Source organism: Kitasatospora humi (assembly GCF_020907985.1).
Classification (GTDB): domain Bacteria; phylum Actinomycetota; class Actinomycetes; order Streptomycetales; family Streptomycetaceae; genus Kitasatospora; species Kitasatospora humi.
Genome location: NZ_JAJJPA010000011.1, coordinates 57,672 through 164,570, shown reverse-complemented (window position 1 = coordinate 164,570; position 106,899 = coordinate 57,672). Strand labels below are relative to the sequence as shown.

87 protein-coding genes (1 of these 87 cut by a window edge) are annotated in these 106,899 nt (G+C 72.6%); 46 read left to right on the top strand and 41 right to left on the bottom strand.

The window, feature by feature from the left end; all coding sequences use genetic code 11:
- Nucleotides 1-133 precede the first annotated feature (133 nt).
- The 5 genes from LN042_RS14150 (at nt 134) to LN042_RS14130 (ending at nt 5,837) form a co-directional block, all read left to right on the top strand.
- Complete coding sequence (locus LN042_RS14150; protein WP_230051540.1) at nt 134-865, top strand: bestrophin-like domain; 732 nt, start codon at nt 134-136, stop codon at nt 863-865.
- 241 nt (nt 866-1,106) lie between these two features.
- Nucleotides 1,107-2,213 (top strand): hypothetical protein, encoded by a 1,107-nt coding sequence (locus tag LN042_RS14145; protein WP_230051539.1) that lies wholly within the window; start codon nt 1,107-1,109, stop codon nt 2,211-2,213.
- Between the two features lie 304 nt (nt 2,214-2,517).
- Nucleotides 2,518-3,936 (top strand): family 2B encapsulin nanocompartment shell protein, encoded by a 1,419-nt coding sequence (locus LN042_RS14140; protein ID WP_230051538.1) that lies wholly within the window; start codon nt 2,518-2,520, stop codon nt 3,934-3,936.
- A 56-nt stretch (nt 3,937-3,992) separates the two neighbouring features.
- Nucleotides 3,993-4,856 carry a geranyl diphosphate 2-C-methyltransferase gene (locus LN042_RS14135; RefSeq protein ID WP_230051537.1) on the top strand — a complete coding sequence of 288 codons (864 nt, stop codon included), beginning with the start codon at nt 3,993-3,995 and terminating at the stop codon, nt 4,854-4,856.
- Between the two features lie 126 nt (nt 4,857-4,982).
- Nucleotides 4,983-5,837 carry an SDR family NAD(P)-dependent oxidoreductase gene (locus tag LN042_RS14130; RefSeq protein ID WP_230051536.1) on the top strand — a complete coding sequence of 285 codons (855 nt, stop codon included), beginning with the start codon at nt 4,983-4,985 and terminating at the stop codon, nt 5,835-5,837.
- Here LN042_RS14130 and LN042_RS14125 read toward each other — a convergent pair.
- From LN042_RS14125 to LN042_RS14105, 5 genes are all read right to left on the bottom strand, one after another.
- A complete protein-coding gene (locus LN042_RS14125) occupies nt 5,818-7,371 on the bottom strand; it encodes an FAD-dependent monooxygenase (protein WP_230051535.1) in 1,554 nt (517 codons plus the stop codon). The genes LN042_RS14130 and LN042_RS14125 overlap by 20 nt on opposite strands.
- A 56-nt stretch (nt 7,372-7,427) precedes the next feature.
- Nucleotides 7,428-8,075: a TetR/AcrR family transcriptional regulator gene (locus tag LN042_RS14120; protein WP_230051534.1), complete on the bottom strand. Its 648-nt coding sequence runs from the start codon at nt 8,073-8,075 to the stop codon at nt 7,428-7,430.
- Between the two features lie 175 nt (nt 8,076-8,250).
- The gene (locus LN042_RS14115) at nt 8,251-8,916 is read right to left on the bottom strand and encodes an O-methyltransferase (protein WP_230051533.1); all 666 of its coding nucleotides are present in this window, start codon (nt 8,914-8,916) and stop codon (nt 8,251-8,253) included.
- An 87-nt stretch (nt 8,917-9,003) separates the two neighbouring features.
- Nucleotides 9,004-9,666 carry a DedA family protein gene (locus LN042_RS14110; protein WP_230051532.1) on the bottom strand — a complete coding sequence of 221 codons (663 nt, stop codon included), beginning with the start codon at nt 9,664-9,666 and terminating at the stop codon, nt 9,004-9,006.
- Nucleotides 9,667-9,865: 199 nt separating this feature from the next.
- The gene (locus LN042_RS14105) at nt 9,866-10,648 is read right to left on the bottom strand and encodes a uracil-DNA glycosylase (RefSeq protein ID WP_230051531.1); all 783 of its coding nucleotides are present in this window, start codon (nt 10,646-10,648) and stop codon (nt 9,866-9,868) included.
- Nucleotides 10,649-10,772: 124 nt separating this feature from the next.
- On the opposite strand from LN042_RS14105, the gene LN042_RS14100 reads away from it, so the two are divergent.
- On the top strand, nt 10,773-11,150 hold the full coding sequence (locus LN042_RS14100; protein ID WP_230051530.1) for a DUF488 domain-containing protein: 378 nt from the start codon (nt 10,773-10,775) through the stop codon (nt 11,148-11,150).
- Between the two features lie 36 nt (nt 11,151-11,186).
- On the opposite strand, the gene LN042_RS14095 is transcribed toward LN042_RS14100, so the two are convergent.
- Nucleotides 11,187-12,395, bottom strand: a complete 1,209-nt coding sequence (locus LN042_RS14095) for an FAD-dependent monooxygenase (RefSeq protein WP_230051529.1) — start codon at nt 12,393-12,395, stop codon at nt 11,187-11,189.
- Between the two features lie 1,169 nt (nt 12,396-13,564).
- On the opposite strand from LN042_RS14095, the gene LN042_RS14090 reads away from it, so the two are divergent.
- From LN042_RS14090 to LN042_RS14020, 15 genes are all read left to right on the top strand, one after another.
- The gene (locus LN042_RS14090; protein ID WP_230051528.1) at nt 13,565-14,518 is read left to right on the top strand and encodes a glycosyltransferase family 2 protein; all 954 of its coding nucleotides are present in this window, start codon (nt 13,565-13,567) and stop codon (nt 14,516-14,518) included.
- Nucleotides 14,518-15,798 carry a GNAT family N-acetyltransferase gene (locus LN042_RS14085; protein WP_230051527.1) on the top strand — a complete coding sequence of 427 codons (1,281 nt, stop codon included), beginning with the start codon at nt 14,518-14,520 and terminating at the stop codon, nt 15,796-15,798. The genes LN042_RS14090 and LN042_RS14085 overlap by 1 nt, the downstream gene beginning before the upstream one ends.
- Nucleotides 15,782-16,936 carry a glycosyltransferase gene (locus tag LN042_RS14080; RefSeq protein WP_230051526.1) on the top strand — a complete coding sequence of 385 codons (1,155 nt, stop codon included), beginning with the start codon at nt 15,782-15,784 and terminating at the stop codon, nt 16,934-16,936. The genes LN042_RS14085 and LN042_RS14080 overlap by 17 nt, the downstream gene beginning before the upstream one ends.
- Nucleotides 16,933-18,021, top strand: a complete 1,089-nt coding sequence (locus LN042_RS14075; protein ID WP_230051525.1) for a glycosyltransferase family 4 protein — start codon at nt 16,933-16,935, stop codon at nt 18,019-18,021. Before LN042_RS14080 ends, LN042_RS14075 begins: the two co-directional genes overlap by 4 nt.
- Nucleotides 18,018-19,979, top strand: coding sequence for a hypothetical protein (locus tag LN042_RS14070; RefSeq protein WP_230051524.1), 1,962 nt, complete (start codon nt 18,018-18,020; stop codon nt 19,977-19,979). The genes LN042_RS14075 and LN042_RS14070 overlap by 4 nt, the downstream gene beginning before the upstream one ends.
- Entirely contained in the window at nt 19,976-20,818 is an 843-nt protein-coding gene (locus LN042_RS14065) for a hypothetical protein (RefSeq protein ID WP_230051523.1), read from the top strand. Before LN042_RS14070 ends, LN042_RS14065 begins: the two co-directional genes overlap by 4 nt.
- Entirely contained in the window at nt 20,805-22,136 is a 1,332-nt protein-coding gene (locus LN042_RS14060; RefSeq protein ID WP_230051522.1) for a lipopolysaccharide biosynthesis protein, read from the top strand. Before LN042_RS14065 ends, LN042_RS14060 begins: the two co-directional genes overlap by 14 nt.
- 13 nt (nt 22,137-22,149) lie before the next feature.
- Entirely contained in the window at nt 22,150-23,421 is a 1,272-nt protein-coding gene (locus tag LN042_RS14055; RefSeq protein WP_230051521.1) for a glycosyltransferase family 4 protein, read from the top strand.
- On the top strand, nt 23,418-24,740 hold the full coding sequence (locus LN042_RS14050; protein WP_230051520.1) for a UDP-glucose dehydrogenase family protein: 1,323 nt from the start codon (nt 23,418-23,420) through the stop codon (nt 24,738-24,740). The genes LN042_RS14055 and LN042_RS14050 overlap by 4 nt, the downstream gene beginning before the upstream one ends.
- A 66-nt stretch (nt 24,741-24,806) precedes the next feature.
- Nucleotides 24,807-26,360: a glycoside hydrolase 5 family protein gene (locus LN042_RS14045; protein WP_230051519.1), complete on the top strand. Its 1,554-nt coding sequence runs from the start codon at nt 24,807-24,809 to the stop codon at nt 26,358-26,360.
- Between the two features lie 35 nt (nt 26,361-26,395).
- The gene (locus LN042_RS14040; RefSeq protein ID WP_230051518.1) at nt 26,396-30,115 is read left to right on the top strand and encodes a choice-of-anchor D domain-containing protein; all 3,720 of its coding nucleotides are present in this window, start codon (nt 26,396-26,398) and stop codon (nt 30,113-30,115) included.
- A gap of 292 nt (nt 30,116-30,407) precedes the next feature.
- Nucleotides 30,408-31,355 carry a heavy metal-binding domain-containing protein gene (locus LN042_RS14035; protein WP_230051517.1) on the top strand — a complete coding sequence of 316 codons (948 nt, stop codon included), beginning with the start codon at nt 30,408-30,410 and terminating at the stop codon, nt 31,353-31,355.
- Between the two features lie 59 nt (nt 31,356-31,414).
- Nucleotides 31,415-32,245, top strand: coding sequence for a heavy metal-binding domain-containing protein (locus LN042_RS14030; RefSeq protein WP_230051516.1), 831 nt, complete (start codon nt 31,415-31,417; stop codon nt 32,243-32,245).
- A 200-nt stretch (nt 32,246-32,445) separates the two neighbouring features.
- On the top strand, nt 32,446-32,883 hold the full coding sequence (locus LN042_RS14025) for a hypothetical protein (protein ID WP_230051515.1): 438 nt from the start codon (nt 32,446-32,448) through the stop codon (nt 32,881-32,883).
- Between the two features lie 233 nt (nt 32,884-33,116).
- Entirely contained in the window at nt 33,117-34,133 is a 1,017-nt protein-coding gene (locus LN042_RS14020) for an aldo/keto reductase family protein (protein ID WP_230051514.1), read from the top strand.
- A 122-nt stretch (nt 34,134-34,255) separates the two neighbouring features.
- Here the strand turns inward: LN042_RS14020 and LN042_RS14015 are convergent, their stop codons facing one another.
- The 3 genes from LN042_RS14015 to LN042_RS14005 all read right to left on the bottom strand — a co-directional run bounded on the left by LN042_RS14015 (nt 34,256) and on the right by LN042_RS14005 (nt 43,200).
- Nucleotides 34,256-35,464, bottom strand: coding sequence for a cytochrome P450 (locus tag LN042_RS14015; RefSeq protein ID WP_230051513.1), 1,209 nt, complete (start codon nt 35,462-35,464; stop codon nt 34,256-34,258).
- Nucleotides 35,461-35,691: an MbtH family protein gene (locus tag LN042_RS14010; protein ID WP_230051512.1), complete on the bottom strand. Its 231-nt coding sequence runs from the start codon at nt 35,689-35,691 to the stop codon at nt 35,461-35,463. The genes LN042_RS14015 and LN042_RS14010 overlap by 4 nt, the downstream gene beginning before the upstream one ends.
- Before the next feature lie 66 nt (nt 35,692-35,757).
- Nucleotides 35,758-43,200, bottom strand: a complete 7,443-nt coding sequence (locus LN042_RS14005) for a non-ribosomal peptide synthetase (protein WP_230051511.1) — start codon at nt 43,198-43,200, stop codon at nt 35,758-35,760.
- Between the two features lie 459 nt (nt 43,201-43,659).
- Between LN042_RS14005 and LN042_RS14000 the strand changes: the two genes are divergently transcribed.
- On the top strand, nt 43,660-44,832 hold the full coding sequence (locus tag LN042_RS14000; protein ID WP_230051510.1) for a tryptophan dimethylallyltransferase family protein: 1,173 nt from the start codon (nt 43,660-43,662) through the stop codon (nt 44,830-44,832).
- Between the two features lie 66 nt (nt 44,833-44,898).
- On the opposite strand, the gene LN042_RS13995 is transcribed toward LN042_RS14000, so the two are convergent.
- From LN042_RS13995 to cynR, 9 genes are all read right to left on the bottom strand, one after another.
- Entirely contained in the window at nt 44,899-45,231 is a 333-nt protein-coding gene (locus LN042_RS13995; protein ID WP_230051509.1) for a carboxymuconolactone decarboxylase family protein, read from the bottom strand.
- A gap of 397 nt (nt 45,232-45,628) precedes the next feature.
- Nucleotides 45,629-46,525 (bottom strand): class I SAM-dependent methyltransferase, encoded by an 897-nt coding sequence (locus LN042_RS13990; RefSeq protein WP_230051508.1) that lies wholly within the window; start codon nt 46,523-46,525, stop codon nt 45,629-45,631.
- Nucleotides 46,526-46,735: 210 nt separating this feature from the next.
- On the bottom strand, nt 46,736-46,972 hold the full coding sequence (locus LN042_RS13985; protein WP_230051507.1) for a hypothetical protein: 237 nt from the start codon (nt 46,970-46,972) through the stop codon (nt 46,736-46,738).
- Between the two features lie 450 nt (nt 46,973-47,422).
- Nucleotides 47,423-48,877 (bottom strand): cytochrome P450, encoded by a 1,455-nt coding sequence (locus LN042_RS13980; protein ID WP_230051506.1) that lies wholly within the window; start codon nt 48,875-48,877, stop codon nt 47,423-47,425.
- Between the two features lie 99 nt (nt 48,878-48,976).
- Complete coding sequence (locus tag LN042_RS13975; protein ID WP_230051505.1) at nt 48,977-49,591, bottom strand: GTP-binding protein; 615 nt, start codon at nt 49,589-49,591, stop codon at nt 48,977-48,979.
- Nucleotides 49,572-49,946, bottom strand: coding sequence for a DUF742 domain-containing protein (locus tag LN042_RS13970; protein WP_230051504.1), 375 nt, complete (start codon nt 49,944-49,946; stop codon nt 49,572-49,574). The genes LN042_RS13975 and LN042_RS13970 overlap by 20 nt, the downstream gene beginning before the upstream one ends.
- Nucleotides 49,947-50,019: 73 nt before the next feature.
- Complete coding sequence (locus LN042_RS13965) at nt 50,020-50,406, bottom strand: roadblock/LC7 domain-containing protein (protein ID WP_249801031.1); 387 nt, start codon at nt 50,404-50,406, stop codon at nt 50,020-50,022.
- Nucleotides 50,407-50,423: 17 nt separating this feature from the next.
- On the bottom strand, nt 50,424-51,983 hold the full coding sequence (locus LN042_RS13960; protein ID WP_372495734.1) for an ATP-binding protein: 1,560 nt from the start codon (nt 51,981-51,983) through the stop codon (nt 50,424-50,426).
- A 779-nt stretch (nt 51,984-52,762) separates the two neighbouring features.
- Entirely contained in the window at nt 52,763-53,674 is a 912-nt protein-coding gene (gene cynR / locus LN042_RS13955; protein WP_230051501.1) for a transcriptional regulator CynR, read from the bottom strand.
- Nucleotides 53,675-53,800: 126 nt separating this feature from the next.
- On the opposite strand from cynR, the gene LN042_RS13950 reads away from it, so the two are divergent.
- The 3 genes from LN042_RS13950 (at nt 53,801) to LN042_RS13940 (ending at nt 55,563) form a co-directional block, all read left to right on the top strand.
- Nucleotides 53,801-54,388, top strand: coding sequence for a carbonic anhydrase (locus LN042_RS13950; RefSeq protein WP_230051500.1), 588 nt, complete (start codon nt 53,801-53,803; stop codon nt 54,386-54,388).
- A gap of 119 nt (nt 54,389-54,507) precedes the next feature.
- Nucleotides 54,508-54,978: a cyanase gene (gene cynS / locus LN042_RS13945; protein WP_230051499.1), complete on the top strand. Its 471-nt coding sequence runs from the start codon at nt 54,508-54,510 to the stop codon at nt 54,976-54,978.
- Between the two features lie 84 nt (nt 54,979-55,062).
- Nucleotides 55,063-55,563, top strand: a complete 501-nt coding sequence (locus tag LN042_RS13940) for a nucleoside deaminase (protein WP_230051498.1) — start codon at nt 55,063-55,065, stop codon at nt 55,561-55,563.
- A gap of 221 nt (nt 55,564-55,784) precedes the next feature.
- Here LN042_RS13940 and LN042_RS13935 read toward each other — a convergent pair whose 3' ends face one another.
- Nucleotides 55,785-57,503: a flavin monoamine oxidase family protein gene (locus tag LN042_RS13935; RefSeq protein WP_230051497.1), complete on the bottom strand. Its 1,719-nt coding sequence runs from the start codon at nt 57,501-57,503 to the stop codon at nt 55,785-55,787.
- A gap of 100 nt (nt 57,504-57,603) precedes the next feature.
- On the bottom strand, nt 57,604-58,329 hold the full coding sequence (locus tag LN042_RS13930; protein ID WP_230051496.1) for a TetR/AcrR family transcriptional regulator: 726 nt from the start codon (nt 58,327-58,329) through the stop codon (nt 57,604-57,606).
- 106 nt (nt 58,330-58,435) lie between these two features.
- Between LN042_RS13930 and LN042_RS13925 the strand changes: the two genes are divergently transcribed.
- The 6 genes from LN042_RS13925 to LN042_RS13900 are packed head-to-tail and all read left to right on the top strand — an operon-like array spanning nt 58,436 to nt 65,426.
- Complete coding sequence (locus tag LN042_RS13925) at nt 58,436-60,121, top strand: amidohydrolase (RefSeq protein ID WP_230051495.1); 1,686 nt, start codon at nt 58,436-58,438, stop codon at nt 60,119-60,121.
- 26 nt (nt 60,122-60,147) lie between these two features.
- Nucleotides 60,148-61,791: an ABC transporter substrate-binding protein gene (locus LN042_RS13920; protein WP_230051494.1), complete on the top strand. Its 1,644-nt coding sequence runs from the start codon at nt 60,148-60,150 to the stop codon at nt 61,789-61,791.
- A complete protein-coding gene (locus LN042_RS13915) occupies nt 61,788-62,747 on the top strand; it encodes an ABC transporter permease (protein WP_230051493.1) in 960 nt (319 codons plus the stop codon). Before LN042_RS13920 ends, LN042_RS13915 begins: the two co-directional genes overlap by 4 nt.
- Nucleotides 62,744-63,595: an ABC transporter permease gene (locus tag LN042_RS13910; protein WP_230051492.1), complete on the top strand. Its 852-nt coding sequence runs from the start codon at nt 62,744-62,746 to the stop codon at nt 63,593-63,595. Before LN042_RS13915 ends, LN042_RS13910 begins: the two co-directional genes overlap by 4 nt.
- Nucleotides 63,592-64,599: an ABC transporter ATP-binding protein gene (locus LN042_RS13905; RefSeq protein WP_230051491.1), complete on the top strand. Its 1,008-nt coding sequence runs from the start codon at nt 63,592-63,594 to the stop codon at nt 64,597-64,599. The genes LN042_RS13910 and LN042_RS13905 overlap by 4 nt, the downstream gene beginning before the upstream one ends.
- Entirely contained in the window at nt 64,596-65,426 is an 831-nt protein-coding gene (locus tag LN042_RS13900) for an ABC transporter ATP-binding protein (RefSeq protein ID WP_230051490.1), read from the top strand. Before LN042_RS13905 ends, LN042_RS13900 begins: the two co-directional genes overlap by 4 nt.
- A 204-nt stretch (nt 65,427-65,630) precedes the next feature.
- On the opposite strand, the gene LN042_RS13895 is transcribed toward LN042_RS13900, so the two are convergent.
- A complete protein-coding gene (locus LN042_RS13895; RefSeq protein ID WP_230051489.1) occupies nt 65,631-66,542 on the bottom strand; it encodes a hypothetical protein in 912 nt (303 codons plus the stop codon).
- Between the two features lie 14 nt (nt 66,543-66,556).
- Nucleotides 66,557-68,491, bottom strand: a complete 1,935-nt coding sequence (locus tag LN042_RS13890) for a glycosyltransferase family 2 protein (RefSeq protein ID WP_230051488.1) — start codon at nt 68,489-68,491, stop codon at nt 66,557-66,559.
- Nucleotides 68,492-69,168: 677 nt separating this feature from the next.
- Here LN042_RS13890 and LN042_RS13885 point away from each other — a divergent pair.
- The 3 genes from LN042_RS13885 to LN042_RS13870 all read left to right on the top strand — a co-directional run bounded on the left by LN042_RS13885 (nt 69,169) and on the right by LN042_RS13870 (nt 73,419).
- A complete protein-coding gene (locus LN042_RS13885) occupies nt 69,169-70,437 on the top strand; it encodes an NAD-dependent epimerase/dehydratase family protein (protein WP_230051487.1) in 1,269 nt (422 codons plus the stop codon).
- Between the two features lie 11 nt (nt 70,438-70,448).
- Nucleotides 70,449-72,011 (top strand): HlyD family secretion protein, encoded by a 1,563-nt coding sequence (locus LN042_RS37265; protein WP_283843719.1) that lies wholly within the window; start codon nt 70,449-70,451, stop codon nt 72,009-72,011.
- 61 nt (nt 72,012-72,072) lie between these two features.
- Nucleotides 72,073-73,419, top strand: coding sequence for a glycosyl hydrolase family 28-related protein (locus LN042_RS13870; RefSeq protein ID WP_230051486.1), 1,347 nt, complete (start codon nt 72,073-72,075; stop codon nt 73,417-73,419).
- Between the two features lie 56 nt (nt 73,420-73,475).
- Here the strand turns inward: LN042_RS13870 and LN042_RS13865 are convergent, their stop codons facing one another.
- The 6 genes from LN042_RS13865 to LN042_RS13840 form a co-directional block, all read right to left on the bottom strand.
- The gene (locus LN042_RS13865; protein ID WP_230051485.1) at nt 73,476-74,318 is read right to left on the bottom strand and encodes a spermidine synthase; all 843 of its coding nucleotides are present in this window, start codon (nt 74,316-74,318) and stop codon (nt 73,476-73,478) included.
- Nucleotides 74,315-75,277 carry an alpha/beta hydrolase gene (locus tag LN042_RS13860; protein ID WP_230051484.1) on the bottom strand — a complete coding sequence of 321 codons (963 nt, stop codon included), beginning with the start codon at nt 75,275-75,277 and terminating at the stop codon, nt 74,315-74,317. The genes LN042_RS13865 and LN042_RS13860 overlap by 4 nt, the downstream gene beginning before the upstream one ends.
- A 38-nt stretch (nt 75,278-75,315) precedes the next feature.
- Nucleotides 75,316-76,434 carry a winged helix DNA-binding domain-containing protein gene (locus tag LN042_RS13855; protein ID WP_230051483.1) on the bottom strand — a complete coding sequence of 373 codons (1,119 nt, stop codon included), beginning with the start codon at nt 76,432-76,434 and terminating at the stop codon, nt 75,316-75,318.
- A complete protein-coding gene (locus LN042_RS13850; RefSeq protein WP_230051482.1) occupies nt 76,431-77,177 on the bottom strand; it encodes a glycerophosphodiester phosphodiesterase in 747 nt (248 codons plus the stop codon). Before LN042_RS13850 ends, LN042_RS13855 begins: the two co-directional genes overlap by 4 nt.
- Before the next feature lie 47 nt (nt 77,178-77,224).
- On the bottom strand, nt 77,225-77,644 hold the full coding sequence (locus LN042_RS13845) for a TOBE domain-containing protein (RefSeq protein ID WP_230051481.1): 420 nt from the start codon (nt 77,642-77,644) through the stop codon (nt 77,225-77,227).
- Nucleotides 77,645-77,746: 102 nt separating this feature from the next.
- Entirely contained in the window at nt 77,747-78,943 is a 1,197-nt protein-coding gene (locus LN042_RS13840) for an ROK family transcriptional regulator (protein WP_230051480.1), read from the bottom strand.
- A gap of 208 nt (nt 78,944-79,151) precedes the next feature.
- On the opposite strand from LN042_RS13840, the gene LN042_RS13835 reads away from it, so the two are divergent.
- From LN042_RS13835 to LN042_RS13825, 3 genes are all read left to right on the top strand, one after another.
- On the top strand, nt 79,152-80,348 hold the full coding sequence (locus tag LN042_RS13835) for an MFS transporter (RefSeq protein ID WP_230051479.1): 1,197 nt from the start codon (nt 79,152-79,154) through the stop codon (nt 80,346-80,348).
- Nucleotides 80,349-80,472: 124 nt separating this feature from the next.
- A complete protein-coding gene (locus tag LN042_RS13830; protein ID WP_230051478.1) occupies nt 80,473-80,829 on the top strand; it encodes a hypothetical protein in 357 nt (118 codons plus the stop codon).
- A gap of 26 nt (nt 80,830-80,855) precedes the next feature.
- On the top strand, nt 80,856-81,518 hold the full coding sequence (locus LN042_RS13825; RefSeq protein ID WP_230051477.1) for a TVP38/TMEM64 family protein: 663 nt from the start codon (nt 80,856-80,858) through the stop codon (nt 81,516-81,518).
- Between the two features lie 7 nt (nt 81,519-81,525).
- On the opposite strand, the gene LN042_RS13820 is transcribed toward LN042_RS13825, so the two are convergent.
- Nucleotides 81,526-82,260 carry an SDR family oxidoreductase gene (locus LN042_RS13820; RefSeq protein WP_230051476.1) on the bottom strand — a complete coding sequence of 245 codons (735 nt, stop codon included), beginning with the start codon at nt 82,258-82,260 and terminating at the stop codon, nt 81,526-81,528.
- A 90-nt stretch (nt 82,261-82,350) separates the two neighbouring features.
- Here LN042_RS13820 and LN042_RS13815 point away from each other — a divergent pair, with 90 nt between their 5' ends.
- Nucleotides 82,351-82,863 carry a DinB family protein gene (locus LN042_RS13815; protein WP_230051475.1) on the top strand — a complete coding sequence of 171 codons (513 nt, stop codon included), beginning with the start codon at nt 82,351-82,353 and terminating at the stop codon, nt 82,861-82,863.
- 272 nt (nt 82,864-83,135) lie between these two features.
- Nucleotides 83,136-83,531 (top strand): cell division protein SepF, encoded by a 396-nt coding sequence (locus tag LN042_RS13810; RefSeq protein ID WP_230051474.1) that lies wholly within the window; start codon nt 83,136-83,138, stop codon nt 83,529-83,531.
- Nucleotides 83,532-83,660: 129 nt separating this feature from the next.
- Here the strand turns inward: LN042_RS13810 and LN042_RS13805 are convergent, their stop codons facing one another.
- The 8 genes from LN042_RS13805 to LN042_RS13770 form a co-directional block, all read right to left on the bottom strand.
- Entirely contained in the window at nt 83,661-86,093 is a 2,433-nt protein-coding gene (locus tag LN042_RS13805; protein ID WP_230051473.1) for a SpoIIE family protein phosphatase, read from the bottom strand.
- An 89-nt stretch (nt 86,094-86,182) separates the two neighbouring features.
- Nucleotides 86,183-86,809: a TetR/AcrR family transcriptional regulator gene (locus LN042_RS13800; protein ID WP_230051472.1), complete on the bottom strand. Its 627-nt coding sequence runs from the start codon at nt 86,807-86,809 to the stop codon at nt 86,183-86,185.
- 96 nt (nt 86,810-86,905) lie between these two features.
- Nucleotides 86,906-88,483, bottom strand: a complete 1,578-nt coding sequence (locus LN042_RS13795) for an AMP-binding protein (RefSeq protein ID WP_230051471.1) — start codon at nt 88,481-88,483, stop codon at nt 86,906-86,908.
- Nucleotides 88,484-88,618: 135 nt separating this feature from the next.
- Complete coding sequence (locus LN042_RS13790) at nt 88,619-89,791, bottom strand: acyl-CoA dehydrogenase family protein (protein ID WP_230051470.1); 1,173 nt, start codon at nt 89,789-89,791, stop codon at nt 88,619-88,621.
- A gap of 70 nt (nt 89,792-89,861) precedes the next feature.
- Nucleotides 89,862-91,775 (bottom strand): ATP-binding protein, encoded by a 1,914-nt coding sequence (locus tag LN042_RS13785; protein ID WP_230051469.1) that lies wholly within the window; start codon nt 91,773-91,775, stop codon nt 89,862-89,864.
- 23 nt (nt 91,776-91,798) lie between these two features.
- Nucleotides 91,799-93,397 (bottom strand): acyl-CoA carboxylase subunit beta, encoded by a 1,599-nt coding sequence (locus tag LN042_RS13780; RefSeq protein ID WP_230051468.1) that lies wholly within the window; start codon nt 93,395-93,397, stop codon nt 91,799-91,801.
- A 34-nt stretch (nt 93,398-93,431) separates the two neighbouring features.
- Nucleotides 93,432-95,240, bottom strand: coding sequence for an acyclic terpene utilization AtuA family protein (locus LN042_RS13775; RefSeq protein WP_230051467.1), 1,809 nt, complete (start codon nt 95,238-95,240; stop codon nt 93,432-93,434).
- 135 nt (nt 95,241-95,375) lie between these two features.
- Nucleotides 95,376-96,044 carry a Type 1 glutamine amidotransferase-like domain-containing protein gene (locus tag LN042_RS13770; RefSeq protein WP_230051466.1) on the bottom strand — a complete coding sequence of 223 codons (669 nt, stop codon included), beginning with the start codon at nt 96,042-96,044 and terminating at the stop codon, nt 95,376-95,378.
- Between the two features lie 186 nt (nt 96,045-96,230).
- On the opposite strand from LN042_RS13770, the gene LN042_RS13765 reads away from it, so the two are divergent.
- Complete coding sequence (locus LN042_RS13765; RefSeq protein WP_230051465.1) at nt 96,231-96,599, top strand: effector-associated constant component EACC1; 369 nt, start codon at nt 96,231-96,233, stop codon at nt 96,597-96,599.
- A complete protein-coding gene (locus LN042_RS13760) occupies nt 96,577-99,723 on the top strand; it encodes a caspase, EACC1-associated type (RefSeq protein ID WP_308191809.1) in 3,147 nt (1,048 codons plus the stop codon). Before LN042_RS13765 ends, LN042_RS13760 begins: the two co-directional genes overlap by 23 nt.
- 79 nt (nt 99,724-99,802) lie before the next feature.
- Here the strand turns inward: LN042_RS13760 and LN042_RS13755 are convergent, their stop codons facing one another.
- On the bottom strand, nt 99,803-100,531 hold the full coding sequence (locus LN042_RS13755; protein WP_230051463.1) for a Clp protease N-terminal domain-containing protein: 729 nt from the start codon (nt 100,529-100,531) through the stop codon (nt 99,803-99,805).
- A gap of 444 nt (nt 100,532-100,975) precedes the next feature.
- On the opposite strand from LN042_RS13755, the gene LN042_RS13750 reads away from it, so the two are divergent.
- The 4 genes from LN042_RS13750 (at nt 100,976) to LN042_RS13735 (ending at nt 102,338) form a co-directional block, all read left to right on the top strand.
- Nucleotides 100,976-101,545, top strand: a complete 570-nt coding sequence (locus tag LN042_RS13750) for a hypothetical protein (RefSeq protein ID WP_230051462.1) — start codon at nt 100,976-100,978, stop codon at nt 101,543-101,545.
- 178 nt (nt 101,546-101,723) lie between these two features.
- Nucleotides 101,724-101,897, top strand: coding sequence for a hypothetical protein (locus LN042_RS13745; RefSeq protein WP_230051461.1), 174 nt, complete (start codon nt 101,724-101,726; stop codon nt 101,895-101,897).
- Entirely contained in the window at nt 101,894-102,217 is a 324-nt protein-coding gene (locus LN042_RS13740) for a hypothetical protein (RefSeq protein WP_230051460.1), read from the top strand. The genes LN042_RS13745 and LN042_RS13740 overlap by 4 nt, the downstream gene beginning before the upstream one ends.
- Nucleotides 102,195-102,338: a hypothetical protein gene (locus LN042_RS13735; protein ID WP_230051459.1), complete on the top strand. Its 144-nt coding sequence runs from the start codon at nt 102,195-102,197 to the stop codon at nt 102,336-102,338. The genes LN042_RS13740 and LN042_RS13735 overlap by 23 nt, the downstream gene beginning before the upstream one ends.
- Before the next feature lie 30 nt (nt 102,339-102,368).
- On the opposite strand, the gene LN042_RS13730 is transcribed toward LN042_RS13735, so the two are convergent.
- A complete protein-coding gene (locus LN042_RS13730) occupies nt 102,369-103,847 on the bottom strand; it encodes a M1 family metallopeptidase (protein ID WP_230051458.1) in 1,479 nt (492 codons plus the stop codon).
- A 300-nt stretch (nt 103,848-104,147) separates the two neighbouring features.
- Here LN042_RS13730 and LN042_RS13725 point away from each other — a divergent pair, with 300 nt between their 5' ends.
- A complete protein-coding gene (locus LN042_RS13725; protein ID WP_230051457.1) occupies nt 104,148-105,026 on the top strand; it encodes an acyl-CoA thioester hydrolase/BAAT C-terminal domain-containing protein in 879 nt (292 codons plus the stop codon).
- A 193-nt stretch (nt 105,027-105,219) separates the two neighbouring features.
- On the opposite strand, the gene LN042_RS13720 is transcribed toward LN042_RS13725, so the two are convergent.
- Both LN042_RS13720 and LN042_RS13715 read right to left on the bottom strand, forming a co-directional pair.
- Nucleotides 105,220-106,131 (bottom strand): LysR family transcriptional regulator, encoded by a 912-nt coding sequence (locus tag LN042_RS13720; protein ID WP_230051456.1) that lies wholly within the window; start codon nt 106,129-106,131, stop codon nt 105,220-105,222.
- 160 nt (nt 106,132-106,291) lie between these two features.
- Nucleotides 106,292-106,899 carry the 3' portion of a glycine C-acetyltransferase gene (locus LN042_RS13715; RefSeq protein ID WP_230051455.1) on the bottom strand. It continues 586 nt past the right edge of the window, so only the last 608 of its 1,194 coding nucleotides appear in the window; its start codon lies beyond the right edge, outside the window; its stop codon occupies nt 106,292-106,294.

Sequence of the window (106,899 nt, the reverse complement as noted above, 5' to 3'; positions counted from 1 at the left end):
CCGTGCGCCCGCCCGACCCCAGCACGACCCCGACGGCGGACGCCCAGAGCGCCTTCGCCTTCGTCGCGATCACCGTCCCGGTCATCCTCGCCGCGGCCGTCAGCTTCATCAACCACACCACAGGGAGGCGTCGTTGAGTCTCGGAATCGTTCTCGCGGTACTGCTCGGGTCCGCGGTGGCCGTGGGCATCCTGGCTGCCTTCGGCCGCACCCACCGGTCCCGTGAAGGCAGCTTCTCCTCGGGTGCGCTGGGCTTCCTCGGTTCCGCCTCGCTCTCCTCGTTCATGCTGGTCACCGGCTTCCTGATCGCCGGCTCCTGGTCGAACCTCAACACCGCGCGCGGCCACACCTGGGACGAGGCCAGATCGCTCAACGCGGCCTACACGGACGCCGACGCCAGCACCCGTCCGCTGCTGCGCAGCTACGTCTCCGAGGTGATCGGCCCGGACTTCGAGGCGATGACCCACGGCACCGCCTCACCCACCGCCTGGGCCGGCCTGGACGCGGTGCGCGCCCATGTCGCGGCGATGCCGGACTCCCCGCAGCGCACCACCATGCTCAGCGACCTGGACGACGTCTACACCAAGCGGCAGATCCGGCTGGCCGACGCCTCGGTCTCACTGCCGGCACCGCTCTATCCCGCCTTGATCGGCACCGGGGTGCTGGTGCTGCTCTACGCGCCGATCGCCGGGCTGACCTTCCAGCGCCGGGAGGCGATCGCACTCGGCCTGGTCGGCGCGGTGGTCGGGTTCGGCATCTACCTGGTGCTGCACATGACCCACCCGTACTCCGGCCCCATGCACGTCACGCCGGTCGCCTACCAGCAGAGCCTGGAGCGTTTCACACAACTGTCACAACAGAGTTGACGCAGTATTCCCGCCAACCTGACGCAGTATCCGATATAACAGAGGCAGCCCGGCTCCGGTGGTGTGCGCGCACCGCCCGAGCCGGGCCGACTGATCAATCTACCGTGCGCTCAGGCCCGGCGCCTCATCGTCGAAGTGAAATCGCCCACGCCTGTCACGCCCTCGACGCCGGCTGCCCCTGCGCGGGCGGCCGTCGCGTTTCGCCCGCTCAGCCGGCCCGCTGATGATCGACAATGGGGCCATGCGCCTGTTCTCCGCCCTGGCCGGCCTCCTGCTGCTGGTACTCACCGTCGCCAGCATCCTGCGCACCCTGGTGGTGCCGCGCGGCCTGTACTCCTCCCTGACCTTCCGGCTCTGGCAGCTCGGACGGGCCGTGCTGCACATGTGCGCGGCGCCGTTCGGCGGATACCGGGCGCACGACCGGGCGCAGGCCTGGCTGGCACCGCTGATGCTGGTCGCGATGCTGTTCTGCTGGCTGATCGCACTGCTCGGCGCCTTCACCCTGCTGACGCAGGCGACCTCGGGACTGTCCTGGAGCGACTCGTTCCGCGAGGCCGGATCCAGCCTGTTCACCCTCGGCTTCGCCAGTGGCGCCCGGCTGCGGCTCTCCGGCCTCGACTTCCTGGCCGCCGCCAGTGGCCCGCTGGTGATCGCCCTGCAGATCGCCTACCTGCCGACGCTCTACGGCAGCTACAACCGCCGCGAGGTGGAGGTCACGCTGCTGCAGTCCCGGGCCGGCGAGCCCGCCTGGGGGCCGGAGCTGCTGGCCCGTCAGTCCCTGGTGGACACCGAGACCGCGCTGCCGCAACTCTACGGGGACTGGGAGCGGCTCGCCGCCGAGTTGGGCGAGAGCCACTCCAACTACCCGGTGCTGCTCTCCTTCCGCTCCCCGCAGCCGTACCGCAGCTGGATCGTGGGGCTGATCGCCGTGATGGACGCCGCGGCGATGCAGCTGGCGCTCTGTCCGCAGAGCGCGCCGCCTGAGGCCAGGCTGGTGCTGCGGGCCGGCTTCACCGCGATGCGCGACATCGCCCGGGTGATCAAGCTCGACTTCGATCCGGATCCGCAGCCCGACGCCCCGATCCGGATCAGCTACGCCGAGTTCGACGCCGCGGTGACGATGATCATCGCCTCCGGCTTCGCGGCGGAGCGGCCCACCATACTCGCCTGGCCGCACTTCCACGGCTGGCGGGTCAACTACGAGGCGATCGCCTATGAGCTGGCGCGGCGCGCGGATGCCGTACCGGCCCTGTGGACCGGCGCCCGCGACTTCCCGACCACACCGATTCCGCCCCGCCGACCGGCCGACCGCCGACCGGGGATCCAGGCCGGCGGCCACAACACCTGACGGGCCGTCGCCGATAACGGTGGTGGCACAGGCTCGGCCACCATACCGCCGAAAATATCCGAAGAGAAACGACCTCGACTTAGTACTATTTCCGGGTTATCGGGCCTATGTCGACCTTGCTCTCATCCGCGCAGGTCAACACAGTAGCTCGGGCTCGTAAACGGGGGCGCACAAAGATTTCCACACATCCTTTTGTGGCATCAGAATGACACTCCATCCCCCATCCAGATGTGCCGTGCGATGGAATCTGACGAGGCAACAGACGTCAGTCGTCCTGCACCGCTCATGAGGATGGAGAGATCCGATGTCGATCGAGACCGGGCCCGCGCCGACCGAGGCCCAGGAGGCCGCGGCCCAGCTCAGCCTGAGCACCGGGGCCGCGCGCAACCTCGCCACCACCACCAAGTCCGAGCCGCAGATGCAGGGCATCAGCTCGCGCTGGCTGCTCCGCAACCTGCCCTGGGTACAGGTGTCCGGTGGCACCTACCGGGTCAACCGCCGGCTCAGCTACGCGGTCGGTCGCGGGCGGGTGAGCTTCGCCAAGACCGGCTCGGTGGTCCGCGTCGTGCCGCCGTCGCTGCGCGAAGTGCCGGTGCTGCGCGACCTCGAGGACACGGCGGTGCTGGAGGAGCTGGCCAACCGGTTCAGCCAGCGTGACGTCGCGGCGGGCGAAGTGCTCGTCGAGGCGGGCCAGCCGGTGGAGGAGATCTTCCTGATCGCCCACGGCAAGGTCAACCGGATCGGCACCGGCAAGTACGGCGAGGCCACCGTGCTCGGCCACCTCGCCGACGGCGACCACCTGGGCGACGAGGCGATCCGGCAGACCGACGCGCTCTGGGGGTTCACGGTGAAGGCGGCCACCGCCGCCACCGTCATGGTGCTGCCCACCGCCGCCTTCCAGGAGCTGGTCAACCGCTCCGAGGCGCTACGCGAGCAGGTCGCCGCCTACCTGGCCGACGCCGACCAGGCGCAGAACCAGCACGGTGAGGCCGACATCGAACTGGCCGCCGGCCACGAGGGCGAGCCGGACCTCCCCGGCACCTTCGTCGACTACGAACTGGCCCCCCGAGAGTACGAGTTGAGCGTCGCCCAGACGGTGCTGCGGGTGCACAGCCGGGTCGCCGACCTCTACAACGACCCGATGAACCAGATCGAGCAGCAGCTGAAGCTCACCATCGAGGCGCTGCGCGAGCGCCAGGAGTACGAACTGGTCAACAACCCGGACTTCGGCCTGCTGCAGAACGCCGAGTACGACCAGCGGATCCAGACCCACTCCGGGCCGCCCACCCCGGACGACCTGGACGAACTGCTCAGCATGCGCCGCGAGACCACCCACATCTTCGCCCACCCGAAGGCGATCGCCGCGTTCGGCCGGGAGTGCAGCAAGCGGGGCATCTACTTCGGCAGCGTGGACATCGGCACCCACCACATCCCCGCCTGGCGCGGCGTGCCGATCTTCCCGTGCGGCAAGATCCCGGTGGTCGACGGCCACACCTCCGCCATCCTCGCGATGCGCATGGGCGAGAACAACCAGGGCGTGATCGGTCTGCACCAGACCGGCATCCCCGACGAGTACGAGCCCGGCCTGAACGTCCGGTTCATGGGGATCAACGAGAAGGCCGTCATGTCCTACCTGGTAAGCGCCTACTACTCCGCCGCGGTCCTGGTCCCCGACGCGCTCGGAGTGCTGGAGAACGTCGAGGTCTCGCACCCCCGTTCCTGACCGAGCCGACCGTTCCGGCGTCCCTTCCCCACCCTCGACGAGGAGTCAGCGACACCATGACGACCACCACGCCCGACCCCGCCGCCGTGCTGCGCACCGCCTTCCAGAAGTCGGTGGCCAACTACTGGAACACCAACCAGCAGGACCCGGTCAACCTGCGGCTGGGTGAGATCGACGACCTCTACCACCACCACTACGGGCTCGGCGAGTACGACCCCTCGGTGCTGGCCGGGCCGGAGGAGACCCGCGACGAGCGGATCATCAAGGAGATGCACCGGCTGGAGACGGCGCAGGCCGATGTGCTGCTGGACCAGTTGGGCGACATCCGCCCGGAGCACCGGCTGCTGGACGCCGGCTCCGGCCGCGGCGGCACCAGCATCATGGCCAACGCCCGGTTCGGCTGCACGATCGACGGGGTCTCCATCTCCGAGTACCAGGTCGGCTTCGCCAACGACCGGGCCAGGCAGCGCGGGGTGGCGGACAAGGTCCGCTTCCACTTCCGCAACATGCTGGACACCGGCCTGGAGAGCGGGTCGCGGCGGGCGATCTGGACCAACGAGACCACCATGTACGTGGATCTGCACCAGGCGTTCGCCGAGTTCGCCCGGCTGCTGGAGTTCGGCGGCCGCTACGTGTGCATCACCGGCTGCTACAACGACATCACCGGGGGGCCGTCCCGGGCGGTCAGCCAGATCGACCAGCACTACATCTGCAACATCCACCCGCGCAGTGAGTACTTCAAGGCGCTGGCGGCCAACAACCTGGTGCCGATCTCCGTGGTGGACCTGACGCCCGACACCATCCCCTACTGGGAGCTGCGGGCCAAGTCCTCGGTGGCCACGGGGATCGAGGACCCCTTCCTGACCGCCTACAAGGAGGGCAGCTTCCACTACCTGATGATCGTGGCGGACAAGGTCTGACGGGTCGCCGACCGGGGCCTGGGCAGGGCAGGAGCCCAGGCCCTTCGGCTTGCCCGTCGTCAATGCCCGGGGCATCCATTCATCAACGTCTTGATGACTCATCAAAGCTTTGATATAAATCAGGCCATGAACGATGACTCCTCTCTGAACGGCCGCACCGTCCTGGTCACCGGCGCCACCCAGGGCCTCGGGCGCGCCCTCGCACTCGACCTCGCGGGTGAGGGCGCCACCCTGCTGCTCCACGGCCGCAACCCGGAACGGCTGGAGCAGGTGCTGGCCGAGGTCAGGGCCCTCGGCACCGAGGCCCGCGGCTACCTGGCCGACCTCTCCGATCTGGCCCGGGTCCGGGCGCTGGCCCGGCGGATCACCCGGGCCGAGCCGGAGTTGAACGTCCTGGTGCACAACGCGATAGCCCGCAACGACCCGCAGCTGCGGCAGCTGAGCGCCCAGGGCCATGAACTGCAGCTCGCGGTGAACCACTTGGCGCCGTGGACGCTGACCAGGCTGCTGCTCCCGCTGCTCCGGGTGAGCGCGAAGCGCTCCGGCCGGGCCTCGCGGGTGGTCAATGTCGCCTCGATGGGCCAGGCGCCGCTCGACCTCGCCGACCCGATGATGGAGCACGGGTACGAGGGGTTGGAGGCGTACTGCCGCAGCAAACTGGCCCTGATCATGTCGACCTTCGACCTGGGCGCCGAACTGCCGGCGCACGAGGTCACCGTCAACAGTCTGCACCCGGCCCATCTGATGGACACCGAGGGCGTGCGCGCCTTCGGCCTGGTGCCCGCGGTGAGCGTGGCGGAGGGGGTGCGTCCGACCGTCCGGCTGGTCACCGACCCGGAGTTGGCCGGAGTGACGGGCCGCTACTTCGACCGGTTCACCGAGGCCCGGGCCCACGACTGGGCGTACGATCCGACAGCCCGGGCCCGAGTCGCCGCGCTCACCGAGCGGTTGACCGCTCCGTTCACCGCACCGCTGGACTGAACCAGCGCTCGACGGCCGCCCGCAGCGCGGCCAGCTCGGGCCGGCCGGGGCGCGATGAGCTACTGGCCCAGGCCACATAACCGTCGGGCCGAACCAGCAGACCGGTGAGACCGACCGGGTCGGAGCCCTTCGCGACGACCAGGTCGACGACGCCCTGGCCCGCTGCCAGTACCGTCGCCGGTGACCGGTCGTCGGTGAGGTCGATCAGCAACGGACGGCCGTGGCGCGCGAGTTCGGCGAGCCGCACGGTCCCCGACGCGGTGCCGAGCGCCAGCTCCGGTGCGAAGTAGCCGACCGCGGGGTGCGGTTCGGTGCCCCCCATCTCGTAGCGCACATCGGTGCCGGCGGTGAGGTCGGCCAGGTGCTGGACGACCGCCCGATGGCCCAGCAGCTCGGTGAAGAGTTCGCGCAGGGCGGTGGTGTCGCTGCCCGGCGCGGTGAGGGCGGACTGCGCCTCGGCGTTGAGCACCATGCGGCGGGCGGCCTGGCGGCGCTCGGTGTCATAGCTGTCGAGCAGGCCGGGCGGGGCGGTGTCGTGCAGCGCCGCGGCGAGCTTCCAGCCGAGGTTGGCGGCGTCCTGCAGGCCGAGGTTGAGGCCGGGGCCGCCGCCGGAGGTGTAGACGTGGGCGGCGTCGCCGACCAGGAAGATCCGGCCGTCGCGGAAGCGGTCGGCGACCCGGGTGTTGCCGCCGGTCAGCCGGCGCAGCACGTGCGGGCCGGTGCCGTCCGGCGGACCGAGCGGCAGGTCGACACCGAGCACCCGCTTGACGCTCGACTCCAGTTCCGCCAGGGTCATCGGCTCGTCGGTCGGGGGTTGGTCCCATTCGGTGGTGCTGACCAGCGGCGGGTGCCCGGGGAACGGAGCGTAGGAGAAGCCGCCCTGGTCGGTGCGGTGCGGCAGGAAGGGCATGATCGTCCCGTAACCGGGAACGGTGAGTGCGCCGTTGACCGGATCGACCCAGTCGGCCGGGACTGCGGCGTGGGCGGTGCGGTTGGTGCGGCGGTCGTAGCTGACGCCGGGGAACCCGATCCCCGACTGCTTGCGGATCACGCTGTGCGCGCCGTCCGCGCCGACCACGTAACGGGCCCGGAGCCGTTGGTCGCCGCCGGGGCCGGTGACGTCGAGGGTGACGGCGTCCCCGTCCTGGGTGACGGCGGCGACCCGTTGTCCGCGCCGCAGGTCGACGCCGAGTGCCCGGGCGCGCTCCTCGAGGACTTCGACGATGCGGTGCTGCGGGACGGCCAGGCCGTACACCGGGCTGGCGTCCAGTAAGCCCAGGTTGAGGCCCATGGCGGCGAACATGAAGTAGGCGGAGTTGGGCTGCGGGGGCTCTTGGCTGCCGCTGAGCGGCTCGTGGAGGCCTCGGTGGTCGGCCAGTCGGACCACCTGGCCGAGCAGGCCGTTGGCCTTGGGTTCGGTGCTGGGCTGCGGGAGCTGCTCCAGCACGATCGGGCGGATGCCGGCGAGGCTGAGTTCGCAGGCCAGCATCAGCCCGTTGGGGCCGCCTCCCACGATGATCACATCGGCGGTCATGGTCACGTCTCCCTTGATGCGGACGGGTGGGGGTGGCACCGGAAGCCCGCGTCTCGCTACGGCATCGGCAGGCCGGCGGCGAGTTGCTCGAAGATCTGGGCCAACACCGCGCCGAGCGGCTCGGATTGCTCCGCGCGCAGGCTGTGCTCGACGGCGACGGCGCTGCCGGCCGCGACCACGGCGGCGACCAGCTTCGGATAGACGTCGCGGTCGGGATCGGTGCCGGTGCGCCGTGCGATGGCTCGGGCCAGCTCCTGCTGAGCGGCCGCGTTGGCCTTGACGATCTCGCCGGAGAGCGCGGGTTCGGCCAGCATCAGCCGCACACCGTCGCGCCAACGCTGGTTCTGCGGCGCGGAGTTGCCCGATCCTGCGGCGGCCGCCGGGGCGAACCGACCCAGTACGGCGTGCTGGAGCGAATCCCAGAGCGGTTCGCCGGCCGGCCGGGCGAGCAGGTCGTCGCTCACCTGGAGCATCCGCTCCAGGTGGCTGGCGGCGATCGCCTCGGCCTTGCCGCTGAAGTAGTTGCGGAAGGTGCGGACCGAGACGTCGGCCTCGGCGGCGATCTGATCGACCGTCACATTGTCCCAACCGTGCAGGACGCAGAGCCGGATCGCTGCCTGACTCAGGGCCATCCGGGTCTCGCGCTTCTTGCGTTCACGGAGTCCGGGCTGCCCGGTGGACCGGGCCTCGTCTGCGGGTGCCATGCGAGAAGCATAGGGAAAAACTTGCCATCGCGGCAAGTTTTCCAGGTAGGCAACTTTTCCGAGTTGGCGAGATTTCCGGAGTGGCCGCGCCGCCGGGACCCCCGCCCGGGAACGTGACGGCGCCCCGCGCGGGTCGCGCGGGGCGCCGGTGGAGCAGCTCGACCCTGACGGCCGGTCAGTTGACGCGGATCAATGCGAAGCCGTCGTAGCCCTTGGCGCCGACGGTCTGCACGGCCGTCCCGGACACCCGGGGGTCGGCCGCGACCATCTCGTGCATCCGGCGGATGCCCAGCACCGAGGCGTCGGTGCTCTCCGGGTCGGCGACCTTGCCGCCACGCACCACGTTGTCCACGATGATCAGCGAGCCGGGCTTGGTCAGCTTCAGCGACCAGTCCAGGTAGTCGGGGATGCTCGGCTTGTCCGCGTCGATGAAGACCAGGTCGAACGGCTCGGCGCCCTCGTCCACCAGCTCGGCCAGGCTGTCCGCGGCCCGGCCGGTGCGCACCTCGGCGACCTTCTCCAGCCCGGCCTCGTGCAGGTTGGCGCGGGCCACGGCCGCGTTCGCCGGGGAGAGCTCCAGCGAGATCAGCCGACCGTCGGCCGGCAGGGCGCGGGCCATCCAGATGGCGCTGTAGCCGCCGAGCGAGCCGATCTCCAGGATCCGGCGGGCACCGGCGGTGAGCGCCAGCAGGTGGAGCAGCTTGCCCTGGGTGGGCGAGACGGCGATCTCCGGCAGGCCGGCCTTGGCGCTGGCCGCCAGTGCGGCACTGAGCCCCGGATCCTCACCGACCAGCGCCTGCTCCAGATAGGCGTCCACCTCGGTCCACTGCTGCCGGCTCATCGGATACCTCCACTGTCGCGCCCATGTCTGCCGCTGGTGATCTTACGCGGGCGAACTGACACCGCGTGAGGTCCGCGGAACCGGGTCTCACTCCCCGGCGGTGACCTGCTCGGCCTGGGGGCGCTCGGGAGCGGCGGCCGGGTGCGCGGCGTGGAGCTTGGCCGCCCGCTTCTTGATCACCACACCGGTGACCACCCCGCCGACCGCGGCGATGCCGAGCGCCACGTAGGAGAAGCCCTGCAGGTACTGCTCGACCGCCTTGCCGACGTAGTACACCGCCACCGTGGTGCCGCCGGCCCAGGCCACGCCGCCGAGCACATTGGCGATCAGGAACTTCCAGTACGGCATCCGCAGCGCACCGGCCAGCGGACCGGCGAAGATCCGCAGCAGCGCGATGAAGCGGCCGACGAAGACCGCCCACATGCCCCAGCGGTGGAACGACCGCTCCGCGGTGGCGAGGTGGTCGGGTCCGAAGTGGCGCGGGAACTTCCGGCCGAGCTTGTCGAAGAGCGGCTTGCCGCCCTTGCGGCCGATCAGGTAGCCGATCGAGTCGCCGATGATCGCCCCGCCGGAGGCGCAGACCGCGAGCAGCACCGGGTTGACCGTCCCCTTGGCGGCCAGCATGCCGGCGGCCACCAGCGCTAGCTCCCCGGGCACCGGGATGCCCAGGCTCTCGATGCCGATGATCACGGCGAGCAGGCCGTAGACCGCGCCCGGCGGCACACTGTTGATCCACTCGTCGATGTGCAAGGCCGCTTCCTCCAGAACGCGGTCGGCAAAAGGGGGTGACAGGCCAGCGTAGCGTGCTGCCCGCTTGGCGAACGTTTTACCGTCCCTTGGCGTTCCGGTGCGGCGGGCCCGCCTGCGGTCCGGTCCCCTGGGCACCCGTGTTCCCCGGCCCGCCTGTGACCGGACTCACTCCGGGCCGGCCGCCCCCTCCCGCCGTGGGCTACCTCCCGGCCGCCGGGCGGCGCGGCAGTTCGGCGAGGTCGGCGCCGCGCCGCAGCACCTCGCGGAGCATGGCGGGGGTGAGGGTGCGGGTGAACATGTTGCGCCGGCTCGGGTGGTAGCCGGCGACCAGGTGCAGCTCGCGTCCGGAGACCGCGTCGGAGATCAGCGCCTCGGCACCGTGGCCGAAGGCCGGCCGCGGTCGGGGCAGCTGCCACCCCGCGTCGGCCAGCACGGGCAGCAGCGCCTGCCAGGCGAAGGCACCGAGCACCACGATCACCCGCAGCGTCGGTCGCAGCAGTTCCAGTTCACGGGCGAGCCAGGGCCGGCAGGTGTCCCGCTCGGCACTGCTGGGCCGGTTGTCGGGCGGGGCGCAGTGCACCGGCACCGTGATGCGCACGCCGTACAGCTCCAGCCCGTCGCCGCGCCGGGTGGCGGTCGGCCGGCTGGCCAGCCCGAGGTCGTACAGCGCGGCGTAGAGCGCGTCACCGGAGGGGTCGCCGGTGAAGATGCGCCCGGTGCGGTTGCCGCCGTGCGCGGCCGGAGCCAGGCCCACGATCGCCAGCGGTGCGTCCGCGGGGCCGAACCCGGGGACCGGCCTGGCCCAGTACTCCCAGTCCTGGAACGCCCGGCGCTTGGCCCGGGCGACCTGCTCCCGCCAGGCGACCAGCCGCGGGCAGGCCCGGCAGTCGGCCACGGCCGCGTCCAGCCCGCCCACGGTATCCAGCCGGGGGGCGGTCACGGCCGGGAAGTCCGCCGCCTCCGGCCTCGCCCTGCCGCGCATCGTCGCTCGTCCTTCCTCCGCACCCGTGCCGCCGTGCGGCCTGGCGGCTGCCGACCTGCGGGGTTTGGGATGTCCCCTGCCGGGGAGCCGCCCGGTCGGGCCCATCGATCTGGGAGGGCGCGCCATGGCCACACGGATCGCCTACCGGCGAGTCTACGAGGACGCCTCGCCGCAGGACGGACAGCGTGTGCTGGTCGACCGGGTCTGGCCGCGCGGCATGCGCAAGGAGGACGCGCACCTGGACGAGTGGCTGCGGGACGTCGCGCCGTCGACCGGCCTGCGCCACTGGTACGGCCACGAACCGAGCCGCTTCGCCGAGTTCCGCCGCCGCTACCTCGGCGAGCTGCGGGACGCGGAGCACAAGGAGGCGGCCGGGCACCTGCGCGACCTCGCCGCCCAGGACAAGCTCACCCTGCTGACCGCCAGCAAGGACGTCGACCACAGCCAGGCCGCGGTGCTCGCCGAGTGGCTGGGGAGGAAGAAGCCGCCGGCGGCGAGGTGAGCCCGGCGCCCGGGCCGGCCGCGCTCCCACCCGCTCTCAGCCCGCCAGCGATCGTCCGTGCAGGGCGCGGGCGAGGTGGGGGCCGAGCCAGCCCCGCAGCCGTCGGAGCGCCGTCAACTGCTCGGTCACCTGGTTGATCCGGTAGTACACCTGCGGCGGCAGGTGGGGCAGCAGCGGCGAGTGCCGCTGGCCCAGCAGGGCGAACAGCCGCTCGGGTTGGAGCTGCATGTAGCGCGGGATGTTCTCGTACCACTGGGCGCTGTACCGGGCGGCGCTCTGGAACGGCAGCACGGCGAACTTCCGTTCGCGCTCGTAGGCGTCGAGCGCGGACGGGAGGTCGTCGTGACGGGCGAGCGCGTCGGCCAGACCGACCGCGTCCTCCAGGGCCAGTTTGGTGCCGGCACCGATCGAGTAGTGGGTGGTGTGGGCGGCGTCGCCGATCAGGACGAGGTTGCCGTGGTACCAGTTCTGGTTGGTCAGGGTACGGAAGTTCAGCCACTGGGCCCGGCCGTCGCCATCGGGCCGGCCGATCAGCGGGTAGCCGTCGAGCGGTTCCGCGAAGAGCTCGGCCAGGAGCGCGAGGCTGTCCTCCTGCGGGAGGACGTCCAACCCCAGGCCCGTCCAGGTCTCGGGCGAGCACTCGACGATGCAGGTGCTGAGGTCGCTGCTGAAGCCGTAGGCGTAGAACCAGATCCACCCGTGCGCGGTCTCGACGAACGCGAAGGTGAAGGAGTCGAAGACCTTGCGGGTGCCCAGCCAGATGTACTTGTTGCGCCCGACGGAGACGTTGGTGCCGAACTCTGCCGAGTAGTGCTCCCGCAGCCGGCTGTTGACACCGTCCCCGGCCACGATCAGGTCGGCTTCCGGCAGTTGGGAGACGGACTCGATCTCCTCCTCGAACCGCATCCGCACGCCTAGGTCGTCGGCCCGCTGGGTCAGGATGTCGAGCAGGCGGTGGCGGCCGATGCTGAACCCCTGGTCACCGTGGTGGACCACGCGCTCCCCGCAGATGTGCGCCACGCCGTCGCTCCAGCGGACCGAACTCGCGCTGATGGCTTGCGCGGTGACGGGATCGTCATGGTGGAAGCGGTCGAGCAGGTTGCCCCAGTAGGTCACTCCCCAGCCGTAGGTGGAGCCGATCGGGTTCCGCTCCATGACGGTGATCTCGTGGGCCGGGTCCTGGCGCTTCATCATGATCGAGAAGTAGAGGCCGGCCGGCCCGCCGCCGGCGCACACGATCCTCATGCGACCCTCACAGTTGCTCATTGTGGACAGATGGCGACACAGAGTAGCGTCATGACTTCCGCAAAGTCGCTGACCACGCCCGGCCCCGTGTCGCTGGAACGACGGGTCGGTGCCCGCCGGGGCATGCCGGGCCGAATGCATGCCGGCCTCGGCCGGCGGGGCCTTGAAGACCTTGGCACTCCTGTGGCCATCGAGTGACGGCACCATGGAGCGAGATGAGGGGACCGCTGTGCACCGAGACCAACTCAGGCCACCGCCTCCCCCGCTTCGCATGCCACAGTTGCGCAAGTTAACAACTGACCGTTTTGTACGGCCGCCTGCAAGCCACTGATTAGCGAGATCACCCGATTAGCTGGTTTTCCTGCTCTTGGACTGCAAGGATGACTGCCAGCCGGTGAAGAGCCCCTCCCCCTTTGTGAGGGGAATGTCATATGTCCGTAACAATGGATCGGCGAGCTCTTCATCAGCGACAGGGAAGCTGGTGGACAGACGGGTTCCCAGGGAGAGCCCGTCACAAGTCCTTGCACACGTCCGGGGGCGGACTGGGAATGTCACCGAGAATTCGATCTTGTTTTATCGGCCCGGCCATCGGCGCACGAGGATGCGCCGCCGACGGCCGGGCCGCGCCTGGAGCCGGCACGGAGCCGAACGACGCGCACACACACGCGGCCGAGAGGCCGGCAGTCACCTCGGCCGGCCCCCGACCGGCGGGCTCGCACTCACCGTCCGACTGGCGGCACCTCAGCCGGTCGCGGAGAGAAGAGCGCAGGCCGGAGCGCCATTGGCGACCGGACCTTCGCTCGCCGCAAGGACTCGTTGAGGAAGCCCACCGGGCCGCCGGAGAATTCCCGCCGGTCTGATCATTCGCGCTTTTCCGGACATCCACAAGGCGACACCCGTGGTTTTGGCATGCCCGGATTACCGGATTACACGGCCGTGATCGACATGCTCGAATTCTGCCGGTCGCCTGCTTTACCGCCGTCTTCACCCTGCTTCGGGCCCCTGGCGAACACAGTGCGCTTGCCGCCGGCATGCCAGTGGGCGCCATCCCGGACGCGACCGCCATCCGTTGTTTCCGAACGATTCCCCGGCGGCGGTCGCGCCGCGGGAAGACTCAGGAAATGCGCCAACGAACGTCCGACCTCAGCGAAAAGGACAGTGGAGGCCTCATGAAGCCGATACGCGCGGCCGTGCCCCGCGTGGCGCCCGCCCTGGAAGGAAGGACTGACGGCGCCGGCGTGCACCGCGCCACCGTCGCAGCCACCGGCCACCGGTTACGGTCCGGGCGCTCCCTGTCCGGTGAAGGGCCGGTGAAGCTCTCGCTCCTGATGCCGGCCTACAACGAGGAGCAGACCATCGCCGCGGTCGCCGGCGCCCTGCTGTCACAGGAGTACCCGGTCGAGATCGAGTTGATCATCGTGGACGACGGCAGCTCGGACCGGACTCCGCTGCACATCGCGCAGCTCGACGATCCCCGGGTGATCACCTACCGCCACCCACGCAACTTCGGCAAGGGCGCAGCCCTCCTGACGGCCGCCCAACTCGCCTCCGGCACCCATGTACTGCCATTCGACGCCGACTTGGAGTACTCCCCCGCCGACATCCCGCGCCTGGTCGAGCCGGTGCTCGCCGGCCGCTGCGACGTCGTGTACGGCAGCCGGCTGTTCGGGGCGAACACGGTCTACCAGTCGTACCGCTTCGCGATGGGCAACAAGATGACCACGCTGGCGGCCAACCTGCTGTTCGACGCCCACCTGGCCGACATGCACACCTGCCTCAAGCTGGTGCCGCTCGCCCTGTTCCGCTCGCTGCGGCTGAAGGCGACCGGTTTCGGGCTGGACACCGAGCTGACGGCCCGTCTGCTCCGCGTGGGCATCCGACCCTTCGAGGTACCGGTCAGCTACCACAGCCGCTCGCACACCGAGGGGAAGAAGCTCACCTGGCACGACGGCGTGGGCTGCCTGCTGATGCTGGCCCGGGTCAGGTTCGGCGGCGGCCCGCGCAGCGTGGCCGAGGTGCTGAACAGGACGGCGCCCGGGCCGCGGCAGGGGCACGAGGTGGGCCCGCACGACGGCCGGGCCGCGCTGCCCGGGGACGAGCAGACGTCCAGCGGAGTGGCCTGATGCACGTGCACCTGAGCGACGACCGGCAGGCCCGGCCCCGGGCTCCCGGGAAGCGGGCGGGCCGGGAGTTGACCGTCCGACGGGTCACCACCTTCGCCGGGCTGGCCGCGTTGCGCGAGCCCTGGCGGGCGCTGCACCGCCGGGTCGACTCCCGCAATCCGTACGCCGCGCCGGAGTGGTCCGAGGTCTGGGCGCGGCACTTCACCAGTGAGGGCGAGCTCGACGTGCTCGCGGTGGAGCGCGGTTCGGAGCTGGTCGGCGTGGCCCCCTGCTACCTGCGCCGGCTCGGCCCCGTGCTGCGCACCGTGCACCTGCTGGGCGCCGGCCGGCACGACGTGCTGACGGAGCTGCCCTCGGTGCTCTGCGCCCCGGCGGACGCCCGGGTGGTGCTGCGCGAGGTGGTGCGGCACTGGTGCGAGCGCTCGGCCGAGTGGGACTGGCTGGACCTGCCGCTCGGCGCCGAGCAGGGCTGGCTGGAGCCGGAGTGGCTGAGCGGGCCGGTGGCGCTGCGCGGGCTGGTCCGGCACCGGGCCACGCGTCCGTCGGTGGTGCTGCCGCTGCCGGGCGAGGTCGAGGCGCTGCGCCCGGGCCTGAAGCGCAACGTCAAGGAGAGCGTGCGGCGGGCCCGCAACCGGCTGGACCGCTGCGGCCGGCCGTGGACCGTCAGCACCCACCGCAGCGGGCCCGGGATCGCCGAGGCCCTGCCCCTGCTGGCCGGGCTGCACGCGGCCCGCGCCCGGTTGGCGGGCCGGAGGGCGCACGGTGACGTGCTCGCCGATCCCCGGCACCGGCGGTTCCTGGCCGAGGTGCTGCCGCTGCTCGCCGAGCAGGGCCGGGCGGAGATCCTCACGGTGGACGTGGCGCAGCGGGCGGTGGCGGCGCTGCTGGTGCTGCGCGCACCGGGCGCGAGCTATCTGGGCATCAGCGGGGTCGATCCGGCCTGGTGGAGCGTCAGTCCGGTGACACTGCTCCAGCTCACGGCCGCGGAGAACGCCGTCCGGCAGGGGAGCCGTGAGTTCAACCTGTCGCTCGGCCCGGACGTGGCCAAACTGCGCTGGAGCGAACGGGTCGTCCAGCACCCGGAGTTCACCATCTGCGGCCCGCGCCCGCGGTCGCGCGCCGGCTACACCGCCTATGCGGCCGCGGCAGCGGTCGCCGGGGTGCGCCGGGAGTCGGCGCGGCACCGGATCCGGGGCGGTGGCACCGCACCGGCGGCGGTCGCGGCGGTGGGCGGGACGGCCGCGGAGAACGAGGGGGGCGACCATGGTTCCGGCCGGTGAGCGCCGACCGAGGGTGTGCGTGGTGGGCTCCGGCTGGCGGTTCACCGGTGGGCTGAGCCACTACACCTGCCGACTGGCCGGCGCACTCGCCGAACACGCGGAGGTCTCGGCCCTGTTGATGCGCCGGCTGCTGCCCGCCTTCCTCTACCCGGGGCGCAAGCGGGTGGGTGTGAAGGTGGCGGCCATCGACTACGACGAACGGGTCGACGTCTACGACGGCGTGGACTGGTTCTGGCTGCCCAGCCTGCTGGTCGCGCTGCACCGGCTGCGCCGCAACCGCCCGGACACCATCGTGTTCCAGTGGTGGACCGGCACCGTGGCGCACACCTACCTGGTGCTGGCGGTCGCGGCGAAGCTGCTCGGTGCCGAGGTGGTGGTGGAGTTCCACGAGGTGCAGGACACCGGGGAGATCCGGATACCGTTCGTCGCCCGCTACACCCGCCGGGTGCTCCGCGCGCTACTGCGCCGGGCGGACGCCTTCCTGGTGCACTCGGCGTACGACGAGGAGCTGCTGCGGGGCCTGTTCGACCTGTCGGGCCGGCCGGTCACCGTGGTCTCGCACGGCCCGTTCGACCACTACGCGGTCGAGCGCGAGCCGTCCGCCGACGGGGCGTTCCGGCTGCTCTTCTTCGGCCTGATCCGGCCGTACAAGGGACTGGACCTGCTGGTGTCGGCGATCGACCGGCTCTCCCCCGAGGAGATGCGGGGCATCCACCTCACCGTGGTGGGCGAGACGTGGGAGGGCTGCGTGGAGCCGCTCCGGATGATCGAGGAGTCCCCGCACCGGGACCGGATCACGCTGGTCAACCGCTACGTGTCGGACGAGGAGGCGAAGGCCCACTTCGCCGCGGCCGACGCCCTGGTGCTGCCCTACCGGCGCTCCTCCGCCAGCGGTCCGCTGCACATCGCGATGAGCAACGGGCTGCCGGTGGTGCTGAGTTCGGTCGGCGGGCTGGTGGAGGCGATCGGGGACTACCCCGGGGCGGTGCTGGTGCCGCCGGAGGACGTGGACGCACTACTGGAAGGTTTGCGCAAGGTGGTCACCATGGCGGGAGAGCACTTCTGTGACCCGCACAGCTGGGATCGGAACGTCGAGGCCGTCATCGGCGCCGCGCGGGCGGGAGGCGGGGCGGGGTGAGGCTCGCACTGGTCAGTCCGGGGTACCCGCCGACCCCCGGAGGCGTGGAGAAGGTGGTCGCGCAGAGCGCGCGGGCCCTGGTGCGGGCGGGGGTGGACGTGGAGGTGCTCGCCCAGCAGCCGGGCCCGGCGGAGCCGGCCATCAGCACCGAGGACGGGGTGCTGGTGCGGCGGTTCGCCGCCAACCGGGCCGAGAACTACCGCACGGCGCCCGGCCTCTACCGTCATCTTGCCCGCCACGCCGGGTCGTTCGACGTGGTGCACGGCCACAGCTACCACGCGCTCACCGGCGTCGGCGCCGCGCTGACCCTGCGGCTGCGCGGACTGCGGGTGCCGTTCGTGCTGAGCCCGCACTACCACGGCACCGGCCACACGGCGGCGCGGGCGCTGCTGCACCGCGCCTACCGGCCGGCCGGGCGGGCCGCGGCGGGCCGGGCCCGCGCGGTGCTGTGCGTCTCGCGGCCGGAGGCCGAGCAGTTCGCACGGGACTTCCCCGCGGCGGCCGGCAAGGTGGCGGTGGTGCCCAACGCGGTGGACCGCCGGGCGCTGCTGGCGGCGGCGCCCCTGCCGGACGAGCCGGCCACGGTGCTCAGCGTCGGTCGGCTGGAGCGCTACAAGCGGGTCGACCGGGTGATCGAGGGGTTCGTCCGGGTCGGCGATCCGGGGACGCAGTTGGTGATCATCGGGGAGGGGCCGGACCGGTCGCGGTTGGAGCGGGTGGCGGCGGCCGCGGGCGCCCGGGCGCGGATCCGCTTCCTGGGCCGGGTCGGTGACCCGGAGCTGCTCCGGTGGCTGCGGACGGCGGCGGTGCTGTGCAGCCTGTCGGAGCACGAGGCCTACGGGCTGGCCCCGGCGGAGGCGCTGGCCGCCGGCGCCTGGGCGGTGCTCTCGGACATCCCCGCGCACCTGGAGCTGCCGGCGGCGGGCGCGGTGCGCCTGCTGCCGGAGCGGTCCGGGTCCGACGAGCTGGCCCATCAGCTGGCCGACTGCCTGGCCGCGCCACCCCCGCCGGGCGGCGAGGCGATCCCCGACTGGGATGCCGTCGCGGCCCAACTGGTCGACGTCTACCGCGAGGTGGCGGCATGAGCAATCCGACACTGGTCGCCGAGGGGAGCGCTCGCGTCCCCGACGGTCCGCCGAGCCGGCCGCCGGCCAGGCCGGACCGGAGCGCACCGCGGTTCGGTTCGCCGCTGGCCTGGGCGGTGCTGTGGCTGACCGCCACCGCCGGGGCGTTGCTGATCGCCGTCGCCTTCTCGATGGCGGCCACCGACAGCGCGGACACCGCGCACTACGCGGTCTTCTGGGCCGGCATGCTGCTCTTCTTCTGCCCGGCGGTCGTCGTCCTGACGAGCCGTCAGGTGGTGCCCCGGGCGCGGCTCGGCTGGCTGCTCGGCTACGGACTGTTCAGCTACGTGCCCAAGTTGCTGCGCAATCCCGGGCAGCCGCTGTTCCACGACGAGATCGCGCACTGGCGACAGGCCACCGACCTTGCGGCCGACGGGCGGTTGTTCGCGCAGAACCACCTGATCGGCATCGTCGCACGCTTCCCCGGCCTGCACATCGTCACCGCCTCGATCAGCGACGCCACCGGCCTGACGGTCTGGCAGAGCGCCCTGGTGGTGATGGTCGCCGCCCATGTGCTGGCCCTGTTCGGCGCGTTCCTGGTCGGTGAGGCGCTGTTCGGCTCGCTGCGCGCGGGCGCCCTGGTGGCGCTGGTCTACAGCCTCAACTCCAGCTTCGTCTACTTCGACACCGAGTTCGCCTACGAGTCGCTGGCGATGCCGTTCTTCCTGTGGTGCCTGGCCTGCCTGGCGAAGGCGCACCGGGCGCAGGAGCGGCCTGAGCGCCTGCGGTGGGCAGCCGGCGCGGTGCTGGCCGGTTGCGGCGCGGTGCCGACCCACCACCTGACCACGGTCCTGATGACCGCGCTGCTCACGCTGCTCACGGTGGTGGCGGCGGTGGCCGCGCTGCGCGGCACGGCGGCGCGCGAGAAGGCGGTGACCATCGGCGCGGTGGCACTGCTGGTCGGCGGGGCCGGGGTGCTCTGGCTGGTGCTGGTGGCACCGGCGACCTTCTCCTACCTGTCGCCCTACATGGGCGGCGGCGCCAAGCAGTTGCTGCACATGTTCTCCGGTGGCAAGGGCACCCGCTCGCTCTTCAAGGCGAGCACCGAGCCGTTCTACGAGCGGTACGCGGCGTTCACCGTCCCGCTGTTGAGCTTCGCACTGGCCGGGTGGGCGCTGTGGCGGCGGCGCAGGCAGCCCGGCGGGCTGCTGGGCGGCGACCCGCTGCTGCTGGGCCTGGGCCTGTTCGGGCTGCTCTACTTCCCGTCGCTGCCGTTCATCATGGTGGAGTTCGGGGCCGAGGGCGCCCGGCGCACCTGGGGCTTCACCTGGATCGGGCTGGGCGTGCTGCTCGCCCCGGTGCTGATCGTCGCGCTGGACCGGCTCGGCGAGTTGCGCGGGCGGCGCTGGCGGGCCGGCGTGCTGGTGGCGGTGCTGGTGGCCGGCGACGCGCTGATGGGGAACGTGGCCGCCGGGCTGGACGAGGACTACCGGTTCCCCGGGCCCCCGGTGTTCGGCTCCGACACCCGGTCGGTGACCTTGGAGGCGGTCACCACCGCCACCTGGTTCAAGGCGCACCTGGGGACCAAGCTGCACGTGGTCTCCGACCGGTACACCGGTCTGGTGCTGGTCCGTGACGCGGATGCCGAGCCGGCCCAGCCGGCCAAGGGCTTCCCCACCTACGACCTGTACTTCGACTCGGCACCGCCGTCGCCGTTCCTGGTCCACGAGCTGGACTCGTCGGACTACACCTATCTGGTGATCGACAAGCGGACCGCGACCCAACTGCCGCAGATCGGCGTGTACTTCGAGCCGGACGAGCCGTTCGCGTACGGCGGCACCAGCCCGATCGGGGTGTCGAACCTGGAGCGCTACAACCACCTTCCGTGGACCACCAAGGTCTACGAGAGCGACGACTACGCCATCTACCGCTTCGACTTCAAGGCGATCCACGCCACCGTCTCCGGGGAGGGACGATGACCGGGACACCCGAGGCGACCGGCAGCGCCGGCGGCGGGCGCCGGTCCGCGCTGCCGCTGTTCGCCGCGCAGGCAGCGCTGGTCCTGCTGGCGCTGCTCGGCGAGCAGGCGGTGCCGGGCGGGCCGGCGCGAGCGGTGCTGGTGCTGCCGGTGCTGCTCTGGACGCCGGGGCGCAGCCTGGTGGCCGGGCTGGGCCTGGCGCGCGGCGCGGGGCGGTTCCTGGCGCCGCTGTGCGTGCTGCTGAGCATCCTGGCGCTGATCGCGGGCGGGCTGCTCTGCTACGCGGTGCTGGGGCGGGTGCGGCTCGCCGTGCTGCCGTTCGCGGTGAGCACGGCGCTGCTGCCGTTGTGCCTGCGGGAGCGGCGGGCGGCGCGGCCGCGGCTGCCCGACCTGCTGGCGGACGGGCGGCGCGGCGCGGTCTACGGGGTGGGCGTGCTGGCCGCGGCGGCGCTGCTCTGGGCGGTCGCCGGGCACCTGCCCGGCGCCCCGCAGCAGCCCTATGTGTCGTTCTCGCTGGGGGCGCCCTACGCCCAGGTGAGTGGCGTGCTGCCGGCCGCGCCGGGGCAGCGCCTGGACGTCCCGGTGGTGGCGGGCGCCAGCCGGCCGGCGGACCTGGCGGGACTGACGGTGTCGGCCGGGTTCGACGGCGCCGGCTGGAGCGATCCGGTCGCGCTGACCGGCACCGCCCCCGGGCAGGGCGCGGCCCGGCTGCAGGTGACGGTGCCGCGGACCGGCTGCCTGCACCGGGTGGAACTGCGGCTGAGCCGCGGCGCGGAGCAGCTGCGCAGCGTCGACCTGTACGTCAGGACGGGAGAGGGGAGCGCCTGTGGCGACGGCTGAGGCCCCGCTGCCCGAGGCCGCGTCGTCCGCCGGGGAGCAGCCGGCCGGTGCCCCGCCGGCGCGCGGCGCGCTGCGCTCGCTGACCGTCAACAGCCTCGGCATCATGGCCACCACCGTGGTCAACGCGGCCCTGGGGTACGGCTACTGGACGCTGGCGGCACGGATCATGCCGAGCGCCGCGGTGGGTCTCGGCTCGGCGGCGACCTCCGCATTGGTGATCATCTCGCTGATGGTGCACCTGGGCGCGGGGGTGGGCCTGATCGCCCGGCTGCCGCAGCGCGGGACGGCCGATCAGTGGCGGCTCACGGTGGTGGCGACCCTGGCGGCCACCACTGCGGGCACCCTGCTGGTGGCGGCGGTGGTGGAGTACCCGCTGGGGCTGGTGGTCGCTCCGCTGGGCCCGTTGACCCGCGCTCCGGCGTTCGCGCTCTGGTTCGTGCTGGGTGCGGTCGGCTGGACCGGCTCGGGGGTGCTCGACTACCTGTTCATCGCGGAGCGCCGGGCCCCCCTGATGCTGGCACGCAACGCCGTGACGGCGCTGGCCAAGCTGGGCGCCTTGGCGGTGGTCGCGGCGGTGGCGCCCGGGGCGGGCGCGATGGAGCTGCTGGTGACCTGGTCGGTCAGTGGCCTGCTGGGCACCGTGGTGGGCCTGGTGCTCTGCCACCGCCGGGTGCGGCCGCTGGGGCGGGTGCCGTGGCGGGCGGCCCGGGCCGAGCTGGTCCGGCTGGCCCGCCCGGCGCTCGGCCACCACGCGATCAGCGCGGCGGGGCTGGTGCCCACGTACCTCCTGCCGGTGGCGGTGACGGCGCGGCTCGGTGCCAGGGCCAACGCCGCCTTCTTCATCACCTGGATGATCGGCAGCGCCATCTTCATGATCAGCCCGGCGGTCTCCTCGGCGCTCTTCGCCGAGGGGAGCCACCGGCGCGGCGGGCTGCGGCGGATCGCACTGCGCTCGCTGGGGGTGACCGTCGCCGCGATCACCGTGCCGGCGGGGGTGTTGTGCGCGATCGGCCACCCGGTGCTCGGGATCTTCGGTGCGGGTTACCGGCAGGGGTACGCGTTGCTGGTGGTGCTGGTGCTGTCGGCGTTCCCCGACGCGGTGAGCAATGTCGCGGTCGCCACGCTGCGGGTCCGCGGCCTGCTGAGCCGGGCGGCCGCGCTCAACGCCGTGATCGCGGCGGTCGCGCTGGTCGGCGCCTGGTTCAGCACGCCGCCGCTCGGCATCCTCGGCGCCGGCGTCTCCTGGCTCGGCGCCCAACTGGTGGGTGCGCTCGCGGTTCTGGTGTTCCACCGGCGGCTGCTGCCGCCCTCCGACTGAAAGGCCGTCATCCGTGCGGATCCTCCAGCTCACCGACTTCTACCGGCCGACCATCGGCGGCCTGGAACGCCATGTCGAGTCGCTCTCCACCGAGTTCGTCCGGCACGGCCACGAGGTGACCGTGCTGACCCTGCGGATCGGTGACCGCCCGGTCCACGAGGTGATCGACGGTGTCCGGGTCGAGCGGGTGCCCAGCTGGTCGGGGCGGCTGTCGAGCCTCTACGCGGACGCCTCCCGCCCGTTCCACCCGACCGTGCCGGATCCGGGCGCGCTGGCCGCGCTGCGGGCGGCGGTCAGCCGGCTGAAGCCCGACATCGTGCACAGCCACAGTTGGCTGCAGTACTCGTACTTCCCGCTGCACCGCCGCGCGGCCGGGGCTCCCGGGCACGTGGTGACCCTGCACGATTACGGGCTGAGCTGTGCCAAGAAGACCAACCAGCAGGACACCGGCCCCTGTTCGGGACCGGCCCCGGTCAAGTGCGTCAGGTGCGCGCGGGCCGGCTACGGCGCCGTCAAGGGCACCGCGCTGGCCGTGGGCCTGCGCGCCTCCCGGGCGCTGCACGGCCGGGCCGACGCCTACATCGCGATCAGCACCGCCGTGGCGGCCGCCTCGCAGGCGGCGCTGCTGCCCGAGACCGACCTGCGGATAATCCCCAGCATGGTGCCGCGCGGCATCGCCGAACTCGCCCGCACCACGCCCCGACCGGACTTCCTGCCGGCCGGGGACGGCTACCTGCTCTTCGTCGGGGCGCTGGGGCCGCACAAGGGCGTCAACGTACTGCTGGACGCCTACCGGATGCTGCGGCACAAGGTGCCCCTGGTACTGATCGGCACTCCGCGCGCGGACACTCCGGTGATCGACGATCCGGCGGTCACGGTGGTCCGCGACGTGCCGTCCGCGCAGGTGATGGCCGCCTGGCGGGGTGCCTCGGTGGCGGTGGTGCCCTCGGTCTGGGAGGAGCCGCTGGGGCAGGTCGCCGTGGAGGCGATGCTGGCCGGCCGCCCGGTGGTCGCCTCCGACGTCGGCGGGCTGCGGGACGTCGTCGAGGACGGCGTGACCGGCCTGCGGGTGCCCCCGGCGGATCCGCGGGCGCTGGCCGCCGCGATCGACCGGCTGCTGGGCGATCCCAGGCTGCGCGAGCGGTTCGGCGAGCGAGGCCGGGAGCGGGCCAGCGCCTTCACCGTCGAGCGGGTGGCCCCGCGGGTGCTCGACCTGTTCACCGAGGTGCTGGCGCGCCGCCGCACCCATCAGACCCCCCTTCCACGGAAAGCGAGTCAGCGATGAGGATGACCGTCGTCGGCACCGGCTACCTCGGCGCGACCCACGCGGCCTGCATGGCCGAGCTGGGTCACCAGGTGGTCGGACTGGACACCGACCGGGCCAAGATCGAGCGGCTGACCGCCGGTGAGGTGCCGTTCTACGAACCCGGCCTTGACGAGCTGTTGCGACGTCAGATCCGCTCTGGCCGTTTGGAGTTCACCACCGATCCGGCCCGTGCGGTGGCCGGTTCGCAGGTGGTCTTCCTCTGCGTCGGCACGCCGCAGAAGCACGGTGAGTACGCCGCCGACCTCGGCCAACTGCACAGCGCCACGGACACCTTGGCGCCACTGCTGGACGGGCCCTGCCTGGTGGTCGGCAAGTCGACCGTGCCGGTGGGCACCGCGGCCGCGCTCGCCGGGCGGATCCGGCGGCTGGCCCCGGCCGGGGCCGAGGTGGAACTGGCCTGGAACCCCGAGTTCCTGCGCGAGGGCCATGCGGTGGACGACACGCTGCGGCCCGACCGGCTGGTGATCGGCACCGCGTCCGAGCAGGCGGAGAAGACCCTGCGGGAGGTCTACGCCCCGCTGCTGGACACCGGAGTTCCGCTGGTGGTCACCGACTTCGCCACCTCCGAGCTGGTGAAGACCGCCGCCAACGCCTTCCTGGCCACCAAGATCTCGTTCATCAACGCGATGGCCGAGGTCTGCGAGGCGGCCGGCGCCGACGTCTCGCAGCTGTCCGCGGCGCTCGCCCACGACCCGCGGATCGGCGGCCGGTTCCTCAACGCCGGCCTCGGTTTCGGCGGCGGCTGCCTGCCCAAGGACATCCGGGCGTTCATGGCGCGGGCCGGCGAACTCGGTGCCGACCAGGCGCTGACCTTCCTGCGCGAGGTGGACGAGATCAACATGCGGCGCCGGGCCCGCACCGTGGACCTGGCCCGCGAGCAGGCCGGGGGCTCGCTGCTCGGTCGCCGGGTGGCCGTGCTCGGCGCGGCCTTCAAGCCGGAGTCGGACGACGTGCGCGACTCCCCCGCGCTGCACGTGGCCGCCGCGGTGCAGCTGGCCGGCGCCCATGTGCGGGTGTACGACCCGCAGGCCATGGCCAACGCCAGGCGCGCCTTCCCCGGCCTTTCCTACGCCGACTCGGCACGGGAGGCCGTCGACGGCGCCCACGTGGTGCTGCTGCTGACGGAGTGGCGGGAGTTCCTCGAACTGGACCCGGCCGAGCTCGGCGGCCTGGTGGCCGAGCGGCGGGTGGTCGACGGCCGCGGCTGCCTGGATGTCGACCGTTGGCGCGCGGCGGGCTGGACCTACCGCGCGCTGGGGCGCCCGAGGCAGGGCTGACCGGGCGCACCGATGGTGACTCGGGCCAGACACATGGTGCCTCGGGCCAGGGGCCGGCGGTGGCCGGTGCCGCTGCTCGTGCTGGTGCTGCTGACCGCGCTGACCGTGCACTTGGCCGGCGACGACGGCACGGGCGGCGGTGCGGCGCGCTCCGGCGCGCCCGTGCCCGCCTGCACACCGTGGCAGGTGGCCACCACCGGCTCGGCCGCCGAGCCGCGGCCGAGCGCGCGGCAGCAGGCCGCGCGCTCCCGGCTGGCCGGCCTCAAGCTGCTCAGCTACTACCCGGCGCAGGCACCGTGGAGCCGGATGTGGCAGAACTGGCAGCCGGGCCGGGTCGACGCGGACTTCGCCCGGATCAACGGACTGGGCGCCAACGCGGTGCGGCTGATGGTCCACGCGGAGACCTTCGGCTATCCCGACCCGGACCAGGCCCGGCTGGCCGAGCTGCGGCAGGCGGTGTCGCTGGCGGCCCGGCACGGCTTGACCGTCCAGCTCACCCTGTTCGACTGGTGGAACGACTACACCGACCTGGCCGGCAGCGACCGCTGGACCCACGCGCTGCTCGATCCCTACCGAGACGACCCGCGGATCGCCTTCGTCGAGCTGAAGAACGAGGTGGACCCCGGCGACCGGGCGGCGGTCGCCTGGGTGCGCCACGAACTGCCGACGGCCCGGCAGGCCGCCGGCCACCTCCCGGTGACCGTCTCGGTGACCGGCTCCGACCCGGTCGCCCGGCTGGCCGCGCTGCGCGACGCGCTGACCGGCGACCCGCCCGACTTCTACGATCTGCACTACTACGGGGAGGCCGGTTATGCCCGCGCGGTCTTCGAAGCCGCCGAGGCGGTGGTCGCGCCGGCCCCGCTCTACATCGGCGAGACGGGCACCGCCACCGCTCCCGGCGACGGCACGGCGCAGGCCGGGGCCGAGGCCGCCCAGGACCTGTACCTGCGCACCGTCGAGTGGGCCGCCCGGTCGGCCGGCCTGCCCGCCGCCGCCCCCTGGATCTTCCAGGACATCTCCCCCGGTGACGTGCCGGACGGCGCCTCCCGCGCCCCCGAGGACCTGGACTTCGGTCTGCTGCGGGCCGACGGCAGCGAGAAACCGGCGGCGGCCTCGCTGCGCGCCCAGTTCACCGGCCCCGGCATCGGAACCGACTTCAACGGCGACCTGTCCGGCGGCCAGAACGGCACCCCCGACGACTGGACCGCCCACGACGCCTCCGCCGCCCAGGCGTTCTGGGATCCGGAGGACGGCCACCGGGGGCCGGGCAGCGCCGTGCTCAGCGGCACCTCGGGCGCCGCGGGGCGCAGCCCGTCCTACCTGGTGGAGCCGGTCGAGCAGCCCACCGCCGCCGGCCAGCGGGTGCGGCTGACCGCCTGGGCCCGGGGGGTGCGCGCGACCGGGCGCAGCACCATCGCGGTCACCTGGTTCGACCGCAACGGCACCTACCTCGGGGAGGACGAGTCGCCGCCGCTGCCGGCAGGCAGCAGCGGCTGGCGCCGGCTCAGCGTCGACTCGACCGCCCCGGCCTGTGCGGCGGCCGCCGTGCTGGCGCTCAAGTCCCGTGGCAACACCGGCCAGGCACGGTTCACCGAAGTCACCTTCTCCGTCCATCCATAGCACCGCCACCGGCACCTCCTTCAGAAGGGACACCCATGCCCACACCGCTCTCCCGTCCGAGAGCACGCCGCCCGCTGCGCGCCTTACTGGCCGGCTCGCTCCTCTTCGGCATAGCCCTGTCATCGGGTCAACTGCCGCTGGCGACACCGGCGGTGGCCGACGAGACCACCGTTTCGCAAGACGCCCTGCGGACCGGCTGGGATGCCGACGAGCCCGGCCTGGCTCCCTCACAGGTGGCCGGCTCGGACTTCGGCCGGCAGTTCTCCACCGCCGTGGACGGCCAGGTCTACGCCCAACCCGTGGTCTCCGGCGGCACCGTGGTGGTCGCCACCGAGAACGACAAGGTGTACGGCATCGCGGCCGCCACCGGCGCCACGGACTGGTCCCGCGACCTGGGCTCGCCCTGGCCCGCCTCGGTGCTCGGCTGCGGCGACCTGACCCCCGACATCGGCGTGACCGGCACCCCGGTGGTCGACAGGACGACCAACACCGTCTACCTGGCCGCCAAGGTCGACGACGGCCCGGACAGCTCGCACCCGCACTGGTACGTGCACGCCATGGACGCGGCCACCGGCGCAGAGCGCCCGGGCTGGCCCGTGACGGTGCAGGGTTCGCCGGTCAACAACCCGGGCCGGACCTTCGACCCGCTCTACGCGATGCAGCGCCCGGGCCTGCTGCTGATGGGCGGCTCGCTCTACGTGGCCTTCGGCTCGCACTGCGACCTGGGCAACTACGTCGGCTACCTGGCCGGCATCAACACCACCAGCCGCGCGATCAGCCTGTGGGCCACCGAGGACGCCTCGTCCAGCGCCAAGGCCGGCATCTGGCAGAGCGGCGGCGGCCCGGTCTCGGACGGCGCCGGACGGATCTTCGTGACCACCGGCAACGGCGTCTCCCCCGCGCCCGGCCCGGGCACCAGCCCGCCCGGCCAGCTCGCCGAGTCGCTGGTCCGGGTCGGCGTCAACGGCGACGGCTCGATGTCCGCACAGGACTTCTTCAGCCCGTCCAACGCCAGTGTGCTGGACCAGAACGACACCGACTTCGGCTCCGGCGGACCGATCGGCCTGCCGAGCCCGGCGTTCGGCACCAGCGCCCATCCGCACCTGATGGTGACGGTCGGCAAGGACGGCCGGATCTTCCTGCTGGACCGCGACCACCTCGGCGGCCGCTCGCAGGGCCCGAACGGCAGCGACGCGGTGCTGGGCACCAGTGGGCCGTTCGAGGGCGTCTGGGGCCATCCGGCGGCCTTCGGCGGCACCAGCCCGTTCGTCTACACGGTCGGCAGCAACGCCCCGCTGCGGGCCCTCGCCTACGGCACCACGGGCTCCGGCCAACCCGCGCTGACCAGTACCGGCACCAGCAGCGGCACCTTCGGCTACTCCTCGGGCTCGCCGATCGTCACCTCCAACGGGAGTGACCCGGCGAGCGCCCTGGTCTGGGTGGAGTACAGCGACGGCGCCAACGGGGCCGACGGCCAACTGCGCGCCTACGACGCGGTGCCGGTCAACGGCGTGCTGAACCTGCGCTACTCCGCGCCGATCGGCACGGCCTCGAAGTTCGGCGTGCCCGCCACCGACAACGGGCGGGTCTTCGTCGGCACCCGGGACGGCCACCTGCTCGCCTTCGGCCGCCCGTCCGGCGCCGCGCTGAGCGGCACCGCCGTGGACTTCGGTGACGTGCCGTTGGGCAGCACTGCGAACGGCACGGTGACCGTCACCGCCACCCGGAACGTCACCATCTCGGCGCTGAGTGCCGACGCACCGTTCGGCACGCCGCACAACCCCACCCTGCCAGTGACCCTGACGTCGGGTCAGTCCATCAGCGTGCCGGTCTCGTTCACCCCGACCGACCCCGCCGGAGCGATCGGCCAACTGACCCTCGGCACCGACGCCGGCACGCTCAGCGTCGGTCTGAGCGGTTACGGCCTGCACCCCGGACTGACGGTCAGCCCGCCCTCGTTGGACTTCGGCGAACTTCCCACCAGCCTCACCAAGACGCTGGGCGTGAGCTTCACCAACACCGGCAGCACCGCGGAGACGGTCTCCGCCACCGCCGCGCCCGCCTCGCCGTTCCAGACCGGCGATCTGCCGCCGGCCGGCACCGTGCTGCAGCCCAAGCAGTCGCTCATCGTCCAGGTGACCTACGCACCGACCGCCGCCCGGAGCGACACCGGCACGCTCTCCATCACCACCCAGAGCGGCACGGCCGCGCTGACCCTCACCGGCAGCGCGGTGGTCGGCCAGGCCGTGCTCAGCCTCACCCCGGCCGGCACCGACTTCGGCTCGACGCTGGTGGGCCAGACCGCCCTGCGCTCCTTCGACATCAGCAACACCGGCAACATCCCGCTGACCATCACCAAGGCCGCCCCGCCGGCCGCCCCGTTCGCGGCGATCAAGCCGGTGGCGGAGGGCCAGCAGCTGGGCCCCGGCCAGGTGATCCACCAGACCGTCAGCGTCACGCCGACGGCGGTCGGCACCGTCACCGGGACCTACCAGATCACCTCCGACGACGGGCGTGGCCCGCAACCGGTGACGCTGACCGCGACCGCCACCGCGCCGACCACCTCCACCCCGGTGACCGTGCCCGCGCCGGGCGCGGGCGGCTGGCAGCTCAACGGCTCGGCGGCACTGTCCGGCACCGACCTGCAACTCACCCAGGCCGTGACCCACCAGGCCGGCTCCGCGGTCTACCCGACGCCGGTGCTGACCGACGGGCTGACCGCCGACTTCACCTCGGTGATCGGCGGCGGCAACGGCGCCGACGGCCAGACCTTCGCGCTGCTCGACCCGGCCGTCGACACGCCCACGTCGCTCGGCTGGAACGGCGGCGGGCTCGGCTACCAGAGCCTGACCGGGGTGGCGGTGACCCTGGACACCTTCAAGGCCACCGGTGCGCCGTCCGACAACTACATGGCGATCACGGTCAAGGGCGGCACCGCCTTCGTGCAGACCGCGACCAACGTGCCGAACCTGCGGTCCGGCCCGCACGCCGTGTCCGTATCGGTCAGCGGCACCACCGTCACCGCGTCGATCGACGGGGTGCGGGTGCTCGACGCCGCCGTGCCGACGCTGCCGCCGGCCGCCCTGGTCGCCTTCACCGGCGGCACCGGCGGGCTCGACGACCTCCACACCGTCCGCGACGTGCACATCCAGGCCAACGGCTACGCCGTGGCCCCGCCCGGCCCGGACGGCTGGAGCCACAACGGCTCGGCCGCGATGTCCGGCACCGACCTGGTGCTGACCCAGGCGGTGGCCAACCAGGCCGGCAGTGCGTTCCCCGCCACCCCGGTCGCCTCCGCCAACCTGCGGGCCCACTTCACCGCGCAGATCGGCAACGGCACCGGCGCCGACGGCCTGGCCTTCGTCCTGCTCGACGCGGCCAAGGCCGGACCGACCGCGCTCGGCGGCTCCGGCGGCGGCATGGGATACGCCGGACTGCCCGGTGTGGCCGTGGTGCTGGACACCATCAAGCACACCGGCGACCCGTCGAACAACTTCGTCGCGGTCGCCACCGGCGCGGTCAACAACCGCCTGCAGTACGCGGCCACCTCGACCACCGTGCCGCCGCTGCGGCAGGGCACCCACACCGTCGACGTGACCGCCACCCCGGCGGGCCACCTGCAGGTGGCGATCGACGGCAAGCAGGTCATCGACACCCCGGTCGCCCTGCCGGCCAACGTGCTGACCGGGTTCTCCGCGGCCACCGGCGGCTACACGGACGTGCACACCGTGCGGGGGGTGAGCATCGGCTACTGACGGGCCGCCAGGCCGACTTGGGCTCGACGCCTTCTGGCTCGACGCCCGGTGGCTCGGTGCCCGGTGAGTCGAATCCCGGCGGCCCGGAGCAGTCGTCCGGGCCGCCTCCGGCACTCCGCCGCGCCCGGACGGCCTCGTCAGCCGCCCGGGCGGCCGGAGGTGCCGGCGCTGCCGACGACCACTGAGCCCGTCGAGGCCGACAACCTCCACCCTGCTGTTGCGGCCCGAGCCGCTGCGCGTATGGTGCGGTGTCGGACATCGGTGCCGGGTCGGCCGGCTGAACGGGGGACGCATGACGCAGTCGTGGACCGGTACCGGGCTGCCTCCGGTGGCCGCGGCACGAGTCGCCGACGGCCGGACCGGCGGCACCTGGTCGTCGGCCCTGTCGACCGGCGAGTTCGCCGCGATCAGGTCGGTCGGGTTCGAGCCGGTCGGCCAGGTGATGGGGTCGGCGGTCTACCACGTCGGCCGCAGCGGCCGGTACTGGGGCTACCACGCCTGCCAGTACGGCGGCGCCGGCCGGACGGGCGGCGGGTACGGCCCCGCCGGCGTCGCGCTGTCGGGCAGCGGTGCGCCCTCCGCCGCGCTGGTGCGGGTGCTGGACTCGGCACGGCGCGCCGCACTCGGCCGGATGAGCGCCGAGTGCGCCGCGCTGGGTGGCGACGGGGTGGTGGCGGCGCAGCTGACGATGGCTCCTTTCCCGTCCGCGCCGAACTGCCTGGAGTTCAAGGTGATCGGCACCGCGGTCCGGGCGGCCGGGCCGGTGCGACCGCGCCGGCCGTTCACCTCGCACCTGGACGGCCAGGGCTTCGCCAAGCTGGTCACGGCCGGCTGGGTGCCGGTGGAGCTGCTGGTCGGGATGTCCATCGGGGTGCGCCACGACGACTACCGGACCCGGCGGCAGACCTACTCCTGGTCCAATCAGGAGATGGACGGCTGGTCGGCGCTGGTCCAACGGGTCCGTGCCGACGCCCGGACCCAGTTGGCCCGGCAGGGCGCCGAGCACGGCGGGGACGGCGTGATCCTGGCCGACAGCGACCTGCGCGTCTGGGAGGAGCGCTGCATCAGCAGCAGCCAGAACAACGAGCAGACCGACCACATCGCGGAGAGCACCCTGCTCGGTACGGCCGTCGCCCGTTTCGCCACCGCCCCGGCCGAGCCGCGCACCCTCACGGTCATGCCGCTGAACGACGGCGGCGACCGGCTGCGCCGCCGGCTGGCCCAGGCAGCCCGCCGCTAGGCCACCGCCCCCGCTTCGTCAGACGGACGTCATCAGCACTCACCCGGAGAACGGACCAGATGAGCACTTTCGATCCCACCGCGCAGGGGGTGCCGGCCGACGCGATGCGCCGGCTTGCCGAGCTGCAGCCCGGCAAGCCCGGCTCGATCTTCACCAGTGACCTGTCGGTCAACGAGTTCCTGCTGGTCCGGGAGGCCGGTTTCCAGCCGATCGGGCTGGTCCTGGGCAGCTCGATCTACCACGTGGGGATCCAGCTCGGCCGCTGGGGCAAGAACCAGGAGCTGGAGACGCTCAGCCAGGCCATGTACCACGCCCGGGAGTTGGCGATGACCCGGATGGAGGCCGAGGCCGCGGCGCTGGGCGCGGACGGCATCGTGGGCGTCCGGCTGAGCGTGGAGGCACGGGAGTTCGGCTCGGACATCGCCGAGTTCATCGCCATCGGCACCGCCGTGAAGGCCGACCGGCCCGCGCCCGGCGGTACCGGCTGGCGCAACAACAAGGGTCAGCCGTTCACCTCCGACCTGTCCGGCCAGGACTTCTGGACGCTCATCCGGGCCGGCTACGCGCCGCTCGGCATGACGATGGGCAGCTGCGTCTACCACATCGCGCACCAGAAGCTGGGCTCGGTCTTCTCCAACATCGGCAAGAACGTGGAGATCGAGCAGTTCACCCAGGCGCTGTACGACGCCCGCGAGCTGGCCATGGCCCGGATGCAGGCCGAGGCCGAGGAACTGCAGGCCGAGGGCATCGTCGGCGTGCAGCTCAACGCCAACAACCACCGCTGGGGCGGCCACACCACCGAGTTCTTCGCCATCGGCACGGCGGTGCGCCCGCTGCGCGAGGACCATGAGATCGAGCGGCCGACCATGGTGCTGAGCCTGGACCGCTAGCGCCGTCGGCCGCGGGTCGTGCCCCGGCGGTCCACCGGCCGCCCGGCAGGCCCTAAGCTGCGCGGGGGCGGCCCGTCCACCCAGGCCCTAAGCTGCGCGGGGGCGGGGCTGGCGCGCCCCGCCCAGGCCCTGAGAACCTGCGCGGGGCCGGCGGGGCTCAACGTGCCCCGCCGGCCCGCGCGATCGCACCAAGGAGCGAGATGACCGACCACGGCGAGCTCGAGCCGGTCCCGGAGGACTCGGATTCGATCGACCTGCTCGCGGCCGCCCTCCGGCGGGATGCCACCGACCTGGAGGTGTACACCCAGGTGCTGACCGGGGCGCTCGCGGACGCGCTGCCCGCGGACGCCGTGGCCGTGGAGCGCCGACGCAGCCTTGCCGACCGGATGGCCGGCCGGCCCGGCCGGATCGAGCGGCTGGAGGTCTCCATGGACGAGCAGCGGCTGACCCTGAGCGTGGTCCAGGGGCGGGCGGCGGGCGAGGTGTGCCGGGTGGTGCGCGGGGTGGTGCTGTCGCGGCGGCCGGTGCCGCTGGACGAGTGGACCCGCGAGCTGGCGGCGGCCGTCACGGCCCGGGCCCGCTCGGACGCCCGCGCCCGGGCCGCGCTGGAGCAGCTGCTGCTCGGCGGCCGTCCGTAGGGTTCGCCGCGGCGGCCGGTCACCGGGGCGGCGAACCGCAGACCCCGCTGGGAGCAAGCCCAGCGGCACCCGGTGGCCGGAGCTGCGCGGCTTGCCGCCGCGAGCACCGGTCGGTCGGGAGGGGAGAAGCGGAACCGAGCACCAAAGCCGCCTGCCCGCAATGGTGTCGTGCGCATTCCCGGTTGTTCTGCGAAGCGCACCCGCCGGTCGATTCGCATTGGTAGCGTGGTGACATGAATTTCCGTCATCTCGGCCGTAGCGGCCTGATCGTGAGTCGACTCGCGTACGGAAACTGGTTGACCCGGAGCTCGTCCCGGAATGAGGAAACGGAGCTCGCTTGCGTGCGGGCCGCCCTCGATGCCGGAATCACCACCTTCGACACCGCCGACGTCTATGCCGGCACCCTGGCCGAGGAATCACTGGGCCGGGCGCTGAAGGGTGAACGCCGGGAAGGGCTGGAGGTCCTCACCAAGGTCTTCGCGCCCAGCGGGCCGGGCCGCAACGACCTCGGGCTGTCCCGCAAGCACATCCGGGAGTCCATCGACGGCTCCCTGCGCCGGCTGGGCATGGACTACGTAGACGTCTACCAGGCCCATCGGTTCGACGTCTCCACCCCGCTGGAAGAGACCATGGAGGCCTTGGCCGACGTGGTGCACCAGGGGAAGGCGCACTACATCGGGGTCTCCGAGTGGACCGCCGACCAGCTCCGGCGCGGGCACGCGCTCGCCCGCGAGCTGAGGATCCCGCTGGTCTCCAACCAGGCGCAGTACTCGGCGCTGTGGCGGGTTCCCGAGGCCGAGGTGATGCCGGTCTGCGAGGAGCTCGGCATCGGGCAGCTGGTCTGGTCGCCGCTGGCCCAGGGGGTGTTGACCGGCAAGTACCTGCCGGGCGGGCAGTGGCCCGAGGGTTCTCGGGCCACCGACTCCAACGACGGCTCGGACCTGCTGGCCGGCTGGCTGACCGATGACGTCCTCGGCAGGGTGCGGCAGTTGGGTCCGATCGCCGCGGACCTCGGTCTGAGCACCGCCCAGCTGGCGCTCGCCTGGGTGCTCCGGCACCCCAATGTGTCGGCCGCCGTGATCGGCGCCTCCCGGCCGGAGCAGATCACGGACAACGCCAGGGCCGTTGACGTCCAGCTGGACACCGGGGTGCTGACGGCGATCGATGCCGTGCTCTCCCCGGTGGTCAGCCGTGATGCCGCCGCCACCGGGGAGAGCAGCCCCACCGACCCGGGCTGGCGCCTGGCCTGACCGGACCGGAGACCGGACCGGAGCGCGACGGCGAGCCGCCGCGCGGGCACCCGACGGGCGTCCGTGCGGCGGCTCGCCGTCTCAGTCCGGCGACGTCGCCCCCGGACCGGAAATGGCGGACATCACCACTGGACCGGCAATTGCAGGAGGCTGCGGACCTGCATTCCGTCCTTCCATTCCAGTGATTCCAGCGGAATCGCGCACCGCATGTCGGGAAGGCGGGTGAGCAGTGTTTCCAGCGCCACCTGCATTTCCAGTCGCGCGAGCGGCGCGCCGAGGCAGCGGTGGATTCCGTAGCCGAAACCAAGGTGCGGATTGTGCTCACGCGTCACGTCGAACCGGTCGGCGTCCTGGAATACCGCCTCGTCCCGGTTGGCCGAAGGGATCGCGGGCAGGACGGATTCGCCGGCGCGGACCAGCGTGCCGCTCAGTTCGACGTCCTCGGTGGCGTAGCGGGCGAAGGTGACGTGGGAGATGAGCGGTACGTACCGCATCAGCTCCTCGACGGCCCCCGGCAGCAGGTCGGGCTGCCGCTGGAGCAGTCCGAGCTGGTCGGGGTGGGTCAGCAGCACGTAGAGCGAGTCGATCAGTTGGGAGGAGACCGTCTCGTGGCCGGCGATCAGCAGCACGCTGGCCAGCTCGATCAGCTCCTGCTCGGAGAGCTTGTCCTCCTCGTCGCTGGCCTTGACCATGGCGCTGATCAGGTCGTCCTGCGGCTCCTGCCGACGGCTGACCATCAGCTTGCCGATGTAGTCGTACAGCCGCTGGGTGTCCGCCTCGATCTCGTCCTCGGACATCACCGTGGTCGCGGAGAAGGCGTCCAGCCAGCCGCGGAACTCCTCGCGGTCCTCGAACGGCACGCCGAGCAGGTCGCAGATGACGGTGCCCGCGAACGGCACCGCGAAGCCCTCCATCAGATCGCCGGGTTCGCCCGCCGCGACCAGGGCGTCGACCAGCCGGTCGGCCTCCCGCTCGATCTTCGGGCGCAGCAGCTCCACCCGGCGCATGGTGAACACCTTGGAGAGCAGCCGCCGCAGCCGGGCGTGGTCGTGCGAGTCCATGCCCAGGATGCTGGTGTTGATCGGCAGCGGGGTCAGCCGCGACTCGTCGTGCTGGGCGGCAGCCGCTCGGCTGAACCGGGGATCACCGAGGATCGTCTTCATGTCGGCGTGGTTGGTGACCAGCCAGGCGTCCTCGCCGTAGGGGCAGGAGACCCGCAGGACGGGCTGCTCGGCGCGCAACTGCTGGTAGAGCGGGTCGAGTTCCAGTGCCTCGGCCTCGTTGAAGGGGTAGCCGGGAGGGGTGGTGTGGTCCATGGTCTGGTCACTCATGCCGAACGCGCCTCCGAGAGTTGGGTGTGGTGGTCGGCGAGGCTCTTGGGCCGCAGGTCGGTCCAGTTCTCGTCGACGTACGCCAGGCACTGGTCGTGGGTGGACGGTCCGTACACCGTGCGCCAGCCGGCCGGGACCGCGGTGAAGGCCGGCCACAGGGAGTGCTGCTCCTCGTCGTTGACCAGCACCAGGAAGGTGCCGTCGGTGTCGCCCCAGGAATTGCTCACGGGTCTTCCTTCCGAGGATTGGCGGGAGTTGAGGGAAACGCCGGGGTCTGCGGGTACCGGCCGGGCTCAGTGCTCGGCGGGCGGTGGCGGGAAGAAGCCCGAGCTGATGAAGGAGTCGATGTAGGCGCGCAGCAGCGCGCCGTCCAGCGGCGGGAACTCCAGACCCGAACCGGCGAGCCCGGCCAGGGTGTTGGTCCGCTCGAACCGGATCCGCCCGAGCCGGTCCAGCTCGGGCAGGACGTCGGTGAGCAGGACGGCTCCGTCCAGCGTGCCGGCCTCCGCCTCCGCGCGTTCGTGCACGGCACGGGTCCAGTCGTCCAGCCCAGTGTGCGCCAACTTGTAGCCGTACGAGCGCAGTTGGTCCAGTACGTCCGCGACCGGCAGCGGGGTGGGGCAGACCAGGTGGTGGGCCAGGCCCGCGCTGCCGGGGCGCCGGGAGAGCCGGACGATGGCGGAGGCGGCGTAGTCGACGGGCACCAGGTCGACGAGCTGGGCGGTGTCCCGGGCGGGACGCGGGGCCGCGCCGACCACCAGCATGGCACGCACCAACTGCCAGAACACGTCCCGGGTGGAGCCCGCACCGGTCACGGTGCTCCCGCTCACCCGGCCCAACCGGTAGACGCCGACCGGGATGCCGCGCCCGCCGGCCGCCCACACCAGCTCCTCGGCCGCCCACTTGCTGGCGGGGTAGCCACCCGCCATCACCTCCCGCGCGCCCAGCCGGCGGGACTCGGGCACGGTGCCGTCCCGTTCGTCGGCGCGGACGGCGACGGCGGCCGTGGAGACGTGGTGCACCGGCACACCGCCGGCCAGCGCGGCCAGGCGCAGCACCTCCTGGGTTCCCGACACATTGGCCGCCCGCAGCAGCTGGTAGGGGTCGACCGCGCTGACCCGCGCGCCATCGTGGTAGACGGCGTCCAGCCGTGCGGCGAGCCGCTCGAACCGCTCGGGGGTCAGCCCCAGCAGCGGCTGCTCCAGGTCGCCCGGCACGGCCACGATCCGGCGGCGGGAGAACTCGTTCCACAGCCCGTAGCCGCTCAGGCTGCGGCGGATCCGCCGGTGGGCCTGCTCCTCGTCCTCGGCCCGCACCAGGCAGTGGACGTCCGCGTCGGTGCGGTCGAGCAACTCGCGCAGCAGGAAGGCACCGAGGAAGCCGGTCGCACCGGTCAGCAGCAGGCTCTCCCGGGCGGGGGACGCGGACAGCCGGCCGGGCCGACCGTCCACCCCGCTGCCCGCCGCGGTCGGCCGCGGGGTGACGGTGATCCCCGGGTCCAGCACGGAGTCCGCCGCGAGCCGGGCGGGCGTCGGGCCGGCCGCGGGGCCGGCCCCGGGCGAGCCGTCGAGTGCGGCCAGCAGCGCGGCCACCGACTGGTGCTCGAAGAGCGTGCGCACTGCCGGAGCGACGCCCAGTCGGCGCCGGATGCCGCTGATCACCCTGGGCACCAGCAGCGAGTTGCCGCCGAGGGCGAAGAAACCGTCGTCGATGCTCACCCTGGGGACGCCCAGGACCTCGGCGAACAGCTCGCAGAGGATCTGCTCGCGCGGACTGCGCGGTGCCCGGCCCGCCGACAGCGCCGCGAAATCGGGCTCCGGCAGCGCGGCCCGGTCGACCTTGCCGGTCACCGTCACCGGCAGTGCGTCCACCACCAGCACCGCGGCCGGGACCAGGTACTGCGGCAGCAGACCGGCCAGTCGGCCGCGCAGCTCCCGGCCGTCCGGCGGCACCTCGCCATCGGCCGGCACCGCGTACGCGGCCAGGTAACTGCCGCCGTGCCGGTCCTCCTTGGGGACGACGACCGCCTGCGCCACGCCGGGGAGACCGCTGAGCGCGGCCTCCACCTCGCCGGTCTCGATCCGGAAGCCCCGGATCTTCACCTGGCCGTCGGCACGGCCGACGAACTGCAGCTGACCGTCGTCGTTCCAGCGGACCAGGTCACCGGTCCGGTACATCCGGCTGCCCGGCGGGCCGAAGGGGTCGGCCACGAAACGGTCGGCGGTGAGACCGGGTCGGCACAGGTAGCCGCGCGCCACCCCGGCGCCGGCGACGTGCAGTTCGCCGATCACCCCGGGCGGTACCAGGGTCAGGTCGCGGTCGAGCACGTAGACCCGGGCGTTGACGGTGGCCCGGCCGATCGGTGGCGTGGCGCTGCCGGCGAGTGGGGCGCTGAGGGTGGCGCAGACGGTGGTCTCGGTCGGGCCGTAGCCGTTGAGGAAGCGCCGACCGGCCGACCAGCGGCGCACCGTCTCGCCCGGGAGCGCCTCACCGGAGGCGATCATCGAGGTGAGCGAGGGCAGCTGCTGCGGCTCCAACGCGCTCAACGCGGCCGTCGGCAGGGTGGCGTGGCTGATCCGGTGCCGCTCCACCAGAGCGGTCAGCGCCGGCCCGGGAGCGGTGGTCTCGGCGGGTGCCATCACCAGCGTCGCTCCGGTGAGCAGCGCGCCCCACAGCTCCCAGACCGCTCCGTCGAAGCTGTGCGAGGCGAACTGCAGGATCCGGCTGGACCCGGTCACCCCGAACCGCCGCAGCTGCGCCTCCGCCACCCCGGCGAAGCCCGAATGCGTCACCACCACGCCCTTGGGACGCCCGGTGGAGCCGGAGGTGTAGACCACGTACGCGGGGTGATCACAGGTCAGCGGCTCGATCCGGTCGGCGTCGGTGACCCGGGTCTGCGGCCGGTCGGCCACCGAGCGCCGGTTGTGGGCCGAGTCGAGGACGATCCGCGGCGTTCCGGTCAGCGGCAGCACGGTGGCGGAGTCGGTCAGCAGCACCGTGGGGCGGACGTCCTCGGCCATCGACTCCAGCCGCGCCGCCGGATAGTCGGCGTCCAGCGGCACGTACGCCCCGCCCGCTTTCAGCACGGCCAGGGTGGCGACGACCGCGTCGACGCCCCGGGGCAGCGCGATGCCCACGAACCGTTCCGGGCCGACACCGTGGCCGATCAGCCGGCGGGCGAGCCGGTTGGAGCGCAGGTCCAGTTCGCGGTAGCTGAGCCGGCTGACGGCGCCCGTCCCGTCGTCGTGGATCAGCGCGGTGGCGTGCGGGGTGCGCCGGACCTGGGCCTCGAACAGCTCGGGGAGGGTTCGGCGCGGCACGTCCGGACCGCCGTCCCCGCTGTGCGCCAGCAGCCGCTCGCGCTCCTCGGGCAGCACCACGTCGAGGTTGCCGAGGCGCCGCCCCGGGTCGGCGGTCACCGCCGCCAGCAGGTGGGTGAACCGCTGCAGCAGGAGTCGGATGCCGGCGCGGTCGAAGAGGTCGGTGCGGTACTCGGCCACTCCGGCCATGCCCTGGGGCCGCCGGTCGGGGCCGAACTGCTCCTGGAGGCTGATCGAGAGGTCGAACCGGCTGGCACCGGTGCCCACCTCCCGCTGGGTGACGGTCAGGCCGGGCAGCCGCGGGGTGGCCTGCGGAGCGTTCTGCAGGGCCAACAACACCTGGAACAGCGGGTGGTGGGCCAGGCCGCGGGCCGGAGCGAGGGCGTCCACCAGCTGTTCGAACGGCACGTCCTGGTGAGCGTAGGCGGCCAGGTCGCCCTCCCGGACCCGGGCCAGCAGTTCGCGGAAGGACGGGTTGCCGGCGGTGTCGGTGCGCAGCACCAGCGTGTTGACGAAGAACCCGACCAGCTCGTCGAGCGCGTGGTCGGTGCGTCCAGCGACCGGGGTGCCGATCACGATGTCGCTGCCGGCGCCGAGCTTGGTGAGCAGGGCCGCGAGCGCGGCGTGCAGCACCATGAACGGGCTGGCTCCGACCTGTTCGGCCAACTCGGTGATCCGCCGGTGCAGTTCCTGGTCCAGCGTGAAGCGCACGGTGTCGCCGCGCTGGCCGGCCACCGCCGGCCTGGGCCGGTCGGTGGGCAGTTCCAGCCGCTCGGGCAGGCCTGCCAGGGTGCGCCGCCAGTAGCCGAGTTGCCGGGCGGCCCGGCTGCGCGGGTCGTCCTCGTCGCCCAGCAGCCGCCGCTGCCAGAGGGTGTAGTCGGCGTACTGGACGGGCAGCGGCTCGAGTTGCGGCGCGCGGCCCCTGCGGCGCGCGGCGTAGGCCGCGGCGAGGTCGCGCCAGAGCGGCGCCAATGACCAGCCGTCACAGGCGATGTGATGCACCACCAGGACCAGGGTGTGCCGCTCGGGAGCGGTGCGCAGCAGATGGGCCCGGATGGGCGGCTCCCGATCGAGCTCGAAGGGCAGCGTGACCGCCGCCGCGACCGCCGCCGCCGACGCTTCGGCGGCCACCTCGGTGCACTCGAGCCGCAGCCGGGCCGCGGCAGGGTCCAGCACGTGCTGACGGGGGATGCCCGCGGCTGCGGGGAAGACGGTCCGCAGGCTCTCGTGACGGGCCAGCAGGTCGGCCAGCGCTGCCTCCAGGGCCGCCCGGTCCACGGCACCCGCCAAGTCGAGCACCAGCGGCACGTGGTAGCCGGCGCCCGCCGTGTGCAGTTGGTCGAGGAACCACAGCCGCCGCTGGGCGAAGGAGAGCGGCACCGGCGTGGGCCGTGCTCCGGCCGTCAGCGCCGGCCGGTCCCCCACCACCGCCTGGCGCACCGCCTCGGCCAGTCCGGCCACGGTGGGCGTCTCGAAGACGCTGCGCACCGGCAGCTCCACCCCGAGGGCCGACCGCAGCCGGGTGCTGAGCCTGGTGGCGGAGAGGGAGTGGCCACCGAGCGCGAAGAAGCTGTCGTCGATGCCGATCTCGCCGGTGCCCAGGATGTCGGCGTAGAGCTCGCAGAGCAGCCGTTCCATCGGGTCGCGCGGGGCCCGCCCGTTCCTGGTGGCGCCGGCGTCCGGCTCGGGCAGGCGCCGGCGGTCCACCTTGCCGTTGGGCGTCAGCGGCAGCGCCTCCAGGACCACCGTCGTGGCGGGCAGCAGGTACTCCGGCAGCCGGTCGCGCAGGTAGGCGCGGATCGAGGACAGCAGCGCGCCGGTGTCCCGGGCGCTCGCCGGGGCGTTGACCAGCGAGCTGATCGGCGCCCCGGTCGGCCGTGGTGCATCGGCCCAGGTGCCCGGACGACGGCCGGTCAGGGTGACCTCAAGGGTGTCCGGGCCCGTGGCCGACCAGCAGATGGAGGCCCGCAGGCCCAGTTTCTCGGCCACCCGGTGGAACTCCTCCACCTGGTCGACCTCGGCGTCGTCCCGGGCGCCCAACACCGGTACCCCGTCGGACTGTTCGTCCGCCAGCGCGCGCAACGCCCGGATGACCGGCCGCAGTCGCTCGTCCGGCACCCCGACGACCCGCAGCTCTTCGGCGCGGCCGAGGCGGCCGGTCAGCTCAGCGGGACTGCTGAGGTCCTGCCCCCACACCAGTTCCCGGACCGGCAGGGCGGTTTCGGGCACCGCCCCCTTCTTGCGGAGCACCGCGTCATAGCGGTAGCGGGTCAGCTCGTTGACGCATCGACCGCGCTTGACCCGCACCTCGCTGCCCTCGACCTCGGGCAGGGTGTGCGCCAGCTCGGTGAAGAAGGCCGGGTCGACCAGCAACTCCTTCTCGCGCACCAGGTTACGCTCGACGGCCGCCCGGATCGCCGCGCGGTCGGCCGGCAGTTCCGGGCGACGCAGCCGGACGTCGGTGTGGAAGGCGCGCAGCAGCCGCAACTGCCGTACGTCTCCGACGAAGAGGGCGCCGCCGGGGACCAGCAGCTCGACCGCGCCGGCCAGCACCTCGGCGAGGTAGCGGCCGTCCGGGAAGTACTGCGTGACCGAGTTGATGACGACGGTGTCGAAGTAGTCGCGCGGCAGCTCGGCCGTCCGGTGGGCGGCGAGGGCGCGCAGCTCGACCCGCCCGGCCAACGCCGGGTCGCGGGCCACCAGCGCTCCCAGTGCCTCGACGACCCGACCGGAGAGGTCGGTGCCCCAGTAGGCCTCGCAGTCCCGGGCCAGCCGGGCCAGCAGCAGGCCGGTTCCGACGCCGATCTCCAGCACCCGGCGCGGGCGCAGCTCGCGGATCCGGGCCACGGTGGCCTCCCGCCACTCGTGCATCTGGTCCGGCGGGATGGGCCCGCCGTCGTAACTGCTGTTCCAGCCCGAGAAGTCCTCGCCGAGCCGTGCCTCGGCGGCGCCCTGGTAGAGGGTGTCGTAGATCCCCTGCCATTCGGCCACGGAGTCGGTGGGCTCCTGGGCACGGCCCTGATCGGCCGGCACCACGTAGGCGAGCAGCCGTTTCTGCCCCGCGCGGTCGGCGCCAACCACCACGGCGGCCTGGGCCACCTCGGGATGCCCGCCGAGCACGGCCGCCACCTCGCCGGGTTCCACCCGGAATCCGCGGATCTTCACCTGGTCGTCGGCGCGGCCGACGAACTCCAAGTCCCCGCAAGGGGTTTGGCGCACCAGGTCGCCGGTGCGGAACAGCCGCGCGCCGGGCTCGCCGTAGGGGTCGGCGACGAACCGCTCGGCGGTCAGGCCGGGCCGCCCCCAGTAGCCCCGGGCCAGGCCCGAACCGCCGACGTGGAGTTCGCCGACCTCGCCCGGCGCGACGGGGCGCAGGCGTCGGTCGAGGACGGCCGTGCGCATCCCGGCCATGGCGGTGCCGATCGGCACCCGGGTGCCGATCCGGTCGGCGTCGGCCATCCGGTGGCAGGTGGCGAACGTGGTGGTCTCGGTGGGACCGTAGCCGTTGCCGACCGCCGTTCCGGGGCAGGCCGCAAGCACGCGGCGTACGGCGGCGGGCGGGACTTCGTCCCCGCCGGTCCACACCTCGCGCAGGCCGGTGAAGCAGCCCGGGTCCTCCTCCGCCAGGACGGCGAACAGCCCGGCCGTCACCCAGAGTGCGGTGACACCCGCGCCGCTGACGGCATCGGCCACGGCAGCCGCGTCCAGCTCGCCCTCGGGTGCGACCACCACGGTCCCACCGGACAGCAGTGGCACCCACAGCTCGTACGTCGAGGCGTCGAAGGCGTGCGGCGAGTGCAGCAGGACGCGGCGGTGGGCGCCACCGTGGAACGACGGGTCCTGCGCCAGGCCGACCACGTTCTCATGGGTGACCGCCACTCCCTTGGGGGTGCCGGTCGAACCGGAGGTGAACATGATGTACGCCAACTGGCCCGGCCTGACGGGCACGTCGAGGGCAGTGGGCGGTTCCTCCGGCTCGGTCTCGACGGGCGGCACCGGGATCGCCGGCAGGCCGGGGCCGACCTGGGCCGCCGGGTGCGGCTCGGCGGCCAGCAGCAGCCGGGCACCGGTCTGCTCCAGCAGCCAGGCCAGCCGGGCGGCGGGCTGGCGCGGATCCAGCGGCAGGTAGCAGCCGCCCGACCTGGCGACCGCGAGCAGCGCCACCACCAACTCGGCCGAGCGCTCCAGCAGGACCGCGACGACCGACTCCGGGCCAGCTCCCGCGGCCACCAGGCGGTGGGCCAACGCCTCAGCTCTGGCATCAAGCTGACGGTACGTCAGGCTTGTGCCGTCACTGACCAGCGCGGTCGCGTCGGGCGTGCGTTCGACCTGGCGGCGGAATGCCTCCGGCAGGGTCTCACCGAGCGGACCGCGGACCGGTGGAAGTGGATGCTGAGAGGGGCGCTGGGCGGACACGGGTCAAGAACTCCTCTGCGCGGACGTTGCGGGACGCGGCAACGGCAGCCCGGCGGCCGAGGGCTCATGGCAGGACACCGGACGGCCTGGCGGGCAGGTGATCGCGAAGACTAATCAGGATCATGCCAAAGATCGCCGCCATCCATTCGGGCGCGGTCATGGTTTCGGCACTTCTCGCACACAGATCGTCTTCGAGTGGCGACTCTGGGCAACACCCCAGGTGTGCGCGGCTGGGACGTGCCTCCACCGCGTTCCGCCAGCCGCACCTTGCGCGCCCGGCGCAGGCCCGGGCACGCGACGATTCGGCTACGTTCGAGCAACAGCTTGGCCGAAACACGTACCTGACGGTCACTCAGGTAATCGACCTTTCGGCAAAGCACGAACCAGGACCGGCCGCCGATGAGATGATCGCGCACGCTTCGGCCGACCCACTCGCCCCACACACCTCACGGAGACCCGATGGAGCCCCAGAGCCTCGAGGCGGGCACCGCAGCCGCCGTCTTCAGCGCCGATACCGGCGTGATCCCCGAGATGATCGGACGCCCGTTACGCTTCGACTCCACCCGCTACCGGCTGACCGACACCTTCGCCGAGGTCGCCTGCGACCGGGTCTGGCGCGCCCACCAGAGCCTCGGGCTCACCGGCGAGAGCCGCGAGTCGATCCTCGCCCTGCTCCAGGACCTGACCGAACCCTGGGGGCGCCTCCCGGTCGGCGTGCCGCCGGAACGCGCCTGCTGGGTCTCCATCGACGGCATGCCCTTCGAGCCGTCGATCGCCTGGCACGACGCCACCGCTGCCGTCCGCCTCTCCATCGAGCCACCCGGCGACGGCACCGCCATGAGCCGGATGCGCGACGCGATGGCCTTCACCCGGCGGCTCGCCGGTCGGCCGGGCGTCTCGATCGACCGGCTGCTCGCCGTCGAGGACCTCTTCACCGAGGACGACCCGCAGGGGTTCTTCACCTTCGCCCACGCCGTGGCTTGGCAGCCCGACGCGCCACCCGCGTACAAGGCCTTCGTCAACCCGGCGGTGGCCGGCCGGGAGCAGTCCGCCGCACGCACCGAGCAGGCCATGCTCCGCCTCGGCCTGGAACGCCCTTGGCGCGCCCTCGTCGACCACCTGGGCGGCCGTTTCGACCCGGGCCACGAGCCGGTCGCCCTCGCCCTGGACCTGGTGGGCGACGAGGAGTTCAGAGTGCAGCTGTACCTGGCGCACTCCGGGGTGAGCGCGTCTGAGATCGACGCCAAGGCGGCGGTAGCCCGCGACCACGTCCCCGGTCTGTTCGCCCGAGCACTGCAGCAGATCAACGGTCCGCACGACGCCGCCGCCTGGCAGCGCAAACCGCCGGTCACCACCTTCACCCTCGACACCCGGCACGACCTCCCGAGCGCGACGATCTACGTCCCGCTGATCCCCGTGCACGACCACGACGCGGCCGCCCGCGACCGGGTCGCCGCCTTCCTGCGCGCCGAGGGCTCCCCGGCGGCCGACGGCTACGTCCGACTGCTGGACGACCTCGCCGACCGGCCGCTGACCCAGTCGCTGACCCAGAACTTCCTGTCCTACCGGGGCGGCGACGCCTCGCGCTTCTCCGTCTACCTCGCCCCCGGCACCTACCGCCCAGCCGGTTGACCACACGGGTGCGTGCGCTCGCGCCGGGTGCCGGCGCGGGCGCACGAAGGCACCGGACCAGGGCGGCTACAAGCCGCCCGAGCTCCCGGCCTCGGCGTCCGTCACGGCGATGGCGACCCCGAGCGCCTCGGTGATGTGGGTCGCCGCCGACATCACCCGGGCGGTGCCGACGATCGGCGCGATCGCGACGAGCACGTCCTGCAACTGGCTCGCGGTCATGTGCTCCCGCACCGCCGGTCCGAGGTGCGCGAGGTACGACACGGCCGGGGCGTCCATCGCCGCCAGTGCCGCGATGCGGGCGAGGACCAGCGTGTCGGGGGCCAGGCCGCACCGCTCGATCGAGTCGGCGGTCATGGCGAGGAGGGTGTCGAGGACGGGGGTCTCAGATGCGGTGGCCATATCCACCACCTCCAGTTGTGGTTGCCGCGCAAGCCTGCGCTTCCTACTCGCGACAGGGGCATCCTGAGCCTCCTGCCCTCACACGACCGTAGGCAGCCCCCGGACCGCACGCACGGACAGTGGGCCGTCCGGGTGAATCTCCCAGGTGGTCCTGGCAGGACGAGGCGATCGACGGCGTGCTCCTCCTGATCCATCGCTGCGGCACGCTCACGAGCCGGGCCGGCGGCGCCCCGTGCCCCGGTGGCGACCGCCCTGCGGCCGTGCACACGTCGCCGCATTCGTCCCCGCACATGCGTCGGCGAGGAAAGGCTCGGGTGATCAGGCGCCCGCTCCGCGCGGCCTCCTCGTGTGCGGTGCGCGCAGAAAGGCGGCCGGGCCGGCCGGTATGCATCCGGCCCTATGCGTGCGCGGCGTCCCGCCCGTTCGCCTGCTGCTGCGGCTCCTCGCCGCCCGGCCGCTCGGCGAAGTCGAGTACGGTGACCGAGGGCAGCCGGGCGGCGAGCGGCGGCACGGTCAGGGCCAGCGGCAGCAGGGAACCGAAGATCCCTCGGCCACCGACCGGCCGCACGCCCCGCACCCCGACCACCGCGGGACTGGCGGTGCGCAGCTTGCCCCGCTCGCCCGCATCCATCCCCCACGGCATCGGCGGCACCCGGTAGCCCCGGCTGCGCAGCTTTCCGCGCACGGTGAGGCGACTGAACCAACGCGGCACCGCATCCAGCACCAGCGAGCCGCCCGGGAACCGCTCGGCGCAGCCGGCGATCAAGGCCCGCACCTGAGCCGGCGGGAGGTACATCAGCAAGCCCTGCGCCGTCACCAAAACCTCCTGGCCGCGGTCCACCTGGTCGGCCCAGGTGGCCAGGTCGGTGGCGTCGGCGGCCAGGTAGCGCTGGCGCGGCCCGGGCGGGAGCAGGCGCTCACGCAGGGCCACCATCTCGGGCAGGTCCACGGTCAGCCACTGGGCGCGCCCGTTGTCAATCCGCCAGTAGTGGGTCTCGAGTCCCTCCCCCAGGCAGACCACGGTGCCCCGAGGCTCCCGGGCCAGGAAGTCCGCGATCTCCCGGTCGAAGCAGGCCACCCGCACCGCCTGCATCTGCGCCTGGAGGTCACTGGTGCCGAACTTCTCGGCGAACGGGTAGTCGATCCGGTCCACCAGCTCCACAGCCTTGGGGTCATCCAGCAGCGCATCCGACCGCCGGGCCTCCACGGCACGCTGGTAGAGCGTCCACAGCGCGGTCTCGGGCACTGCGTCCAGCTCGACCGGCAGCAACGCCGACGACTCGTCAGAAGCCATCCCCAGGTCTCCTATGTCCACACGTTCGACGGGTTCTGCCGTCCAGTCTGACACCTGATCAGCTCGGTGGCCCGCTCGCCCAACGCTGAAGAGACCTCACTCCACCCCTGCCCAGACCTCGCGCACTCCCCCTCGCGGACCTCGATGGGCCCACTCGTCCAACAGGTGCGGTTGACGGGCTCGACCGTGCCGATCCGGACGACCGGAAGGTCAGCCGTCCCACTCGTCCTCGCGCTCGTGCTCGTCCTCGCCCTCGCCCTGCGACGGCTCCCAGACGACCAGGTACTCCTCGACCTCCTCGGCCGTGCAACTCGGGCAGACCGGCGGCCCCTGCATGGCGATCCCCAGCTCCGGTCCAGCCTGCAGCGGCAGCCAGTCGCGGACCAGGGCCTGCCCGCACCGCGGACAACTGCCCCACGGCGCGCCGTGACCGGCCGACTCGCCCATACCCGGATGGTAGCGCCGGCGCTACCCGGACACCGAAGATCAGCGGACGCCCAACGGTACCGGCACGCGACCGCCTCGGAGCGGAGTCGGATCTTCGACCCGGCGGGACGGCCGGCGGCGCGCCGAACCGCACCCGCAGGCGCGGCGCTCCGACGCACGGCCGGGCGATCGCCAGTCCCTGCGGAGCCGGTGACCAACACGGCCAGGCGATCACGGGTCCCTGCGGAGCAGTGGCCGGCCTGACGGTCCGGTCACAGTGAGGCCGCCCGGCTCCTCACCGCGTGGGTGCGAGTCCGCTCCGGGCCGAGCCTGCTCCCGGGTCGTCGAGCGGGCGGCGACGCCGATCAGGGAACCGGCGGTGCCGGGCCGTCATCGGCTCCCCGCGGCGCCACGGGCATCGCCTGCCGGTCCGGTCGCCGGGGGCGCGGGCCGGCAGGCGGGTTCTTCCCCCTACCGCCGAGCGGACGCACCTCCACCGCGCCGGAACCTGCTGATCCGGGTGGCCCACCAACCGGTCCGCTGCCGGGGGACGGCAGGGGGCTCGCCCCCGGGCTCCGGTGCGGACGGCCGGGTGGTGGGCGGTGCGGACGGTGCCGTCGGCCGGACGCTGGGCGCGCCCGGCGTGGTGACCGGCGACGCGGTGCCGCGCTGCGGGGTGAACCGCACCGGGAGGGCGACCAGGTGGCGGCTCATCCAGGACGATGTCCAGGTCAACTCGTTCTCAGGGATGGCAAGTTGGATATCCGGCAGGCGGGCGAGCAGGCTGTCGACGCCGGTCTCGGCGATGGCCCTGCCGATGTCCTGGCCGGGGCACTCGTGCGGGCCGCTGCCGAAGGACAGGTGCGCGCGGTTGCCGAGGAGCGGCTTCGAGGGATCGGGTCGGACTGCCGGGTCGACGTTCCCGGCCGCCAGACCGAGCAGGAGCATGTCGCCCTCCTTGATCTGCTGGCCGCCGAGTTCGGTGTCGCCGGTGGCCCAGCGACCTGCCATCAGCAGGAACGGTGGGGAGTCCCAGAGGACTTGGTCCAGGACGTCGGGGAGGGTCATCTGCCCGCCCGACAGATGGGCGCGGAAGCGGCGGTCGGTGAGCACGACCTTCAGGGTGTCGGAGATCAGGTTGACGGTCGTCTCGTTCGCGGCGAGCAGGACCGTCCGCAGGTGCTCGAGCACCTCGTCGTCCGTGAGGCCGGCTTCGTGGTGGAGCAGCCAGGTCACCAGGTCGTGGCCGGGCAGGTCCCGTTTGCGGTCGATCGTCCGGCGCAGGATGGTCACGACGTGTTCGTTGCTGGCGACGGCCGTCTCGGTGCCCTTGAGCAGGTCGCGGGCGGCTTCGACCAGCCGCGGCCCGTACTCTTCGGGCATCCCCAGCAGTTGCGTCATCACCAGCATCGGCAGGTGCTCGGCGTACTGGGTGACCAGATCGGCGTGGCCGACCTGGCTGAACTCTTCGATCAACTGGCCGGCGAAGCGGGTGACGTAGCGTCGGATCCCGCGTCGGTCGAAGCGGTTCAGTGCGTCGGTGACCGCCGCTCGCAGCCGGCGGTGCTCCTCGCCGTCCGCGAACACGCAGATCGGCTGCCAGGCGACCACCGGCATCACCGGAGAGTCCGGCGCGACCAGGCCGCTGCGGAAGGCGGTCCAACGGCGGGAGTCCCGGGAGAACCGGGAGGGGGTCCGCATCGCGGTGAGGTTGGCGGAGTGGCCGAGGACCAGCCATGCCTGGAGGTCGTCGGGCAGCAGCACGGGTGCCACTTCGCCGTGTTCGGCGCGCAGCTTCTCGTACAGGCCTGCCGGGTCGGCCTCGGCTTCCGGTCCGTGGAGGCGCCGGAGTCCGTCAGGGCGTGCGTGGGCGGGGCACCCGGGCGGCGGGGTGGGAAAGGGGTCCTCAGGAAGCTGGGTGGTCACGGATTCTCCGGGTCGGCAGGGGCGGTTCGCCCGAACAGGGGGATGCGGACGGGTGGGGCGACGATGGACGACGACCGTCGCCGGCTCGGTCGGCGGGCGTCACACGGGCTGGGCGGACAGGTCGTACAGGTAGCGCATCAGGGCCATCAGGACGTCGCGGCTGGACTCTCGGCTGCGCGCGTCGCACCTCACGATCGGGACTTCGGCGGGCAGGTCGAGGGCGGCCCGCAGTTCCTCGGTGGGGTGGTCGGGGGACCCCGGGAAGGCGTTGGTCGCGACGACGAACGGCACGCCGCGGTCCTCCAGCCGGCCGAGCACGTCGAAGCTGACCTCCAGCCTGCGGGTGTCCACGAGCACGACCGCGCCGAGGGCCCCCTCGAACAGCCCGTTCCACAGGAACCAGAACCGCTCCTGTCCAGGGGTGCCGAACACGTAGAGCACGAGTTCGTCGCTGATGCTGATCCTGCCGAAGTCCATCGCGACCGTGGTGAAGCTCTTGCGCTCGATGCCGGCTGTGTCGTCGACACCCGCACCGGCCTGCGTCATCGTCTCCTCGGTGGTCAGCGGCCGGATCTCGCTCACGGAGCCGACCAGGGTCGTCTTGCCGACGCCGAAGCCGCCCACGATCACGACCTTGACCGCCGTGGCGACCGAGGCCGGGAGCAAGTCCTCCTCCTGCGGCCCCGGTACCGACTCAGAGCCGCTGAAGTCCATGGATCACTGCCTCCAACAGGGAACGGGCGGGAAGGGCCGCCTTCGGGATGGGCGCGCGGACCTCGATCCGCTTCTCGGCGTGCAGGTCCGCCAGCAGCACGGTGACCAGGCTCGCCGGCAGGCGCAGGTAGGCGGAGACCTCGGCCACGGAGAGCGGCGAGCCGCAGATGCGCAGGATCGCCGCGTGCTCGGGCTGCATCGTGGGGGTGGGCTGGGAGCGGGAGATGATCAGGGTGACCAGGTCGAAGGTGGTGTGTGCGGCCAGCGGGCTGCGGCCTCGTGCGATCACGTAGAGACGTTCGGGATTGCCTTCGTCCCAGTCCTGATCGACGGTGTCCTGATCGGCTGCGCTCATGCCCGTGCCCTGCTGTGCTCATGGCCGGATCCACGTGGTGCGCATGCGTTGGGCGTCCGGCCGGTTCGCCCGATCACGCGGTCGGCTCGCTGCTGCGGACGGGCGCGCTGAGGTGCTCGCCGATCCGTGCGACCAGATCCCGCATCCGCTGCCCCACCAGACCGGCATCCACCCCCTCGTCGGCCAGGACCGCGAGGTAGGCGCGGGGACCGGCCGCCATCAGGTAGAAGAAGCCGCCGCTCACCTCGATCACCACCAGCCGCATCCGGCCATCGCCGTGCGGGAACTCGTGTCCCACCGCGGCGGCCAGGCTCTGCAGGCCCGCGCAGGCGGCGGCGAGGCGGTCGGCGGTGTCGGGGTCGGTACCGTGCTGGGCCATCCGCAAGCCGTCGGCCGAGAGCAGGACGATGTGCCGGGTGTGCGGGACGCCCTCCGCCAGGTCCCTGAGCATCCAGTCCATGTTGCTCCGTTGCTGACTCACTGCTCCCCCTTCCCTGGGGACTCTTCACTGGTGTGGCCGCCGCCGGTCGCGGTGGACGGCGCACGGCCGTTCACCCCGTCGTGGAATGCGGCGAGCCACATACCGGGCTGGACCGGTTCCGGGGCCGGCTCGCGGACCTGGGCACGGGTCGGCGCTCCCGCGCGGGACGGTGCCGCGTGCCGGCGGCGTTGCGGCAGGCCGTTGGGGGTCCGGTCACCCACCACCGGAACGGCATCGGGCCCTGCCGGCTCGGATTCCGCCGTGGCGCGCGGCAGGGGTCGGTGCGACGAGCGTGCTGCGGGAACCGGTGCCGTCGCCGGTCCCTGACGGCGCGGCCCGGCCGTCGAGGGCATCGCGGTACCGGGGGCCGGCCGGGACTCTGAGGCCATGCCGCCGAGACCGTGTGCCCGACCGGTGGCCGGTGCCGTGGTGATGAGGTGCTGAGGAACGATCAGCACGGCACGCACGCCACCGTACGCGGAGGGCCGCAGCGAGACCTGGAATCCGTAGGCGTGCGCGAGTCTGCCCACCACGGCCAGGCCCAGTCGCGGCGTTTCGCCGAGGTCGTTGAGGTCGAGGCCGGCCTGCGCCTCGTGCAGCATCCGCTCGGCACGCGCCCGGCCTTCCTCACCCAGGCTCAGGCCGCCGTCCTCGATCTCGATGGCGATGCCGGTCTGCACCTCGACGGCGGTCAGATGGACCCGGGTCTGCGGTGGGGAGTAGCGGGTCGCGTTGTCCAGCAGCTCCGCCAGCGCGTGGATCAGCGGTTCGACCGCCGGGCCGACGATGGCGACGTCGGACACCGGGTGCAGTTCGACGCGCGTGTAGTCCAGGATCCGTGACATGCCCCCGCGCAACACGCTGTACAGGGGCACGGCCGCGTTCCACTGCCGGCCGGGGCGGGCGCCGCCGAGCACGGCGATGCTGTCCGCGAGCCGGCCGACCAGCGCGTTCCCGTGATCCAGGCGCAGCAGATCCTCGAAGACGGCCGGGTCCGTGCCGTGCCGGTCCTCCATGGCGCGCAGGTCCACCGCCTGCCGGTGGACGATCGCCTGCACGCGGCGGGCGATGTTCACGAACGCCCGCTGCGCGGACTCGCGCATGCCCTCCTCGTTGTCGACGGCCTCGAGGACGGCCCGGAGTACCGCCAGCCGGGCCTGGTGGAACTCCGGGCCGGCGACGGTGTCCGTCGTTTCGAACGCCGTCAGCACGTCATCGGGGAAGTCGCCGCGCTGGAGCCTGGCAATCGCCTCGGGCAGCGCGACTCGGGCCAGCTCCACCATTCCGGCTTCCTGCCGCGCCAGCCGCCGGAGCAGCTCCTGCTCCTGCCGGGCGCACTGCTCGCGCACGACGGCGACGGCGTGCCGGCGGCGCAGGGTCTCGACGACCGCCCCGGCGGCTCCCACCAAACCGCACCAGACGATCCCGGTCCGCGTTCCAGGGGATGCCGCCGACGCGGCAAGAACACCGGTGGCGGCCATCACGACCGCGGGCGTGAGGCAAACCAGGACGGCAGTGGCGAGCCGACTTCCGGGGGACGATCCGGCACGAAGCATCAGCATCCTCAAACGGTCGAATGGGCTACGGAAAGGGCAGCGCGGGCGGCCGGCTCCGCGGGCACGGGCGGACTGCAGGCAGGCGGGCGGCCGGCTGCCCGCGCCGGCCCACGCCACCTGGTGCGAAGGGTGGTTCAGCAGGCTGAGAGCGGCAGCAGCATAGCGGGCTGACGAATAGCTGATGGTCAGTCAAAAAGACTGTCCCTCAGTGCACTTGGCGCGCGAGCCAGGTACGCGTCAGGTCTTGCTCGGGCCCTCCCTGCGGCGTTCCCGCAAGGCTTCACCCTGCCGCGCACGAGCCGGCACCAGCCGCAGGCCGATCACTCAACACTCGTCCCAGGCTCGTGGCCCGCGCTCGCTGCAGCAGTCCTCCCTGAAGCAGATCCACTCAAGAGGGTGACTTTTGCGAGGACCTACCGCGCCATGACGATTTCAGTGGTACAGGTGGGCCCGCCGGCCCGTCCTGAGCGGCCGGTCATCGTGTCTCCACTCCACCGGCTCATCCGGTGTAGCTGTACTCGTTGGACGAGAAGGTGGGGGTCAGGTGGCCGTAGGTCAGCACCCGGACGTTCACCGTGGTGGGTGCGGTCGGGCTCCGGTCGCGCATCGGCGCCCGATACTCGGGCAGCGTTGCGGCGGCGTTGGTTCAGGCGTTCGACCCAGCGCCGCCGCGCCCAGCCGCCCGCCTCGGCGAACCCGGTGGCGGACCCATTCGGTCGCGGCATCCGCTGAACGTCGACGACGGCGGTGCCCGGACGGGGTGGCGATCGAAGTGGCGCTCAGGACGGCTGTGCGTACCCGCGGGTGCGGACGAAGTCGTGGGTGAGGTCGGTGAAGGCGCGGGTGGCGGCGCTCTGGTAGGCGTCGGCGCGTCGGAGGAGGGTGACGGTGCGGGTGGGGAGGGGCGGGTCAAGGACGACGCGGGCGAGGCGGGGGTGCTCGTGGGTGACGGCGTCGGGGAGGACGGTGGCGAGCGGGGTGCGCTGGACGATCTCGGTGAGGGCCTGGACCGAGTTGGCCTCAACGGCGATGCGCGGGCTGACACGGTGCTGTGCGAAGTAGCCGTCGATGTGACCGCGAGTGGCGAAGTCGCCACTGAGCAGCGCGAGTTGCCGGTCGGCGAGGCCCCTCACGGGTAGCGGACCGGCCTGGTCGGCAGCGGGACACCGGGTGCCGGTGACCAGGGTGAGCGCCTCGGTGAACAGGGCGGTGGCGGTGACGCCGGGCAGATGGCGGCCCTGGAAGGCGATGCCGAGGTCGAACTCGTCGGTCAGCAGGCCCGCTTCGATGCGGTCCTGACTCGCCTGCCGCACGGTCAGCGCGATGCCGGGGTGGCGGGTGTGGAGTTCGGCGGCGAGCGGACCGACGAGGTAGGCCGTGAACGTCGGCGTCACCGCCAGCCGCAGCTGCCCGCGGGAGAGGTCCTTGACGTCGTGGATGGCGCGCTCGGCGGCAGCCAGGTCCCGCAGCGCGCGCCGGGCGTGGTCGGTGTAGACGGCACCGGCGTCGGTGAGCCGGACCGTGCGGCCGGTGCGGTCCAGGAGCCGGGTGCCCAGGGTCCGCTCCAACTGCTTGATCTGCTGGGAGAGCGTGGGCTGCGAGATGTGCAGTTCCTCGGCGGCCCGGGTGAAGTTGCCGTGGTCGGCCACGGCGAGCAGATAGCGCAGGTGGCGCAGTTCGAGAACAGCCATGGGAAGGATTATAGATATGACCTATAGCTCCCATGGCTAATGGCTCTTGGACTCTATAGACGCAGGTCATGCATGGTGGATCTCACCGGCCCACAAGGGCGGACCACCACCTGAAGGGAGTGACCCGTGCAGGACCTCACCGCGGGCGTCGCCCGTTTCCAGCAGCACGTCTTCCCGGCCAAGGCGGAGCTCTTCGCCCGTCTGGCCACACATCACGCACCTCACACGCTGTTCATCAGCTGCTCCGACGCCCGCGTCGTGCCCGAGCTGATCACCGGCACCGACCCGGGTGACCTCTTCGTCATCCGAACCGCCGGCAACCTGGTGCCCGCCCACAGTCCTGTGGCCGACGGGGTGGCGGCGAGCATCGAGTACGCCGTCGCCGCACTGGGCGTGAAGGACATCGTCGTCTGCGGCCACTCCGCGTGCGGCGCGATGACCGCCCTCGCCCAGGGCCACGACCTCAGCCATGCCCCGGCCGTCGCCGCCTGGCTGCGGCACGCGGACGCCTCCCGGGCCCGTGCCACCGCCGGCAGTGGCGTTCTCGCCCTGGTGCGGCAGAACGTGCTCGCCCAACTGGCGAACCTGGCCACCCACCCCTCGGTCGCCCGTGCGCTGGCGAAGCGGGAGGTCGCCCTGCACGGCTGGGTGTACGACATCCCCACCGGTCGCGTCGAGGAGCTGAGCACCGCCGACCCCGTGCTGGCGGCCTGACCCCTCCCCCGGCTCCGGTTCCCCGCCTGCGGTGGCGCGCCAACTCCGCGTCCCGCCACCCCACCCCGTCCCACCCGCCCGCCCGTGAAGTAGCACACTGAGAGAAGGACGTACAGATCATGGTGCACGCCCAGTTCGACCCCACCGCTCGCGAGGCCCTGGCGGCCACCGCCGTCGCGGCCAAGACCCGTAAGGACCTCACCTGGCAGCAGGTCGCCGACGCCGCCGGCCTGTCGGTGGCCTTCACCACCGCCGCCGTGCTCGGCCAGCACCCGCTGCCGGAGAAGTCCGCCGAGGCCGTCGCCGAGCTGCTGGGCCTGGATGGCGACGCGGCGACGCTGCTGCAGACCATCCCGGTCCGCGGCTCGATGCCGAACCGGATCCCGACCGACCCGACCATGTACCGCTTCTACGAGATGCTGCAGGTCTACGGCACCACTCTCAAGGCCCTGGTCCACGAGCAGTTCGGCGACGGCATCATCTCCGCGATCAACTTCAAGCTGGATGTGAAGAAGGTCGCCGACCCCGAGGGCGGCGAGCGCGCCGTGATCACCCTGGACGGCAAGTACCTGCCGACCAAGCCCTTCTGACCCACCCCCTTGGCGGGGCGGGTCACCGTCGGCCCGCCCCGCCACCGCTCCCCATCCCGTAGCCGACACCTCGAAGGGGCAGCCGTGGACTTCATCCAGCGCACCATCGACATCGCCCGCCAGAACGTCGCCGAGGGCGGCCGCCCGTTCGCGACCGTCATCGTCAAGGACGGCCGGATCCTGGCCGAGAGCCCCAACAAGGTGGCCCAGACCAACGACCCCACCGCGCACGCGGAGATCCTCGCCGTCCGCGAGGCCTGCACCAAGCTCGGCACCGAGCACCTGACCGGCACCACCATCTACGTCCTCGCCCACCCCTGCCCGATGTGCCTGGGCGCGCTGTACTACTGCTCGCCGGACGAGGTCGTCTTCCTCACCACCCGCGAGGCCTACGAGCCCCACTACGTCGACGACCGCAAGTACTTCGAACTGGGCACCTTCTACGAGGAGTTCGCCAAGGACTGGGACCAGCGCCGGCTGCCGATGCGCTACCGGCCCCGCGAGGAGGCGGTCGAGGTCTACCGCCTCTGGCAGCAGCGCAACGGCGGCGAGCGCCGTGTCACGGGTGCCCCGGTCGCCGGCTGAGGCACCCCACGCAGCCGAGGGCGAGCCGGCCCGCCTCTCCTCGCCCACCCATGTCCTCGACCGGTTCCGCCGGAAGGCCTGGCACCTGTCAGAACACCGTCGAAGAACCGGCCGGAGATCATCGGGTCCGCTGTTCTTCCCCGCCAGCGCCTGAAGGTGTTCGCCCCGCCTCGCCCGCTCCTTCAAGGCACTTGTGGTGGACAGCCTGGAGGACCTGCGGCTCAGACTTGTGCCGCGATCTCCGCCGCCGCCCGCTCCCCCGACACCACTGCCGCGTTGAGGGTCGCGTTGTCGACGTCGGTGTGCTCGCCGGCGAAGTGGATCCGACCCTCCTGGACGGCCTCGTAACCGGCGATCGTGGTGTACTGCCCGACCTCGTAGTAGTGGTAGGAGCCCAGGTGCCACGGGTCGAGCGACCAACGGTCCTCGTAGGCGAGGCCGTTGAAGGCGGCTGTGGTCCCGGGGTAGACCTGCTCGATCTGGCCGAGGAACCAGTCCACGTCGGCGGCCGGGGCCGGGCCGTGCGCCGCTCCGGTGAGGACCGAGCGTGCGGTGTCCCCTCCGGGGAAGTCGACCAGCAGAGCCGGGCCGCCGTTGCGTCCGAGCTGGACCGAGCCGTCCCAGGCGGTCTGGTAGCCGCTGGGTGCGGTGTTGCTGACGCCGTTGTAGCCGAGCGCCGACCAGGTCTTCGCCTGCACCTGGGTGACCAACTTCGCGTTCTGGCCCATGCCCTGCCGCTGGATCGCCTGCAACTTGAGCGGCGTCAGCCCGGCCCCGGTCAGGTCCACGGCGCGCAGGGTGCTGAACGGCAGCGCGAGGACCAGGTGGTCGGCCTGGACGCGGACCGGTGGGGCGCCGCCGCCGGTGCGGTCGAAGGTGCAGCTGTAGCTGCCGTCGCCGTCGCGCACCACCGCGACCAGCTGGTAGCCCTGTTGCACGGCGCCCGCGGGCAGTTGGGCGACCATCCGGCTGACCAACTGGTCGTTGCCGCCGACGAGGTGGTACTTCTCGTCGAAGCCGGGGTCGCCGTCGAAGGTCGAGGAGTTGCCCAGGAATCCGATCACGCTGATCGCCGAGGACTGCGCGGGTTCGCCGCCACCCTGGATCTGGAGGGACTGGATCAACTGGCTCAGTGCGGAGTCGGTGGGCAGGCCGATCTCGGCCAGGTAGTCGAGGCAGGAGAGCTGGTCGAGCCGCTGCGCCTCGGGGGTCGCGCTGTTCCAGCGCGGGGTGCCCATCGCGGCGTAGGAGGCGGCGAAGGCGGTGTAGGCCTCGGCGACCCAGTCCTTCTGCTGCTGCGAGCCGTCGTACCGCGCGCCGTTGAACCAGCCGGCGTAGGTGCCCGAGTTCAGCGAACCGCCGTTGGCGTACTCGGTCTTGAGCCCGAAGGAGGCGGCGAGCCGGAGCACTGCGGTGTCGGTGGAGCTGATGAACGAGCCGCCGTGCTCGCTCACCGTGCCGTTCGCGAAGTAGCCGCGCAGTGACCAGCACCGGCCGCCGAGGTGGCTGGTGTCGGCCTCGTAGACGGTGGCGGCCAGCGGTCGGGTACCCGTCCAGAGCTGGTGTGCGCAGCGCAGCCCGGCCAGGCCCGCGCCGACGATCACGATGCGCGGCGCGGTGACGGAGTTCGGCGCGGCGGCCGCGCGCGCGGTGCCGGGCAGCGAAGCGACTGCGGCGGCGCCGACACCGGCGCCTGCGGCGAGCAACTGCCGGCGGCTCAGCCGTCCTGCGGCCGGCTCAGCCCGCCCGGCCCGCTCAGCCCGCCCGGCCCGCTCGGCCCGCTCGGCCCGCTCGGCCCGCTCTCCGGCGACCTCGGCGACGGGCATCCCGCGCCGTCGGGCCTCGCCCTCCAGCCAGAAGGCGAGGCCGAGACCGTCCGGCAGTCCGGTGCGGGTGGTGGTGGGGGATTGGATGCTCGATCTGGCAGGTTCCCGGTCCATGGGAGAACCCCTCTCTGTGGGGGGAGAGAACGGTTGACCAGGAGTGAACGGCTCCGCAACGCCGTTGTCAACGGTGTTGTGCAGATTGACCGTTGCCGGACTACGTGGCCAACTCCGCGGCCCGCCGCTCGATCGCCGTGATCAGCGCCTCGACCCGTGCCCGGTAGACCCCGTCCTGGGTGACCTGCGCCAACTCCTCGGCCACCGCCGTGATCTGCGGGAACGCGACCGGGTCGACCAGCCGGTACTCCCGGGTCCAGGAGGCTTCGTCCGCCGCCCGCGCCTCGGCGGAGAAGAGCAGGTAGGCAGCACGCTGGCCGACCAGGGCGAGCAGCGAGTCGCCGACCATCCGGTAGTGGACCGCCGCCTCGGCGCCGGTCAGGCCGGCTTCGGTGACCGCGCCGAGGATCAGCTCCACGACGCGGAACTCGTTGGCCCGGCGGGTGGTCCGGCTGGCCATCGCCGAGGCCACGGCCGGGTACTTGAGCGCGACCGCGAGCGAGCCGTCGGCCAGGGCGCGGATCCGGTCCTGCCAGCCGAGGCCCTCGGGGATGCTGTCCAGCACCTCGCCGAGGGTGCGGTCGGCCACCTCCAGCAGCAGGTCGTCCTTGTCGCGGAAGTGCCGGTAGACGGCGGTCGGATCGGCGCCCAGCTCCTCGCCGAGGCGCCGCACGGTGAAGGCGTCCGCGCTGCCGCGAGCGGCTATCCGCAGGCTGGCTTCGATGATCGTTTCCGGGCTGAGCTGGCTCCCCGAGCGCCGGTTGCGCGCGCGGGCGGGGGGCGCCGCAGCCCGCGGGGAGGACGGGTTCGAGGCTGTATTCGACATGGTGCCGCCAGTGTAACGACCGGATCCCGGGTGCGCGCAACACCGTTGACAACACCGTTGCGCAGCGCTTCACTCCTCCTCACCACCACTCGGGAAGGACCCGCCCATGGCTCCTGACGAACCGTCACGCCGTCCTGCCGACTCACTCTTCCGCGGCGGACGGGTGTTCACCGCGACCGGCACCGGGCCGGTGCCGGCCGCCGTCGCCGTCCGCGACGGCCGCATCCTCGCGGTCGGCGACGAGCGCGAGCTGCACGAGCAGTTGACCGGCCCGGCGACCGAGGTGATCGACCTCGACGGCGGCCTGCTGGCACCCGGATTCCAGGACGCCCACGTGCATCCCGTGGTCGCCGGAGTGCAGTTGCTCCGCTGCGACCTGTCCGAACAGCACAGCATCGACGACTATCTGGCCACCGTCGCCGCCTATGCGGCCGAGCACCCGCAGGCCGAGTGGATCTGCGGCGGCGGCTGGTCGATGGACGCCTTCCCCGACGGCATCCCCACCCGGGCCATGCTCGACGCCGTCGTCCCGCACCGCCCGGTGCTGCTCACCAACCGCGACGGGCACGGCGCCTGGGTCAACAGCCGCGCCCTGGAACTGGCCCGCGTGGACCGCCGCACCGCGGACCCCGCCGACGGCCGGATCGAGCGCGAGCCGGACGGCACCCCGGTCGGCGCCCTCCAGGAGGGCGCCATGGAGCTGGTGGCCCGGCACGTGCCGGTCGCCACCCCGGCCGAGGCGCGGGCCGGGCTGCTGGCCGCGCAGCGGTACCTGTTCTCGCTCGGCGTCACCGCCTGGCAGGACGCCATGATCGGCAGTTTTCCCGGCAACCCCGACAACTACCCCGTGTACCTCGACGCCGCCCGCGACGGATCGCTCCTGGCGCGCGTGGTCGGCGCGCTCTGGTGGGACCGCCGGCGCGGCACCGAGCAGATCCCGGAGCTGGTGGAACGCCGACGGCACGGCCGGATCGGCCGGTTCAACGCCACCACCGTCAAGATCATGCAGGACGGCATCGCGGAGAACTTCACCGCGAGCATGCTGGAGCCCTATCTCGACGCCTGCGGCTGCGCCACCGCCAACTCGGGCCTCAGCTTCGTCGATCCGGCGGTGCTCCGGGAAGCCGTGCCCCGACTCGACGCGCTCGGCTTCCAGTTGCACTTCCACGCGCTGGGCGACCGGGCCGTGCGCGAGGTGCTGGACGCGCTGGAGCTGGCCCGGAGGGTGAACGGCGCCAACGACAACCGCCACCACCTGGCCCACCTCCAGGTCGTCCACCCGGACGACGTCAAGCGGTTCGCCGGCCTCGGCGCCGCAGCCAACATCCAGGCCCTGTGGGCCGCCCACGAACCGCAGATGGACGAGCTCACCATCCCCTTCCTCGGCACCGAACGGGCTGCCCTGCAGTACCCGTTCGGCGACCTGGCCCGGGCCGGCGCGCGACTGGTCGCCGGCAGCGACTGGTCGGTGAGCAGCCCCAACCCGCTCTGGGGCATCCATGTCGCCGTCAACCGGTCGGTGCCCCGCCAGGCCGTGGGCGGCGGCGCCGACCGCCCGCCCTTCTACCCGGAGCAGGCGCTGACACTCACCCAGGCCTTCACCGCCTACACGGCCGGCAGCGCCTGGGCGAACCACCTCGACGCCGAGACAGGCACCGTCGAACCGGGCAAGTGCGCCGACCTGGTGGTGCTCGACCGCGACCCGTTCGCGGGCCCGGTCGAAGAGATCGGCTCGGCCAAGGTCCGGATGACCTTCGTCGACGGACGGGCCGTCCACGTCGCCACCAGCTGACCCAACGCCACTTCCTGGAGGCCGCTTTGACCACATCAAGATCCCGCGGAGCCGCCCTGGCCGCGGTCCCGCTCGCCGCCCTCGCACTGTCCTCGTGCAGCGGCACCGCCCACCCCGGCGGCTCGGCGGACGGCTCCCCCGCGTACCGGCTGACCGCCCGCACCGCACCGAGCACCGGTGACATCGACTCCTTCACCTGGTCGCTCTTCGCCGAACCGGTCTCGATCGACTACGCCTTCTCCTTCGACTACCCGCCGAACACGGTGCTGGCCAACGTCTGCGAGAGCCTGCTGCGTTGGAACCCGGACCTGACCACCTCCCCCGGCTTGGCCACCGGCTACACCAACCCGACGCCCACCACCTGGGTCTACACGATCCGCAGCGGCGTGCGCTTCCACGACGGCACACCGCTGACCGCCGACGACGTGGTCGCCTCGCTGCGCCGCAACCTCGACCCGAACACGGGCAGCGACTGGGCCTACGCCTTCCGCAACGTCAAGTCGGTGGACAAGACCGGCCCGATGCAGGTCACGGTCACGCTCAACACTCCCGACTCCACCTTCAACCAGTACATGGCCGCCAGCCCCGGCACCGTCGAGTCCGCCGCCACCCTGCAGGCGGACGGCAAGGACTACGGCAATCCCGCGAAGGGCGTCAACTGCACCGGCCCGTTCGCCTTCTCCTCCTGGACTCCCGGCCAGTCGCTCGTGCTCAAGCGGTTCGACGGCTACTGGGACGCGTCGTTGCGCGCCAAGGCGAAGCAGGTGAAGTTCGTCTTCCTCTCCGACGAGACCGCCCGGGTCAACGCCTTCCAGAGCGGCGAGGTCGACGGCGGCTGGATGGTCCCGGCCGACTCCTACGCCCAACTGGCCGGCTCCAGCAGGGGAAAGCTCTACTACGGCCAGAACACCACGGTCGCCGACGAGGTGGTGGGCAACCTCCAGGGCCCGCTCGGCGACGCTCGGGTGCGGCAGGCGCTGCTGATGGCGATCGACCGCGAGGGCATCGTCAAGGCCGGCGTCGGCGGGATCGGTGAAGTCGCCGACTCGCTGATCACCCGCAACAACTGGAACAACAGCCCGCAGAGCACCGTCGATCCGCTGCTCAAGGCCCTGCCGCAGTACCCCTACGACCCGGCCAAGGCCAAGCAACTCGCCGCGAGCGCCGGGGTGCACGGCCAGTCGGTGGTCATCGCCTCCAGCCCGCTCGACTCGCAGAGCACGATCATCACCCAGGCCGTCGAACAGGCCGCCACCGCCATCGGGTTGAAGCCGCAGATCGACACCGTCTCGCCGGACAAGTACACCGCGCTGTTCACCGATCCGGCCGCGCGCAAGGGCATCGACCTCTTCGAGACCTTCTGGTACACCTCGATCACCGACCCGCTGGACATGTACGGCTCGTTGCGGACCGGCGCGTTCAGCAACTACGGCAACTGGTCCGACCCGCAGTTCGACGCCGCGGTCGACGAGGCCTCCGGCACCACCGATCCGGCCGCGCACGCCGCCGCGGCGGCCAAGGCGCAGCAGATCGCGATGGACCAGCTGCCCTGGCTGCCGCTCTACTCCGAGCCGGTGTCGGTCTTCCTCGGCAACCGGATCACCGGTCTGCAGCCGTCGATCGACTACCTCTACTACCCATGGGCCGCCGAGATCGGAGCCAACGGATGAGCCTCGCGCTGGCCGTGCTGCGCAGGCTGGCCGGTACCGCCGTGACACTGCTGGTCACCTCGTTCCTGGTCTACTCCTCGCTCTACCTCGCCCCCGGCGACCCGGTCTCCTTCCTGGTCCGCGGACGCAGCCCCAGCCCCGCCGAACTCGCCTCGATCCGCCGGCAGTTCGGCTTCGACCAGCCCTTCCTGCTGCGCTACTGGCACTGGCTGGACGCGGTGCTGCACGGTGACTTCGGCCGCTCCTACCTGTTCCACCAGAGCGTCGGCGCCGTCATCTGGTCCAGGCTGCCCTCGTCGCTGCTGCTGGTCGCCGTCGCCACCGTGCTGATCGCCGTGGTCGGGATCGGTGCCGGCGCGCTCGGCGCGCTGCGGCGCGGCACCCGGACGGACGGCGCCGTGCTGCTGCTGGTCACCGTCGGCGCGGCCGTCCCGTCGTTCGCCGCCGCGATCGTGCTGCGCTCCGTGCTCGGGGTGAAGCTGGGCTGGTTCCCGACCATCGGCAACGGCAGCGGTCTGCTGGACCGGTTGCGCCACGTGGTGCTGCCTGCGATCGCGCTCTCGGTGACCTTCATGGCCCTGGTCACCCGGGTCACCCGCAGCGCGATGCTCGATCAACTCGGCCGCGAGCACGTCGAGGTGGCGCTGAGCCGGGGCACGCCGCGGTTCGCCGTGCTGCGCCGCCACGTGTTCCGCAACGCGCTCGGGCCGATCGTCACGGTCTCCGGCCTGCTGGTCTCCGGCATGCTCGTCAGCACCGCCATCGTGGAGACCGCCTTCGGGATGTCCGGGATCGGTTCGCTGCTGGTGCAGTGCGTCGACGAGCTGGACTTCCAGGTCGTGCAGGCGCTGGTGCTGCTGGTGGTCGCGGCCTTCGTGGTGGTCAACACCCTGGTCGACCTGGTGTATCCGCTGATCGACCCGCGGGTCGCGAGAAGGGCGGGGGGTGTTCGATGAGTACCGCCACCGTACGGGTGGGCGTCGGCCGGATGGTTCGGCGACTCGGCGGCCACGGCTGGCTGTTCCGGGTCTGCCTGGGTGTCCTGGTGGTCTTCGTCGCGGTGGCGCTGCTCGCGCCGTGGCTGGCTCCGCAGGACCCGACGGTCGGCGACTTCGCCGACACGATGGCCGGGCCGAGCGCGCAGCACTGGCTCGGCACCGACCAGGGCGGCCACGACACCTTCTCCGCGCTGCTGGAGGGGGCCAGGACCAGCCTGCTCGGCCCGCTCGGCGTCGTCGCCTTCTCCAGCGTCGGCGGCATCGCCGTCGGGCTGTTCAGCGGCTGGCGCGGCGGGCGGGTGGACGCGGTGATCAGCCGGGTGCTCGACGTCCTCTTCGCCTTCCCGTCGCTGCTGCTGGCGATCCTCGCCGTGGCGCTGTTCGGCAAGGGACTGGGCGCACCGGTGCTGGCCATGGCCGTCGCCTACCTGCCGTACACCGCCCGCCTGGTGCGCGGCCTGACCGCGCAGGAGAAGACCCGCCCCTACATCGCCGCCTACCTGGTCCAGGGCCATGCGCCGGCGTACGTCGCGGTGCGCGGGCTGCTGCCGAACATCGCGGCGACCGTGCTCGCGCAGTCCACCGTCAACTTCGGCTACGCGCTGCTGGACCTGGCCGCGCTCTCCTTCCTCGGCCTCGGCGTGCAACCACCGACGCCGGACTGGGGCGCGATGATCAACCGCGCGCAGTCGGCCGTGCTCGCCGGGCAGCCGCTCTCGGCGGTGGTGCCGGTGATGGCGGTGGTGGTGGCGGTGCTGGCGTTCAACGTGGTCGGCGAGCGACTTGGCGAGAGGGGGACGCGGTGAACGCCTCACTGCTGGAGGTCGACGGCCTGACCGTCGAACTGCCCGGCACCGCCCGGCCCGTGCTCGACGCGGTCACCCTGCGGGTGGCGGCGGGCGAGGTGGTGGGACTGGTCGGGGAGTCCGGGTCCGGCAAGTCGGTGACCGCACGGGCCGCGCTCGGGTTGCTCCCGCCGGGTGCCCGGCGCGCCGGCCGGGTGCTGGTCGGCGGGGAGGACGTGCTCGGTGCGGGCCAGGGCCGGCTGCGCGCGTTGCGGGCCGCCGAGGTGTCGATGGTCTTCCAGGACCCGCGCGCGGGCATCAATCCGGTCCGCCGGATCGGCGACTTCCTCACCGAGCCGCTGCGCCTCACCCGCCGGTGGAACCGGCGCCGGGCCGAGGAGCGGGCGGTCGAGCTGCTGGCTGCCGTGGGCCTGCCGGAGCCCGAGCGCCAGCTGCGGCGGTACCCGCACCAGCTGTCGGGCGGGATGCTGCAGCGCGTCATGATCGCCGGCGCGCTGGCCGGCGAGCCGCGGCTGCTGCTCTGCGACGAGCCGACCACCGCCCTGGACGTCAGCACCCAGGCGGAGATCCTCGCGCTGCTCGGCCGGCTGCAGCGCGAACGGGGGCTGGGCCTGCTGTTGATCACCCATGACGTCGAACTGGCGGCGGCGACCTGCGACCGGGTGTACGTGATGTACGCCGGGCGGATCGTGGAGCGTGCCACGGCGGCGGAGCTGTTCGGCCGGCCGCGGCACCCCTACACGATCGGCCTGCTCGGGTCCACGCCGCCGCTGACCGGCCCGCCGGCGCGACTGCGGCCGGTGCCCGGCACACCGATCGGACTGGACGAGGCCGCGCCGGGGTGTGCCTTCGCGGTCCGGTGCGCCTTCGCGCAGGCCGGGCGGTGCGACCAGGAGGTGCCGGCGTTGCTGCCGCTGGTGGACGGCGCCGACGGCGCCGGGCACGCGGCGGCCTGCGTGCGGCTGGCCGAGATACCGTCCCCTGCCGAGGAGGTCCGACCGTGACCCCACTGCTCGAAGTCACCGGGTTGCGCAAGGCGTACGGCCCGACCCTCGCCGTCGACGGGGTCTCGTTCTCGCTGCCGCCGGGCGGCGCGCTGGGACTGGTCGGCGAGTCCGGCTCGGGCAAGACGACCACCGCCCGGATGCTGGTCGGCCTGGAACGCCCGGACTCCGGGTCGATCAGCGTCCTCGGCAGGCCGCTGGCACCAGCCGTCCACGGCCGTGCGGCGCGGCTGGCCAGGGCCAAGGCGGTGCAGATGGTCTACCAGGACCCGTACCTCTCCCTGGACGCCCGGCTGACCATCGGCGAGACGCTCGACGGCGTGCTGCGCCTGCACGGCCACCACGACCGGTCGGCCCGCGCCGCCCGGGTGCGCGAGGTGCTCGCCCAGGTCGGCCTCGGCGACCGCGAGGCTGCCGCGCACCCGCGCCGGCTCTCCGGCGGGCAGCGGCAACGCGCCGCGATCGCCCGCGCCCTGGCGGTCGAGCCGGCGGTGCTGGTCCTCGACGAGGCGGTCTCCGCGCTGGACGTCTCGGTCCAGGCGCAGGTGCTCAACCTGCTGACCGACGTCCGCCGCGAGGCCGGCATCGGCCTGGTCTTCGTCAGCCACGACCTCGCCGTGGTGCGGTACGTCTGCGACGAGGCCTTGGTCCTGTGGCAGGGCCGGCCGGTCGAACACCGACCGCTGCCCGAGCTGCTGGCGGGACCGGAGCATCCGTACACGCGCTTGCTGCTCGCTTCGGTCCCGCACCCGGGGTGGGACCCGGGGGGCATCGCCCGTCGGCGCCGGGCACTCAGCGAGCTGGTTCCCGGGGAGCGCCCCGACTGACCGGTCCGCGTGTTCGGTCCTTCACCGCGGTGGAAGACCGGATCCGCGGCGCATCGGTGCTGCGGTGGGCCGACCCGTCCGTCCCCAGGGGCTCAGCGGCGGGCGGCTGGGCCGCTGGGTCGGGCCGGCACGCGCCTTCCGCAGCGCACCCGTCGCCACCGGCCCAGCCGGCTCCGCCCGCGCGGGGTGCCCGGCGTCGGCTGCCTAGTCAAGGTCCCGCAGCGCTCTGAGCGCGACCTGCGGGAACGGCCCCGCGCAGGCGTCGCAGGCCGGTGAGTGGGCGGGGTCGTTGAGCCAGAAGCCGTCGACCTCGGGGCGCACGGCTCGGGCGGCGCGGTCGATCGCTGTGGCGCTGGTCTTGGCGCCGGAGGGGTTGGTGCTGATGCCCGCGAGGACCTTGAGCCGCGGATTGGCGGCGCGGGCCTGGGCGGTGGCGGCCTTGACGAAGGAGGCGAAGAGCGTGGGATCGTTCTCCGCGCCCTGCGCCTGCAGGTCCAACAGGTCGGCTGAGCGCGCCACTTGGCCGAGCAGGCCGAGCCGGAGGAACGCGTCGAACTTGCCCCCGCTCGGTGTCTGCGGGCTCAGCCGGTCGACCAGGTCGGTGGCCGGGGCCGCGATGAAGAGCAGGTGGTGCCGGTGGACCAGGTCGGCGGCCAGCTGATCGTAGTGCGCCGGGTCCGCCTGCTCGCCCTGCGGGGTGAGCGACCAGTGCTCGTTGTCGTAGAGCACGGCGCGGATCCGCGGGTCCAGGCTGTTGCGGGCGAACGCGGACTCGAGCGCGGCGTAGCTGGTGAAGCTCGCGGTCGGGGTGCTCCGCCAGCCGTCGGGGACTGACCAGTGGGCGTCGCCGGTGAGGACGTAGGCGTCGGGGGTGTCGAGCAGCTCGGCGGTGGCGGGGTCGGCGGCAACCAGGCCGTCGAGCGTGCTGCCGCTGACGATCCATGAGGTGCCGTTGGCGGCGGAGCCGGTGGCGGACGGGAGGGCGGACGGCGGGCTGCCGGTCGGCGCACCGTGGGCGGCCGGGTGGGCGTTCCGGTCGGCCAGCACGGCGTAGGCGGCGACGGCCGCCAGTACCAGCAGCAGCGCGAGCGCCGCGATCTGTCGCGGACTCCTCATCGGGTTCCGGGGCTTCATCGGGTTCCGGGCTCTCGTGCGGGGGCGGGCAGCAGCGCGCGGATCGCCGCCGGCAGCCGCACCGGGCGGGTGCCGCAGGCCAGCAGCGACTCAAGCTGGAAGAAGCGCTTGAGGAACGCGAAGGCGATGAACAGCGGTGCCCAGAGCAGCAGCCGCCACCGCCGGTAGTAGAGGATCACGCAGAGCCGGGGCAGCAGCGCGGGCAGCTGGGCCAGTACGAAGACGACCACGAACCGCGCCACGTTGTGCTGCGTGCCCGGGTGCAGCACTCCGTACATGACGGTCAGGATCAGCACGAAGAAGTGGATCGGGTAGACCAGCTTGCCACCGGCCGCGCGCGGCAGCTGGAACCAGAACCGCGGCCCGGGCGCGCCCTGCCCGAACGGGGTGAAGCGCGCGAAGGTCATCATGTTGCCGAGCCCCCAGCGGAACCGCTGGACCCGCAGCTGTCCGACGGTGGCGGGCACGTCCTCGTAGGAGACCCCGCGCGGGTCCAGCACCGCGCGCCAGCCGAGCCGGGCCAGCGCGCAGGTGAATTCGGCGTCCTCGCCGAACATGCCGTGCACGAAGCCGCCGAGCTCGGCGACCGGCGCGCGGCGGAAGCCGCAGAAGGTGCCGGGGATGCACGGCACGCCGTCGACCGTGCTGACGCAGGCGAGCGAGTAGCCGTAGGTGAAGAGCTGCTCCATCGCGCGCATCCGGTCGATCCAGGTGCTGTACGGCTCCTTGGGCAGGGTCAGCAGGCCGACCGTGCCGACCCGGGGGTCGCTGAGGAAGATCGGCATGGTGTGCACGAAGGCGTCCGCGTCCAACGCGCAGTCGGCGTCGACCCGGTACACGTAGTCCGCGGTGCAGCGCTCCAGCGCGAGGTTGAGCGCCTTGGCCTTGCCGGCGTGGGCGCCTTGGATCACCACGCCGGTGGCGTGCCGGTAGCCGGCCACGGCGGCCTCGGCGAGGGCGCGGGTGTCGTCCGTGGAGCCGTCGTCGCACATCACCACGTGCACCGGTCCGCCGTACGCCTCGGCCGCCCGGTCGATCGACCGCAGCAGCTGCTCGATGCCGGCCGCCTCGTTGTACGCCGGGATGATCACGTTCAGGGCCGGGCGCTCCGGCCCCAGGCGGGGACGGCGCGTCGTGCAGAGGCGGACCAGCCCGAGCAGGGCGTAGGTCACGTCGGTGACCGCGAAGCGCAGGCTGGCCAGCACCAGGAACTGCGCGAGGGGATGGTCGCCGACCTGCTCGATGAGCGCCAGCGCGAGGCCGCCGACCAGGCTGAGGGTGGCGACCAGGCAGCACGCGAGGACCAGGTTGTCCTGCCAGTCGCCGCGCCGCAGGTTGGGCAGCGGGGTCAGGCCGGGCAGTCGGTAGGAGGTGAAGGCGAGCCGGTAGACCAGCAGGTAGCCGAGCGTGGTCTGGAGCACCAGCGCGAGCAGCGGGACCGGGCCGAGCGGCAGGCCGGCGGCTGCGCCGAGCAACGCCGTGAAGACCTCGGTGAGCACGGACATCGCGACGAACACCGGTGCGTGCGCCAGGATCACCAGCCGCCTGCCGATCGTGGCGGGTAGCACCAGCGCCATGGTGACGAGGTAGCCGACCACGGCGGCGGGCACCAGCGGCGGCAGGCTGTTGGCGTACATCGCGGTCAGCCGGGAGTCGCTGTCGGCGGCCGAGAGCGTGTCGGCGACCAATGCGCGGTACGCCTGGTCGAGCTGCGGGTGCCGCAGCGCCACGATCAGCACGCTGACGGCCGCCCCGACCAGCAGGAAGGCCAGCGCCCGCGCCACCGAGGGGCGCCGGATCGGCGGCAAGGTGACGATCCGTCCGGCACCGCGGTCGGAGTCGTCGAAGCGCCGGGAGAGCGGCAGCCGGATGATCAGCAGCAGGAGCGCGACGTCCGCGGCGAACAGCGCGATGGTGGTGGGGCGGTACATGACTGGTCCGTCACCGGCCCCGGGGCTCGGTCCCGGCGCGCTCCGCGAGCGCGCGTAATTCCCCGTCGGAACGGGCCGGCTTTTCCATGAAGCATTCCTTTCCTGAGTCGAGTGGTACTCAGGTATACAGCGGATGTTCGTTCGATGTCAGCCTTCCCGAGATAATTTCTCACGTGCACGAGCGAGATGCGGAAAGGCACCTGACGCATCGTCGGGTGCCAGTTCCGCGAGGCCCGATCACGGCGATCTTGAGTGGCCATACGAAGGATCTTGAAAAGGATCATTACGACCGTATTGCGCCAGTGGCTGGGACATGCCAAAGTTACCGACCGGTCCAGATGGCCGGCCAAGCCACCCCCAGCCCCGTCCTGACCTGCCGCAAGACATGATGATCAAGGCTGTTGGCCCGCGCCGAGTGGATCACTCACTGTACTGGACACGTCACTGAACTTCTGGCAGAGTCGCTGAACGTCCGGCGGCCCCCCACTTCGGCTCGCCGCCCCGCAGCCGCTCAGGGAAGCGCCGCTGCGCATTTTCCGGAGTGACCGCACTGCCTGCCGGAGCAGCGATCGTGTCGCACCGTCCTGCATGTCCCGCACTGTGGCCCTACGTGTCCGCACCGTTTTCCGCATCGCGCCATCGGCGCACTTGCGGCCATTTCCCGGGGAGTGTTGCATATGCGTGTCCTGGTACTCGGTGGCGATGGATTCTGCGGTTGGCCGACCGCACTGTACTTGTCCGACCGCGGCCACGAGGTGACGATCCTCGACAACCTGAGCCGGCGCGCGATCGACCTGGAGCTGGAGGTCGAGTCGCTGACGCCGATCCGTCCCATCGGCGAACGGCTGCGCGCCTGGCGCGAGGTGTCGGGTCAGGAGATCGACTTCGTCCGGCTCGACCTGGCCACCGAGTACGACCGGCTCGCCGAACTGCTCACCCGGCTGCGGCCGGACGCGATCGTGCACTTCGCCGAGCAGCGAGCCGCGCCCTACTCCATGCGTTCCACCCAGGCCAAGCGCTACACCGTCGACAACAACGTGCGCGCGACCCACAACCTGCTGGTCGCACTGGTCGCCACCGGCACCGACGCGGCGCTCGTCCACCTCGGAACGATGGGCGTCTACGGCTACGGCTGGTCCGGCTCCGCGCCGATCCCGGAAGGCTACCTGACCGTCAAGGTCCCCACTCCGGACGGCGACCTGGAGCGCGAGATCCTGCATCCGGCCAACCCCGGCTCGGTCTACCACATGACCAAGACCCTCGACCAGCTGCTGTTCGCCTTCTACGCCGCCAACGACCAGCTGCGGATAACCGACCTGCACCAGGGCATCGTCTGGGGCACCCAGACCGCGCAGACCGTGCGCGACGAACGCCTGGTCAACCGCTTCGACTACGACGGCGACTACGGCACGGTGCTCAACCGCTTCCTGATGCAGGCCGCGCTCGCGCACCCGCTGACCGTGCACGGCACCGGCGGCCAGACCCGGGCCTTCATCCACCTGCGCGACACCGTCCGATGTATCGAGATCGCGCTGACCAACCCGCCGGCTGCGGGGCAGAAGCCGATGGTCTTCAACCAGGTGACCGAGGCGCACCGGGTCAGCGACCTGGCCAAACTGGTCAGCAGCCTGACCGGGGTGCCGGTGGCGAACCTGCCCAACCCGCGCCGCGAGGCGGTGGAGAACGACCTCGTGGTGCGCAACGACCGGTTCCTCGCGCTCGGACTGGAGCCGACCACCCTGTCCGAGGGACTGCTGGAGGAGTGCACCCAGATCGCCCGGCGCTACCGGCACCGGGTGGACCTCAGCAAGATCATCGCACGGTCGGTCTGGCGGTCGGGGATGGCGACGGCGGACGACCTGCTGACGGACCTGCCGCCGGCGGCGGGTCCGGCGGCTGACGGTGCGACGGACGGCGGTCCGGCGGCCGCCCAGCCGCTGCGCTAGGGAGGGCGGCGATGGCCAAGTCGGCTCGCCCCGTGCGCGGGATGAACGCCGCACTCGCCAGCGGCGAGGCAGGGGTCGGCGAGATCCGGCCGGCCCGGACGGCGATGAGCGTCAAGCAGCTGGCGGTGGCGCTCTGCGTCGCACTCGTCGGCGCGGGCATCGGCGTCGGGACGTACCACGCGATCGCCTCGCGCCCGGTCAGCTTCAGCGGCCAGGTCACGCCCGAGCACGCCTACTACCTCAACTTCCAGAACACCGGCACGGTGCAGACGCTGACGGTGCGTCCGGGTGACCACGTGAAGGCGGGCCAGGTCCTCGCGACGCAGGTGAGCAGCGTGGCGGCGGCGAACGTCGCCGCCGCGCAGGCCGCCGTGGACGCGGACACCGCGCTGCTCGCGGAGGACCGCAACCCGCAGACCACCGCCGACCAGGCCACCCAGGACCAGCTGGACGTCGCCAAGGCGCAGGCGGCGGTGAACACCGCGCAGGGCGCACTGGCGCTGGCGGCGAACAGCACCCAGAACAACGTGGCGGCGCAGACCACGGTGGTGACCTCGGACCAGACGACGCTGGACAACGACAACGCGCGCTTCGCGCAGTACTGTTCGCCGACCGCCTCGGCGCCGGCCCCGCCCCCGCAGGCCCCGGCCCCGCAGGCTCAGGGCACGCCGGCTCCGGGTCCGGTCGCGCTGCTTCCCGCTGCCGCGCCGGAGGCTGCGCCCGTGCCGACGCCGACGCGCTCCCACTCGCCGGCCCTGGCCCCGCCTCCGTCCCCGTCCGGTTCCGCGCCCGCGCCCACCCCCGCTCCGAGCTCCAGCGCGACGCCGTTCGGGCAGCTGCAACTCTGCAACGACCTCCAGGCGCAGATCGAGCGGGACGCCTCCGCACTCGCGCAGGCCAAGGCGAACCTGACCTCGACCCAGTCCACCGGGCAGGCGCAGCAGCAACAGGACGAGCAGAACCTCGCCCAGAGCGAGGCCACGCTCCAGGCCGCGCAGGCCCGGGTCGCGGCGCAGGGCACTGCGCTCACCCCTGCCTCGATCGCCCAGGCGCAGTCCCAGCTCGCCTCCGCCCAGGCCCAGTTGGCGGCCGATCAGCTGGCGCTCAAGCAGGCCACGATCACCGCGCCGGCCGACGGCATCGTCGCCGACACCGCGGGCGCCGCCGGTGACACGGTCGGGCCCGAGGGCGTGCACGCCTACGAGGGCCCGGCGGCGCAGTCCGGCACGCTGGTCAACCAGCAACCGGGCATCCAGCTCTTCGTGCCGAGCGCCGCACCCGGCAGCAACGCCGGCAGCACCCAGGCCACCTACTCGGCGCTGCTCACCGTGTACTCCGGTCCCCTCAGTGTCACCGCACAGCTGCCCGAGTCGCAGGTCGCCTCCGTGCACCAGGGCCAGGCGGCCACGTTGAGCTTCCCCGCGACCGGGCGCAGCGTGCCCGGTCGGATCAGCGAGGTCCGGCTCGATCCGGCCCGGGTGCCGGGCGCGACCTATTACAACGTCACGATCACCACCGACGCGCAACGGGCGGGCGCGCTGGCCGGCATGTCGGTGAACGTGACCATCGGCTGATCCACAACCGCCCCTCCATGATTCGCGCCAGGCCCCTCGACCCAGGTGAAGGTGACGCCCCGTGCCCAGTAGTCCCAGCCGACGGACCGCGCTCTGGCTCGCTGCCGCAGGCAGCGGCGTGCTGGCCGCCGCCACCCCGGGCGGGTCAGCCGCGGCGGCGCCGACCGGTCGTGCCACGCCACCGACGGTCTTCAACGTGGCGGCGTACGGCGCGGTCGGCGACGGCACCACCGACGACACCGCGGCGATCCAGAGCGCGCTGGACGCGGCCGGCAAGACTCCCGGATCCCTCGTCACCTTCCCGCCCGCGGCGGGAGGCTGCTACCGCACCTCCGGGCTGACCGTGCCCGGTGGCGTGGCCGCGCTCCAGGGCCAGAGCTGCCTGAGCGCGGCCGACGCCCCGGCCACCGCCTCACTCACCGGTTCGGTGCTCGCGCCGCTCACGGCGGACACCCGGACCCTGCTCTCGATCGGCAGCAGCGGCAACGGCGCCGCGGTCGCCACGAACCCGCACGGCCTGGTCATCGACGGCCTCGGGTTCCTCGGCACCACCCCGGCCGGGGTCGGGATCACCGGCTTCTGGGCAGCCGGCGTGGTCGACACCTCTGACGTCACCTTCCGCAACTGCCGTGACCTCTACTGCGATCCGCCCGGTTTCAACGGCTATCCGACCGGCGGCCAGGGCGACGGCGGCTTCGTCCGGTTCCTCTCCTCGGGCACCGACAACGTCTTCTCGGTCAACGGCCGGCTGCTGTTCTGCTCCTCCTACGGCGCCGGCACCTTCCTGCTCGCCGACGGCCTGTCCACCGCCTATCCCGGCGGCGGCAGCACCGACGGGCAGATGGTGGGCTGCCAGGTCAACGGTCACAACCACGGCGCGCAGTTCGGCCCCGTCCTGGCCGGCGCCGGCGGCTGGATCGTGATGGAGAGTCACTTTTCCTCGGCGGAGGGCACCAACCACATCAACTACGGTCTCGCGGGCCGCCCGTGGACGCTGCGGCTGGACGGCTGCTACTTCGACCTGATCCGCGCACTCCCGGTGGCTTGCCACGGCCGCGGCCTGCAGGCGATCGGCAACTACTTCCGGGCGCTGACCAACAGCACGGCGATCGCCTTCGGGCCGGGCCTGGCGACCAGCGGCAGCGACCCGGCGGCAGTGCTGACCGGCAACATCCTCGACCTCGACGGCTCGACGACGGTCTCCAGCTTCGCCCGCTTCGACGGCTTCACCGCAGCCGACTTCCCGACCGAGGCCGGCGGCCAGTACTCCGGCAACGTGGTGCACAACCACGGCGCCGCGATGCCGAAGAGCTGGGTCGGCCAGTTCGTGGACAGCGAGGTCGCGGCGATCCCCGACACCTCCACGGCCCGGCTCCAACTGCACCAGGGACCGGTCCTGTCGACCTGAGGGTGACCGGAGGAGGCATGCCGGCAGGCCAGGCCGGCGGCGTTGCCGGGTGGCCGTCACTCGATGCTGAACGCGCCCTTGGGTGGCGGCGGCGAGGGGCGGGCCCCGGCGTCGGTGACCGGTGCCGCGGTGCCGACCAGCCGCCGCAGGTCGGCGCCGTCGACCAGGCGGGCCGGGAACGGATCGGCGGCGAGCCGGCGGGCCAGCGCCTCGACCGGCAGCGGCTGGTCCGAGCCGATCAGCAGCAGATTGCCGAACCGCCGCCCGCGCAGCACCGACGGCTCGGCGACCAGACAGCTGTGCGGGAAGACCGCACGGACCGTCGCGGCCTGGGCGGCGGCGAAGGCCAGCGGAGCGCCGTCGGCGAGGTTGGCCGCGTAGGCGCCGCCCGGGCGCAGCGCGGCGGCGGCGAGCCGGACGAACTCGACGGAGGTCAGGTGGGCCGGGGTGCGCGACCCCCGGAAGACATCAGTCACCACCAAGTCCCAGGATGCCGGCGCCACGTGGGCGAGCCGCTCGCGGGCGTCACCGACCACCGCCTCGATGCCCAGGCCGGTCCACGGCAGCACTTCGGCGACCAGCTCGACCAGCGGTCCGTCGGCCTCGACGGCGAGTTGGCGCGAGCCGGGGCGGGTGGCGGCCAGGTAGCGGGGCAGGGTGAGGGCGCCGCCGCCCAGGTGCAGTGCGGCCAGTGGTTCGGCCTCGGGCGCCAGCACGTCGGCGAGGTGGCCGAGGCGGCGGGTGTACTCGAATTCCAGGTGCGTGGGGTCGGACAGGTTCACATAGGACTGCGGGGTGTCGTCCAGGGTGAGCAGCCAGCCGCCCTCGCAGTCCAGGTCGGGCATCAACTTGGCGGTGCCGAAGGCGGTGTGGCGCGATATGGGGCGGGGCTCGGTCACTGGTAGGCCTTCAGCCAGCGGTCCAGTTCGGCGAAGACCTGGGTGCGGGCGGTGGGCCCGGAGAGCACCAGGTCGTGCATGCCGCCAGCGATCCGGATCACCGTGACGTGCCGGCCCAGGCGCGGGCCGAGCGCGGCGATGTCGTCGGCGCGCAGCACGGCGTCGCGGTGGTGCAGGGCCGGGTCCCAGCGGCTGGTGGAGATGCTCTCGGTGGAGGCCATCAGCAGCACGGGCACGTCGATGTGCAGGCCCCGGCGCACCTCGCGGTGGCCGCGCTGGACGGCGGCGAGCCAGCCGGCGTAGAGCGGGAAGCCTTCGGCGGGCTTGAGGGTGAGGTCGAAGTCCCACTCGCCGCGGTGGTCGCGGTGCAGGCTGTGCACGTAGTGCGGGTTGAGGGCGCTGGGCAGCGTGCGGTTGGCGGCCAGCCGCCCGAGGGCGCCGACGGCAGGGGCGCCGAGGGCGCGCACGGCCGCGGCGGCGGGCATGGAGAGGAACGGGCTGTTCAGGAAGAGCCCGTCGAGCAGGCCGCGGCCGGCTCGACGGGACGCCCACAGCGCGGTGACCAGGCCGCCGGTGGAGTGGCCGTTCACCAGCAGCTCGGTGTGGCCGTCCTGCTCGCGGATGACCTGGACGGCCGCGTCGATCTCCTCGTCGTACTCGGTGAGGTCGCGCACGTAGTTGGGCGACTGGTGGGGCCGCAGCGAGCGCCCGTACTTGCGCAGGTCGAGGGCGTAGAAGGAGTAGCCGAGCGCGACGAAGTGGTCGGCCAGGTGGGTCTGGAAGAAGTAGTCGACATACCCGTGCACATAGAGCACGGCCCGGCGCGGGGCCGCCGGGTCCGCGGGTTGCGGGGCCAGCCGGCGGACCAGGGTGGCGCCGACCGGGCCCTCGGTGTCGGGGCGCAGCGTCAGTTCGGCCGCCTCGTACGGCTCCCCGAGGATGTCTGTTCCGAATTCCACAGCGCCGACTGTACTGGGTGGCTGATCGTCGCGGTGGTTCAGTCCGCCCTCTCGACCCGCAGCCGGCGGCGTTCGGCCTCCGGTGCGGCGAAGCCGAGCAGTCGCTCGGCCTCGGTGGCGGCCGCCGCGCGGGCGGATCGGCTCAGCGCGCCGAACGGCCGCAGCACCGCGGTCGCCGCCTCCTGGTCCCGGTCGAGTCGCCAGGTCCCGGCGACGAAGCCGTCGACCAGGATGGTGCCCAGCACGATGCCGTTGGCCGTCATCACGCGGCTGCGGAAGGCCTCGGGCAGCACCCGGGTGCGGTCGGCGTGCGAGAGCAGCAGGTTGTCGAACGGGGCCACCAGGCGCACGGGTGCGGTGGTGGCCGGCTCCGGGCGCGGTGCCTCGGGCAGGTCGTACAGCGCCCGCCCCTGCTCGTCGCGGAACTCCACGAGGCGCTCGCGCAGTCGCTTGACCACCGCGGTCCACCGGGTGAGGCCGGACCACTTCTGCAGGTCGGCGATGGTGGCGGGCCCGAACGCCGCCAGGTAGCGCAGCAGCAGCTCCTCTCGGGCCGCCGCGGGATCGGCCACCGGGTCGAGGTCGCGGCCCAGCCACCGCTCGGCCGTGGTGTGGGCCGCCGCCCCGCCGGTCCGCCACAGGCCGCGCGGCGGCACCTGCACCAGGGCCAGCCGCGCCCGGATCACCTGGGCCAGGGCGGCGGGGTCCCGGTCCGGGAAGTCGGCGGCCAGCAGGACGCCCAGCTCCTGGAAGGTGCGCGGTCGCTCCTCGACCAGCGCCCGGCCCCGTGCGGTCACCGCGTCGAGGTCCAGGCCGGCCAGCAACCGGCCGCGAGCGCCGCTCAACGCCTGGTCGAGCACCGGCTGGAAGAGCGGGCGCAGCCGCAGGCAGTCGGCGGCGGTCACCAGGTGGATGGTGGCGCGCTGGAGGCCGAGCCGGACCACTTGGCGCCGGGCCACCAGCTCGCTCAGCTGCTCGGGCCGGAACGCGGGCAGCCGGCTCCAGAGGCCGTAGTACGGCGGGTCGGCCGCCTGGGCCTGCAGGCCGACGAGTTGGTCGATCAGCTCGGTCGGCGTCGACCCGGCTGGTGCCAGCAGGTGTTGGCGGGCGAGCAGGGCCCGGTTCAGGGCCCTGCGGTCGAACGGCGGCTCGGTCACCCGAGCCGCCGCCGGCGGGGGTGGGCGTCGAGCTCGGCGCGCGCCACGGCGATCCGGTTGGTGGTGAGCGAGGCCACGCCGAGGGCGAGCATCCGGCGCATGGTGCGGCGCAGGTCGACCGTCCAGGTGCTGACCAGCAGTCCGGCGTCGCCCGCGCGGGCCACCAGCTCCTCGGTCACCAGGCCGAAGGGCGGGTTGAGGTGGCGCGGGCGCAGGTCGGCCAGCAGGGCCGGCACCGGCAGCTCGGGCCGCTTCCAGGTGAGAGCTATGGGCGCCTCGGGGGCCAGCTCCCGCACCGCGAACATGGCGGCCACCGGCCCGCAGAAGGCCACCTGCGACTCGGCGCCCAGCTCGGTGACCACCGCCCAGGTCGCCTTGGCCGGCCCGGGATCGTCCAGGTCGATCAGCAGCCGGGCGGTCGGCGTCCCGGCGATCAGCTTGAGCGCCTCGCTCAGGGTGGGCACTCGCCGGCCGCCCTGGAACTCCTGGGCGGCGAGTTGGCTGCTGGTCAGCGCGGAGACCGGCCGGTCCAGGTCCCAGAGCCGCTTCAGCGTGGGGTCGTGCAGCAGCACCGGCACCTTGTCGCGGGTGAGCTGGACGTCCACCTCGACGGCGTCGGCGCCGGCGGCCAGCGCGGAGGCCAGCGACGGGAGGGTGTTCTCCCGGTAGCGGTACGGGTCGCCGCGGTGGGCGACGGCGAGCGGCCGGTCGGGGCGGTCGACGGGTGGCAGGGCGTCAGTCATCGGGCGCTCCCTCGGTGGCGACGGCGGGTCAGGCGGAGTGCGGGCGGTCAGCTGCGTTCGATCATCACATTGGTCGACTTGATGACCGCGGTCGCGGGTGCCCCTGGAACCAGCTCCAGTTCCTCGGCCGAGTCCCGGCTGATCAGTGAGACCACGCGGAACGGGCCCGCCTGGATCTCCACCTGGGCCGCCACGTCACCGAGCACCACCTGCGTGACGATCCCCGGGAACCGGTTGCGCGCGGAGGACGGCGGACGGCCCTCCGCCTCGGCCGCACCGGCCCTGGCCAGCTCCCGGGCGAAGGCGGCCAGCGGCTCCCCGGGGATGATGCGGTGACCCTGCTCGTCCCGCTCGGCGGCGACCCGGCCGGCGTCCACCCAGCGGCGCATGGTGTCGGAGCTCACCCCGAGCATCGCGGCGGCCTCACCGATGCGGTAGTTGTTGACCGACCGGCCCTGTTGGCCCATGGCGCTCGCTCCCCTCGTTCGGCTGGTCAGCACGCTCCCATCCTGCCGCATTCCCCCGGCCGGGTCGGAGCCCCCGAACAGACCGCCGCTTGCCCGGCCGGGTCAGAGCCCGCCGAAGAGGTCGCGCTGGACGGTGTCGCAGGCCGTCAGCACGGCGCCGCTGAGGATCGCGCCGCCGCCCGCGGTGCCCGCGCGGACCTCGGTGCGGAACGGGGAGAGGCGGGCCAGTCGGGCGGCCACCCGGTCCGCGAGCGCCGCGCCGCCGGCCCGGCCGGTCTCGCCGCCGAGCACCACGCATCCCGGGTCGAGGATCACGCACACCGCCGCCGCGCCGATCGCCACCCGCTCGGCCAGCTCGTCCAGGAACGGTTCACCGGCGGGGCCGGCCGCCAGCGCGGCCAGCATCACGGCCTCGGCGGCGGGTGCGTCGTCCGCGCCGTCACCTGGGACGGGGAGGCCGTGCCTGCGGGCCAGCTCGCAGACGGCCGCGCTGCCGGCGAGGCTGTGGAATCCGCCGTCGCAGGTGGAGCGGTCGGGCAGGCCGCCGGTGCCGGGCACCGGGAGGAACCCGATCTCGCCGGTGCCACCGGAGGAACCGCGGCGCAGTTTGCCGTCGAGGACCACGGCGGCACCGGTGCCGTGCCCGAGCCAGAACAGCACGAAGGTGTCCCGGTCGGTGGCGGCGCCGAGGCGGTGCTCGGCGATGCCGGCCAGGTTGACCTCGTTCTCCAGGATCACCTCGCAGCTCAGACCGGCTCGCAGTTCGGCGACCAACTCGGCGTGCCACGAGGGGAGTCGGCTGCTGGACCGGAGCTGCCCGGTGGCCGGATCGACCAGGCCGGGGGCACCGACGGCGACGGTGTGCAGTTCGCGCGCGCCGGCCTGCCGGGCGGTGTCGAGCAGGGTGCGCAGCACCAGCCGGGCGAAGCCGGGGGGCGGCGGTCCCGCGGGGCCCACCGGGAGCGCGGCGGTGGCGAGGGTGCGGCCGGTCAGGTCCGCGACGGTGAGGGTGACGCCGACCGTGCGGACATCGATGCCGGCCAGGTGGGCGCGGTCGGCGCGCAGGCCGTAGACCCTGGCGTTGGGCCCGCGGCGCTGCTCGCCGCGCTCGCCGACGATGCCGACCAGGCCGCCGTGTTGTAGACGTTCCAGCAGATCGGCGACGGTGGGTCGGGAGAGACCGGTGAGCGTGCGCAACTCGGTGGCGGTGAGCGGCCCGTGGGTCAGGAGCAGGTCCAGCGCCAGCCGGTCGTTGATCGCACGGGCGGTGCTCGGGGTGGCCGTGCGCACGGTGGTCATGGCATGGCATCCTTCCAGACCTATCTATCAGGTTCCCTCCCTGATAGTTTACTCGGCAGCTACCGCAACTCCGGCAGCTCTTGCGAGGCAGCTCCCGCAACTCCGGTAGCTCTTGCGGTTCTTGCGGTTCTTGGAGCTCTGACGGCTCTGACGTCCCCTGCGTCTTGTCAATCGGCAGCATCGTCCACGGCACCGGGAGGAACCAGTCATGCCACCCAGCCCCCGCCCGCTGCGCCGGGCCAGAGCGGGGACCGCCGCCGTCTTCGCCGTCCACGGCGCGGTGGCGGGCACCTTCGCCAGCCGGATCCCGGCGTTGCAGGCCCAGCTGCACCTGTCGGCGGGGCAACTGGGCCTGGCGCTGGTGATGCCCGCGCTCGGCGCCTCGCTGGCGATGCCGCTGGCCGGCCGGATCACCCACCGGCTGGGCTCCAAGGCCGCGCTGCGGCTACTGCTGGCGTTCTGGTGCCTGTCGCTCGTCCCGCCCGCGCTGGCGCCCGGACTCCCCTGGCTCTGCCTTGCCCTCGCGGTCTACGGCGCCGCCGCCGGCACGGCCGACGTCACCATGAACGCCATCGGCGTCGAGGTGGAGCGACGCATGGGCCGGGCCATCATGTCCGGGTTGCACGGGATGTGGAGCTTCGGCGGCCTGATCGCCGCCGCCGGCGGCGCGCTGGCGGCCCGTCAGCACCTCGGACCCCGTGCGCACCTGCTGCCGGCCGCCCTGGTGCTCCTGCTGGTCGGGCAGCAGGCCTGCAGCCGGGTGCTGGACGTACGGCCGGAACCGGAGGCCGAGGCGCCGCCGCGGTTCTCCCTGCCGCCACGATCGGCGCTGGTGATCGGCCTGGTCGGGTTCTGCGCGGTGTTCGCCGAGGGGGCCGGCATGGACTGGTCGGGCGTCTACCTGCGCGACGTGACCCATGCGGCGCCGGGCACGGCGGCGATGGCCTACACCGCGTTCGCCTGCACCATGGCCGCCGCGCGGCTGGCCGGTGACGCGGCGGTGCGGCGGCTCGGACCGGTGCGCGCGGTCCGAACGGGCGGCGCGGTGGCCGCGGCGGGCGGGGTGCTGGTGGTCGCCGCGACCGGCCCCGCCCTGGCGATCCCCGGGTTCGCACTGATCGGCATCGGCATCGCGGTGGTGGTCCCGCTCGCCTTCGCGGCGGCCGGCCACGCCGGCCCCAACCCGAGCCAGGCGATCGCGGGCGTGGCCACCGTCACCTACACCTCGGGGCTGGTGGCGCCGGCGATCGTGGGCGGCGTCGCGCAGGGCAGTTCGCTGCGGGTCTCATTCGCGCTGGTGACGGCGCTGGTGATGGTGCTGGTGGCGGCGGCGGGGGCGCTGCGTTCGGGCGCCGGGGCGGCGGACGCCGACCGACTGCGGGCCCAGGAGCGGGCGGGGGTCTGAGGCGGCAAGGGCTGTTCGAGTGGTAATCGATCAGCGGGGACTTGCGCCGCATCGCCCCGGGGGACGGTGAGCCAGCCGGATTCCCCCGGCCCTCCCCGCGAGTACAGAGAGGCACTGAATCCTCATGAGCATCACCCGACGCACAGCGGTGTGCGTCCGAGCCTTGCTGGTGGCCGCAAGCGCCGCCGCACTGATCGCGCCCGCCACCGTGGCCGTAGCGGACGACGGCGAGCACGTCCGCGCCTACACCTGCGACAACCTCAGAGCCGACGGATCGGAGCGCTGGGACGGCTTCGGCGACTGCGAGGTCGCCCGCGGCGACCTACCCCGGCGCGGCCCCGTCTACGGCGACTTCGAGATCCGCCACAAGCACAGCGATTTCGTCGTCCTGTGCACGGCCGACCGCGACCGCCGGGAGTCCGGCTTCGCCGAACTGCCGCGCCACGTCGAAGGCCACCGCTGCGCCCCCGTCCGCAGGTAGCCGCGCCGTTGTGAGAGGCTCGGCGGGTGCCTGATTCCGCCCCGCCGAGCCGCCTGCCGCGCTCCCGCTGGACCCGGCCCGTGCTGCTGGTGCTCATCCTGGCGGCGGCGGCCGGGTCCGCGGTGTTCTGGGACCCGCGCACGGTGGTCGGCGCGGTGCCGGCCCTCTGGCGGGCCCCGGCGTTCGTGCTGCTGTTCGCGTTGGGCACGCTGGCGTTCCTGCCCAAGCCCGCGCTGAGCGTGGCCGCCGGGGTGCTGTTCGGCGCCCGCTGGGGCGCTCCGGTGGCGGTGCTGGGCACCACGCTGGGGGCGGCCCTGGCGTTCGGGCTGGGACGGGGCCTCGGCCGGCGGGCGCTGCGCCCGCTGCTGCGCGGCCGGGCGCTGGGCGCGCTCGACCGGCAGCTCACCGAGCAGGGGTTCCGCACCGTGCTGGTGCTGCGCCTGGTACCGGGGGTGCCGTTCCAGGCGGTCAACCTGGGCGCGGCGGTGTGCGGGGTGCGGCTCGGGCCGTACCTGGCGGGGACGGCGCTCGGGGTGCTGCCCGCCACCGCCGCCTACGCCGTGGCGGGCGCCTCGGCGGGAACGCCCGGCTCGCCGGCGTTCCTGGCCTCCACGGCGGTGATCCTGGTGCTCGGTGCGCTCAGCCTCGCCGCGCTGTGGCGCGGCCGGCGACGGGCCGCGCCGGCCTGATACCGCCTCACAGACCGCCCGCCACGCGCAGGATGGCACCGGTGGTGTAGGAGGCGTCCGGGGAGAGCAGCCAGGCGATGGCGGCGGCGATCTCCTCCGGGCGACCGGGGCGGCGCAGCGGCACGGCGGGCGCGACCCGGGCAGCGCGGCCGGGTTCGCCGCCGAGTGCGTGGAACTCGGTGTCGGTGGTGCCGGGGGCCACGGCGTTGACCCGGACGCCGGTGGGGCCGAGCTCCTTGGCGAGCCCGACGGTGAGCGCGTCGACGGCGGCCTTGGTCGCGGCGTAGTGCACGTACTCCCCGGGGCTGCCCAGGGTGGCGGCGGCCGAAGAGACGTTCACGATGGCCCCGCCGGCGCCGAAGTCCCGGGCCGCGCGGCGGGCGCAGAGCAGGTAGCCGACCAGGTTGACGTCCACCACCCGGCGCAGGTCGTCGGTGCGCAGGTCGGCGAGGGGCCCGCGCGGGCTGGTGACGGCGGCGTTGTTGACCAGTCCGGTGGCCGGGCCGAGCCGCTCCAGCGCCCGGTCGAAGAACCGTTCGACATCGGCCTCGACGGCGGTGTCGAGCCGCAGTGCGACGGCCGTGGCCCCGGCGGCGCGCGCCTGCTCGGCGACCTGGTCGGCGGCCCGTCGGTGCTGCCGGTAGCCGATCGCGAGGTCGTGGCCGTCGGCGGCGAGGCGCCGGCAGAGGGCCGCGCCGATGCCGCGGCTGCCGCCGGTGACCAGGGTGACGGGCCGTGACATGGGGTGCTCCTCAGGCGTGATCGGTTCACCGGAAGGCTATCCGGCGGAAATCGGTCGCCCCGGGCGACCCCGGTGCGCCAGGATGGCGGCATGACCGAGACCGGTGTGGAACGCCTGGATCCGCCGATGGTCGCCGACGAGGCGGCCATGCTCGCCGCCTGGCTGGACTTCCACCGCAAGACGCTGGCCGTCAAGTGCGCCGGCCTGACGGCGGAGCAGCTGAAGCAGCGTTCGGTGGCGCCGTCCTCGCTGAGCCTGCTCGGTCTGGTGCGCCACCTCGCCGAGGTGGAGCACTACTGGTACCAGGTGGTGCTGCTCGGCGGCGACACCACCACGCTGTACTGCGAGACTGACCAGGACGGCGACTTCAACGAGGCGGACGCCGCCGATCCGCAGGAGGCCTTCGCCACCTGGCGGCGGCAGATCGAGCTGGCGGAGCAGGCAGTGGCCGGGCTCCCGTTGGAGACCGTGGGTCGGCGGCAGCGCCGCGGCGAGGACGTGACGCTGCGCTGGATCCAGGTGCACATGATCGAGGAGTACGCCCGTCACAACGGGCACGCGGACCTGCTGCGGGAGGCGGTGGACGGCACCACCGGGGAGTGAGCCGAGGAGTGACCCGGGCACAATCCCCGGTGACTGCTCTGCCATTCGGGTGATGTTGGTCCCGGCCCGGGAACCCTCCACCGACCTGCGGCGTCCGCTCTCAGTAAGGGCGGTGTGTGCCATCGGCATGCACCACGAGTCCGACGGCGCGCCAGGGCGGGCGCCAATGCGGTGATCAGTGCGATACTCGGACAGTTCCGACGGGTGGATGACGCGTCAGCTGGTCGTGCCGCACACGGAACCGACCGGGGATCAGGACAGGGAGGCGCGGCATGGGAGCACTTCGCGACGAGCACCACAACGGGTGGCTGATGCCGTCCGGTAGCTACCCGGCTGCGGTGTACGAGGAGGACGACTGGGGCACTGCCGACACCATTCCGGCACTGCCCAACCCGGCGCGGATCGTCTCCGTGAAGCCGACCGGGTTCGAGTCGGCCCGCACCGTCGGCGAGCACGTGCGGTCCGGCACCCCCGTGGTGATGGACGTGACGGAGATGGACGACGCCGAGGCCAAGCGGATGGTCGACTTCGCCTCCGGGCTGGTGTTCGGCACCCAGGGCGGGATCGAGCGGATCGCCCGCCGGGTCTTCCTGCTCACCCCGCCGGAGGTCGAGGTGATGGTGATCGACCGGCCGCTGGACGACAGCGGGTTCTACAACCAGAGCTGATCCGGGCCCGCGGCGCCGGGAGGCGGCAGTGGCCTGCTGCGCCGAACGGCTGCGCGCCGGCCGGCGGCACGGGGGGCGCGGCCCCGCCGGGCGCGGCCCCGCTGCCGCCCGTCCGGTGACGGGCGCCGGTCAGCTGCCGAGCGGCAGTTCAAGCTCGGCCCAGACCACCTTGCCGTCCTTGGTCGGCCTGCTGCCCCAGCGGTGGGCCAACTCATTGACCAGGTACATTCCCCGCCCTCCCTCGTCCTCCGAACCGGCCGGGCGCAGCCGGGGCTGCTGGCGTCCGGTGTCGCCGACCGCCAGGGTGAGCGTGCGGTCCCGGAAGAGCCGCAGCCGCAGCGGCTCGCCGCCGTGCACCAGGGCGTTGGTGACCAGCTCGCTGACCAGCAGCTCGGCGAAGTCGGCCAGCGGGGTCAGGTTCCACGAGGTCAGCGTGGAGCGGGTGAACCGGCGGGCCGCGGCCGGGATCGGGCCCTCGCCGGTCAGCGGCAGGGTGGCGATCCGGTCCCGGGGCAGCGGGAGCGCCCGGGCCATGATCATCGCCACGTCGTCCTCGGTGCCGTCGCGGACCAGCGCCGAGATGACGGCGTCACTGTGCGCCTCCAGGGTGCGGCCGCGCTCGGCCAGGGTGGCGCGCAGCAGCTCGATGCCCTCGTCGATGTCGGCGTCGCGGCGTTCCACCAGGCCGTCGGTGTAGAGCGCCAGGATGCCGCCCTCGGGCAGCCTGAACTCGGTGTTCTCGAACACCGGGCCACCGACCCCGAGCGGCACCCCGGGCGGGGTGTCCAGCACTCGGGCGTCCCCCGATGGACCCAGCACCACGGGCGGGAGGTGTCCGGCGCTGGCCACCGTGCAGCTGCGGTCCACCGGGTCGTAGACCGCGCAGACGCAGGTGGCGAACTGACCTTCGCCGATCCCGTTCGCGGTCTCGTCCAGCCGGGCCAGCACCTGGGCGGGCGGCATGTCCAGGGTGGCCAGGGTGCGGGCGACGGTTCGCAGCTGGCCCATGGTGGCCGCGGCCCTGATGCCGTGGCCCATCACATCGCCGACCACCAGTGCGACCCGTCCGCAGGAGAGCGGCACCACGTCGAACCAGTCGCCGCCGACCTCGCTGACCACGCTGCTCGGCAGGTAGCGGTAGGCGATCTCCAGGCCGAGGGTGCGGTGGATCTCCTGCGGCAGCAGGCTGCGCTGCAGGGTGAGCGCGGTGTCCCGCTCGCGCCGGTAGAGACGGGCGTTGTCGATGCTGACGGCGGTGCGGGCGACCAGTTCCTCGGCCAGCGCCACGTCGGCCTCGCCGAACGGCTCCGGGTTGCGGGAGCGGATGAACTCGGCGCCACCGAGCACCATGCCGCGGGCGAGCAGCGGGACCAGCAGGTAGGAGTGCAGGCCGGCGGCGAGCGCGGGCTCCACCCGCTCCTGGCGTCCTGCGATGGTCCGCAGCTTCTGCTCGTCCATGTGGGGGACGTAGAGCGTTCGGCCGCTGCGCAGGCTCTTGGTGTACATCCGGCTGGATTCGTAGGCGGTGGTCTCGCCGATCGCGTCGGCGGCGGCCGTGAGGGCGTCCTCGAACGCCTCGCCGGCCGCCACCGCGCGCAGCAGTACGCCCTGGTCGGGTGCCAGCACCGCTGGTTCCTCGCCCTGCAGGATCGGGTCGAGCAGGTCGACGGTGGCGAAGTCGGCGAACCGCGGGATGACCGCGGCGACCAGTTCCTCGGCGGTGCGCTGCATGTCGAGCGTGGTGCCGATCCGGGCGGTGGCCTCGGCCAGCAGGGTGAGCCGCTCCTGGGCGCGGGCGGCGCGGGCCTCGGCCTGGAACCGCTCGGTGACGTCGATGATCGAGGAGCTGACCCCGAGCACCCGCCCCGCCGGGTCGGCGAGCCGGAAGTAGGAGGCCGACCAGGCGTGGTCGTGGCCGGGGTCGCCCGGGGTGCGGCCGTGCGAGCGGGCGTCCAGCACGGGCTCGCCGGTGTCCAGCACGTGGCGCATCACGGCCTCGACCTCGAGGGCGTTGATGCCGGGCAGCACGGCGTTGATCCGCCGGCCGAGGTGGTCGGCGAGCGGCAGGCCGTTGAACCGGGCGAGCGCTTCGTTGAGCCGGACGAAGCGCAACTCGGTGTCGTAGACCGCCAGCCCGATCGGGGACTGGCTGAAGAAGCCGTCGAGCACGGCGAGGTTGGCCTCGACCTGCTGCACGGCCCGCACGTCGGAGCCGGTGGCCAGCACCAGCGGGCGGCCGCCCGGTCCGCTGATGCCGTAGGTGTGCAGTTCCAGCCGGACTTCGTGGCCGTCCTTGTGACGGACCGGGAAGACGCCGGACCAGCGGCGGCCGCCGAGCACCTGCTCGTACAGGCCCAACGCCATGCCGCGCAGCCGGTCGGTGGTGAGCAGCGGGGCCGCCACCTGTCCGACGATCTCCTCCGCCGACCAACCGAGCAGCCGTTCGGCGTCCTCACTCCAGTGCAGCACCACGCCCTCGGCGTCGAGCAGGGCGGTGGCGAGCGGGACCAGGCGGTGGCCGTTCAGGCGGGCGGGGTCGATGTGCGGTGCTGGTGTGTCCATCGGCGGCAACCACCCGGCGGCTCGGCTTTGTCGGCTCGGTTCCAGGTTGCCTGCTGATCCGCACGGCGGCGACCGGTGGTGACCTCCGGTCAGTTCTCCCGCGCCGGTACGGCGGCGTCCACCGCGGCCTGGAGCATCGCCGACCACTGCCGGACCACCCCGGAGCGGCGCAGGGAGTCGTCGGTGAGCAGGTTGGCCAGGCCCAGGCCGCGCGCCAGGTCGAGGGTGGCCTGCACGGTCTCGCGGACGCCCGGGGTGCGCTCGTCGAGGCCGAGGAACTCGAGGGCGGCGCGGTGCGACTCGCGACCGACCCGGTTCTCCAGGGCGACGATCCGTGCCCGCAGCGGCTCCTCGGTGGCGGCGGCCACCCACAGGTGCAGGGCGGCGCGGAACAGCGGGCCGGTGTAGAGGCGGATCACCATGTCCACCACGGCCTCGGTGCGGGCCGGGCCGGGGGGCGGCAGCTCCCCGGTGTCGGCGCGCAGGGCGGCCAGCCGCTCGGCCGCCACGTGCTCCACGGCGGCGGTGAAGAGGTCCTCCCGGGTCGGGAAGTGGTGCTGCGCGGCACCCCTGGTGACGCCGGCGCGTTCGGCGACCACGGTGACCGTGCTGCCGTTCCAGCCGAGCTCGGCCAGGCAGTCGACGGCGGCCTCCAGGAGCCGCCGGCGGGTGGCTCGGCTGCGGTCCTGCTGCGGGATGCGGGCTGCGGTGCTCATGACGGTGCGGTCCTTCGGTGGTCCAACGGCGGCACGGGTATCGGGGCCCGGCCACCGCATCCTTGCAGACGGTGGCCGGGGAGCGCCTCGGGGCGGTCAGCGCCCGCGCAGCTCACGGCGGAGGATCTTGCCGCTGGCGGACTTGGGCACCGCGCTCAGGAAGTCGACGAAACGGACCTTCTTGTACGGGGCGACCCGGTCGGCCACGTAGGCCATCACCTCGGCCTCGGTCAGGCCGCTGTCCGCCGCCCGCACCACGAAGGCCTTGGGCCGTTCGGTGCCCTCCGCGTCGGTGACGCCGACCACGGCGGCGTCCACGATCTGCGGGTGGGTCAGCAGCAGGGCCTCCAGCTCGGCCGGGGCCACCTGGTAGCCCTTGTACTTGATCAGTTCCTTCACTCGATCGATGACATGCAGATAGCCGTTCTCGTCCTGGTAGCCGATGTCGCCGGTGTGCAGCCAGCCGTCCGCGTCGATCATCGCGGAGGTGTCGCCGGGCCGGCCGAGGTAACCCTTCATCACCTGCGGTCCGCGGATCAGGATCTCGCCGGGCACCCCGACGCCGGCGTCGGTCTCCAGGCCGTCGGTGCTGATCACCCGCAGCTCGGTGCCGGCGATCAGTTTGCCGACACCGCCGGGCGACCGCTGCGGGTCGTCGAGCAGGTCGACGTGGCTGGCGGGTGACAGCTCGGTCATGCCGTAGCCCTGGTGGATGGCGGGGAGCTTCAACCGGGCCGCGGCGACGGCGGCCAGCTCGGCGTCCAGCGGGGCGGCGGCGCTGAGCACGTAGCGCAGTGAGGTGAGGTCGAACCGGTCGACCAGCGGGTGCTTGGCCAGCGCCAGCACCACCGGCGGCGCCACCAGCAGGCCCTCCACCCGGTACTGCTGGATCGCGGTCAGGAACTGCTCCAGGTCGAACCGCGGCAGCACGATCACGGTCGCACCGCTCCGCAACGGGCGGTGCATCAGCATCGTCAGGCCGTAGATGTGGAAGTAGGGCAGGATCGCCAGCAGCCGCTCGCCGGGGCGGCCCGGGCGCACCGCGTCCACCTGGTTGAGGTTGGTGGCGATCGACTGGTGGGTGAGCATCACCCCCTTGGGCAGGCCGGTGGTGCCGCTGGAGTAGGGCAGCGCGGCCAGGTCGGTGGCCGGGTCGATGACCGGCACCGGGGCGGGGGTGGTGGCGGGCAGGTCCCCCAGGGTGCGGTGGCCGGCCCCGGGCGCACCGGCGGCCAGGTCGAGCAGGAGGATCTCGCGCACCACGGGGCCGCCGTCGGCGGTGGCGGCCAGCGAGACCGGCAGCAGCACCTCGGCCGTGATGATCCAGCGCGCCCGGCTGTCCCGCAGCTGGTCGGCCAGCTCGCCGGGGGTGGCCAGTGAGGAGACGGTGGTGAGCACGGCACCGACCCGGCTGACGGCGTAGACCGCGACCGGGTAGGCGATCGAGTTGGGGCTGTGCAGCGCCACGACATCCCCTGCGGCGACTCCGGCCGCGGCCAGCCCGGACGCCACCCGCTCGACGGCGTCGACCAGTTGGGCGTAGCTCAGGCTCTCGCCGGTGACGCCGTCGATCAGCGCGGGCGTGTCACCGAACCGGTCGGCGCCGCCCAGTACGGCCTCGTGGAGCGGCAGTTCGACCAGGGGCACATCGGGAAATTCGCTGCGGAAAGCCATCGCCACTCCTGCTACTGGGTATGAGGATCCGACGCGCACCGCGGTGGCGCCGATTGCCGAAGGTGCTACCCCGGTGATCGGCGCCCACACGCGCTTTCACCCTCGCTGAGAGCGGGGCTTCTCAGTACCGCGCTCTCAGTAGGAGCGGGGCAGGCCGAGGGAGTGCTGGGCGACGTAGTTGAGGATCATCTCGCGGCTCACCGGGGCCACCCGGCCGACCCGGGTGGCGCTCAACAGGGCGGCCAGTCCGTACTCCTGGGTGAGGCCGTTGCCTCCCAGGGTCTGCACGGCCTGGTCCACGGCCCGGGCGGCGGCCTCGCCGGAGGCGTACTTGGCCATGTTGGCGGCCTCGCCGGCGGCCAGGTCGTCGCCCGCGTCATAGAGGTGGGCGGCCTTGCGCATCATCAGCCGGGCCAGCTCGACCTCGATGTGGCACTGCGCGAGTGGGTGGGCCAGGCCCTGGTGGGCGCCGATCGGGGCGTCCCAGACGGTGCGGGTCTTGGCGTACTCCACGGCGGTGTCGAGCGCCTGCCGGGCCACCCCGAGGGAGAACGCCGCAGTCATGATCCGCTCCGGGTTGAGGCCGGCGAAGAGCTGCAGCAGGCCGGCGTTCTCATCGCCCACCAACGCGTCGGCGGGCAGCCGGACATCGTCCAGGAACACCTGGAACTGGCGTTCGGGCGAGACGAGTTCCATCGGGATCGGCCGGTACTCGAAGCCGGGGGCGTCCAGCGGCGTGATGAAAAGGGCCGGCTTGAGCTTGCCGGTGCGGGCGTCCGCGGTACGGCCCACCACCAGCACCGCGTCGGCGCCGTCGAGGCCGGAGATGAACACCTTGCGCCCGTTCAGCACCCAGTCCTCACCGTCCCGGTGGGCCACGGTGCTGAGCCGGTGCGAGTTGGAGCCGGCGTCGGGCTCGGTGATGGCGAAGGCCATCCGGCGGCTGCCGTCGGCCAGCGAGGGCAGCCAGCTGCGCTTCTGCTCATCGGTGCCGAACCGCGCGAGGATGGTGCCGCAGATCGCCGGCGTGACCACCAGCATCAGCAGCGGACACCCCACCGTTCCCAACTCCTCCAGCACGATGGACAGTTCGTAGACACCGGCACCACCGCCGCCGTACTCCTCGGGCAGGTTGACGCCGAGGAAGCCCAGCTTGCCGGCCTCGCGCCAGAGTTCGTCGGTCTGCTCGCCGGCGCGGGCCTTGGCCTGGAAGTAGCTCGCGCCGAAGCGGCGGCCCAGATCGCCGACCGCCTTGCGCAGCGCGATCCGTTCGGGCGTTTCGATGAGCGGGCTCTCGGTGCTGGTCATCGCAGGCTCTCCTGTTCGGTCGGCGGTTCGTTGTGGCTCACGTGGTCCAACTCGGGCTCGACGGCGACGGTTACGACTCCGCTGGGGCCACCACGGCCAGCAGGGCGCCGGGTTCGACCTGTTGGCCGCGGGCGGCCCGCAGTTCGGTGAGCAGGCCGTCGACCGGTGCCACCACCTGGTGCTCCATCTTCATGGCCTCCAGCCAGAGCAGCGGTTGGCCTGCCGTCACCCGCTCGCCGGCGGCGGCACCGAGGCGGATCACGGTCCCCGGCATCGGCGCCAGCAGGGCGCCGGGCAGCTGCTGGTCCACCGGTTCCGGGAAGCGTGGCAGCGCGGTCAGCACCAGCGAGCGGTCCTGGGTGTCCAGGTACACCTCGGTGCCGTGGACGGCCACCTCGATGGTGCGGCTGACGCCGTCCAGCTCCAGCACGACCCGGTCCGGCGCGGCTGCCAGCAGGCGCACGCCCGGGTGGTCCTCGGCCTGCAGGCCGGCCCGGGTGATCCGGTAGCGGGCCGTCAACTCCTCGCCGTCATACGCGCGGTAGCGCTTGACCTGGGGCTGCGAGGGCAGGTTCCGCCAACCGCTGGGCAGCGCGCCGCGGCGACCGGCGGCGTCGGCCAGCGCGGCGGCCAGCGCGGCCAGCGGCAGGGCCCCCTTGTCGGCGGCCGGCAGCAGGTCGGCCGCGTGTTCGGCGAGGAAGGCGGTGTCCACCCGACCGGCCAGGAAGGCGGGGTGGCGCAGCGCCCGGACCAGCAGGTCGCGGTTGGTGCGCGGCCCGTGGATCCGGGCCCGGGCCAGTGCTCCGGCGAGCTTGCGGGCGGCGGCGGCCCGGGTCGGGGCCCAGGCGATCACCTTGGCGAGCATCGGGTCGTAGTGGATGCTGACCGTGCTGCCGGCCGCCACGCCGGAGTCCACCCGGAGCCCGTCGCCGGCCGGCAGGTCGAAGCGGTGCAGGACACCGCTCTGCGGCTGCCAGCCGGCCGCCGGGTCCTCGGCGTAGAGGCGGGCCTCGATGGCGTGGCCGTGCGGCTCGGGGGCCCGCCCGGGCAGTGGTTCGCCCTCGGCGACCGCGAGCTGGAGGGCGACCAGGTCGACTCCGGTGACCGCCTCGGTGACCGGGTGCTCGACCTGGAGCCGGGTGTTCATCTCCAGGAAGAAGAACCGGCCGTCGGGGGCCAGCAGGAACTCGGCGGTCCCGGCGCCGGTGTAGCCGATCGCCCGGGCGGCGGTGGTGGCGGCGGCGGCCATCTCGGCGCGCAGCTCGGCGTCCAGGCCGGGAGCCGGGGTCTCCTCGATCACCTTCTGGTGCCGCCGCTGCAGCGAGCAGTCGCGCTCGCCGAGCGCCCAGACGGTGCCATGGGCGTCGGCCAGCAGCTGCACCTCGACGTGGCGCCCGGTCGGCAGGTAGGGCTCCAGGAAGACCTCGCCGTTCCCGAAGGCTGCGGCGGCCTCGGCCCGGGCCATCGCCAACTGATCATTTAGATCCGCCAGTTCGCTGACGATCCGCATGCCGCGACCGCCGCCGCCGCCGGCCGCCTTGACCAGTAGCGGCAGGTCGGCCTCGGTGGCGGCGGCCGGTTCGACGGGTGCCAGCACCGGTACGCCGGCGGCCGCCATCAGCCGTTTGGCCGCGGTCTTGGAGCCCATCGCGGCGATCGCCTCGGGGCTCGGCCCGACCCAGGTCAGGCCGGCCGCCATGACGGCGCGGGCGAACTCCGGGTCCTCGGAGAGGAATCCGTAGCCGGGATGCACGGCGTCGGCGTCGGCCGCGAGCGCCGCCGCCACCAGCAGATCGGCCCGCAGGTAGGTGTCACCGGGCGCTGCCCCGGGCAGCCGGACGGCGCTGTCGGCCTCGCGGACGTGCGGGGCGTCGGCGTCCGGGTCGGAGTACACGGCGATGGTGGCGATGCCGAGGTCGCGGCAGGTGCGGAAGATCCGCCGGGCGATCTCGCCCCGATTGGCGACCAACAAGCTGGAGATCATGATCTGACGGCCCTTCACATCGGTCACATTCGGAAAACGCCGTAGCCGCGCGCCCCTTGGACGGGTGCGCTGTGGATCGCCGAGAGGGACAGGCCCAGTACGGTCCGGGTGTCGCGCGGATCGATCACTCCGTCGTCGTAGAGCCGCCCGGAGAGGAAGGCGGGCAGCGACTCGGCCTCGATCTGCTGCTCCACCGCCGCGCGGATCGCCGCGTCGGCCTCCTCGTCGTATGACCGGCCCTTGGCGGCGGCCGACTGGCGGGCCACGATCGAGAGCACGCCGGCGAGTTGCTGCGGGCCCATCACCGCCGACTTGGCACTGGGCCAGGCGAACAGGAACCGCGGTTCGAAGGCCCGCCCGCACATCCCGTAGTGCCCGGCCCCGTAGGAGGAGCCGATCAGCACCGACAGATGCGGGACGGTGCTGTTGGAGACCGCATTGATCATCATCGCACCGTGCTTGATGATGCCGCCCTGCTCGTACTCCTTGCCGACCATGTAGCCGGTGGTGTTGTGCAGGAAGACCAGCGGTATGTCCCGCTGGTTGGCCAACTGGATGAACTGCGCGGCTTTCTGCGACTCCTCGCTGAACAGCACGCCCTGCGCGTTGGCCAGGATTCCGACGGGGTGGCCGAACAGGGTGGCCCAGCCGGTGGCCAGGCTGCCGCCGTAGCGCGGCTTGAACTCGTCGAAGTCCGAGTCGTCCACGATCCGGGCGATCACCTCGCGCGGATCGAAGGGCACCTTGAGGTCCCCGGGGACGATGCCGAGCAGCTCCTCCTCGTCGTAGCGCGGCGGGGCGGCGGTCGGGTCGAGGTCCGGCCCGGCCTTGCGCCAGTGCAGCCGGTGCACGATCCGGCGGGCCTGGCGGATCGCGTCGGGCTCGTCCACCGCGAAGTAGTCGGCCAGGCCCGAGACCCGGGCGTGCATCTCGGCCCCGCCCAGCGACTCGTCGTCGCTCTCCTCGCCGGTGGCCATCTTCACCAGCGGCGGACCGCCGAGGAAGACCTTGGCCCGCTCCTTGACCAGCACGGTGTGGTCGGACATGCCCGGCACGTAGGCCCCACCGGCGGTGGAGTTGCCGAACACCACCGCAATGGTGGGGATTCCGGCCGCGGAGAGCCGGGTGAGGTCGCGGAAGAGCGCCCCACCCGGGATGAAGATCTCCTTCTGGCTGGGCAGATCGGCCCCGCCCGACTCCACCAGGCTGATCACCGGCAGCCGGTTGCTGAACGCGATCTCATTGGCCCGCAGGGATTTCCGCAGCGTCCAGGGGTTGCTGGCGCCGCCGCGCACCGTCGGGTCGTTGGCGGTGATCACGCACTCGGTACCGGCCACCGTGCCGATGCCGGTCACCAGGCCGGCGCCGACCGGGAATTCGCTCCCCCAGGCGGCCAGTGGGGAGAGTTCGAGGAACGGGGTGTCCTCGTCGAGCAGCAGCTCGATCCGCTCCCGGGCCGGCAACTTGCCGCGCGCCCGGTGGCGTTCGACGTACTTGGGGCCGCCGCCGGCCAGCGCCTTGGCGTGTTCGGCGTCCAGGTCGGCGAGCTTGGCGAGCATCGCGGTGCGGTGGGCGTGGTAGTCCGCCCCGGTCGGATCGAGCCGGCTGGCCAGCACGGTCATGCGGTCACCAGCCGTTCGGTGGACGCCAGTTGGATCACAGCAGGCTCTCCGGTATCTCGACGTGACGGGAGCGCAGCCACTCCCCCAGGGCCTTGGCCTGTGGATCGAAGCGGGCCTGGGCGGCGACTCCCTCGCCCAGTAGTCCCTCGATCACGAAGTTCACGGCCCTCAGGTTGGGCAGCAGGTGGCGGGTGATGGTCAGTTCGGCGATCTCCGGCAGGAGCCGGCGCAGCCGGTCGACCGTCAGGGTGGCGGCCAGCCAGGGCCAGGCGGCGTCGCTGCGCACCCAGACGCCCAGGTTGGCGTCGCCGCCCTTGTCGCCGCTGCGGGCGCCGGCGATCAGGCCGAGCGGGGCGCGGCGGGTCGGGCCGGCGGGTGGCGCGAGGGCCTCGAGCGAGGCGGCTGCGGGCTCGGGGGCGGCGGGTGCGGGTCCGCCTTCGGGGGCGGCGGGTGCAGCGGCTGCCTCGGCGGCGGCGGGTGCGGAGGCGGCCTCGTCGGGGGCGGGTGCGGCGGTGAGCGGCGCCGGGGCGATGAGGTGCCGGGTGCCGTCCGGGTGGATCGCGCAGTGCGCCACTGCCTCCTGCCCGACCAGGGCGCTGCTGAACACCCCGTACGGCGCGCCGGGTCCGGGCGGTGCGGTGAGGTGGAACCCGGGATAGCCGGCCAGGCCGAGTTCCACGGCGGCCGCACTGACCGCACGGCCCACCTTGGCCTGGTCGGCGTCCCGCACCGTCAGCTGGAGCAGTGCGCTGGCCTGCTGCTCGGTCGCGGCGTCCGGCTGGTCGGTGCGGGCCAGCGTCCAGCGGACCTCGGCCGGCCCGTCCGCCAGCACCCGGTCCAGCTGGTCGCGGACCAGCGCTGCCTTGGCCTCGATGTCCAGGCCGGTGAGGACGAACACCACCTCGTTGCGCCACCCGCCGAGCCGATTGAGGCCCACCTTGAGGGTGGCCGGTGGCGCCTCGCCGCGCACCCCGCTGATCCGGACCCGGTCGGGGCCCTGCTGCTCCAGTCGGACGGTGTCCAGCCGGGCCGTGACATCGGGGCCCAGATAGCGGGGACCGCCGGTCTCGTACAGCAGTTGGGCGGTGACGGTGCCCACGTTGACCGCTCCGCCGGTGCCGGAGTGCTTGGTGATGACGCTGCTGCCGTCGGCGTGCAGCTCCGCCACCGGGAAACCGGGGTGGCGGGTGTCGTGCTCGGTGAAGAAGGCGTAGTTGCCACCGGTGGCCTGGGCGCCGCACTCCAGCACATGGCCGGCCACCACGGCGCCGGCCAGCGCGTCGAAGTCGGTGCGGCTCCAACCGAAGTGGGCGGCGGCTGGGCCGACCACCAGGGCGGCGTCGGTGACCCGCCCGGTCACCACCAGATCGGCGCCGGCGGTCAGGCAGTCGGCGATGCCGAAGGCGCCCAGGTAGGCGTTGGCGGCCAGCAGGCCGGCCGGGTCGGTGAACTCGGCGGCCCGGGGCAGCAGATCGTCACCGGTGACGTGGCCCACCTTGAGGTCGATGCCCTGGCTTGCCGCCAGCTCGCTGATTTTGATGGCCAGTTGTGCGGGGTTGAGTCCGCCGGCGTTGACCACGATCCGCACGCCGCGGTCGTGCGCCAGCCCGAGGCACTCCTCCAGCTGGCGCAAGAACCCCTTGGCGTACCCGAGTTCGGGGTCTCTGAGCCGCTCCCGGGCCAGGATCAGCATGGTGAGCTCAGCCAGGTAGTCCCCGGTGAGCACGTCCAGCTGCCCTCCGGTGAGCATCTCCCGGAAGGCGGCGAACCGGTCCCCGTAGAAGCCGGAGGCATTGCCGATCCTCAGCGGCGTGACGATGGACGCGGATACGGGGTGGGGCATGCGCGGACAGCCTCTCTGGCGCGGCACACGGGACGCACATGATGGTGGGTCAGGATCGGAAAAAAAGCAATCATACGTGCTTGTTTTCACCGCGCCTTCCAGCCTGCGACCGGCTCGGCGAGGACGGGCTGCGGTTCATGATGCCGGGTTGAGCAGCTTCCAGTGGCCCTCGGAGACGACCTCGACCTCGCCGTCGGTCACCTTGATGGCGGTCTGGGCGTCGATGGCGTACGCCGGGCCCGGCATCCCGGCGGCCCAGCGTTCCGCCTCGGCCATGCTGTGCTCCGGATCGCTGTCCAGGTGCGGGAAGATCGAGAAATCGACGACTCCCAGCGCGCTGTCGTCACCGGTGGGCGGCCTCCAGCCGACGAGGTACTCCCCGATGCGGGGAGTCAGCGCCATGCTCCCGGCGCTGAGCCCTACGTAGACCGTGTCGCGCAGCGAGGGGAAGAGGTCCGCCAAGCCGGACTCCCGCATCCAGTGGCACAGGTAGAGCGCGTCGCCGCCGTTCACCAGCAGGGCATCAGCGTCGCGGACCCAGGAGACCCAGCGTTCCTCGTCGATGCCGGGCAGTGCGGTGAGCTCCAGCACACCCACCGACTTCCACCCCAACTCGGTCATGGGACTGGGGGACCGTCCGCTGATGAAGCGCCATGGTCCACCCGGATCCCCGTACGGTCCCCCGTAGCCCGCGGTGGGGATGCAGAGGGCGCTGGCCTCGGCGATCGGTTTGCCCAGCAGATCGACCAGCGCCGCCAGCACGCTTGCGTTCCTGACGCCGGAGTCGGTAAGGAGAAGTTTCACCATGCCACCGAACTGATCGTAAAAGGACGGTAATTGAGCGACAATAACATGAGCGGTTGCGAGGCGGCGTCGCGGTTCCGACGCCGTCCGGCAGTCGCGAACCGCCGTTTCCGTGACAGGAAGGGCCAAGGCCTGCAAGCATGTTGGGGCACCGGCAACAGATGGACTGATCAGCGGGGGAACACCGTGACGACTGAGCACGCCTCAGGTCAGCAGCGCACCATTGCACTGACCGTGTCCGACCCGGCTGAGCTGAGATCACTGCGCGAGCACCTTCGCCGGGTCCCGGGCGCGCAGGTCCTCCAGGTCCCGGGGCGACCCGGCCCCGGGGAACAGGGAGCCTGGGACATCCTTGAAGTCCTGGTCGGCAGCAGCAGCGTCGTGGCGGTCGTGATCAAGGCTTTGCCGGACTTCGTCAAGTCCCGCCGCTCGGACATCACCGTGACCGCGACCTCGGGGGAACGCAGCATCACGATCAGCAAGACCAACGCCGCCGACGACGCATGGGCAGCCGAGGTGAAGCCCGCGCTCGATGAGTGGCTCGGCGATGCCTGACGCCCTGGACGGCGACTTCTCCCGGTCCAGAGCGGTCCTGATCGGCACCTGGAACTACCGGCACCTGAGTGCGGTGCCGGCGGCAGAGCACAGCCTGAACCGGATGCAGGCGCTGCTGGCCGGTCCGCTGTGCGGCGGCTGGCCCGAAGACAGCATCTTGACCGTCCGCAACCAACGCAGGCCGGACGATCTGCCGGAGCAGCTCGCACGCCGGTTCCACGAGGCCGTGGATGTCGCACTGTTCTACTACGTCGGGCACGGCCAGTACGACAGCGACGACGAACTCTGCCTCGCCCTGGCCGACTCGAGCGACGACCCCTACCTGCGGACCACCACCAGCCTCTCCTTCGACGCCGTTCGCAGGGCCTTCCGGTCCAGTGCTGCGGCTACGAAGATCGCGATCGTGGACTGCTGCTACGCCGAACTGGCCGCGGGGCGGAACACCTTGGGACCGCGGTTACCGGAACTACCGCGCTCGGCGGGCTTCTACCTGATGATGGCCAGCGGTGCTTCCTACACGGCGTGGTTCCAGTCGGCGGCCGACAGCCCCGCACCGCAGACCTACTTCACCAAGTACCTGGCCGACGTCATCGAGCGCGGCATCCCCGGTCAGCCCGCGGCCCTCACGCTCGGCCCGATCTTCGACAAGGTCGCCGACGCGCTGGTGCGTGACGGCAAACCCGAACCGAGAAGCCGCTCGAGCGACCATGCCGCCCGCTACGTCTTCGCTCGCAACTCCGCGGCACCGACGGTGGAGCCCCCGGACGAACGGGTCCACCCGAGCAGGCTCCCCGAACCTCGTGGCAGCAGCGGGCCGCCTCCTCCGGACGAGCCGACACTGTCTGCCCTGAGCGCGGACCGGAGCGTGGATCCCGTGCCCGGAGGCGGCGCTGCCCGGGTTCCGGCCTGGCATCTCGCCGCCTTGCCGATCGGCTCGGTCGACCCGCGCCACCTTCCATCGGCAGGTGGTGACTCACGGCTGGATGCCGCGGCGGACGACCTGATGCACGAGGCGTACCAGCAGTGGAAGCAGGCAGCCCGCGACCGGAAGCTGTACTCCCCTTCGCCGATACCGGTCCGATGGCAGTGGTCCCGCCGCGGGGTCACCGGTCCCAAGGGGGCGGCTCTGGGGGGTTCGGACGGCCTGCTCCCGTTCGCACCGTTGCCCGGCGTTCCGGTGGCGAACTCGCACACCCTCGACACGGGCGGGCTGCCTGATTTGTTCCGGGTCTACGGCGGACTCCCCTCCGGCCGCATCGCTGTCCTCGGCAGTCCGGGCAGCGGCAAGTCCGAGGCGGCGCTCCTGACCGTGTTGGAGGCGCTGACGCACCGCAGCGCCCTGAAGAACGGAGCAGAGCGCGCCAATGTGCCGGTACCCGTGCTGCTGGGTGTCACCGGATGGGACGCGAGCCGCGACACCCTGACCGATTGGGCGGCCGCCCGCATCGCCGAGGACTTCCCCTTCCTGAGACAGCGGAAATACGGCCGCAAGAGTGCCGCCAAACTGGTGCAGGACGGCCGGATCGCGCTGTTCCTCGACGGATTCGACGAGTTGGAGGACGAACTCCGCCGGGCCGCACTGAAAGGGATCGGCCAACACTCCGCGTCACGGGTCATGGTGTTCGCACGCACCGACGAATTCGCCGACACGATCCGCGCCGGGCACCTGCCCGGCGCCGCGGTGCTGGAACTGACCCCTATTCCCGGCACAGCCGCCGCCGAATACCTGCGGTGCTGCCAGGTGGAACCCGCGCCCGAACCGTGGGAACGCCTGATGGACCATTTGACGCACCAGCCCGACAGCGTCCTCTCCCGCGCCCTCGACACGCCGCTGGGCCTCACGCTGGTCCGCGACGCCTTCCCCCGCCCCGACGCACTCGTCAGCCTGCTGGAGCAGGACCGGTTCACCACCCGCGAGGAGGTCATGGCGTATCTGCTGGACCGGTTCATCAACGTCGCCTACCAGTCACAGCAATTCTCCGAGCCGGTCGATTACGAGGCGGCGCAGGCTCGGCAGTGGTTGAGCTACCTCGCGGCCCAGATGGCGGAACACAGCACCTACAGCTTCGACTGGCGGCAACTGCCGCGGTGGACGAGAGCGTTTCCCAGGATCGCCATACTCAGCGCCGTGTGCACGGTCGCAGGGGCGTTCGGCGGTGCTCTGGTCTACGGTTGGGGCGGATTCGATACCCAAGGATTCGGCGGCGCGGGCGGCGGAAGCGCCATCGGGACGGCATTGGGCCTCGTACTCGGCCTGGCGGCGGGGGCAGCGGCAGAACTGCGTGCCTCCGGACCGGACGGACGTCACTGGCGGTCCGGTCCGGGAAGTAGGGGCCGTTCGAGCTTCAATCCGGCTGTCGGAACACTCGTGGGAGTCGTCATAGGAATCATTTCCGGTGACTACGCCTTCACCATCACCCGCGACACCCTGGCGGCAATCGCGGCCTTCCTGGCCATCGGGACCGCAGCCGGCACCGTGAGCGGCCTGGCCGCGATGCGCGTCCACCCGGCTCCTGGACGGTCGCCGTGGTCCCGCTGGAACGCCCTGTACTCAAGAGTGCCGCTGCTCCCCGGTGCCGTTGCCGGGGGCCTGCCGGTGGGCTTTCGGTACACCTTTCCCCATGGCATTCACCGGGGGATCCATCCGCTCGAAGGTCCACTGAACGGAATGTGGGGCGTGCTCATGGTGTCCCTCATCATCGGAGCTGCTCGCATCCCGTCCCGGGTGGCCATACGCAGTGGCCGCCATGCCGTCTGGCGGCAGGAGCGCCGCCGGGCGATCGTCTTCGGAGTGCTGTTCGGGCTCTGTGTCGGCCTGGGGTTCGGCCTGCGCGAGACCTTCCTGTGGAACAAGGACCTGGTCGCCGGGCTCTTCCAGACCATCGGCATCGCCGTTCCCTGCGGAATCTGCGTCATGATCGCCGGTTCCGACGCCGGGCGCAGCTCCCTCCTGTTCCTCCAGTTGCGCCTGCGGAGCGCGTTCCCCGCGCGTGGCATGCGCTTCCTGGAGGATGCCTACAACCGGCAGGTCCTGCGGGCGGAGGGGCCCAGGTACCAATTCCGCCACGCCCTGCTCCAGGACAGGCTCGCTCAGGGGAACGCCGCCGGCCTGGCACAGCCGTGACCTCCGGGCCGCCGCCCCCGGTCGGCCGGACCGCTGCGTCCGGTCGACCGGGGGCGGCGCCTGCGGCTTCCCGGGCGGCTCAGTCGGCCAGTCGGGCCTCCAGGCTCTCGATCCGTGCGACCAGCGGCTGGAGTTGCTGCTCCAGCTGCTGCCCGAGCAGCGCGGTGATCCGGTCTGCGGCGCCGGCCTGGCCCGCGCGCAGGAAGTTGTAGCCGCCCAGGGCGGCCGCCACCGCGCGGCGGGTCAGCTTGGGTTCGGCGCCGGCCGCGCGCAGCACCGCACCGCCGGTGCCGTCGGGCTCGGTGACCAGGCCGAGCAGCAGGTGTTCGCACCCCACGTAGTTGTGGCCGAGCACCCCGGCCTCGGCCACGGTGAGCTCCAGCGCCCGGGCGGCCGGCTCGCTGAAGCGCAGTGCGCTGTCCGGTCCCTGCCCAGGCTCGGCGGACGAGGCACCGGCCAGCGCCGCGGTGAGCTGTTCGGGGGCGATCTCCAGCGCGCCGAGCACCTCGAGGGCCAGGTTGCCGCCCTCGGCGAGCAGCCCGCCGAGCAGGCGGGCGGTGGAGACGTTGGGCTCTCCCGCGTCGCGGGCCTGCTCGATGGCCAGCCGCACCGCGCTGCGGGCCCGGTCGGTGAACCGGGCCAGCGCGGGCTCGGCACTGTCCAGGTCCTGGGTGACGGCCGCCTGCATCGCGTTCGCCTGGCGGACGGCGTGCTCCAGGGCGCGCTGGCAGATCGGCGAGACGGACAGGCCGGCCGCGCGGACGGCGTCGGCGAGCTCATCGGGCAGATAGACGTTGATCTTGGGCATGGCTGATGCCTCCAGAAGGCCTCGTTCGAACCGATGCCTATAGTGATACCCCCTAGAGGGGGCATAGCGATATAACCCCACGAGGCAAAGCGCGTCTTTTGCCGCACTCGGAAGTATCTGGGAGTCGGCTGCGACCCAATCCGGGCGATACCTCAGCAGATCGATGGATATCGGACAGCCGAAGCCGTCCATCTGCCAGCTCCGCAGCGGGAACTCCCAGTCGGGCCCAGGGTTTCCAAACCACCGTGCGCGACAGTCGGTGACGTCGTCGGTGCTCCCACCCGCCGCGCCGGCGGCACGGGCTCCTCCGCACCGCCGAAGCACCATGCCAAGGCAACCCGGCCGAAGCACCACGCCGAAGCAACCCGGCCGAAGCACCGAACCGACGCACCGAACCGAAGCACCACACCGAAACCGCTCACCGAAGACCAGGAGGCACCGGCCTTGTCCCGGACCACCATCCGCACCGTCGGGGCCGCCGCACTGCTCGCTGCCGGCCTACTGCTCACCGGCTGCTCCTCCAGCGCCGGCAGCTCCAACGCCGGCGCCGCGTCGGCCTCCAGCTCGCCGTCCGCCGGGGCCTCCGACAGCGGCTCGGCCGCGCGCGCCGCCTACACGGCCTGCCTCAAGGACCACGGCGTGACGCTGCCCACCGGCCGCCCGAGCGGACGTCCGAGTGGCCACCCGAGTGGCGCCCCGGGCGGCGGCGGCCCGTGGGGCGGCGGCTCGCCCGACCCGGCCCGGCAGGCCGCGATGCAGGCCTGCGCCTCGCTGCGCCCGCAGGGCGGCGGTGGCGGGCGCGGCAACGGCGGCGGCCTCAACAGCTCGGCGATGCAGGCCTTCACGAGCTGCCTCAAGGACCACGGCGTGACGCTGCCGAGCAGCGGCGGCCTGCGGGCGCTCAACACCGCGGACCCCAACACCGCCGCCGCCTACAAGACCTGTGCCCCGCTGCTGCCGGCCCGCCCGTCCGGCGCGCCTTCGGCGGGGGCGACGGACAGCCCGAGCGCCTGATAGGCCGGCCTCCTGGGCGGCTCGCGCCACTCGTTCCTGGAGCGCCTCCGCGCGTTCTGTGCAGCATGCCCGAACACGGCTGCCTCCCACCCGCGCCACGGGTAGTTCCCGGTGGCGTGGGTGAGGAGTCAGCCGGCCGGCGAAGTAGCCGGCTGACTCCTCACCCTGGCGGAACGCGGTGTCGACGGCAGTGACCCCGGTCGCCTCGGTGCGCAGCAGCACGTGGCCGGTCATGCTGCTCAGCGCCATGCACGGCGATCCCGTGCTGCGCCTGCTGAAGCAGGGCGGGAGCCGGCGACTCGCCGACACCCTGCGCGAGTTGGCCACCGCCCTGCTCGACCGCCGGCCGTGAACGCCGCACCGCACACCTTTCCACCCCGGCCGATCCGGGGGGTGCGGGCCCGCTTCGTGCACCAGGCCGGCTGCCCGTCCGACTTCGCGGACGTCACGGTGGACTTCGAGCCCTGGGAGGACGGCTTCGTCTTCGAGATCGACCCCGGGGCCACCGTGGTCAACGATCCCGGGCCGCCCGAGCCGGCCGCCTACCACGCCGCCCTGGCCTCCGGAATGCGGGAGGAGTTGGCCGAGTCGGCGGGTGGCGGCGGCTTGGTGGTGGCGGTGGCCGCCGTGCTGCAACGGATCGTGGTGCATGACGTCGACTCGCATGCATGACGTCGACTCGCACGCCGGGGCGTTCCACCATGCCGGACGCCTCGCGGTGCGCGCGGCGTTCGCCCAGGCGTACGGCGCCCCGGACCGGGTCGAACTCCGCCGGGCGGCCGAGAGTTGGTGAGCTCGCGGCCGCCCGGCGGGTCAACACTGGTCAGTGCTGCTGGGCCGCCTTGATCTGCGCCCACGAGCGGGGCTGGGCCACCGGCGCGCCGGTGGCCAGGCGCGCCTGCCCGGCACTCGGCTGGGCCGGCTTGCCCGCGGTGTAGAGCCAGGTCTGGAACAGATCGCCGAGCTGCTTGCCGGAGATCCGCTCGGCCAGTGCCTGGAACTCGGCGATCGTCCCGTTGCCGTAACGGTGTTCGGTGGGCCAGGCCTTGAGCAGCTTGAAGAAGGCGTCGTCACCGATGGTGTTGCGCAGCACCTGGATGGCCAGCGCGCCCCGGTCGTAGACCGCGTCGGCGAACTGGTCGGCCGCGCCCGGGTCGCCTGGCTTCACGGTCCAGAACGGGTCGTCCGCCGGGTGCGAGCTGTAGACGTAGTCGGCGAGTTGCTGGGTGGTGCCTTCGTCCTCGTGCTCCGACCAGAGCCACTGGGCGTAGGTGGCGAAGCCCTCGTTGAGCCAGATGTCGCTCCAACGTTCGAGCGAGACGCTGTCGCCGTACCACTGGTGGGTCAACTCGTGGACGACCACTGACGGGTTGGCACCGTTGGCGAACTGCCGGGGGCTGTAGAACACCCGGGTCTGGGTCTCCAGGGCGTAGTGGGTGGGCACGTTGGGCACGTAGCCGCCGACCGTGCTGAACGGGTACGGGCCGAAGTACCCGCTCAGCCAGTCGACCAGCTCGCCGGTGCGCTCGACGCTGGCGCGCGCCGCGTCCTCGTTGTCGCCGAGGTCCGGGCTGTAGGCGTTGATGACCGGAATGCCGCTCGGGCTGGTTCCGGTGGTGATGTCGAACTTGCCGATCGCCAGGGTCGCCAGGTAGGTCGCCTGCGGCTTGTTCTCGCGCCAGTTGTAGCGGGTCCAGCCGAGCTGCGAACTCGTCGAGGTCAGCACGCCGTTGCTGATCGCCTGGGTGCCGTCGGGAACCAGCACGGAGACGTCGAAGGTGGCCTTGTCCGACGGGTGGTCATTGCTGGGGAACCACCACCAGGCGGCCTCCGGCTCGTCGGCGATCACGGCTCCGTCCGGCGTGCGCTGCCAGGCGTCGAAGCCGTAGGTGGAGACCGTGGACGGCACTCCGGAGTACCGCACCACGATGGTCGCCTGGCTGCCGTCGGCCAGTGGCGCACTGGGGGTGACCTGCAGCTTCTGCACTCCGGTCACCGCGAACTTCGCCGGATGACCGTTGACCAGCACCGAGCTGACGTTCAGCGCGAAGTCCAGGTCGAAGCTGGACAGGTCCTGGGTCGCGGTGGCCAGCAGCGTCGCCGTTCCCTCCAACTGGTCGGTGGCGGGCTGGTACTTCAGCCGCAGGTCGTAGTGCGACACCCGGTAGCCGCCGTCCCCGTAGGTCGGGTAGTACGGGTCGCCGGCCCCGGGCGCCCCGGGTGTCGGGGTGGCGGCGGAGGCCGGGACGGCCAGCAGCAGGGTGGCCGCCGCGGCGGCCGAGACGAGCAGCTTCTTGCGCACGGGACTCCTCCGGATCGGTGGATCGGTGTCTGGTTGACGCTGCCTCAGATCCTTGTCCCGATGGAAGGGGACCTACCCGCGTTTTATGAGGTGTTCACGCTCAGAAATAGGCCAATCGTGCGACGCCACACAGCCCCCGTACGCTCCGAACGCGACGCGGACGGCGCGATTACCACCGCGTCCATCCAGGCCCGTCTCTCCCTCACCTCGACCGTCCCACGGAAATCGACCATGTCACGGAGGCGCTGAATGATGTCGATAGCGTCACTTCAAGTGGATTCCGTGCCGAGAGGAGACACCGTGATCATCGTCGAACACGAGCTGAGGACCCCCTGGGAAGCAGTCTTGATGGAGCCGGCCGTGGGCAACGGCACGGGCGTCGTCGTACTGGCCGGGTCGAGCGGCCGGGTGGACCGCCAACGAGCGAGGCTTCTCGCCGAACAGGGTCTCCTCGCTCTGGCCATACGCTGGTTCGGCGGACCGGGGCAACCGGCGGGGATCTGCGAGGTACCGCTGGAGACGTTCATTGCGGCCGTCGACCTGCTGCAATCTCGTGGAGCGGAGCGCGTCGGCATCCTCGGCTGGTCCAAGGGCGCCGAGGCCGCGCTGCTCACCGCGGTCTACGAGCCGCGCGTCAATGCGGTGGTGGCCATCTCTCCGACGTCGCTGGTCTGGTGCAACGTGGGGCCGGGGCTCGACGGGCGGGACCGGCCCTATAGGTCTTCGTGGACCTGGCGGGGGCAGCCGCTGCCCTTCATCCCGATGGACGGCGACTCCTGGCAGCCCGTGGAGCGAGGCGACGGTCCGGTGGCGATCCGCGGCTGGTACGAACTCAGCGAGCGGACCCACGCCCGGCGCCTGGACGGCGCCGCGATCCCGGTGGAGAAGGCGTCCGCCGACATCCTGCTTGTCGCCGGCGGCGACGACACGATGTGGCCTTCCCTGAGGTATGCCGAGCAGCTGGCCGCGCGTCGCCGAGCAGTCGACGCCCCGGTCCACCTGGTGACCCGCGACGACGCTGGACACCGGCCGCGCTTCCCAGGTGAAGGCCCCGCCGCACCCTCCAAGACATTCGCATACGGAGGGACGGCCCGCAGCGACGCCCTGCTCGGCGAAGAAGCCTGGGCACCTATCCTCGGCCTGCTCCATCCGGGGCAGACCAAGGCCAACTCCAGGTGACAGGTGCCAACATCGTCGTGGTTTCACTGCCGGGCAGGCTTGCGCGCGAGGCGTCGGGGCCTGTGCCTAGCAGACTCCGACGTCAACCCCCCAAGGGACTTCCAGGCTCGACCACTCAGTGCCGACGACTTGGCCGTACTGGACCGCATCGCCTGAGGAACCGTCAGGAACGTTGCGATCGCGGACGCCCGGCTCAGCCCAGCCCGGCTGCCACGGTCTCCAGCGCCCGCAGCACCGGTCGGATCAGCGGGTGCCTTTCCGCGCCGCCACGGACGGCGGCGAAGACCTTGCGGGTGGCCAGCGCGCTGTCGACGGCACGGACGGCCACGTGGTCGAGCTCGACCCCGCGCAGTGCCGAACGCGGCACCAGCGCCACCCCGGCGCCGGCCGAGGCGAGCGCGATCACCGCACGGAAGTCGTCGGAGGAGTGCACCAGCCGGGGCGCGAAACCGGCGTGCTCGCAGGCCAGCAGCACCACGTCATGGCAGGGGTTGCCAGGGTAGGGGCCGATCCAGGGCTCGGCGGCCAGCTCGGCCATCGGTATCGACCCCGTTCCGGCGGCCAGCCGGTGGTCCAGCGCCAGCACGGCCTCGAACGGCTCGGCGTAGAGCGGGAACCGGGCCAGCCGTTGGTCGTCGGCGCGTGGCGCACCCCGGTACTCGACGGCCACCGCGAGGTCGGCCTGCCCGTCCAGCAGCATCGGCAGGCTGGCGTCCCCCTCAGCGTCCAGCACCTTGAGCCTGACTCCCGGGGCGGTGTCCGTCAGGGCGGCGATCGCCGGAGCCAGCACCATGCTGATGCCGGTGGCGAAGGAGGCGACCGTGACCTCGCCCTGGGCGCCCGCCGCATAGGCGGCCAGGTCGGCCTCGGCGCGCTCCAACTGGGCCAGCACGGCGTCCGCGTGGCCCACCAGGATCTCGCCGGCCGCCGTCAGTCGGACTCCGCGCCCGTCCCGGGCCAGCAGCGCGTGCCCGGTCTCCTGCTCCAGCGCGGCCAGTTGCTGGGAGACCGCGGACGGGGTGAGGTAGAGCGCGGCGGCCGCGGCGGTCACCGTTCGGTGGTCCGCCACGGCACGCAGTGTCCGCAGGCGTCTGGCGTCAATCACCCGACAATTCTGCCAGGAGTTCTGATCAGTTCTGACGGCACACTTGACAGCGTCCGCAGGGACCGTACTCGGCTCGGGCATTGACCCGGGTACGGTCCCCGGGGACCAGGCGCAGCCCGCCACCGCGGCTGCGGGACGGAGACCAACAGCTGCTGAGGCCTCACGCCTCCAGGGCGGCCCGGGCGTCGACGAAGGCCGCGACGGCCCGCTCGACGTCCTCGGTGGAGTGCGCGGCCGAGAGCTGCACCCGGATCCGGGCCTGGCCGTGCGGGACCACCGGGTAGGAGAACCCGATCACGTAGACGCCGCGCTCCAGCAGCAGCTCGGCCAGCCGGCCGGCCTTGGCCGCGTCACCGATCATCACCGGGGCGATCGGGTGCTCACCGGGCAGGATCTCGAAGCCGGCCTCCGTCATCCTGGTGCGGAACAGCTCGGTGTTGGCGGCCAGGCGCTCGCGCAGCTCGTGCGAGGTCTCCAGCAGGTCGAGGACCTTGAGCGAGGCGGCGGCGATGACCGGAGCCAGCGAGTTGGAGAACAGGTACGGGCGGGACCGCTGGCGCAGCAGCGCGACGATCTCCCGGCGGGCGGCGACGTAGCCGCCGGAGGCCCCGCCGAGCGCCTTGCCGAGGGTGCCGGTGATGATGTCGACCCGGTCCATCACCCCGTGCAGCTCCGGGGTGCCGCGGCCGTTCGGGCCGACGAAGCCGACGGCGTGCGAGTCGTCCACCATGACCATCGCGTCGTAGCGGTCGGCCAGGTCGCAGATCT

Bases quoted from the DNA above. Each gene is read 5' to 3' on its own strand.
- LN042_RS13830 (WP_230051478.1), top strand. From the start codon at position 80,473: ATGAGCATCACCCGACGCACAGCGGTGTGCGTCCGAGCCTTGCTGGTG.
- LN042_RS13895 (WP_230051489.1), bottom strand. From the start codon at position 66,542: ATGAGGAGTCCGCGACAGATCGCGGCGCTCGCGCTGCTGCTGGTACTG.
- LN042_RS13785 (WP_230051469.1), bottom strand. From the start codon at position 91,775: ATGATCTCCAGCTTGTTGGTCGCCAATCGGGGCGAGATCGCCCGGCGG.
- LN042_RS13935 (WP_230051497.1), bottom strand. From the start codon at position 57,503: ATGGACCGGGAACCTGCCAGATCGAGCATCCAATCCCCCACCACCACC.
- LN042_RS14145 (WP_230051539.1), top strand. From the start codon at position 1,107: ATGCGCCTGTTCTCCGCCCTGGCCGGCCTCCTGCTGCTGGTACTCACC.
- LN042_RS14135 (WP_230051537.1), top strand. From the start codon at position 3,993: ATGACGACCACCACGCCCGACCCCGCCGCCGTGCTGCGCACCGCCTTC.
- LN042_RS13810 (WP_230051474.1), top strand. From the start codon at position 83,136: ATGGGAGCACTTCGCGACGAGCACCACAACGGGTGGCTGATGCCGTCC.
- LN042_RS13890 (WP_230051488.1), bottom strand. From the start codon at position 68,491: ATGTACCGCCCCACCACCATCGCGCTGTTCGCCGCGGACGTCGCGCTC.
- LN042_RS14030 (WP_230051516.1), top strand. From the start codon at position 31,415: ATGAGCACTTTCGATCCCACCGCGCAGGGGGTGCCGGCCGACGCGATG.
- LN042_RS13820 (WP_230051476.1), bottom strand. From the start codon at position 82,260: ATGTCACGGCCCGTCACCCTGGTCACCGGCGGCAGCCGCGGCATCGGC.
- LN042_RS13995 (WP_230051509.1), bottom strand. From the start codon at position 45,231: ATGGCCACCGCATCTGAGACCCCCGTCCTCGACACCCTCCTCGCCATG.
- LN042_RS13970 (WP_230051504.1), bottom strand. From the start codon at position 49,946: ATGAGCGCAGCCGATCAGGACACCGTCGATCAGGACTGGGACGAAGGC.
- LN042_RS14115 (WP_230051533.1), bottom strand. From the start codon at position 8,916: ATGAGCCGGCAGCAGTGGACCGAGGTGGACGCCTATCTGGAGCAGGCG.
- LN042_RS13960 (WP_372495734.1), bottom strand. From the start codon at position 51,983: ATGCTTCGTGCCGGATCGTCCCCCGGAAGTCGGCTCGCCACTGCCGTC.
- LN042_RS14095 (WP_230051529.1), bottom strand. From the start codon at position 12,395: ATGAGGATCGTGTGCGCCGGCGGCGGGCCGGCCGGCCTCTACTTCTCG.
- LN042_RS14090 (WP_230051528.1), top strand. From the start codon at position 13,565: ATGAAGCCGATACGCGCGGCCGTGCCCCGCGTGGCGCCCGCCCTGGAA.
- LN042_RS13840 (WP_230051480.1), bottom strand. From the start codon at position 78,943: ATGACCACCGTGCGCACGGCCACCCCGAGCACCGCCCGTGCGATCAAC.
- LN042_RS14105 (WP_230051531.1), bottom strand. From the start codon at position 10,648: ATGCGCGGCAGGGCGAGGCCGGAGGCGGCGGACTTCCCGGCCGTGACC.
- LN042_RS13735 (WP_230051459.1), top strand. From the start codon at position 102,195: ATGACGTCGACTCGCATGCATGACGTCGACTCGCACGCCGGGGCGTTC.
- LN042_RS13815 (WP_230051475.1), top strand. From the start codon at position 82,351: ATGACCGAGACCGGTGTGGAACGCCTGGATCCGCCGATGGTCGCCGAC.
- LN042_RS14140 (WP_230051538.1), top strand. From the start codon at position 2,518: ATGTCGATCGAGACCGGGCCCGCGCCGACCGAGGCCCAGGAGGCCGCG.
- LN042_RS13845 (WP_230051481.1), bottom strand. From the start codon at position 77,644: ATGGGCCAACAGGGCCGGTCGGTCAACAACTACCGCATCGGTGAGGCC.
- LN042_RS14050 (WP_230051520.1), top strand. From the start codon at position 23,418: ATGAGGATGACCGTCGTCGGCACCGGCTACCTCGGCGCGACCCACGCG.
- LN042_RS13780 (WP_230051468.1), bottom strand. From the start codon at position 93,397: ATGACCGTGCTGGCCAGCCGGCTCGATCCGACCGGGGCGGACTACCAC.
- LN042_RS14065 (WP_230051523.1), top strand. From the start codon at position 19,976: ATGACCGGGACACCCGAGGCGACCGGCAGCGCCGGCGGCGGGCGCCGG.
- LN042_RS14000 (WP_230051510.1), top strand. From the start codon at position 43,660: ATGGAGCCCCAGAGCCTCGAGGCGGGCACCGCAGCCGCCGTCTTCAGC.
- LN042_RS13835 (WP_230051479.1), top strand. From the start codon at position 79,152: ATGCCACCCAGCCCCCGCCCGCTGCGCCGGGCCAGAGCGGGGACCGCC.
- LN042_RS14040 (WP_230051518.1), top strand. From the start codon at position 26,396: ATGCCCACACCGCTCTCCCGTCCGAGAGCACGCCGCCCGCTGCGCGCC.
- LN042_RS13850 (WP_230051482.1), bottom strand. From the start codon at position 77,177: ATGACTGACGCCCTGCCACCCGTCGACCGCCCCGACCGGCCGCTCGCC.
- LN042_RS14080 (WP_230051526.1), top strand. From the start codon at position 15,782: ATGGTTCCGGCCGGTGAGCGCCGACCGAGGGTGTGCGTGGTGGGCTCC.
- LN042_RS13795 (WP_230051471.1), bottom strand. From the start codon at position 88,483: ATGGCTTTCCGCAGCGAATTTCCCGATGTGCCCCTGGTCGAACTGCCG.
- LN042_RS13985 (WP_230051507.1), bottom strand. From the start codon at position 46,972: ATGGGCGAGTCGGCCGGTCACGGCGCGCCGTGGGGCAGTTGTCCGCGG.
- cynR (WP_230051501.1), bottom strand. From the start codon at position 53,674: ATGGCTGTTCTCGAACTGCGCCACCTGCGCTATCTGCTCGCCGTGGCC.
- LN042_RS14130 (WP_230051536.1), top strand. From the start codon at position 4,983: ATGAACGATGACTCCTCTCTGAACGGCCGCACCGTCCTGGTCACCGGC.
- LN042_RS14125 (WP_230051535.1), bottom strand. From the start codon at position 7,371: ATGACCGCCGATGTGATCATCGTGGGAGGCGGCCCCAACGGGCTGATG.
- cynS (WP_230051499.1), top strand. From the start codon at position 54,508: ATGGTGCACGCCCAGTTCGACCCCACCGCTCGCGAGGCCCTGGCGGCC.
- LN042_RS37265 (WP_283843719.1), top strand. From the start codon at position 70,449: ATGGCCAAGTCGGCTCGCCCCGTGCGCGGGATGAACGCCGCACTCGCC.
- LN042_RS13775 (WP_230051467.1), bottom strand. From the start codon at position 95,240: ATGCCCCACCCCGTATCCGCGTCCATCGTCACGCCGCTGAGGATCGGC.
- LN042_RS13755 (WP_230051463.1), bottom strand. From the start codon at position 100,531: ATGCCCAAGATCAACGTCTATCTGCCCGATGAGCTCGCCGACGCCGTC.
- LN042_RS13885 (WP_230051487.1), top strand. From the start codon at position 69,169: ATGCGTGTCCTGGTACTCGGTGGCGATGGATTCTGCGGTTGGCCGACC.
- LN042_RS14035 (WP_230051517.1), top strand. From the start codon at position 30,408: ATGACGCAGTCGTGGACCGGTACCGGGCTGCCTCCGGTGGCCGCGGCA.
- LN042_RS13915 (WP_230051493.1), top strand. From the start codon at position 61,788: ATGAGCCTCGCGCTGGCCGTGCTGCGCAGGCTGGCCGGTACCGCCGTG.
- LN042_RS13760 (WP_308191809.1), top strand. From the start codon at position 96,577: ATGAGTGGCTCGGCGATGCCTGACGCCCTGGACGGCGACTTCTCCCGG.
- LN042_RS13910 (WP_230051492.1), top strand. From the start codon at position 62,744: ATGAGTACCGCCACCGTACGGGTGGGCGTCGGCCGGATGGTTCGGCGA.
- LN042_RS13965 (WP_249801031.1), bottom strand. From the start codon at position 50,406: ATGGACTGGATGCTCAGGGACCTGGCGGAGGGCGTCCCGCACACCCGG.
- LN042_RS13790 (WP_230051470.1), bottom strand. From the start codon at position 89,791: ATGACCAGCACCGAGAGCCCGCTCATCGAAACGCCCGAACGGATCGCG.
- LN042_RS14100 (WP_230051530.1), top strand. From the start codon at position 10,773: ATGGCCACACGGATCGCCTACCGGCGAGTCTACGAGGACGCCTCGCCG.
- LN042_RS13930 (WP_230051496.1), bottom strand. From the start codon at position 58,329: ATGTCGAATACAGCCTCGAACCCGTCCTCCCCGCGGGCTGCGGCGCCC.
- LN042_RS13800 (WP_230051472.1), bottom strand. From the start codon at position 86,809: ATGAGCACCGCAGCCCGCATCCCGCAGCAGGACCGCAGCCGAGCCACC.
- LN042_RS13805 (WP_230051473.1), bottom strand. From the start codon at position 86,093: ATGGACACACCAGCACCGCACATCGACCCCGCCCGCCTGAACGGCCAC.
- LN042_RS13925 (WP_230051495.1), top strand. From the start codon at position 58,436: ATGGCTCCTGACGAACCGTCACGCCGTCCTGCCGACTCACTCTTCCGC.
- LN042_RS13975 (WP_230051505.1), bottom strand. From the start codon at position 49,591: ATGGACTTCAGCGGCTCTGAGTCGGTACCGGGGCCGCAGGAGGAGGAC.
- LN042_RS13990 (WP_230051508.1), bottom strand. From the start codon at position 46,525: ATGGCTTCTGACGAGTCGTCGGCGTTGCTGCCGGTCGAGCTGGACGCA.
- LN042_RS14015 (WP_230051513.1), bottom strand. From the start codon at position 35,464: ATGAGTGACCAGACCATGGACCACACCACCCCTCCCGGCTACCCCTTC.
- LN042_RS14025 (WP_230051515.1), top strand. From the start codon at position 32,446: ATGACCGACCACGGCGAGCTCGAGCCGGTCCCGGAGGACTCGGATTCG.
- LN042_RS14070 (WP_230051524.1), top strand. From the start codon at position 18,018: ATGAGCAATCCGACACTGGTCGCCGAGGGGAGCGCTCGCGTCCCCGAC.
- LN042_RS14120 (WP_230051534.1), bottom strand. From the start codon at position 8,075: ATGGCACCCGCAGACGAGGCCCGGTCCACCGGGCAGCCCGGACTCCGT.
- LN042_RS14085 (WP_230051527.1), top strand. From the start codon at position 14,518: ATGCACGTGCACCTGAGCGACGACCGGCAGGCCCGGCCCCGGGCTCCC.
- LN042_RS14020 (WP_230051514.1), top strand. From the start codon at position 33,117: ATGAATTTCCGTCATCTCGGCCGTAGCGGCCTGATCGTGAGTCGACTC.